General features: G+C 71.9%; 103 protein-coding genes and 1 riboswitch (1 of these 104 only partly in view). Of the genes, 39 read left to right on the top strand and 64 right to left on the bottom strand.

Annotated features, from left to right (window positions below):
• Positions 1–95: 95 nt before the first annotated feature.
• Positions 96–842 (bottom strand): SDR family oxidoreductase, encoded by a 747-nt coding sequence (locus tag ACFY2Z_RS01755; RefSeq protein ID WP_390742421.1) that lies wholly within the window; start codon positions 840–842, stop codon positions 96–98.
• Between the two features lie 158 nt (positions 843–1000).
• Here ACFY2Z_RS01755 and ACFY2Z_RS01750 point away from each other — a divergent pair, with 158 nt between their 5' ends.
• From ACFY2Z_RS01750 to ACFY2Z_RS01735, 4 genes are read left to right on the top strand one after another with little or no spacing between them, the layout of a single operon-like run.
• On the top strand, positions 1001–1744 hold the full coding sequence (locus tag ACFY2Z_RS01750; protein WP_390742183.1) for an enoyl-CoA hydratase family protein: 744 nt from the start codon (positions 1001–1003) through the stop codon (positions 1742–1744).
• Positions 1745–2704 (top strand): CoA transferase subunit A, encoded by a 960-nt coding sequence (locus ACFY2Z_RS01745; RefSeq protein ID WP_390742182.1) that lies wholly within the window; start codon positions 1745–1747, stop codon positions 2702–2704.
• Complete coding sequence (locus tag ACFY2Z_RS01740) at positions 2701–3456, top strand: CoA-transferase subunit beta (protein WP_390742181.1); 756 nt, start codon at positions 2701–2703, stop codon at positions 3454–3456. The genes ACFY2Z_RS01745 and ACFY2Z_RS01740 overlap by 4 nt, the downstream gene beginning before the upstream one ends.
• Complete coding sequence (locus tag ACFY2Z_RS01735; protein ID WP_390742180.1) at positions 3456–4517, top strand: NAD(P)H-dependent flavin oxidoreductase; 1062 nt, start codon at positions 3456–3458, stop codon at positions 4515–4517. The genes ACFY2Z_RS01740 and ACFY2Z_RS01735 overlap by 1 nt, the downstream gene beginning before the upstream one ends.
• Positions 4518–4668: 151 nt before the next feature.
• Here the strand turns inward: ACFY2Z_RS01735 and ACFY2Z_RS01730 are convergent, their stop codons facing one another.
• Genes ACFY2Z_RS01730 through ACFY2Z_RS01720 form a run of 3 tightly spaced genes read right to left on the bottom strand, consistent with a single transcriptional unit; the run spans position 4669 to position 7302 of the window.
• Positions 4669–5826 (bottom strand): acetyl-CoA C-acetyltransferase, encoded by a 1158-nt coding sequence (locus ACFY2Z_RS01730; protein WP_390742179.1) that lies wholly within the window; start codon positions 5824–5826, stop codon positions 4669–4671.
• A 37-nt stretch (positions 5827–5863) separates the two neighbouring features.
• Positions 5864–6475 (bottom strand): TetR/AcrR family transcriptional regulator, encoded by a 612-nt coding sequence (locus ACFY2Z_RS01725; RefSeq protein WP_390742178.1) that lies wholly within the window; start codon positions 6473–6475, stop codon positions 5864–5866.
• Positions 6476–6516: 41 nt separating this feature from the next.
• Complete coding sequence (locus tag ACFY2Z_RS01720) at positions 6517–7302, bottom strand: SDR family oxidoreductase (protein ID WP_390742177.1); 786 nt, start codon at positions 7300–7302, stop codon at positions 6517–6519.
• Positions 7303–7431: 129 nt separating this feature from the next.
• Between ACFY2Z_RS01720 and ACFY2Z_RS01715 the strand changes: the two genes are divergently transcribed.
• The 3 genes from ACFY2Z_RS01715 (at position 7432) to ACFY2Z_RS01705 (ending at position 10699) form a co-directional block, all read left to right on the top strand.
• The gene (locus ACFY2Z_RS01715; RefSeq protein ID WP_390742176.1) at positions 7432–8571 is read left to right on the top strand and encodes an acyl-CoA dehydrogenase family protein; all 1140 of its coding nucleotides are present in this window, start codon (positions 7432–7434) and stop codon (positions 8569–8571) included.
• An 82-nt stretch (positions 8572–8653) separates the two neighbouring features.
• Entirely contained in the window at positions 8654–9610 is a 957-nt protein-coding gene (locus ACFY2Z_RS01710) for an acyl-CoA dehydrogenase family protein (RefSeq protein WP_390742175.1), read from the top strand.
• A gap of 177 nt (positions 9611–9787) precedes the next feature.
• Positions 9788–10699 (top strand): rhomboid family intramembrane serine protease, encoded by a 912-nt coding sequence (locus tag ACFY2Z_RS01705; RefSeq protein WP_390742174.1) that lies wholly within the window; start codon positions 9788–9790, stop codon positions 10697–10699.
• A gap of 126 nt (positions 10700–10825) precedes the next feature.
• On the opposite strand, the gene ACFY2Z_RS01700 is transcribed toward ACFY2Z_RS01705, so the two are convergent.
• The 3 genes from ACFY2Z_RS01700 to ACFY2Z_RS01690 all read right to left on the bottom strand — a co-directional run bounded on the left by ACFY2Z_RS01700 (position 10826) and on the right by ACFY2Z_RS01690 (position 17993).
• The gene (locus ACFY2Z_RS01700) at positions 10826–12289 is read right to left on the bottom strand and encodes a glutamate synthase subunit beta (protein WP_390742173.1); all 1464 of its coding nucleotides are present in this window, start codon (positions 12287–12289) and stop codon (positions 10826–10828) included.
• Entirely contained in the window at positions 12282–16886 is a 4605-nt protein-coding gene (gene gltB / locus ACFY2Z_RS01695) for a glutamate synthase large subunit (protein ID WP_390742420.1), read from the bottom strand. The genes ACFY2Z_RS01700 and gltB overlap by 8 nt, the downstream gene beginning before the upstream one ends.
• A gap of 375 nt (positions 16887–17261) precedes the next feature.
• Positions 17262–17993 (bottom strand): VIT1/CCC1 transporter family protein, encoded by a 732-nt coding sequence (locus ACFY2Z_RS01690; protein ID WP_390742172.1) that lies wholly within the window; start codon positions 17991–17993, stop codon positions 17262–17264.
• Positions 17994–18263: 270 nt separating this feature from the next.
• On the opposite strand from ACFY2Z_RS01690, the gene ACFY2Z_RS01685 reads away from it, so the two are divergent.
• Genes ACFY2Z_RS01685 through ACFY2Z_RS01660 form a run of 6 tightly spaced genes read left to right on the top strand, consistent with a single transcriptional unit; the run spans position 18264 to position 25272 of the window.
• On the top strand, positions 18264–19592 hold the full coding sequence (locus ACFY2Z_RS01685) for an ADP-ribosylglycohydrolase family protein (protein WP_390742171.1): 1329 nt from the start codon (positions 18264–18266) through the stop codon (positions 19590–19592).
• Entirely contained in the window at positions 19589–20719 is a 1131-nt protein-coding gene (locus ACFY2Z_RS01680; RefSeq protein ID WP_390742170.1) for an ADP-ribosylglycohydrolase family protein, read from the top strand. Before ACFY2Z_RS01685 ends, ACFY2Z_RS01680 begins: the two co-directional genes overlap by 4 nt.
• 8 nt (positions 20720–20727) lie before the next feature.
• Positions 20728–21897, top strand: a complete 1170-nt coding sequence (locus ACFY2Z_RS01675; RefSeq protein WP_390742169.1) for an ADP-ribosylglycohydrolase family protein — start codon at positions 20728–20730, stop codon at positions 21895–21897.
• On the top strand, positions 21885–23246 hold the full coding sequence (locus ACFY2Z_RS01670; protein WP_390742168.1) for an ADP-ribosylglycohydrolase family protein: 1362 nt from the start codon (positions 21885–21887) through the stop codon (positions 23244–23246). Before ACFY2Z_RS01675 ends, ACFY2Z_RS01670 begins: the two co-directional genes overlap by 13 nt.
• A complete protein-coding gene (locus ACFY2Z_RS01665; RefSeq protein ID WP_390742167.1) occupies positions 23243–24430 on the top strand; it encodes a CaiB/BaiF CoA transferase family protein in 1188 nt (395 codons plus the stop codon). The genes ACFY2Z_RS01670 and ACFY2Z_RS01665 overlap by 4 nt, the downstream gene beginning before the upstream one ends.
• Positions 24427–25272 (top strand): HpcH/HpaI aldolase/citrate lyase family protein, encoded by an 846-nt coding sequence (locus ACFY2Z_RS01660; protein WP_390742166.1) that lies wholly within the window; start codon positions 24427–24429, stop codon positions 25270–25272. Before ACFY2Z_RS01665 ends, ACFY2Z_RS01660 begins: the two co-directional genes overlap by 4 nt.
• A gap of 78 nt (positions 25273–25350) precedes the next feature.
• On the opposite strand, the gene lgt is transcribed toward ACFY2Z_RS01660, so the two are convergent.
• The 11 genes from lgt to hisI form a co-directional block, all read right to left on the bottom strand.
• Positions 25351–26418: a prolipoprotein diacylglyceryl transferase gene (gene lgt / locus ACFY2Z_RS01655; protein WP_390742165.1), complete on the bottom strand. Its 1068-nt coding sequence runs from the start codon at positions 26416–26418 to the stop codon at positions 25351–25353.
• Between the two features lie 117 nt (positions 26419–26535).
• Positions 26536–27312, bottom strand: a complete 777-nt coding sequence (locus ACFY2Z_RS01650) for a DsbA family protein (protein WP_390742164.1) — start codon at positions 27310–27312, stop codon at positions 26536–26538.
• Between the two features lie 134 nt (positions 27313–27446).
• On the bottom strand, positions 27447–28262 hold the full coding sequence (trpA, locus tag ACFY2Z_RS01645) for a tryptophan synthase subunit alpha (protein WP_390742163.1): 816 nt from the start codon (positions 28260–28262) through the stop codon (positions 27447–27449).
• Positions 28259–29545, bottom strand: a complete 1287-nt coding sequence (gene trpB, locus ACFY2Z_RS01640; RefSeq protein WP_390742162.1) for a tryptophan synthase subunit beta — start codon at positions 29543–29545, stop codon at positions 28259–28261. The genes trpA and trpB overlap by 4 nt, the downstream gene beginning before the upstream one ends.
• Positions 29546–29703: 158 nt before the next feature.
• Positions 29704–29889 carry a tryptophan biosynthesis modulator TrpM gene (gene trpM, locus ACFY2Z_RS01635; RefSeq protein ID WP_390742419.1) on the bottom strand — a complete coding sequence of 62 codons (186 nt, stop codon included), beginning with the start codon at positions 29887–29889 and terminating at the stop codon, positions 29704–29706.
• A gap of 82 nt (positions 29890–29971) precedes the next feature.
• Positions 29972–30781: an indole-3-glycerol phosphate synthase TrpC gene (gene trpC, locus ACFY2Z_RS01630; protein WP_390742161.1), complete on the bottom strand. Its 810-nt coding sequence runs from the start codon at positions 30779–30781 to the stop codon at positions 29972–29974.
• 170 nt (positions 30782–30951) lie between these two features.
• Positions 30952–31410, bottom strand: coding sequence for a DUF2752 domain-containing protein (locus ACFY2Z_RS01625; RefSeq protein WP_390742160.1), 459 nt, complete (start codon positions 31408–31410; stop codon positions 30952–30954).
• 153 nt (positions 31411–31563) lie between these two features.
• Positions 31564–31806 carry an HGxxPAAW family protein gene (locus ACFY2Z_RS01620; RefSeq protein ID WP_390742159.1) on the bottom strand — a complete coding sequence of 81 codons (243 nt, stop codon included), beginning with the start codon at positions 31804–31806 and terminating at the stop codon, positions 31564–31566.
• A 164-nt stretch (positions 31807–31970) separates the two neighbouring features.
• Positions 31971–32609: a TIGR02234 family membrane protein gene (locus ACFY2Z_RS01615; protein WP_390742158.1), complete on the bottom strand. Its 639-nt coding sequence runs from the start codon at positions 32607–32609 to the stop codon at positions 31971–31973.
• Positions 32610–32730: 121 nt separating this feature from the next.
• Positions 32731–34218, bottom strand: a complete 1488-nt coding sequence (locus tag ACFY2Z_RS01610) for an anthranilate synthase component I (protein ID WP_390742157.1) — start codon at positions 34216–34218, stop codon at positions 32731–32733.
• Positions 34219–34229: 11 nt separating this feature from the next.
• Complete coding sequence (gene hisI, locus ACFY2Z_RS01605; RefSeq protein ID WP_390742156.1) at positions 34230–34634, bottom strand: phosphoribosyl-AMP cyclohydrolase; 405 nt, start codon at positions 34632–34634, stop codon at positions 34230–34232.
• Positions 34635–34716: 82 nt separating this feature from the next.
• On the opposite strand from hisI, the gene ACFY2Z_RS01600 reads away from it, so the two are divergent.
• The gene (locus tag ACFY2Z_RS01600) at positions 34717–35352 is read left to right on the top strand and encodes a TIGR03085 family metal-binding protein (RefSeq protein WP_390742155.1); all 636 of its coding nucleotides are present in this window, start codon (positions 34717–34719) and stop codon (positions 35350–35352) included.
• A gap of 9 nt (positions 35353–35361) precedes the next feature.
• Here the strand turns inward: ACFY2Z_RS01600 and ACFY2Z_RS01595 are convergent, their stop codons facing one another.
• The 10 genes from ACFY2Z_RS01595 to hisD all read right to left on the bottom strand — a co-directional run bounded on the left by ACFY2Z_RS01595 (position 35362) and on the right by hisD (position 43101).
• Positions 35362–36612 (bottom strand): MFS transporter, encoded by a 1251-nt coding sequence (locus ACFY2Z_RS01595; RefSeq protein ID WP_390742154.1) that lies wholly within the window; start codon positions 36610–36612, stop codon positions 35362–35364.
• 12 nt (positions 36613–36624) lie between these two features.
• On the bottom strand, positions 36625–37215 hold the full coding sequence (locus ACFY2Z_RS01590; RefSeq protein ID WP_390742153.1) for an ArsR/SmtB family transcription factor: 591 nt from the start codon (positions 37213–37215) through the stop codon (positions 36625–36627).
• Between the two features lie 122 nt (positions 37216–37337).
• Positions 37338–38093: an imidazole glycerol phosphate synthase subunit HisF gene (gene hisF, locus ACFY2Z_RS01585; RefSeq protein WP_390742152.1), complete on the bottom strand. Its 756-nt coding sequence runs from the start codon at positions 38091–38093 to the stop codon at positions 37338–37340.
• Between the two features lie 45 nt (positions 38094–38138).
• Entirely contained in the window at positions 38139–38531 is a 393-nt protein-coding gene (locus ACFY2Z_RS01580) for a RidA family protein (RefSeq protein WP_355903849.1), read from the bottom strand.
• A gap of 16 nt (positions 38532–38547) precedes the next feature.
• Complete coding sequence (gene priA / locus ACFY2Z_RS01575) at positions 38548–39270, bottom strand: bifunctional 1-(5-phosphoribosyl)-5-((5-phosphoribosylamino)methylideneamino)imidazole-4-carboxamide isomerase/phosphoribosylanthranilate isomerase PriA (protein ID WP_355903852.1); 723 nt, start codon at positions 39268–39270, stop codon at positions 38548–38550.
• Between the two features lie 3 nt (positions 39271–39273).
• A complete protein-coding gene (hisH, locus tag ACFY2Z_RS01570; RefSeq protein WP_390742151.1) occupies positions 39274–39921 on the bottom strand; it encodes an imidazole glycerol phosphate synthase subunit HisH in 648 nt (215 codons plus the stop codon).
• Positions 39912–40076 (bottom strand): hypothetical protein, encoded by a 165-nt coding sequence (locus tag ACFY2Z_RS01565; protein ID WP_365158893.1) that lies wholly within the window; start codon positions 40074–40076, stop codon positions 39912–39914. The genes hisH and ACFY2Z_RS01565 overlap by 10 nt, the downstream gene beginning before the upstream one ends.
• 3 nt (positions 40077–40079) lie before the next feature.
• Entirely contained in the window at positions 40080–40673 is a 594-nt protein-coding gene (gene hisB / locus ACFY2Z_RS01560) for an imidazoleglycerol-phosphate dehydratase HisB (RefSeq protein WP_355903856.1), read from the bottom strand.
• A complete protein-coding gene (locus ACFY2Z_RS01555; protein WP_390742150.1) occupies positions 40670–41779 on the bottom strand; it encodes a histidinol-phosphate transaminase in 1110 nt (369 codons plus the stop codon). Before ACFY2Z_RS01555 ends, hisB begins: the two co-directional genes overlap by 4 nt.
• A complete protein-coding gene (gene hisD / locus ACFY2Z_RS01550) occupies positions 41776–43101 on the bottom strand; it encodes a histidinol dehydrogenase (RefSeq protein ID WP_390742149.1) in 1326 nt (441 codons plus the stop codon). Before hisD ends, ACFY2Z_RS01555 begins: the two co-directional genes overlap by 4 nt.
• A 589-nt stretch (positions 43102–43690) precedes the next feature.
• Between hisD and ACFY2Z_RS01545 the strand changes: the two genes are divergently transcribed.
• From ACFY2Z_RS01545 to ybaK, 4 genes are all read left to right on the top strand, one after another.
• Complete coding sequence (locus tag ACFY2Z_RS01545) at positions 43691–45271, top strand: oxidoreductase (protein WP_390742148.1); 1581 nt, start codon at positions 43691–43693, stop codon at positions 45269–45271.
• A 183-nt stretch (positions 45272–45454) separates the two neighbouring features.
• Positions 45455–46492, top strand: a complete 1038-nt coding sequence (locus ACFY2Z_RS01540) for a hypothetical protein (RefSeq protein ID WP_390742147.1) — start codon at positions 45455–45457, stop codon at positions 46490–46492.
• A gap of 11 nt (positions 46493–46503) precedes the next feature.
• Complete coding sequence (locus tag ACFY2Z_RS01535; RefSeq protein ID WP_390742146.1) at positions 46504–47244, top strand: LON peptidase substrate-binding domain-containing protein; 741 nt, start codon at positions 46504–46506, stop codon at positions 47242–47244.
• A gap of 26 nt (positions 47245–47270) precedes the next feature.
• Positions 47271–47780, top strand: a complete 510-nt coding sequence (ybaK, locus tag ACFY2Z_RS01530; protein WP_390742145.1) for a Cys-tRNA(Pro) deacylase — start codon at positions 47271–47273, stop codon at positions 47778–47780.
• A gap of 188 nt (positions 47781–47968) precedes the next feature.
• Here ybaK and ACFY2Z_RS01525 read toward each other — a convergent pair whose 3' ends face one another.
• The 4 genes from ACFY2Z_RS01525 to ACFY2Z_RS01510 all read right to left on the bottom strand — a co-directional run bounded on the left by ACFY2Z_RS01525 (position 47969) and on the right by ACFY2Z_RS01510 (position 51891).
• The gene (locus tag ACFY2Z_RS01525) at positions 47969–48649 is read right to left on the bottom strand and encodes an AAA family ATPase (protein ID WP_390742144.1); all 681 of its coding nucleotides are present in this window, start codon (positions 48647–48649) and stop codon (positions 47969–47971) included.
• 34 nt (positions 48650–48683) lie between these two features.
• Complete coding sequence (locus ACFY2Z_RS01520; RefSeq protein WP_311690919.1) at positions 48684–49502, bottom strand: ABC transporter permease; 819 nt, start codon at positions 49500–49502, stop codon at positions 48684–48686.
• Between the two features lie 91 nt (positions 49503–49593).
• The gene (locus ACFY2Z_RS01515; RefSeq protein WP_390742418.1) at positions 49594–50565 is read right to left on the bottom strand and encodes an ABC transporter ATP-binding protein; all 972 of its coding nucleotides are present in this window, start codon (positions 50563–50565) and stop codon (positions 49594–49596) included.
• 111 nt (positions 50566–50676) lie between these two features.
• Positions 50677–51891 (bottom strand): NYN domain-containing protein, encoded by a 1215-nt coding sequence (locus ACFY2Z_RS01510; protein WP_390742143.1) that lies wholly within the window; start codon positions 51889–51891, stop codon positions 50677–50679.
• 225 nt (positions 51892–52116) lie between these two features.
• Between ACFY2Z_RS01510 and ACFY2Z_RS01505 the strand changes: the two genes are divergently transcribed.
• Complete coding sequence (locus ACFY2Z_RS01505; RefSeq protein ID WP_390742142.1) at positions 52117–52299, top strand: hypothetical protein; 183 nt, start codon at positions 52117–52119, stop codon at positions 52297–52299.
• A gap of 124 nt (positions 52300–52423) precedes the next feature.
• On the opposite strand, the gene dnaE is transcribed toward ACFY2Z_RS01505, so the two are convergent.
• On the bottom strand, positions 52424–55963 hold the full coding sequence (gene dnaE / locus ACFY2Z_RS01500; protein WP_390742141.1) for a DNA polymerase III subunit alpha: 3540 nt from the start codon (positions 55961–55963) through the stop codon (positions 52424–52426).
• Positions 55964–56363: 400 nt separating this feature from the next.
• Here dnaE and ACFY2Z_RS01495 point away from each other — a divergent pair, with 400 nt between their 5' ends.
• The 4 genes from ACFY2Z_RS01495 (at position 56364) to ACFY2Z_RS01480 (ending at position 61092) form a co-directional block, all read left to right on the top strand.
• Complete coding sequence (locus ACFY2Z_RS01495; protein ID WP_390742140.1) at positions 56364–57689, top strand: DUF2252 domain-containing protein; 1326 nt, start codon at positions 56364–56366, stop codon at positions 57687–57689.
• 68 nt (positions 57690–57757) lie between these two features.
• Complete coding sequence (locus tag ACFY2Z_RS01490; protein ID WP_390742139.1) at positions 57758–58450, top strand: hypothetical protein; 693 nt, start codon at positions 57758–57760, stop codon at positions 58448–58450.
• Positions 58451–58525: 75 nt separating this feature from the next.
• Positions 58526–59335, top strand: coding sequence for a thioredoxin domain-containing protein (locus ACFY2Z_RS01485; RefSeq protein ID WP_390742138.1), 810 nt, complete (start codon positions 58526–58528; stop codon positions 59333–59335).
• Positions 59336–59430: 95 nt separating this feature from the next.
• Entirely contained in the window at positions 59431–61092 is a 1662-nt protein-coding gene (locus ACFY2Z_RS01480) for an alkaline phosphatase D family protein (RefSeq protein ID WP_390742137.1), read from the top strand.
• An 18-nt stretch (positions 61093–61110) separates the two neighbouring features.
• On the opposite strand, the gene ACFY2Z_RS01475 is transcribed toward ACFY2Z_RS01480, so the two are convergent.
• Complete coding sequence (locus ACFY2Z_RS01475) at positions 61111–61680, bottom strand: dienelactone hydrolase family protein (protein ID WP_390742136.1); 570 nt, start codon at positions 61678–61680, stop codon at positions 61111–61113.
• 104 nt (positions 61681–61784) lie between these two features.
• Here ACFY2Z_RS01475 and ACFY2Z_RS01470 point away from each other — a divergent pair, with 104 nt between their 5' ends.
• Positions 61785–62927, top strand: coding sequence for a mechanosensitive ion channel family protein (locus ACFY2Z_RS01470; protein ID WP_390742135.1), 1143 nt, complete (start codon positions 61785–61787; stop codon positions 62925–62927).
• A gap of 12 nt (positions 62928–62939) precedes the next feature.
• Here the strand turns inward: ACFY2Z_RS01470 and ACFY2Z_RS01465 are convergent, their stop codons facing one another.
• From ACFY2Z_RS01465 to ACFY2Z_RS01440, 6 genes are all read right to left on the bottom strand, one after another.
• Positions 62940–63680 carry an SDR family NAD(P)-dependent oxidoreductase gene (locus ACFY2Z_RS01465; RefSeq protein WP_390742134.1) on the bottom strand — a complete coding sequence of 247 codons (741 nt, stop codon included), beginning with the start codon at positions 63678–63680 and terminating at the stop codon, positions 62940–62942.
• A 37-nt stretch (positions 63681–63717) separates the two neighbouring features.
• Positions 63718–65304, bottom strand: a complete 1587-nt coding sequence (locus ACFY2Z_RS01460; RefSeq protein ID WP_390742417.1) for a Na+/H+ antiporter — start codon at positions 65302–65304, stop codon at positions 63718–63720.
• A gap of 86 nt (positions 65305–65390) precedes the next feature.
• A complete protein-coding gene (locus ACFY2Z_RS01455) occupies positions 65391–65858 on the bottom strand; it encodes a GNAT family N-acetyltransferase (protein WP_390742133.1) in 468 nt (155 codons plus the stop codon).
• Positions 65855–66799 carry an RluA family pseudouridine synthase gene (locus ACFY2Z_RS01450; protein ID WP_390742132.1) on the bottom strand — a complete coding sequence of 315 codons (945 nt, stop codon included), beginning with the start codon at positions 66797–66799 and terminating at the stop codon, positions 65855–65857. Before ACFY2Z_RS01450 ends, ACFY2Z_RS01455 begins: the two co-directional genes overlap by 4 nt.
• Before the next feature lie 52 nt (positions 66800–66851).
• Positions 66852–67472, bottom strand: coding sequence for a signal peptidase II (gene lspA, locus ACFY2Z_RS01445; protein ID WP_390742131.1), 621 nt, complete (start codon positions 67470–67472; stop codon positions 66852–66854).
• A gap of 82 nt (positions 67473–67554) precedes the next feature.
• Positions 67555–68820: a TraR/DksA family transcriptional regulator gene (locus ACFY2Z_RS01440; protein ID WP_390742130.1), complete on the bottom strand. Its 1266-nt coding sequence runs from the start codon at positions 68818–68820 to the stop codon at positions 67555–67557.
• Between ACFY2Z_RS01440 and ACFY2Z_RS01435 the strand changes: the two genes are divergently transcribed.
• Together ACFY2Z_RS01435 and ileS are read left to right on the top strand one after the other, a co-directional pair.
• On the top strand, positions 68786–69325 hold the full coding sequence (locus ACFY2Z_RS01435; RefSeq protein WP_390742129.1) for a hypothetical protein: 540 nt from the start codon (positions 68786–68788) through the stop codon (positions 69323–69325). The two genes, ACFY2Z_RS01440 and ACFY2Z_RS01435, sit on opposite strands and share 35 nt — an antisense overlap.
• A gap of 524 nt (positions 69326–69849) precedes the next feature.
• Entirely contained in the window at positions 69850–72987 is a 3138-nt protein-coding gene (gene ileS, locus ACFY2Z_RS01430; RefSeq protein WP_390742128.1) for an isoleucine--tRNA ligase, read from the top strand.
• 203 nt (positions 72988–73190) lie between these two features.
• Here the strand turns inward: ileS and ACFY2Z_RS01425 are convergent, their stop codons facing one another.
• The 16 genes from ACFY2Z_RS01425 to rsmH form a co-directional block, all read right to left on the bottom strand.
• Entirely contained in the window at positions 73191–74399 is a 1209-nt protein-coding gene (locus tag ACFY2Z_RS01425) for a DivIVA domain-containing protein (RefSeq protein ID WP_390742127.1), read from the bottom strand.
• Positions 74400–74451: 52 nt separating this feature from the next.
• Positions 74452–74742, bottom strand: a complete 291-nt coding sequence (locus ACFY2Z_RS01420; RefSeq protein WP_234515022.1) for a YggT family protein — start codon at positions 74740–74742, stop codon at positions 74452–74454.
• Between the two features lie 49 nt (positions 74743–74791).
• Positions 74792–75433 carry a cell division protein SepF gene (locus tag ACFY2Z_RS01415; protein ID WP_390742126.1) on the bottom strand — a complete coding sequence of 214 codons (642 nt, stop codon included), beginning with the start codon at positions 75431–75433 and terminating at the stop codon, positions 74792–74794.
• A 129-nt stretch (positions 75434–75562) separates the two neighbouring features.
• Positions 75563–76282: a YggS family pyridoxal phosphate-dependent enzyme gene (locus ACFY2Z_RS01410; protein ID WP_390742125.1), complete on the bottom strand. Its 720-nt coding sequence runs from the start codon at positions 76280–76282 to the stop codon at positions 75563–75565.
• 6 nt (positions 76283–76288) lie between these two features.
• Positions 76289–77017 carry a peptidoglycan editing factor PgeF gene (gene pgeF / locus ACFY2Z_RS01405; RefSeq protein WP_355903932.1) on the bottom strand — a complete coding sequence of 243 codons (729 nt, stop codon included), beginning with the start codon at positions 77015–77017 and terminating at the stop codon, positions 76289–76291.
• Positions 77014–78207, bottom strand: coding sequence for a cell division protein FtsZ (gene ftsZ, locus ACFY2Z_RS01400; RefSeq protein ID WP_365158813.1), 1194 nt, complete (start codon positions 78205–78207; stop codon positions 77014–77016). Before ftsZ ends, pgeF begins: the two co-directional genes overlap by 4 nt.
• A 279-nt stretch (positions 78208–78486) precedes the next feature.
• Positions 78487–79272, bottom strand: coding sequence for a cell division protein FtsQ/DivIB (locus ACFY2Z_RS01395; RefSeq protein WP_390742124.1), 786 nt, complete (start codon positions 79270–79272; stop codon positions 78487–78489).
• 108 nt (positions 79273–79380) lie between these two features.
• On the bottom strand, positions 79381–80478 hold the full coding sequence (murG, locus tag ACFY2Z_RS01390) for an undecaprenyldiphospho-muramoylpentapeptide beta-N-acetylglucosaminyltransferase (RefSeq protein ID WP_365158807.1): 1098 nt from the start codon (positions 80476–80478) through the stop codon (positions 79381–79383).
• Positions 80479–80484: 6 nt separating this feature from the next.
• The gene (ftsW, locus tag ACFY2Z_RS01385) at positions 80485–81843 is read right to left on the bottom strand and encodes a putative lipid II flippase FtsW (protein ID WP_390742123.1); all 1359 of its coding nucleotides are present in this window, start codon (positions 81841–81843) and stop codon (positions 80485–80487) included.
• Between the two features lie 144 nt (positions 81844–81987).
• Complete coding sequence (gene murD, locus ACFY2Z_RS01380) at positions 81988–83415, bottom strand: UDP-N-acetylmuramoyl-L-alanine--D-glutamate ligase (protein ID WP_390742122.1); 1428 nt, start codon at positions 83413–83415, stop codon at positions 81988–81990.
• Positions 83397–84470, bottom strand: a complete 1074-nt coding sequence (mraY, locus tag ACFY2Z_RS01375; protein WP_311690864.1) for a phospho-N-acetylmuramoyl-pentapeptide-transferase — start codon at positions 84468–84470, stop codon at positions 83397–83399. The genes murD and mraY overlap by 19 nt, the downstream gene beginning before the upstream one ends.
• Positions 84467–85882 (bottom strand): UDP-N-acetylmuramoyl-tripeptide--D-alanyl-D-alanine ligase, encoded by a 1416-nt coding sequence (gene murF, locus ACFY2Z_RS01370; RefSeq protein ID WP_390742121.1) that lies wholly within the window; start codon positions 85880–85882, stop codon positions 84467–84469. Before murF ends, mraY begins: the two co-directional genes overlap by 4 nt.
• Before the next feature lie 4 nt (positions 85883–85886).
• Positions 85887–87416: a UDP-N-acetylmuramoyl-L-alanyl-D-glutamate--2,6-diaminopimelate ligase gene (locus ACFY2Z_RS01365; protein WP_390742120.1), complete on the bottom strand. Its 1530-nt coding sequence runs from the start codon at positions 87414–87416 to the stop codon at positions 85887–85889.
• 204 nt (positions 87417–87620) lie between these two features.
• Positions 87621–89591, bottom strand: coding sequence for a peptidoglycan D,D-transpeptidase FtsI family protein (locus ACFY2Z_RS01360; RefSeq protein WP_390742119.1), 1971 nt, complete (start codon positions 89589–89591; stop codon positions 87621–87623).
• A gap of 5 nt (positions 89592–89596) precedes the next feature.
• Positions 89597–90166, bottom strand: a complete 570-nt coding sequence (locus ACFY2Z_RS01355; RefSeq protein ID WP_390742118.1) for a hypothetical protein — start codon at positions 90164–90166, stop codon at positions 89597–89599.
• 212 nt (positions 90167–90378) lie between these two features.
• A complete protein-coding gene (gene rsmH / locus ACFY2Z_RS01350) occupies positions 90379–91335 on the bottom strand; it encodes a 16S rRNA (cytosine(1402)-N(4))-methyltransferase RsmH (RefSeq protein WP_311690856.1) in 957 nt (318 codons plus the stop codon).
• 444 nt (positions 91336–91779) lie between these two features.
• Here rsmH and ACFY2Z_RS01345 point away from each other — a divergent pair, with 444 nt between their 5' ends.
• The 4 genes from ACFY2Z_RS01345 to ACFY2Z_RS01330 all read left to right on the top strand — a co-directional run bounded on the left by ACFY2Z_RS01345 (position 91780) and on the right by ACFY2Z_RS01330 (position 97479).
• Positions 91780–92322 carry a beta-class carbonic anhydrase gene (locus ACFY2Z_RS01345; RefSeq protein WP_390742117.1) on the top strand — a complete coding sequence of 181 codons (543 nt, stop codon included), beginning with the start codon at positions 91780–91782 and terminating at the stop codon, positions 92320–92322.
• Between the two features lie 272 nt (positions 92323–92594).
• Positions 92595–93620 carry an AAA family ATPase gene (locus ACFY2Z_RS01340; RefSeq protein ID WP_390742116.1) on the top strand — a complete coding sequence of 342 codons (1026 nt, stop codon included), beginning with the start codon at positions 92595–92597 and terminating at the stop codon, positions 93618–93620.
• Positions 93620–94978 carry a DUF58 domain-containing protein gene (locus tag ACFY2Z_RS01335; RefSeq protein ID WP_390742115.1) on the top strand — a complete coding sequence of 453 codons (1359 nt, stop codon included), beginning with the start codon at positions 93620–93622 and terminating at the stop codon, positions 94976–94978. Before ACFY2Z_RS01340 ends, ACFY2Z_RS01335 begins: the two co-directional genes overlap by 1 nt.
• Entirely contained in the window at positions 94975–97479 is a 2505-nt protein-coding gene (locus ACFY2Z_RS01330; protein WP_390742114.1) for a DUF3488 and DUF4129 domain-containing transglutaminase family protein, read from the top strand. Before ACFY2Z_RS01335 ends, ACFY2Z_RS01330 begins: the two co-directional genes overlap by 4 nt.
• Positions 97480–97648: 169 nt before the next feature.
• Here ACFY2Z_RS01330 and ACFY2Z_RS01325 read toward each other — a convergent pair whose 3' ends face one another.
• From ACFY2Z_RS01325 to ACFY2Z_RS01315, 3 genes are all read right to left on the bottom strand, one after another.
• Positions 97649–98032: a DUF3040 domain-containing protein gene (locus ACFY2Z_RS01325; protein WP_311690846.1), complete on the bottom strand. Its 384-nt coding sequence runs from the start codon at positions 98030–98032 to the stop codon at positions 97649–97651.
• A 276-nt stretch (positions 98033–98308) separates the two neighbouring features.
• A complete protein-coding gene (locus ACFY2Z_RS01320) occupies positions 98309–99079 on the bottom strand; it encodes a class I SAM-dependent methyltransferase (RefSeq protein WP_390742113.1) in 771 nt (256 codons plus the stop codon).
• Positions 99080–99245: 166 nt separating this feature from the next.
• On the bottom strand, positions 99246–99869 hold the full coding sequence (locus ACFY2Z_RS01315) for an SAV_6107 family HEPN domain-containing protein (protein WP_390742112.1): 624 nt from the start codon (positions 99867–99869) through the stop codon (positions 99246–99248).
• 187 nt (positions 99870–100056) lie between these two features.
• Here ACFY2Z_RS01315 and ACFY2Z_RS01310 point away from each other — a divergent pair, with 187 nt between their 5' ends.
• From ACFY2Z_RS01310 to ACFY2Z_RS01295, 4 genes are all read left to right on the top strand, one after another.
• Positions 100057–100920, top strand: coding sequence for an ATP-binding cassette domain-containing protein (locus ACFY2Z_RS01310; RefSeq protein ID WP_390742111.1), 864 nt, complete (start codon positions 100057–100059; stop codon positions 100918–100920).
• On the top strand, positions 100892–102976 hold the full coding sequence (locus tag ACFY2Z_RS01305) for a YhgE/Pip family protein (RefSeq protein WP_390742110.1): 2085 nt from the start codon (positions 100892–100894) through the stop codon (positions 102974–102976). Before ACFY2Z_RS01310 ends, ACFY2Z_RS01305 begins: the two co-directional genes overlap by 29 nt.
• A gap of 56 nt (positions 102977–103032) precedes the next feature.
• Positions 103033–103665 carry a TetR/AcrR family transcriptional regulator gene (locus ACFY2Z_RS01300; protein ID WP_390742109.1) on the top strand — a complete coding sequence of 211 codons (633 nt, stop codon included), beginning with the start codon at positions 103033–103035 and terminating at the stop codon, positions 103663–103665.
• A 481-nt stretch (positions 103666–104146) separates the two neighbouring features.
• Positions 104147–105673: a phytoene desaturase family protein gene (locus ACFY2Z_RS01295; protein ID WP_390742108.1), complete on the top strand. Its 1527-nt coding sequence runs from the start codon at positions 104147–104149 to the stop codon at positions 105671–105673.
• 74 nt (positions 105674–105747) lie between these two features.
• On the opposite strand, the gene ACFY2Z_RS01290 is transcribed toward ACFY2Z_RS01295, so the two are convergent.
• From ACFY2Z_RS01290 to ACFY2Z_RS01270, 5 genes are all read right to left on the bottom strand, one after another.
• Positions 105748–106668 carry a hypothetical protein gene (locus ACFY2Z_RS01290; protein ID WP_390742107.1) on the bottom strand — a complete coding sequence of 307 codons (921 nt, stop codon included), beginning with the start codon at positions 106666–106668 and terminating at the stop codon, positions 105748–105750.
• Positions 106669–106724: 56 nt separating this feature from the next.
• Positions 106725–107648 (bottom strand): methylenetetrahydrofolate reductase [NAD(P)H], encoded by a 924-nt coding sequence (gene metF, locus ACFY2Z_RS01285; RefSeq protein WP_390742106.1) that lies wholly within the window; start codon positions 107646–107648, stop codon positions 106725–106727.
• A gap of 121 nt (positions 107649–107769) precedes the next feature.
• Positions 107770–108420: a thiamine phosphate synthase gene (gene thiE, locus ACFY2Z_RS01280; RefSeq protein ID WP_390742105.1), complete on the bottom strand. Its 651-nt coding sequence runs from the start codon at positions 108418–108420 to the stop codon at positions 107770–107772.
• 109 nt (positions 108421–108529) lie between these two features.
• Positions 108530–108895: an Rv2175c family DNA-binding protein gene (locus ACFY2Z_RS01275; protein WP_390742104.1), complete on the bottom strand. Its 366-nt coding sequence runs from the start codon at positions 108893–108895 to the stop codon at positions 108530–108532.
• Positions 108896–109045: 150 nt separating this feature from the next.
• Positions 109046–110272: an NAD(P)/FAD-dependent oxidoreductase gene (locus tag ACFY2Z_RS01270; RefSeq protein ID WP_390742103.1), complete on the bottom strand. Its 1227-nt coding sequence runs from the start codon at positions 110270–110272 to the stop codon at positions 109046–109048.
• Between the two features lie 218 nt (positions 110273–110490).
• A riboswitch (TPP riboswitch) is annotated at positions 110491–110603 on the top strand.
• Here ACFY2Z_RS01270 and thiO point away from each other — a divergent pair.
• The 5 genes from thiO to ACFY2Z_RS01245 form a co-directional block, all read left to right on the top strand.
• Entirely contained in the window at positions 110602–111768 is a 1167-nt protein-coding gene (gene thiO, locus ACFY2Z_RS01265) for a glycine oxidase ThiO (protein ID WP_390742102.1), read from the top strand. Its footprint overlaps the riboswitch before it by 2 nt.
• Positions 111765–111965 (top strand): sulfur carrier protein ThiS, encoded by a 201-nt coding sequence (gene thiS, locus ACFY2Z_RS01260; RefSeq protein WP_311690820.1) that lies wholly within the window; start codon positions 111765–111767, stop codon positions 111963–111965. Before thiO ends, thiS begins: the two co-directional genes overlap by 4 nt.
• A 4-nt stretch (positions 111966–111969) precedes the next feature.
• Positions 111970–112764 (top strand): thiazole synthase, encoded by a 795-nt coding sequence (locus ACFY2Z_RS01255; RefSeq protein ID WP_390742101.1) that lies wholly within the window; start codon positions 111970–111972, stop codon positions 112762–112764.
• A gap of 133 nt (positions 112765–112897) precedes the next feature.
• A complete protein-coding gene (gene pknB / locus ACFY2Z_RS01250; protein WP_390742100.1) occupies positions 112898–114820 on the top strand; it encodes a Stk1 family PASTA domain-containing Ser/Thr kinase in 1923 nt (640 codons plus the stop codon).
• A gap of 56 nt (positions 114821–114876) precedes the next feature.
• Positions 114877–115343 carry the 5' portion of a deoxyribonuclease IV gene (locus ACFY2Z_RS01245; protein WP_390742099.1) on the top strand. It continues 424 nt past the right edge of the window, so only the first 467 of its 891 coding nucleotides appear in the window; the start codon lies at positions 114877–114879; its stop codon lies beyond the right edge, outside the window.

Genomic DNA, 115343 nt, shown 5'->3' with positions numbered 1-115343 from the left:
CGTCCTGGTCAGCCGTCTCGATCCGCCGCCCCGATCCCCCGTCCTGGTCAGCCGTCCCGATCCGCCGCCCCGATCCCCCGTCCTGCTCCACCGTCTCAACCTGTCGGCTCAGATCCCTTGTTGACCGTCGCAGCGTCCAGGAACGCGGGCCGTTCCCCTCCCCCGTGCACGAGCAGGCTCGCGCCGGTGATGTACGCGGCGGCGTCCGAGGCGAGGAAGACGGCGGCCTCGCCGATGTCGGACGGCTCGGCGAGTCGTCCGAGCGGGACGGTCCGGGACACGGCCGCGACACCGTCCTCGTCGCCGTAGTGGAGATGGGACAGCTCGGTGTGGACCATGCCTACGACGAGGGTGTTCACCCGCACCTGCGGCGCCCACTCCACGGCCATGGAGCGGGCCAGGCTCTCCAGGCCCGCCTTTGCCGCGCCGTACGCGGCGGTGCCCGGCGACGGACGGCCCCCGCTCACGCTGCCGACCATGACGATCGATCCCCGCGCACGCTTCAGGTGGGGATATGCGGCGAGGGAGACGGTCAGCGGTGCGACGAGGTTGAGTTCGAGGACCCGGGCATGCCGTTCGGGTCCGGCCTCGGTGAGGAGCCGGTAGGGGGCGCCGCCCGCGTTGTTGACCAGCACGTCGAGGCGGGGCAGCGCGTCGAAGAAGTCCGGTACGGCGGCCGGGTCGCGAACGTCCAGCCGGGCGAACCGGGTTCCCGGCAGGGGGGTTTCGGGTGGCCGGCGGGCGCACACCAGCACATCGGCGCCGGCCGCGACGAACGACCGGGCGACCCCCACACCGACGCCACGCGTGCCGCCGGTGACGACGGCGACCCTGCCACGCAGGCTCGCGCCGACCGCACCGTTCGCACGAGCCGCACCGTCCGTGCCGTCCGTGCCGTCCGTGCCGTCCGAGTTGTCCACAGGGCCTCCCGGCGGGATCCGATGGCTGCTAGCTTCGAGGCACCTAACAAATGTTTGGTGGAAAGGTAGCTGATGCGCCCATGGGTGTCTCCACCTCGTGTCCTGAAAAAGGAGTCGCCGTCGTCACGGTCGACTTCCCACCGGTGAACGCGGTGCCGGTGACCGGCTGGTTCTCCCTGGCCGACGCGGTGCGGTCGGCGGGTCGCGACACGCAGGTCCGCTGTGTCGTGCTGGCCGCGGAGGGGCGCGGTTTCAATGCGGGTGTGGACATCAAGGAGATACGGGCGAAGGGCGGCCCCGCGCTGGTCGGGGCCAACCGCGGATGCTCCGCGGCGTTCGCGGCGGTGTACGAGTGCGAGGTACCGGTCGTGGCGGCCGTGCAGGGGTTCTGCCTGGGCGGCGGGATAGGGCTGGTGGGCAACGCGGACGCCATTGTGGCGAGTGAGGACGCTGTCTTCGGGCTGCCCGAACTGGAGCGCGGTGCGCTGGGGGCGGCCACGCATCTGGCCCGGCTGGTGCCCCCGCATCTGATGCGCACCCTGTACTACACCTCGCGCACGGCGACGGCGGCGGAGCTGCGGGCGCACGGTTCGGTGTGGCGGGTCGTGCCACGGGACGGCCTGCGCGGCGCCGCGCTGGAACTGGCCCGTGAGATCGCCGCCAAGGACGGAGAGCTGCTGCGGCTCGCCAAAGAGGCCATCAACGGCATCGACCCGGTGGACGTGCGCCGCAGCTACCGCTTCGAGCAGGGCTTCACCTTCGAGGCGCAGACCGGCGGCGTCGCCGACCGGATCCGGAACACCTTCGGGAAGGAGGGCACCTAGATGAGGGACAAGACGATGACCGCCGACGAGGTCGTCTCCCGGCTGGAGAGCGGCATGACCCTGGGCATCGGCGGCTGGGGCTCGCGCCGCAAGCCGATGGCCCTGGTGCGGGCGCTGCTGCGCTCCCGGATCACCGATCTCACGGTCGTCTCCTACGGCGGCCCGGACGTCGGCATGCTCGCCGCCGCGGGACGGATCCGCAGACTGGTCGCCGCGTTCGCGACCCTCGACTCGATCCCGCTCGAACCGCACTACCGCGCGGCGCGTGAGGGCGGCGCACTGGAGTTGGTGGAGGTCGACGAGGCGATGTTCATGTGGGGGCTGCGCGCGGCGGCGAACCGGCTGCCGTTCCTGCCGGTGCGGGCGGGCGTCGGCTCGGACGTGCTGCGGGTCAACCCCGGGCTGCGGACGGTCACTTCGCCGTACGGGGCCGGGTGGCCGTTCGGCGGGCAGTGGGGGCACGCCACCGGGGAAGCTGCTGGGCACGCCACCGGGGAGGACGCTGGGCACGCCACCGGCGCGGGGGAGCGGGAGCCGGGCGGCGGCGAGGAGTTCCTCGCCATGCCTGCGCTGCGACTGGATGCCGCCCTGGTCCATGTCAACCGCGCCGACCGGCTGGGCAACGGCCAGTATCTGGGCCCGGACCCGTACTTCGACGACCTGTTCTGCGAAGCGGCCGAGACGGCATATGTCTCGTGCGAGCGGATCGTGGACACGGCGGAGCTGACGAAGGAGGCCGCACCGCAGACCCTGCTGATCAAACGGCACACCGTGACCGGTGTGGTGGAGACCCCCCTCGGCGCACACTTCACGTCCTGCGCGCCCGACCACCAACGGGACGAGGCCTTCCAGCGTCACTACGCGACCACCGCATGGCCCGAGTTCGCGGACCGGTTCCTCACCGGCGACGAGCACGCCTACCAGTCGGCGGTACGGGCCTGGCACCGGGAGCGGTCATGAGCGCGGTCACCCGCGCCGAGTACTGCGTCATCGCCTGTGCCGAGGCCTGGCGCGGTGCGGGCGAGATCCTCGCGAGCCCCATGGGTGCCGTCCCCTCCGTCGGGGCGCGGCTCGCCCGGGGCACCTTCTCGCCGGAGCTGCTGCTCACCGACGGGGAGGCGATGCTCGTGGGTGCCGACGGGACGGTGGAGGGCTGGCTGCCCTACCGTCAGCATCTGGCGCTGGTCACCGGCGGCCGACGCCATGTGATGATGGGCGCCGCCCAGATCGACCGCTTCGGAAACCAGAACATCTCCTGCGTCGGGGACTGGGCGAGGCCTCGGCGACAGCTGCTGGGGATGCGCGGGGCACCGGTCAACACCCTCAACAACCCCACGAGTTACTGGATACCGAGGCATTCCCGCCGGGTGTTCGTGGAGCGGGTCGACCTGGTCTGCGGGGTGGGGTACGACCGCGCGGCCCGCCATCCCGCCACGGCCCGCTTCCATGACATCCGGCGTGTGGTCTCCGATCTCGGCGTCTTCGACTTCGCCACCCCGGACCGCTCGATGCGGCTGGCCTCGCTGCACCCGGGGGTGACGGTGCAGGACGTAAGGGCGGCGACGGAATTCGAGCTGACGGTGCCGGACGAGGTACCGCGCACGCGGGAACCGACGCCCGAGGAACTGCGGTTGATCCGTGAGGTGATCGATCCGGAGCGGATACGGGAGAGAGAGGTCCCGGATCGTGTCGCCGAGGGCGGGGGGCGCTGATGGACACGGCGCTCACCCGGCTGGTCGGGGTGCGGCATCCGGTGGTCCAGACGGGGATGGGCTGGGTGGCGGGGCCACGCCTGGTCTCCGCGACGGCGAACGCGGGGGCGCTGGGAATCCTCGCCTCCGCGACCATGACGGCCGGCCGGCTGCGGGAGGCGATACGGGAGGTGAGGGCGCGGACGGACGCGCCGTTCGGGGTGAATCTGCGCGCGGACGCCGGGGACGCGGGCGACCGGGTGCGGATCCTCATCGAGGAGGGGGTGCGGGTGGCGTCCTTCGCGCTGGCGCCGTCCCGTGAGCTGATCGCCGAGTTGAAGGCGGCGGGGGTGGTTGTGATCCCGTCGGTGGGCGCCCGGCGACATGCGGAGAAGGTGGCCGCCTGGGGTGCGGACGCGGTCGTCGTACAGGGGGGCGAGGGCGGCGGTCACACCGGCGAGGTGGCGACGAGCGTGCTGCTGCCGCAGGTGGTGGACGCCGTGGACATCCCGGTGGTGGCGGCGGGCGGCTTCCACGACGGGCGGGGCCTGGTCGCGGCGCTGGCGTACGGGGCGGCGGGGGTCGCGATGGGCACGCGGTTCCTGCTGACGTCGGACTCGACGGTCCCGGTCGCGGTTAAGGCTCGGTATCTGGCGGCGGCGGTGCAGGACGTCACGGTGACGAGGGCCGTGGACGGTCTGCCGCACCGGATGCTACGCACCCCGCTCGTCGAGTCGCTGGAGCGCGCGGGCCGGGCCCGGGCGCTGGCGCAGGCGGTGCGCCGGGCGGCGGGCTTCCGGAAGCTGTCGGGACTGACCTGGACGGACATGGTCCGCGACGGCCTCGCCCTGAGGCACGGCAGGCATCTGGCTTGGAGTCAGGTCCTGCTGGCCGCGAACGCGCCGATGCTGCTGAAAGCCGCGATGGTGGACGGGCGAACGGACCTGGGAGTGATGGCTTCGGGGCAGGTCGCCGGGGTGATCGACGATCTGCCGTCGTGCGCGGAACTGGTGGACCGGATCATGAGGGAGGCAGAGGCGGTGCTGAAGACCTTGGCACGGGGCGACGACCCCGGCCGCTGACGGCTCGTGCACCGGGGAGGGAGAGGGGATGGGGGTGGGGAAGGGGGCGGGGCGGGGGTTGCCGAGTCAGGCGGACGCGGTGCCTGACCCGCGGGCCCTCACCACCCACCACCCACGGCCCACCACCCACGGCCCACCACCCACCGCCCACTCAGAGGCGTTCGACGATCGTCACGTTGGCCTGGCCTCCGCCCTCGCACATCGTCTGGAGGCCGAAGCGGGCGCCGGTGCGCTCCAGTTCGTGGAGCAAGGTGGTCATCAGTTTGGCGCCGGTGGCGCCCAGGGGGTGGCCGAGGGCGATCGCGCCGCCGTTGACGTTGACCTTCTCCGGGTCGGCTCCGGTCTCCTTGAGCCAGGCCAGGACGACCGGGGCGAAGGCCTCGTTGATCTCGACGAGGTCGATGTCGTCGATCGTGAGTCCGGTCTTCTTCAGGGCGTGCGCGGTCGCCGGGATCGGCGCCGTCAGCATCCGGATCGGGTCCTCCCCGCGCACCGAGAGATGGTGGACCCGGGCGCGCGGGCTCAGTCGGTGTTCTCGTACCGCCCGTTCGGAGGCCAGCAGAAGGGCCGCTGCGCCGTCGGAGACCTGTGAGGAGCAGGCGGCGGTGACGGTACCGCCCTCCAGGACCGGCTTCAGCTCGGCCATCCTCTCCAGGGAGGTGTCCCGGCGGGGCCCCTCGTCGACCGTGACGTCCCCGTAGGCGACGGTCTCCCGGTCGAAGCGGCCCTCGTCGATCGCGCGGACCGCCCTGCGGTGTGAGCGCAGCGCGTACTCCTCCTGGTCACGGCGGCTGATGCCCCATTTCGCGGCGATCAGCTCGGCGCCGTGGAACTGGTTGACGGGCCGGTCGTCGTAGCGGGCCCGCCAGCCCTCGCTGCCCGCGAAGGGCCCCTCGGTGAGTCCCAGCGGTGCGGCCGCCTGGCGGGAGGCGAAGGCGATGGGGATCTGCGACATGTTCTGCACCCCGCCCGCGACGACGAGGTCCTGGGTGCCGGACAGCACCGCCTGCGCCGCGAAGTGCACGGCCTGCTGGGAGGACCCGCACTGCCGGTCGACCGTCACGCCCGGCACCTCCTCGGGCAGCCCGGCCGCGAGCCAGGAGGTCCGGGCGATGTCCCCGGCCTGCGGCCCTACCGTGTCCAGGCAGCCGAAGACGACGTCCTCCACGGCGGCCGGGTCCACGCCGGATCGCGCCATCAGGGCCTTGAGCACATGCGCGCCCAGATCGGCCGGATGGACCCCGCTGAGCCCGCCCCGGCGCCGTCCGACGGGCGTGCGGACCGCTTCGACGACATAGGCCTCGGCCATGGTCAACTCCCTCACAGTGGGCGGGTCTCACCTAGGGCTAGGTGCGTACGGCGATCCCGTCGAGCACCATCGACAGGTACTGCCGGGCGATCTCCTCCGGGCTGTGCTGTCCGCCGGGCCGGTACCAGGACGCGGCGACCCACACGGTGTCGCGCACGAACCGGTAGGTGAGCCGGACGTCGAGGTCGGACCGGAAGGCCCGGGCGGCGACCCCGCGCTCCAGCGTCGACAGCCACGCCTTCTCGAACTTGCGCTGTGACTCGGCGAGGAACGCGAACCGTTCCTGCGCGGCGAGTTGCCGGGACTCCTTCTGGTAGATCGCGACGGCGGCGCGGTGCCGGTCGATCTCCCTGAAGGACTCGGTGACCAGCGCCTCCAGGGTTTCGCGTGGAGCGAGTTCGGAGTCCAGGACGGTGTCGTAGCCGTTCCAGAGTTCGTCGAGGAACGTGCGCAGGATCTCCTCCAGCATCGATTCCTTGGAGTCGAAGTGGTAGTAGAGGCTGCCCGCGAGCATCCCGGCGTGGTCCGCGATCGTGCGAACGGTGGTGGCGTTGTAGCCCTGTTCGGCGAAGACCTCGGCGGCGGTGTCGAGGAGTTCACGGCGGCGCGCGGGCGCGGCGGTCACCTGAGGCTTCTTCTTGGTCGGCACGGGTCCATTGTGATCCCGGGGGTGCTGGTCCATCGCACGACTCAGGCGTGCTGGCTGCTGACGGCGACGACCTCGCCGGTCATGTAGGAGGAATAGCCGGAGGCCAGGAAGACGATCACGTTGGCCACCTCCCATGGCTCCGCATGCCGCCCGAAGGCCTCCCGGGCGGTCAGCTCCCGCAGCAGTCCGGGGGTCGTCACCTTCGTCAGGTGGGGGTGCAGGGCGAGGCTCGGTGAGACGGCGTTGACCCGTACCCCGTACTCGGCGGCCTCGATCGCCGCGCAGCGGGTCAGGGCCATCACCCCCGCCTTCGCGGCGGCGTAGTGCGCCTGTCCGGCCTGGGCGCGCCAGCCGAGCACGGAGGCGTTGTTGACGATCACGCCGCCGCCCGTCTCCCTCATCGATCTGAGGGCCGCCCGGGTGCACCGGAAGGTGCCGTTCAGCGTCACGTCGAGCACGCTCGACCACTGCTCGTCGGTCATGTCGGTGAGCGCGGCGGTGCCGCCGAGGCCGGCGTTGTTGACTACGATGTCGAGCCGGCCGTGCAGCCGGACCGCCGTGTCGAAGAGGGCGCCCACCTGGGTCTCGTCGGTGACGTCGCAGACGACGTGGGCCACCGCCCCGGCGAACTCGTGGCTGAGTGCGGCCGCGTACTCCTTCAGCCGGCGCGCGTGGGCGTCACTGATCAGCACGCGCGCGCCCTCCTCCAGGAACCGCCGCGCGGTCGCGCCTCCGATGCCCGCACCGGCCGCCGCCGTGACGACGGCGGTGCGGCCCTTCAGCAGCCCGTGGCCGGGCACGTACGCCGGACTCTCGACGCCTGTCATAGGCCCACGCTAACCTACCAAACACTTGTTAGGGAACCCGTCCGAGTCCGTCCGAGCACCGCATGAGCCACCCGAGCCGTCCCGAGTCCGCCCGCCCGAACGCGTCTCCGTCTTCGAAGGGTGCCGTCCGTGGATCTCGCCCACTCGCCCGCCGACGAGGCCTTCCGCGCCGAGGCCCGGTCCTGGCTGGCCGCGCATGTGCCGTCGGTGCCGCTGCCCTCCCTGGAGACCGCCGAGGGATTCGCGGCCCACCGTGCCTGGGAGGCCGAACTCGCCCAGGATCGCTGGTCGGTGGTGTCCTGGCCGGCCCGGTTCGGTGGACGGGACGCGGGGCTGGTGCGGTGGCTGATCTTCGAGGAGGAGTACTACGCGGCGGGCGCCCCGGGCCGAGTCGGCCAGAACGGCATCGGCCTGCTGGCGCCGACCCTGTTCGAGCACGGAACCGAGGAGCAGCGCGCCCGCGTGCTACCGCCGATGGCCGCCGGTGAGGTGGTCTGGGCGCAGGCGTGGTCGGAGCCCGACGCCGGCTCCGATCTGGCCGCGCTGCGGTCCCGGGCCGTGCGCACCCGAGGTGGCTGGCTGCTCAGAGGCCAGAAGACCTGGTCGTCGCGGGCGGCCTTCGCGGACCGCGCGTTCGGGCTGTTCCGCAGCGATCCGGACGCCCCGAAACCCCATCAGGGCCTGACGTACCTCATGTTCGACCTGCGTGCCCGCGGGGTGACGGTCCGTCCGATCGGCCGTCTCGACGGCAAGGCCGCCTTCGCCGAACTCTTCCTGGACGACGTGTTCGTGCCCGACGAGGACGTGATCGGTGAGCCGGGCCAGGGCTGGCGGATCGCCATGTCGACGGCGGCCGACGAGCGCGGGCTGACCCTCCGCTCCCCCGGCCGCTATCTGGCCGCCGCCGACCGGCTGTTCGGGCTCTGGCGGGCCCATGGCAGCCCGCCGTCGATGAGCGACCGGGTGGCCGACGCCCTGATCGGCGCCCGTGCCTACCAGTTGTTCGCCCATGCGGCGGCCACCCGCTTTCTGGAGGGCTCGCCGATCGGCCCGGAGGCCAGTCTGAACAAGGTGTTCTGGTCCGAGTACGACATCGCGCTGCACGAGACCGCGCTCGATCTCCTGGGCGAGGAGGGCGAGCCGGCGGACACGCACTGGTCGCAGGGGTACGTCTTCGCCCTGGCGGGCCCTCTCTACGCGGGCACGAACGAGATCCAGCGCGACATCATCGCCGAGCGGCTGCTCGGCCTGCCGAAGGGCCGACGCTGATGCGTTTCTACGCGGGCACGAACGAGATCCAGCGCGACGTCATCGCCGAGCGGCTGCTCGGCCTGCCGAAGGGCCGACGCTGATGCGTTTCCTGCTCACCGATGAACAGCGCGCGTTCGCGGGGTCGTTGGACGCCCTGCTGACCGCCGCCGGCACCCCGTCGGTCGCCCGGGCCTGGGGCGCGGGCGAGCACACGGCCGGGCGGGCGCTGTGGTCGCGGTTGGCCGAGGCCGGTGTGTTCGCACCGGCGGTCCCGGAGACGTACGAGGGATTGGGGCCGCTCCCGGTGGAACTGGCCGTGGCCTTCGTGGAACTGGGGCGCCACGCGGTGCCGGGCCCGGTGGTGGAGACGGTGCTCGCGGCGGCCCTGCTGGCCGGGGCGCCCGAGCATGCCGCGCGGCTGCTGCCGTCGCTGGTCTCCGGCGAGGTCATGGTCACGGTGGGCGGCGCGTATGCGCTGGACGGGGACGTGGCGGAGGTCGTCCTGGTCCTCGCGGACGGGCAGGTGCGGCTGGCGCCCGGCTGCCGTCCCGAGGTACGGCAGTCGCTGGATCCCGCCCGTCGGCTGGCCGTCCCGCTGCCCGGCGGGGAGCTGTTGTGCTCCGCCGTTCCCCCGAGTGCGCTCGACTGGGCGCGTCTGGCCACGGCGGCACAGGCCCTGGGGGTGGGTCTGGCCCTTCTCGACCGGACGGTCGGGTATGTGCGGCAGCGGGTCCAGTTCGGTGTGCCGGTCGGCTCGTTCCAGGCGGTCAAGCATCGGCTGGCCGACGCCGCGATCGCCCTGGAGTTCGCGCGGCCGCTGCTCTTCGGGGCCGCGCTGTCGATGGTTCCGGCGGACATAGCCGCCGCCAAGGTCGCGGCGTGCGAGGCGGCGTACGCGACCGCCCGGACGGCGCTCCAGTTGCACGGGGCGATCGGCTACACCGCCGAGTACGACCTGTCCTTGTGGCTGACGAAGGCCCGAGTGCTGCGGGGGGTGTGGGGGACGCCGGCGGAGTGCCGGGCCGCCGTCCTCAGCGGGCGGCGTCCCGGCCCGTGAGACGGCTTCCGTCGCACTGTCACGGCCCGGGTTCCCGCGTCTGAACTGCGGTGGCGGGAGTGCCTGCGTCATGCCATCCCTCCCCCTCGCCGATCACCGTTCCGATGAGTTCGCTATTTTGTTCGCCGCCGACCCCACCGGCTCATCTTCATCCATCCCCCGACCGAGGAGCCGGCCGTGGAGCCCGAGTCCACCGTCACCACCTGCTACCGCCATCCCAAGGTGGAGTCCCACGTCCGCTGCACCCGCTGCGACCGCTACATCTGCCCGGACTGCATGCGCGAGGCGGCCGTCGGCCACCAGTGCGTGGAGTGCGTCAAGGAGGGTGCGCGGTCGATCCGTCAGGCGCGCACGGCGTTCGGCGGCCGGATCACCACGGCGCCCGTGGTGACGTATGTGCTGATCGGCCTCAATGTGCTCGCCTACCTCGGCGAGTTGGTGCGCCCGGCGATCGTGGACCGGTTCGCGATGCTGGGCGCCGGTCTGCGGGGCCCGGACGGCGGCCACTACCTGTGGCAGTACCCGTACCCGTCGGAGCTGCATGCGGAGGGTGTGGTCGGCGGACAGTGGGAGCGACTGCTGACCGGTGCGTTTCTGCATCTGCCGCCCACCCAGGGCACGTTCGGCATTCTGCACATCGTGATGAACATGGTGTCGCTGTGGAACGTCGGCCGGGTGGTGGAGGCGCAGCTGGGCCGCGTCCGTTACATCACGCTCTATCTGCTGTCGGCTCTCGGCGGCTCGGTACTCGTCCTGCTGATCGCGCCCGGCGACCCCACGATCGGCGCGTCCGGCGCGATCTTCGGTCTGGGCGCCGCCTACTACGTGATGGCCCGCCGTCTCGGCGCCGACATGAGCACCGTCAACCGCTATATGACGGGTCTGCTGCTGTGGCTGCTGATCTCGGCGGGGCTGACCTCCTGGCAGGGGCACCTCGGCGGACTGCTGGCGGGCGGGGTGGTGACCCTCGTGTACGCGTACGTCCCGCGCGGCCCGCGTCGCGGCCTGATCCAGGCCGCTGCCTGTGCGGGACTGCTGGTGTTGCTGGTGCTGCTGACGGTCGGCAAGGTCACCGGACTGACGAGCTGAGCGGTTCGGCACGAGCGACGGCGCCTGTCCCATGGTCCGGTCGGGGACTGGGGCAGGCGCCGCCTGTGTTCCGTACGCCTTTGTACGGGACGTGTATGCGTGACCGTCAGGTCACGTCCGCGGGGCTCAGACCGTCAGGGAGCGGTCCGTCGGGCGGATGGGGGCCGGCAGGTCGCTGGCGCCGGTGAGGTAGCGGTCGACACCCCGGGCGGCCGAGCGGCCCTCGGCGATCGCCCACACGATCAGGGACTGGCCGCGGCCGGCGTCACCCGCCACGAACACACCCGGAACGTTGGTCTGGAAGTCGGCGTCACGGGCGATGTTACCGCGCTGGTCCAGCTCCAGGCCGAACTGCTCGACCAGCCCGTTCTGCTGGTCGGTGCCGGTGAAGCCCATGGCGAGGGTGACCAGCTGCGCGGGGATCTTCCGCTCGGTGCCCGGCTTCTGGGTCAGCTTGCCGTCCACGAACTCGACCTCGGCGAGGTGCAGCCACTGCACATTGCCGTCCTCGTCGCCCTCGAAGTGGGTCGTGGAGGCCGAGTAGATGCGCTCGCCGCCCTCCTCATGGGCCGAGGTGACCTTGTAGAGGATCGGGAAGGTGGGCCAGGGCTGGCTGACCGGGTGCCGCTCGTCGTTCGGGCGGGGCATGATCTCCAGCTGGGTGACGGAGGCCGCGCCCTGGCGGTGGGCCGTGCCCACACAGTCCGCGCCCGTGTCACCGCCGCCGATCACGACCACGTGCTTGCCCTCGGCCGAGATCGGCGAGGTGACGTAGTCGCCCTCCTGCACCTTGTTGGACAGGGGCAGGTACTCCATGGCCTGGTAGACGCCCTTGAGCTCACGGCCGGGGGCCGGGAGGTCGCGTGCGGTCGTCGCGCCCGCGGCGATCACCACGGCGTCGTACCGCTTGCGCAGGTCCGTCGCCGTGAGGTCGCGGCCGATCTCGACGCCGGTACGGAAGCGGGTGCCCTCCGCGCGCATCTGCTCGATACGGCGGTTGATGTGCCGCTTCTCCATCTTGAACTCGGGGATGCCGTAGCGCAGGAGGCCGCCGACGCGGTCCGCGCGCTCGTACACCGCGACCGTGTGACCGGCCCGCGTCAGCTGCTGGGCGGCGGCCAGACCCGCCGGGCCCGAGCCGACGACCGCGACCGTCTTGCCGGACAGGCGCTCGGGGGCCTGCGGCCTGACGCTGCCGCTGTCCCACGCCTTGTCGATGATCGAGACCTCGACGTTCTTGATGGTGACCGGCGACTGGTTGATGCCGAGCACACACGCCGACTCGCACGGGGCGGGGCACAGCCGCCCCGTGAACTCCGGGAAGTTGTTCGTGGCGTGCAGCCGTTCCGAGGCCTCGGTCCAGTCCTCGCGGTAGGCGTAGTCGTTCCACTCCGGGATCAGGTTCCCGAGCGGACAGCCGTTGTGGCAGAACGGGATGCCGCAGTCCATGCACCGGCTGGCCTGCTTGCTGATGATGGGCAGCAGCGAGCCGGGGACGTAGACCTCGTTCCAGTCCTTGACGCGCTCGCCCACCGGGCGGGACGTGGCGACCTCGCGGCCGTGCGTCAGGAAGCCCTTGGGATCAGCCATTGGTCGCCGCCTCCATCATCTTCTCGGTGATCTCGGTCTCGGTGAGACCGGCTCGCTCGGCGGCGTCCTTGGCGGCGAGCACTGCCTTGTAGGTGCTGGGGATGATCTTGCTGAAGCGGTTCGCGGCCGTCTCCCAGTCGGCGAGCAGCTTCTCGGCGACCGTGGAGCCGGTCTCCTCGGCGTGGCGGCGCACCACGTCGTGCAGCCACTGCCGGTCGGTGTCGTCCAGGGCCTCGACGGAGCCCTGGTTTCCGGCGTTGACGTTGTCCCGGTCCAGGTCGATGACGTAGGCGATGCCGCCCGACATGCCGGCCGCGAAGTTGCGGCCCGTCTCGCCGAGCACGACCGCGTGGCCACCGGTCATGTACTCGCAGCCGTGGTCGCCCACGCCCTCGGACACCACCAGCGCGCCGGAGTTGCGGACGCAGAACCGCTCGCCGGTACGGCCGCGCAGGAACATCTCGCCGCCGGTCGCGCCGTAGGCGAGGGTGTTGCCCGCGATGGTGGAGTACTCGGCGAGGTGCTCGGCCGCGCGGTCCGGGCGTACGACGACCCGGCCGCCGGACAGGCCCTTGCCGACGTAGTCGTTGGCGTCGCCCTCCAGACGCAGGGTGATGCCGCGCGGCAGGAAGGCGCCGAAGGACTGGCCCGCGGAACCCGTGAAGGTGATGTCGATCGTGTCGTCGGGCAGGCCCGCGCCGCCGAACTTCTTCGTCACCTCGTGGCCGAGCATGGTGCCGACCGTGCGGTTGATGTTGCGGATCGCGACCTGGGCGCGCACCGGCTGGGCCTCGGCCTGGGAGTTCGCGGCCAGGGCGTCGGCGGCGAGCTTGATCAGCTCGTTGTCGAGCGCCTTCTCCAGACCGTGGTCCTGGGCGACGACCTGGTGGCGCACCGCGCCCTCGGGCAGCTCGGGCACGTGGAACAGCGGCTCCAGCTCCAGGCCCTGCGCCTTCCAGTGGTCGACCGCCCGGGTCACGTCGAGGGCCTCGGCGTGGCCGACGGCCTCTTCGATGGAGCGGAAGCCCAGCTCGGCGAGCAGCTCGCGGACCTCCTCAGCGATGAACTGGAAGAAGTTCACGATGTACTCGGCCTTGCCCGCGAAGCGCTCGCGCAGCACCGGGTTCTGGGTGGCGATGCCGACCGGGCAGGTGTCCAGGTGGCAGACGCGCATCATGATGCAGCCGGAGACGACGAGCGGCGCGGTCGCGAAACCGAACTCCTCGGCGCCGAGCAGCGCGGCGATGACGACGTCGCGGCCGGTCTTGAGCTGGCCGTCGGTCTGCACCACGATGCGGTCGCGCAGGCCGTTGAGCAGCAGCGTCTGCTGGGTCTCGGCGAGGCCGAGCTCCCAGGGACCGCCGGCGTGCTTGAGGGAGGTGAGCGGGGAGGCACCCGTGCCGCCGTCGTGGCCGGAGATCAGGACGACGTCCGCGTGCGCCTTCGACACACCCGCCGCGACCGTGCCGACGCCGACCTCCGAGACCAGCTTCACGTGGATCCGCGCCTGCGGGTTCGCGTTCTTCAGGTCGTGGATCAGCTGGGCCAGATCCTCGATGGAGTAGATGTCGTGGTGCGGCGGCGGGGAGATCAGGCCGACGCCCGGGGTCGAGTGCCGGGTCTTGGCGACCCAGGGGTAGACCTTGTGGCCGGGCAGCTGGCCGCCCTCGCCGGGCTTGGCGCCCTGGGCCATCTTGATCTGGATGTCGTCCGCGTTGACCAGGTACTCGGAGGTCACGCCGAAGCGGCCGGAGGCCACCTGCTTGATCGCCGAGCGGCGGGCCGGGTCGTACAGGCGCTCGGGGTCCTCGCCGCCCTCACCGGTGTTGGACTTGGCGCCCAGCCGGTTCATGGCGATGGCGAGGGTCTCGTGCGCCTCCTGGGAGATGGAGCCGTACGACATGGCGCCCGTGGAGAAGCGCTTGACGATCTCGGAGACCGGCTCGACCTCGTCGACGGGGATCGGCTGCCGGCCGGACCGGAAGCCGAACAGGCCGCGCAGCGTCATCAGGCGCTCGGACTGCTCGTTCACCCGGTCCGTGTACTGCTTGAAGATGTCGTAGCGGCCGGTGCGCGTGGAGTGCTGGAGGCGGAAGACCGTCTCGGGGTCGAACAGGTGCGGCTCGCCCTCGCGGCGCCACTGGTACTCGCCACCGATCTCCAGCGCGCGGTGCGCGGGAGCGATGCCGGAGGCCGGGTAGGCCTTGGCGTGGCGGGCGGCGACCTCCTGGGCGATGACGTCGATGCCGACGCCGCCGATCTTGGTGGCCGTGCCGTTGAAGTACTCGTCGACGAAGGCCTCGTCCAGGCCGACGCCCTCGAAGACCTGCGCGCCCCGGTAGGAGGCGACGGTCGAGATGCCCATCTTGGACATGACCTTCAGGACGCCCTTGCCGAGGGCGTGGATCAGGTTGCGGATGGCCTTCTCGGGCTCGATGCCCGGCAGGAACGTCCCGGCCCGGACCAGGTCCTCGACGGACTCCATCGCCAGGTAGGGGTTGACCGCCGCGGCGCCGTAGCCGATGAGCAGGGCGACATGGTGGACCTCGCGGACGTCGCCGGCCTCGACCAGCAGGCCCACGTGGGTGCGCTGCTTGGTGCGAATGAGGTGGTGGTGGACGGCCGCGGTGAGCAGCAGCGAGGGGATCGGCGCGTGCTCGGCGTCCGAGTGCCGGTCGGAGAGCACGATCAGCCGGGCGCCGTTGTCGATGGCCGCGTCGGCCTCGGCGCAGATCTCCGCCAGGCGTGCGGCGAGCGCGTCACCGCCACCGGAGACCCGGAACAGGCCGGAGAGGGTCGCGGCCTTCATGCCGGGCATGTCGCCGTCGGCGTTGATGTGGATGAGCTTGGCCAGCTCGTCGTTGTCGATCACCGGGAAGGGCAGCACGACGCTGCGGCAGGAGGCCGCGGTCGGCTCCAGCAGATTGCCCTGCGGACCCAGCGACGAGCGCAGCGAGGTGACCAGCTCCTCGCGGATCGCGTCCAGCGGCGGGTTGGTGACCTGCGCGAACAGCTGGGTGAAGTAGTCGAAGAGCAGACGCGGACGCCCGGAGAGCGCGGCGATCGGCGAGTCGGTGCCCATGGAGCCGATCGGCTCGGCGCCGGTCCTGGCCATCGGCGCCAGGATGACGCGCAGCTCCTCCTCGGTGTAGCCGAAGGTCTGCTGGCGGCGGGTGACCGAGGCGTGGGTGTGCACGATGTGCTCGCGCTCGGGCAGGTCGCCCAGCTCGATCTCGCCGGCCTCCACCCATTCCTGGTAAGGCTGTGCGGCGGCGAGGGTCGCCTTGATCTCGTCGTCCTCGATGATGCGGCCCTCGGCGGTGTCGACGAGGAACATCCGGCCCGGCTGCAGCCGGCCCTTGCGGACCACCTTGGCGGGGTCGATGTCGAGAACGCCGACCTCGGAGCCGAGGACGACGAGGCCGTCGTCGGTGACCCAGTAGCGGCCGGGGCGCAGACCGTTGCGGTCGAGCACGGCGCCGACCTGGGTGCCGTCGGTGAAGGTGACGCAGGCGGGTCCGTCCCAGGGCTCCATCATCGTGGAGTGGTACTGGTAGAACGCGCGCCGGGCCGCGTCCTTGGAGTTCATGGATTCGTGGTTCTCCCACGCCTCCGGGATCATCATCAGCACGGAGTGCGGCAGGGAGCGGCCGCCGAGGTGCAGGAGTTCGAGCACCTCGTCGAAGGAGGCGGAGTCGGAAGCGTCCGGCGTGCAGATCGGGAAGATCCGCTCCAGGTTCTCCTGGGCGCCGAACAGGTCGGAGACGAGCTGCGACTCGCGGGCGCGCATCCAGTTGCGGTTGCCCTTGACCGTGTTGATCTCGCCGTTGTGGGCGACGAAGCGGTACGGGTGGGCGAGCGGCCAGCTCGGGAAGGTGTTGGTGGAGAAGCGCGAGTGGACCAGCGCGACGGCCGTGGCGAAGCGGCGGTCGGACAGGTCCGGGAAGAAGGGCTCCAGCTGGCCGGTGGTCAGCATGCCCTTGTAGACGATCGTGCGCGCGGACAGCGACGGGAAGTACACGCCGGCCTCACGCTCGGCGCGCTTGCGCACCACGAACGCCTTGCGGTCGAGGTCGATGCCCTGGCTCGTGCCGTCCGTGACGAACAGCTGACGGAAGACGGGCATGGTGGAGCGGGCCGTGGCGCCCAGCAGCTCGGGGGCGACCGGGACCTCACGCCAGCCGAGGACGGTGAGGTCCTCGTCCGCGGCGATCGTCTCGATCTGTGAGACGGCCTCGGCGGTCGTCGCCTCGGGCAGGAAGGCGATACCGACGGCGTAGCCGCCCGCCTCGGGCAGTTCGAAACCGGCCACCTCACGGAAGAAGGCGTCGGGCACCTGGGAGAGGATGCCGGCACCGTCACCGGAGTCGGGCTCGGAGCCGGTGGCGCCGCGGTGCTCCAGGTTGCGCAGAACCGTGAGCGCCTGTTCGACCAGCACATGGCTCGCCTCACCGGTGAGGGTCGCCACGAAGCCGACGCCACAGGCGTCGTGCTCATTGCGGGGGTCGTACATACCCTGCGCAGCAGGGCGAGCATCCATGAACGACCAGTTCTGGCCATTCGCGGAGTGCTGGGACGGCTGGCGCGGCGTACGCATCGGCTCTCCCGTCGTCGTCATGTGGCATGTGCAGTGCCGAGGGACGACGTTGGCCCTCTGCGTCAGGTGCAAAATTTCGTGCAGGTTACATGATGAGGTCGTTCTCGGGAAGCGGGATAGGCCGTTTCACCATGCGGACATCGGCGGGGCGCGGGGCGGGTTGGGTTTCCCACGCACGGCGATGGAGTCAGGGGGCGCAGGCGGACAGATCGATGTCCGTCGGGCCAGGGGGCGGGGCGGGTGTCGTCACCCGCCGCAAAGGTGCGGCGCAGGCGTCATTGCCCGCGGCGCTTACGGCTCATGCCCGGTGGTCAGGCGGTCGAAACCGTCGAGTAACAACTACTTGTACGGTCCCTCGCACAAGAGTTGTGCTCTCTATCCTACGGCGGTACCGAACAGGGTACCCAGGGCGTACGTCACACCGGCCGCCGCGCCGCCGAGGGCGAGCTGCCGCAGCCCGCTGTACCACCAGGACCTTGCCGTCACCTTGGCCACGACCGCACCGCAGCCGAAGAGCCCGAGCAGGGCGAGCAGCACCGCCGGCCACAGGGTGTGGGCGCCGAGCAGAAACGGCAGGACGGGCAGCAGGGCGCCGAGGGCGAAGGAGCCGAAGCTGGAGACGGCGGCCACCAGCGGGGAGGGGAGGTCGCCCGGGTCGACACCGAGTTCCTCGCGCGCGTGTATCTCCAGGGCCTGCTCCGGGTCGCGGGAGAGCTGACGGGCGACCTCGCGGGCGAGTTCGGGCTCGACCCCGCGGGCCTCGTACAGCGCCGCGAGCTCCTCTTCCTCGTCCTCCGGGTGCTTGCGCAGTTCGCGGCGCTCGACGTCCAGCTCGGCCTCGACCAGCTCGCGCTGCGAGGCGACGGAGGTGTACTCGCCCGCGGCCATGGAGAAGGCCCCGGCGGCCAGGCCCGCGAGACCTGTGATGATGATGGTCTGCTGGCCGACGGACCCGCCGGCGACACCGGTCATCAGGGCCAGGTTGGACACCAGTCCGTCCATCGCGCCGAAGACGGCGGGACGCAGCCAGCCGCCGTTCACATCGCGGTGGGTGTGGTTGTCCCGGTGCGCCTCGTGCAGGGTCGCCTCGGTCTCGATGATGGCCATGCCCGGTCCCCCAGGTGTGCTTGCTTGGACTGTTTCCACTTTTCGACAACACACAAAGTACGTCGTATATTGCCCGGCCGCCAGCAAGGAAAGGCTGGGCTAACCTGCACTTTTGGCGGCGAGCGCTCATCCGTGATTACCCCTGCACAGATGTCGGAAGGGTGATGCTGAGGCCCGCGAGGCTCGGCGGGACGGCTCCGGTGGCACAGATCCGCAAAGCGGTTCCGTGGCCGGGACCGGGGAGGGGCGCCCTGAGAGGAGAGGCTCCGTATGGCATCCACCGCCTGCACTCCCCCGGCCCCGGCCCCCGGGGACGCCTGCGGCCTGCGGGAACGGGCCCGCGGCGCGCTGCTCGGCCTCGCCGTCGGGGACGCGCTCGGCGCGCCCGCCGAGAACATGCGACCGTCCGAGATCCGTGCCCGCTGGGGCCGCATCACGGGGTACGTCGTCGAGCAGCCCTCCGGCACGGACGACACCGAGTACGCGATCTTCTCGGGGCTGCTGCTGGCCCGGTACGGCTCGGCGCTCACCGTGGCGCAGGTGGAGGCGGCCTGGCACCGGTGGATCGCGGACCGGGACGAGGGCCCGTTCCGCGGGGCGGGTTTCAGTGAGCGGGGCACGCTGGAGAACCTCCGCCGGGGCCTTGCGGCGCCCATCTCCGCGCAGCACCGGCACGCCTGGAGCGACGGCCTGGCCATGCGGGCGGCCCCCTTCGGCGTCTTCGCGGCGGGACGCCCCGTGGAGGCGGCCCGGCTGGTGGCCGTCGACGGCTCGGTGAGCCACGAGGGCGAGGGCATCTACGGCGGCCAGGCGGTCGCCGCCGGGGTGGCGGCGGCGATGGCGGGCGCGCCGACGACCGCCGTGGTGGCGGCTGCCCTCGCGGTCGTCCCCGACGACTCGTGGACCGCCCGCTCCCTGCGCCGCGCGGTGACGGCGGCGCGCCGGGGCGCCCGCGCGGTCCGCTCCGCGGTGGTGATCGGCGGCTATCCCTGGACGGACCTCGCGCCCGAGGCGGTGGCCCTCGCCTTCGGCGCGTACGCGGCGGCGGACGGCGACTTCGAGGAGTCGGTGCTCACCGCGGTGAACATGGGCCGCGACGCCGACACCACGGCCGCGGTCGCGGGCGCGCTGGCCGGTGCGGCCTGCGGAGTGTCGGCGATCCCGGCCGCCTGGGCGACGGCGATCGGGCCGGTCCGCGGGCGGTGCCTGCCGTCCGTGGCGGGTCACCATGTGCTCGATGTGGCGGACCTGCTGACGCCTCAGGACGGTGGGGCAGGGGTGACAGCGGCGACAGGGGCGACACCGGCGGCGCGGAGCGCCACCGCTCAGGAGCGACCGGGCCGGCCTGCGTACGGCGTCGACACGGTTGCGCTCGGAGACGGCAGGGAGCCGTCGCTCGCCATCGGCAGCGCGCCCAACGACAGCGAAGACGGCGAGGACCCCGTGCCGCTCGCCGCCCCCGGCGCACCCACGACCACCCGCGGCCCGGTGCCCCGCAACGGCCCCCCGATCCAGGACGCCCGGGCGCAGCCCGATCCCGCGGCCTGTGCGGAGGCGGCGTACGTGGGCGCGGCGGACGAGGACGAGGCGGAGTCATGAGCGCGGCCACCGGTCCCCGCCGGGTCGAGGGGCTGCTGCTCGGGCTCGCCGCGGGCGACGCCGCCGGATGGCCGGCCGCCCGGCACCGGGCCGCCCGGATGCCCGAGTGGACCCGTCGGCTCACCCGGGAGCTGGACACCTTCGCCGAGCAGAACGCGACCACCACCCTGCCCGTGCCGATCGCGCTCAACCAGCCCCCGGAGCCGCTGCGGCTGGGCCCGTCGGACGACGCCGAGTGGGCGGCGTTCGCGGCGGAGGCCGTGCTGCGGGCCGGGGACGGCAGCGCGCTCGGCGACGTCGGCCGGCAGCGCAGGATGCGCGCGGCCATCGATCTGTCCTGGAACGCGGTCGCCGCCGAGGTCGCCGCCGCGGCCGACCGCGCGCCCGAGGTCGAGTCGGCGGTTCCGCCGCTGCGCGCCCGGATCTCCGTGCGCGCGGGACTCGGCAATCTCGCCACCGGTCTGCGCCCGCCCGCCACCGGCCACGACAACCCGCACTACTTCGACGACGCGGCCTGTGTACGGGCCTGTGTGCTGGCCGTGGCGCACCCCGGGGATCCCCGACTCGCCGCGGAACTGGCCGAGTTCGACGCCCGCTACACCCAGGACGGCGACGGGGTGCACGGGGCGCGTGCCATGGCCGCGGCCCTCTCGCTCGCCCTGTGCGGGGAGGGGGTCGAGGCCTGCGTGGCGGCCGCCCTGGGCGAGCTTCCGGAGTCCACCGAGATCGGCCGCAACGCCCGGCACGCGCTGACGCTGGCCCGGGACGGCGACCCCGCCTTCTCCGTCGTACCGCTGCTGGAGCACCAGATCGTCGACCACGTCTACAGCTACGGCGTCGCGGCCGCGGAGACCGTCCCGGTCGCGCTCGCCCTGGCGACGGCGGCCCGCGGCCGGATCGTCGAGGCCGTACCCGCCGCCGCGTGTCTGTCGCGGGTCGCCGACTCCGCCCCGGCCCTGGCCGGCGCGCTGACCGGGGCGATCGGCGGCGGCGCGGCGATCCCGCCCGCCTGGCGGGACGCCTGCCGCATCCTGTCCGGCTGCGCGCTCCCCCGGCTGACCGGTACCGACCTCGTACACCTCGCCGAACTCCTGGAGGCGACGGAACTGATCGCTCCAGGTGGATGATTCGGGACATGACGCCCACTTCTGACGAGACGACCCCTCTCGACGAACGCATCACCGGCGCCCTGGTCGGCGCCGCCGTCGGCGACGCCCTCGGCGGCCCCGTCGAGGGCCACTCCCCCGCGCAGATCGTCGAACGGCACGGCGGCCGGGTGCACGGAATCGTCGGACCCTGGCACGGCGACGACTGGCGCACCGCCCGTCCCGTGGCGCCGTACCACAAGGGCGACGGACATGTCACCGACGACACCTTGATGACCCATGCGCTGGTACGGGTGTACGCGGCCGTCCGCGACCACCTCGACGCGTACGCGATCGCCGACCACCTGGTCCCGGACCTGATGACGAACCCGCGCTGGATCCCGGAGCTGGAGACGGAGACGATCCCCCTCCAGCGGATCTTCCTCGCGGAGAAGTGGCTGGTGACCAGGCTTCATTACGGCCATGTCGATCCGCGCGAGGCGGGCGCCGGCAACATCGTCAACTGCGGTGCGGCGATGTACATGGCGCCGGTCGGCCTGGTCAACGCGGCCCATCCGGCGGGCGCGTACGCCGAGGCGCTGGACGTGGCGGGGGCGCACCAGTCGTCGTACGGCAGGGAGGCGGCCGGGGTGTTCGCGGCGGCGGTGGCGGCCGCGTGCGCGCCGGGCGCGACCGCCGACTCGGTCGTGGGCGCGTGTCTGTCCTTGGCGAAGGACGGTACGCGGGCCGCCATCGAGACGGTCTGCGACACGGCGTCCCGCTACTCGGACTTCGAGTCCGCACTGCGTCCGCTGCGGGAGGCGGTGGCCCCTTACGACACGGTCGGCCCGGACTACCGCGCCCCGTCCCTGGGCGCCCGCCGGCCCTCCCGGCTGCACGCGATCGAGGAACTCCCGGTGGCGCTCGGCATGGTGGTGGTGGCGCGCGGCGACTTCCGGCACGCGGTGCTCGGCTCGGTCAACTACGGGCGGGACTGCGACTCCATCGCGACGATGGCGGGCGCGATCACGGGCGCGCTGGGGTCGGAGGTGCCGTCCTACTGGGCGAAGGAGGTCGCCGAGGCCAGCCGTCTGGATCTGCACGCCCCGGCACGGACGCTGACGGAGGTCACGCGGGAGATCTTCGCCCGGGACGTGTACCGCCGCCGGGCCCATGAGGCGGCGTTCGCCGGGATGGGAGGTCCGAGGTGCTCCGAGTGACCTGGGTCCAGCCGGAGGACCTCCTCGGCCACGAGCTGCGCCAGGCGGAGCTGGAGGGCCGCGAGACCTCGGCCGTCGCGGCGCGGTGGTACCGGGCGGGCGGTCCCGAGGCTCCGGCGCGGGCGGGCGCGTCCTCCGCGCCGGTGTCCCCGTATCTGCGGGTGCTGGCGAAGGATCTGCTGGACGAGCTGGCCGATCTGCCCCGCCGGTCGGCGGAGCGCGAACCGACCTGTCTGGAGCGCATCAAGGCGCTGTGTCCGGACTGGCCCGAGCGGACCGGGAGCGTGCGGGCCCCGGCGGTGGCGCGTCTGGAGTCCGCCTGGCTGGGCCGGGCCGTGGGCTGCCTGCTGGGCAAGCCCGTCGAGAAGCTCCCCCTGGACGGTATCCGCGCACTCGCTCGCGCCACCGGCAACTGGCCCCTGCGCACCTGGTTCACGGCCCGCGGAGTACCGGACGACCTCGCCGAGCGGTACCCCTGGAACCGCCGCTCCGCGGCGAACTCCCTCGCCGAGAACATCGACGGCATGCCCGAGGACGACGACCTCGACTACCCGATCCTCAACCTGCTGTTGCTCGGCCGCCACGGCAAGGCCTTCGGCACCGGGGAGGTGGCCCGGCTCTGGCTCGACGAACTGCCCGCCGGGCGCACCTTCACCGCCGAGCGCGTCGCCTACCGCAATCTGCTCTGCGGGATCGAACCCCCGCGCACCGCGCGGCACCGCAATCCCTTCCGCGAGTGGATCGGCGCCCTGATCCGCGCGGACGTCCACGGCTGGACCAACCCGGGCGACCCGGCCGCCGCGGCCGAACAGGCCCATCGCGACGCCACCCTCACGCACACCGCGAACGGCGTCTACGCGGCCATGTTCACGGCCGCCGCCCTCGCCGAGGCGGCCACCGGTGTCCACGACGTCCACCACTGCCTGCGCACCGGCCTCGCCGTGGTCCCACCCGGCTCCCGGCTGGCCCGCGCGGTCCGCCAAGCGATCCGACTCGCGCGTACGACATGGGACTTCGAGGCGGTCGTCGACGAACTCCACACCACCCACCGCAGCTGTCACTGGGTCCACGCCGTGCCCAACACCGCCCTGATCGCCGCCGCCCTCACCCACGCCGACGGCGACTTCACCGGCTCCGTCTGCCGTGCGGTGTCCGGGGGCTGGGACACCGACTCCAACGGTGCCGCGGCGGGCAGCATGGCGGGCCTGCTGGCCGGACACCCCGGCGCGCTGCCCGACCGCTGGACGGCCCCGCTCAAGAACCGGCTGACCACGTCCGTCGGCGACTTCAACGGCGTCGGCTTCGACGCCCTGGCCCGTCTCACCCACCGGGAAGCCCACCGCTCATGACCGCGCCCCTCACCGGCCTCCGTGTCCTCGATCTCGCGACCCTCTTCGCCGGCCCTCTCGCCGCCACCCTGCTCGGTGACTTCGGTGCCGAGGTCATCAAGGTCGAGCATCCGGTCCGGCCGGACCCCTCCCGCGGGCACGGCCCGGCGAAGGACGGGGTGGGCCTGTGGTGGAAGCTGCTGGGCCGCAACAAGCGCACCATGACCCTGGACCTGTCCCGGCCGGGCGGCCGGGCGACGCTGCTGCGTCTGGCCGCGACCGCCGACGTGGTGATCGAGAACTTCCGCCCGGGCACGCTGGAGAAGTGGGGCCTGGGCTGGGACGAGCTGTCGGCCGCGAACCCCCGGCTGGTCCTCGCCCGGGTCACCGCGTTCGGCCAGTTCGGGCCCTACGCGCACCGCCCCGGCTTCGGCACGCTCGCGGAGGCGATGAGCGGGTTCGCGGCGATCACCGGGGAGCCGGAGGCGCCCCCGACGCTGCCTCCGTTCGGGCTGGCCGACTCGATCGCGGCTCTGACCACGGCGTACGCGGTGCTGACCGCCCTCGCGGGCCGGGACCGCACCGGTGCGGGGCAGGTGGTGGATCTGGCGATCATCGAACCGATCCTCACGGTCCTCGGACCGCAGCCGATCTGGTACGACCAGCTGGGCCACGTCCAGGGGCGCACCGGAAACCGCTCCCAGAACAACGCGCCCCGCAACACCTATCGCACCGCGGACGGCGACTGGGTCGCCGTGTCCACCTCCGCGCAGTCCGTCGCCGAGCGGGTGATGCGGCTGGTGGGCCGTCCGGAGGTGATCGAGGAGCCGTGGTTCGCGAGCGGCGAGGAACGGGCCCGGCACGCCGATGTGCTCGACGAGGCGGTCGGCGGCTGGATCGCCCGCCACACCCGGGCGGAGGTGCTGAAGGAGTTCGAACAGGCGGAGGCGGCGGTGGCGCCGGTGCAGGACGTACGGGACGTGATGACCGACCCCCAGTACACGGCCCTGGACACGATCACCACCGTCCCCGACCCGGAGCTGGGCCGACTGCGGATGCAGAACGTGCTCTTCCGGCTGTCCGCCACGCCCGGCGCGATCCGCTGGGCGGGCCGGCCGCACGGCGCGGACACCCGGGTGATCCTCGGCGAGCTGGGCCTGACGGACGGGGACATCGCCGCGCTCGAGGCGGAGGGCGCCCTGTGAGCGCGGGCCCGGGCTTCCCCCCGCTCACCTTGCTGTACGCCCCCGGGGACCGCCCGGAGGTGGTCGGCAAGGCGCTGCGGTCGGGGGCCGATGTGGTGCTGGTCGACCTGGAGGACGCGGTCGCCCCGGACCGCAAGGACTACGCACGGGCCGCGACGGCGGAGCGGTTGTCCGAGCACCCTCCGGTGCCGGTCCATGTCCGGATGAACGCGCTGGACAGTCCGTGGGCCGACGCGGACCTCGCGGCGCTGTCGGCCCTGCCCGGTCTGTCGGGCCTCAGGCTGCCGAAGGTGACGTCGCCGTCGGACGTCGTGCAGGTGGCGCGGCGGGCCGCTCGCGCGGCGGGCGGGACGGTCCCCCTCTACGCCCTGCTGGAGACGGCCCTGGGTGTGGAGCGCGCCTACACCATCGCGTCGGCGCATCCGGCGCTGCGGGGCATCGCGCTGGGAGAGGCGGATCTGCGGGCGGATCTCGGCGTACGGGAGGACGCGGGTCTGGACTGGTCGCGGGCCCGGGTGGTGGTGGCCGCACGGGCCGCCGCACTGCCGCCGCCCGCCCAGTCGATCTACCCGGACACCAGGGATCTGGAGGGGCTGGCGGCCTCCTGTGCGCACGGCCGGACCCTGGGCTTTCTGGGGCGGGCGGCGATCCACCCCCGCCAGCTTCCGGTGATCGAGCGGGCCTACGCGCCCACGGCGGAGGAGATCTCGTGGGCGGAGGAGGTCCTGAAGGCGGCGGCCAGGGAGCCGGGCGCCCTGGCCCTCCCCGACGGGCGCTTCGTCGACACGGCGGTGGTCAGAGAGGCACACACCACGCTGTCCCTGGCCCGCCGCAGGCGCTGAGGACCGTGCCCCCGCCCCGCAACACGTCGGGGGCGCCGTATCCGGTGATACGGCGCCCCCGACGCGGGGAAGCGTCCCTCAGCTCTTCTTCGCCGACCGGGCCTCGTCCGCCGCCGGGGCCTTCGCGTCCTCGGGGGCGCCGGGGTCCTCGGTGGTCTCCTCCGCCCCGGACGTGTCCGAAGTCGGGGCCTCGGGCTCGCTCTCGGCCGGTTCCGGCTTCTCGCCGGACTGCCCGCGCCTCACGTCTGCGGACTCCGGCTTCTCCTCGGACTGCTCCGGCTTCTTCTCCAGGGCCACGGAACCGCCGTCCTGCCCGGTCTCGCCGTCGGAGTCGCCCCGCTCCACGATCTCCTCCCGGCCCGGCCGCAGCCGCGACGAGACCACGATGTACACGACCGCGCCCAGGAACACCAGCATGGCGGTCCAGTCGTTCAGCCGCAGGCCCAGGATGTGGTGCGCGTCGTCGACCCGCATGTACTCGATCCAGCCGCGGCCCACGCAGTACGCGGCCACGTACAGTGCGAAGGCCCGGCCGTGTCCCAGCCGGAAGCGGCGGTCCGCCCAGATGACCAGGAATCCGACCCCGACGCACCACAGCGACTCGTACAGGAACGTGGGGTGGTAGTAGCCGGGCACCCGGCCGCCAGCGGAGGACGTGATGTGCAGCGCCCACGGCAGGTCCGTCGGCCGGCCGTACAGCTCCTGGTTGAACCAGTTGCCCCAGCGGCCGATCGCCTGCGCGAAGGCGATGCCGGGGGCGACGGCGTCGGCGTACGAGGGCAGGGTGATGCCCCGGCGGCGGCAGCCGATCCAGGCGCCGATCGCCCCGAGCGCGATCGCGCCCCAGATGCCGAGTCCGCCCTCCCAGACCTTGAACGCGTTCACCCAGTCACGGCCGGGGCTGAAGTACAGCTCGTAGTCCGTGATCACGTGGTAGAGCCGTCCGCCGACGAGGCCGAAGGGCACCGCCCAGACCGCGATGTCGGCCACGGTGCCCGGGCGCCCGCCGCGGGCGACCCAGCGTTTGTTGCCGAGCCACACGGCTACGAAGACACCGATGATGATGCAGAACGCGTAGCCGCGCAGCGGAATGGGGCCGAGGTACAGCACTCCGCGCGAGGGGCTGGGGATGTAGGCAAGTTCCATGGCAGGAACGACGCTACCGTGCCGGACACGCAGGGCGGCAATTCACCCGGCTACGGGTCCATAACGTACGCCTCCCCCGGCGTGGCGGGCCGGGGGCGCGCCGGGCGGGGTCCGCCCTCAGGACTTGTTCGCCGATTCCACCATCTGCTTCAGCTTCGCCGGGGTCATCGTCCGGTCGGTGTAGATGTTCTTGCCGTCGAGGAGCACGGTCGGGGTCCCGCTGAAGCCGCCGCTCTGGAACGCGTCGTTCGACTTGGCCACCCAGCCGTCGTGTGTGCCGCCGTTCACACACGTCTGGAAGGCGGGCGTGTCGAGACCGGGGACCTTGCCCGCCAGCTCGATCAGTTTCGCCTTGTCGGAGAAGCCGTCCTCGGTCTCGCTCGGCTGGTTCTCGTACAGCACGTCGTGGAAGTCGCGGAACTTGCCGGCGTCCTGGGCGCACGCGGCGGCGTTGGCCGCGCGGTGGGAGCCGCTGCCGCCGGTGTTTCCGTCGATGAGCGTGGCCAGGTGGTACTCGACTCTGAGCTTGCCGGCGTCGGTCAGCTCGCGGATCGTCGGGCGGTAGGCGGTCTCGAAGGCCTGGCAGGCCGGGCAGCGGAAGTCCTCCCACACCGTGAGGGTGGACCTGGCGGAGTCCTGGCCCACCGGGATCGCGAGGCTGTCCTTGCCCGTCGCCCCCGAGGGCGCCACGGCGGGACCGGCGGCGCCGCTCTTGCCGCTCTTACCGGCGTTCGCCGCCAGGAGGCCCACCACCGTCGCCAGGCCCAGGACGCACACGATCGAGGCGCCCACGATCAGCGCCCGGCGGCGCCTGTCCGCGCTCCTCTGCCTCTGTCGCTCGACCGCCAGCCGCTCACGGGCGGTGCGCTTTCCGTCACGGTTCTTCTCGCTCACATCCGGCAGAACGAACCGGGGAGGCGCAGCGCGCCTCCCCGGTCCCAGGTCCACCCGTTCGAGCGAGAAATGATCAGGGACTCCCGGGACTCACCCTCCCAGGTGAATTCCCTCGGGTGTCCCGCGGTGCCGTGTCACCCGGTGCGGCGCACGCCCTCGGCCAGCTCGCCCGCCAGTGCCCGTACGGCCTCGAGGCCCGCCGCCTCGTCCTCCGCGTCCAGCATCCGCTTCACGAACGCGGAGCCGACGATCACCCCGTCGGCGAAACCGGCCACCTCGGCGGCCTGCGCGGCGTTGGACACGCCGAGGCCGACGCAGACGGGCAGGTCGGTGGTCGCCCGGGTGCGCCGGACCAAGTCCTGGGCCTGGGTGCCGACCGACTCACGGGTGCCGGTGACACCCATGAGGGAGGCCGCGTAGACGAATCCGGAGCCCGCCGCGGTGATCTCGGCGAGCCGACCGTCCCTGCTGCTCGGCGCCACCACGAAGACCGTGGCGAGCCCGTGCTTCTCGGCATGTTCCCGCCACAGCGCCGACTCCTGCACGGGCAGGTCCGGCAGGATGCAGCCGGCGCCGCCCGCCTCGGCCAGCTCGGTGGTGAAGCGCTCCACGCCGTAGCGGTCGATGGGGTTCCAGTACGTCATCACGAGCACCGGCTTCCCGGTCGCCTCGTGCGCCTCGCGGACCGTACGCAGCACGTCGGCGATCTTGACGCCCCCGCGCAGGGCGATGTCGTCGGCGGTCTGGATGACGGGCCCGTCGAGGACCGGGTCGCTGTGCGGCAGCCCCACCTCGACGATGTCGGCGCCGCCGGCCAGGACCGCCTTGATCGCGGCGATGCCGCCGTCGACGGTCGGGAAGCCGGCCGGCAGATAGGCGATGAGGGCGGACCGCCCCTCGGCCTTCGCTGCGGCGAGGGTGTCGGACAGCAGTCGGATGTTCCCGCTCACTTGACGTCCCCCTCGATCTCGGCGGTGTCGCTGTCGGCGTCCGCGGCGACGGACGCGTCGGTGTCGTACAGGCCGAAGTACCGGGCGGCCGTGTCCATGTCCTTGTCGCCGCGCCCGGACAGGTTGATGACGATCAGCCCGTCCTGGCCCAGCTCCCGGCCGATCTCCAGGGCGCCGGCGAGGGCGTGGGCGCTCTCGATGGCCGGGATGATGCCCTCGGTGCGGGACAGCAGGCGCAGGGCCTGCATCGCCGCGTCGTCGGTGACGGCCCGGTACTCGCCGCGGCCGCTGTCCTTGAGGTAGGCGTGCTCGGGGCCGATGCCGGGGTAGTCGAGGCCCGCGGAGATCGAGTACGGCTCGGTGATCTGGCCCTCGTCGTCCTGGAGGACGTAGGACCGGGAGCCGTGCAGGATGCCGGGTTCGCCCGCGGTGAGGGTGGCGGCGTGCTCGCCGGTCTCGACACCGTGGCCGGCGGGCTCGCAGCCGATGAGGCGCACGGAGGTGTCGGGGATGAAGGCGTGGAAGAGCCCGATGGCGTTGGAACCGCCGCCGACACAGGCGACGGCGGCGTCGGGCAGGCGCCCGGCGCGCTCCAGGATCTGCCGCCGTGCCTCGACGCCGATCACTCGGTGGAAGTCGCGCACCATGGCGGGGAAGGGGTGGGGGCCGGCCACGGTGCCGAACAGGTAGTGGGTGTGGTCGACGTTGGCGACCCAGTCCCGGAACGCCTCGTTGATGGCGTCCTTGAGGGTGCGGGAGCCGGACTGCACGGCGATGACCTCGGCGCCGAGCATCCGCATCCGGGCGACGTTGAGGGCCTGCCGCCGGGTGTCGATCTCGCCCATGTAGATGGTGCAGTCGAGCCCGAAGAGGGCGCAGGCCGTGGCGGTGGCGACGCCGTGCTGGCCGGCTCCGGTCTCCGCGATGACCCGCGTCTTGCCCATCCTCTTGGTCAGGAGGGCCTGCCCGAGGACGTTGTTGATCTTGTGCGATCCGGTGTGGTTGAGGTCCTCGCGCTTGAGGAACACCCGGGCGCCACCGGCGTGCCGGGCGAAGCGCGGCACCTCGGTGAGGGCGCTGGGCCGGCCGGTGTAGTTCACGAGCAGGTCGTCGAGCTCGCGGGCGAACTCGGGGTCGGCCTTGGCCTTGTCGTACTCGACGGCGACCTCGTCCACGGCGGCGACGAGGGCCTCCGGGATGAACTTGCCACCGAACGCGCCGAAGTACCCCTCGGCATTGGGAACCTGACCATGGGGGTCGGGAACGAAGAATTCGCTGGGCATACGGAATACCTCACAGGGGCGGAGAGCCCCGGGTAGGTCGGAACGGGAATCATCTGCGGTCGCGTGCGCGCGCCGTCCCGGCGGTGCCGTCCGACGGGAAACCCGCTCAGGGCCCGGTGGCCGTCAAGGCACCCGGCCGAGGAGCGACCCCCTTCAGCTCACCGCAGGTGGCGCGCACGCGGGCGACGCCATCGCATTCCGTTCACTTGCCCGGGCTCGTCACCGATGACATACCGCACCCGTCGCCCGTGCACCCGCCGCGCGGGCGCCCGGCAGCCACGCGGCCGGCACCCACGGGCGAGCCGGGCATACGGATCCCTGGTCGCCATGGTGATCGAAAGCATCATCGAGGCCAACCCTACCGGGCCGGGGCCGTCCGGATGACCCGCGCTGGGCGCGGGGCACGGGGTCGGTCCCGGCGTCATGTCAGTCCCGTCCGTGCCGCAGCGCCGGGTGGGCGCCCGCCGCGACCAGGTCGGCGACCGAGGTCTTCGGGTCGCGCCCGGTCACCAGGGACTCACCCACGAGCACCGCGTCGGCGCCCTCGTTGGCGTACGCGATCAGGTCGTGCGGTCCCCGGACGCCGGACTCGGCGACCTTCACGATCCCCTCGGGGATCTCCGGGGCGACCCGCTCGAACGTCGTGCGGTCGACCTTCAGGGTCTTCAGGTCGCGCGCGTTGATGCCGATCACCTTGGCGCCGGCGTCCACCGCCCGCTCGACCTCGTCCTCGTCGTGCACCTCCACGAGCGGGGTGAGCCCGATGGACTCGGCGCGCTCGATGAGGGACTCGAGGGCGGGCTGGTCAAGGGCGGCGACGATCAGCAGCGCGAGGTCGGCGCCGTAGGCCCTGGCCTCCCACAGCTGGTACGAGGTGACGATGAAGTCCTTGCGCAGCACCGGGATGTCGACCCGGGCGCGGACGGCCTCCAGGTCGGCCAGCGAGCCGCCGAAGCGCCGCTGTTCGGTGAGCACGGAGATGACGGCCGCGCCGCCCGCCTCGTAGTCCGCCGCAAGGGCGGCCGGGTCGGCGATCGCGGCGAGCGCGCCCTTGGACGGGCTGGACCGCTTCACCTCGCAGATCACCTTGACGCCGTCGCCCCGCAGAGCCGCGACGCCGTCCTTGGCGGGGCGTGCCTTCGCCGCGCGCTCCTTGAGCTCGTCGAGGCTGACGCGCGCCTGCCGCTCCGCGAGGTCGGCACGGACTCCGTCGATGATCTCGTCGAGCACACTCACGCGAGCGGCCCCCTTCCTGACGGTTGAAGAAGCTGGTAGCGCCTCGGGGCTCGGTCCACCGGGACCGCCCCGAAGGCGGAACCACTGGTCACTGCGATGGTATCCGGAGGACGGGGTAGATCTCGCATCCGGTTGACGGCCGTCCCACTACCTGGGCATTCACCCATCGGTCAAGGGTGCAGCCAGCCACCGAGGGGAAGATTGCGGACAACGGTGAAGACCAGCAGCAGGGCGCCCAGGCCCCACAGCGGTACCGGGCCGGGGTCGAGGCGCACACGCCGTCCCCGGGCGGCGTGAAGGGCCCACAGGATCCACACCACGGCGAACCCCAGATAGCCCGCGACGGCGAGCACGTTGTCGTGGAGCGCGGTCAGGAAGTCCCCGTGCACGAAGGCGTGCGCGCTGCGCAGTCCTCCGCAGCCGGGGCAGTACAGGCCCGTGTAGTGCAGCAGCGGGCAGACCGGGTAGTGGCCGGGCTCGTTGGGGTCCACGGCCCCGACGTACGCGAAGGCGGCGGCGACGCCCGCGAGCACTCCGGCCGGCGCGGCGATCCGCCGGAGCACGACGGCGGCTCCGGTTCGTGTGCGGGGCGGCACCACGCTGAGGTTGTCGGCGTTCACGGGAGGCATTCTGCCTGCCCCGCCGCCTTCGCGCGGCAGGAGACGCATGAGGCGGCCGCCGGACCGGCCGGGGCCGCCTCACACAGGAGAACGTACGAGAGCGTACGAGCCATGGCAGATGCGCGACCTGCCTGACCTACGACGTGCGAGGTCGTGGAGGGTTCAGCGGCTCGTGCTCGCGCTCGCGGGCTTGTGCGCCGAGTGCGCCGGGGTCTTCGGCTGACCGAGGCCCATCTGGCGCATGACGCCGCCCACGACGCCACCGAGGGCGACGATCACCAGGCCCGCCCAGAAGCCGGCCGGCTGGGCCATCACGGTGAAGGCGCCCGCTACCAGGAAACCGACGAAGGCGATGAGGACACCGGCCCAGGCGGCCGGGGTGTGACCGTGATTGTTGCCCGCCATGACATGCTCCTTGCTGGCTGTACGTGAGTTGTGTGAGCCGCACGCTCGGGCCTCATTGTCCCGCACGCGCGTGGATGAGGTGAGCTCGGGGGTCGCTCCCGGGGGTGCCGGGCTCGCCTGCGACACGCCCCTTCGGCAGGCGCGCCGCGGGGCGGTGGGGCGGGTCAGGCGCCCGTGGGGTCCTCACCCCGGTCGAGAGCCTTCCAGAGGTCCTCGGGACGGTCGGGGTCCAGGGGCTTGGCCTTGCGGGGCCGGGGCGTGCCGTCGCGCTCGTAGCGGCCGGACATCGCGGGCCACAGCCGGCCGTAGCGCAGGGCGAGCAGCCCGGCGAGGAGCAGCAGCGCGCCGCCGGCCGCGGCCACGTACGGCCATGCCGTGTGGGTGAGCGCGAAGGCGGTCGCGGAGGTGTCGCCGGCCGCCTGGGCCGCCTTCTCGTCCAGCGCGGAGCTGTCCGCGGCGCCGAGGAGCGCCGCCGCCACGACGCCGGCGCCGGAGAGCGCCAGCAGCCCGGCGACGAGGAAGCGCCCGGCCCTGCGGACGGCGAAGACGGCGACGAGCGCGGCGAGGCCCACTATGGCGAGCGCGGCGGGCACGCCCGTGACGTCGCTGCCCTTGGCGGTCAGCGGGAAGTCTCCGCCGGCCACCGTCACGGTCCCCGCCGACCAGCCCTGTCTGGAGGCGAGCAGCGCCACCGCCGCGCCGAGGGCCCCGCACAGCAGGGCGAGGGCGAGGCTGCGGCGGCCGGACCGGACGGGTGCGGCGGCCTCGGTACGGGGGTGAGGTACGGCAGTCACGTACTCCACTATCGCCTGAACCCCGGGTGAACCGTCACCCGGGCCCCTTTATCGGGTGATCGACATGTCCGGAACCGGTCCGCGGCCCCCCTCGGAGCCGGCTGACCGAGCGCGATCCGCCCGGCCCCGCTCACCGCCCCAGCCGGTTGGCCGTATGGACCGCCCGCAGTACCGCGGCCGCCTTGTTGCGGCACTCGTCGTCCTCGGCGACCGGGTCGGAGTCGGCCACGATGCCCGCGCCCGCCTGGACGTACGCCGTGCCGTCCCGCAGCAGCGCCGTACGGATGGCGATGGCCGTGTCGGAGTCGCCCGCGAAGTCCAGGTAGCCGACGCAGCCGCCGTACAACCCCCGCCGCGACGGTTCCAGTTCGTCGATGATCTGCATGGCGCGCGGCTTGGGCGCGCCGGACAGCGTGCCCGCCGGGAAGCAGGCGGTCAGGACGTCGAAGGCCGTGCGCCCCCGCGCGACCCGGCCCGTCACGGTCGAGACGATGTGCATCACGTGCGAGTACCGCTCGACGGACATGAAGTCGACGACCTCGACCGAGCCGGGCTCGCAGACCCGCCCCAGGTCGTTGCGGCCCAGGTCCACGAGCATCAGGTGCTCGGCCCGCTCCTTGGGGTCGGCCAGCAGTTCCTCGGCGAGCGCCTGGTCCTCCTGCGGGGTGGCGCCGCGGTGCCGGGTGCCCGCGATGGGGTGCACCATGGCCCGGCCGTCCTCCACCTTCACCAGCGCTTCCGGGCTGGACCCGACGACGTCGAAGCCGTCGAAGCGGAACAGGTACATGTACGGGGACGGGTTGGTGGCCCGCAGCACCCGGTAGACGTCCAACGCGCTGGCCGTGCACGCCGTTTCGAAGCGCTGCGAGGGGACAACCTGGAAGGCCTCGCCCGCCCGGATGCGCTCCTTGATGTCGTCGACGGCCGCCCGGAAGTCCGCGCCGCCCCATCGGGCGGTGAACTCGGGCAGCTCGGAGGGCGGGAGGGCGGCGGCCGGCTGCGGGACCGCGCGGGAGAGATCCGCCTCCATCGCGTCGAGGCGGGCCACGGCGTCCGCGTAGGCCTCGTCGACGCCGGTGTCGAGGTCGTTGTGGTTGATCGCGTTGGCGATCAGCAGAACGGAGCCCTCCCAGTGGTCCATCACCGCGAGGTCGCTGGTGAGGAGCATGGTCAGCTCGGGCAGCCGCAGCTCGTCCCGCTCGCCCGGGCCGATCTTCTCCAGCCGGCGGACGATGTCGTAGCCCAGATAGCCGACCATGCCGCCGGTGAACGGCGGCAGACCCTCCTGGTGGGGCGTGTGCAGGGCCTCGATGGTGGCCCGGAGGGCGGTCAGCGGGTCACCGTCGACCGGGACGCCGACCGGTGGGGTGCCGAGCCAGTGGACCTCGCCGTCCCGCTCGGTCAGGGTGGCGGCGCTGCGGACGCCGACGAAGGAGTAGCGGGACCACTTGTACGCGGCCCGGCCGTTCTCCGCCGACTCCAGCAGGAAGGTGCCGGGGCGCTCCCCGGCGAGTTTGCGGTACAGCGCGACGGGGGTGTCGCCGTCGGCGAGGAGCTTGCGGGTGACCGGGATGACGCGACGGTCGGTGGCCAGCTTGCGGAACGTCTCGAGGTCCATGGCGGCCGACCCTACTGATCCATGGCCGACGCGGCGCCGGTCACGGCGTCCCCGAGCAGCACATCGGCGTCGAAGCACGTACGGTCCCCGGTGTGGCAGGCGGCGCCCACCTGGTCGACCCTGACGAGCAGGGTGTCCGCGTCGCAGTCCAGCGCGACCGACTTGACGTGCTGGACATGGCCCGAGGTGTCGCCCTTGACCCAGTACTCCTGGCGGCTGCGGGACCAGTAGGTGCAGCGGCCGGTGGTCAGCGTGCGGTGCAGCGCCTCGTCGTCCATCCAGCCGAGCATCAGCACCTCGCCGGTGTCGTACTGTTGGGCGATCGCGGGGAGCAGCCCGTCGGCGCTGCGCTTGAGGCGCGCGGCGATCTCGGGGTCCAGGCCGCTGGGCCTGGCGGGGTCAGGCGTACTGGTCATGACGACCATTGTGCCGCGCCCCACCGTCATCACCGGTCACGGTCCGCTGGGCGGACGGTGCTCCCGGCCGTACGCTGACTGCATGTCGACCCATGCGAAGCGTGAACGCCTTCTTCTCGCCGATCTGTTGGAGGCCACGGGTCCGGACGCGCCCACGCTGTGCGAGGGCTGGAACGCCCGGGACCTGGCCGCGCACGTCGTGGTCCGCGAGCGCCGCCCCGACGCGGCCGGCGGCGTGCTGGTCAAGCAGCTCGCGCCGCGGCTGGAGAAGGTGATGGAGGAGTACGCCGCGAAGCCCTACGAGGAGCTGATCCAGCTGATCCGCACCGGGCCGCCGCGGTTCTCGCCCTTTCAGCTCAAGCAGCTGGACGAGGCGGCGAACACGGTCGAGTTCTACGTCCACACGGAGGACGTCCGCCGCGCCCAGCCCGACTGGACCCCGCGCGAGCTCGACCCGGTCTTCCAGGACGCCCTGTGGGCGCGTCTGGAGCGCACGGCGCGGCTGACCGGCCGCAAGGCGCCGACGGGGCTGGTGCTGCGCCGTCCGGACGGGCAGACGGCGGTCGCGCACCGGGGCACGCCGGTCGTGACGGTGACCGGCGAGCCCTCGGAACTGCTGATGTTCGCCTTCGGGCGGCAGCGGGTGGCGGACGTGGAGCTGACGGGCGACAAGGAGGCGGTCGCGAAGGTGCAGGACGCCAAGGAGCTCGGTATCTGAGAGGGGCGCTCAGCGGGGGAGCTCGGCGCGGCGCAGATCGCGCGCGCCGAGGGCGACGACCCCGCTGAGCCCGCAGACCGCCGCGCTCACGACGAACACCGGGCCGGTGCCCCAGAGGCCGATCGCGGCGGCGGACAGGGGCATGCTGAGGGGTGCGAAGCCGAGGCTGACCAGGCTGGAGACGGCGGTGACGCGCCCCAGGCAGGCGGGGTCGGACTGGGTCTGGAGCAGCGCGCCGCACATCACGCCGCTCAGGCCGGTGAGCAGGCCGATGAGGAGGGCCACACCGACGGCGGCGGCGACGCCGGGGACGTAGGCGAGGGCCCCGATCGCGACGGAGCCCGCGATGATCGCGTACGCGAGTACCCGCCCGGCGTGCGGCAGTCGTCCGCGCACCGTGAGCAGCAGCGAGACGGCCCCCGCTCCGGTCCCGAAGCCGGCCAGCACCCAGCCCATCCCCGCGGCACCCCAGCCGCGCTCGTCGGCCAGCAGGGTCAGGCCCAGGTTGAGCGGGCCGACGAAGCCGAGGTCGCCGAGGGCGATGGTGAGCACCAGCGGGGCGAGGACGCGGTGGCGGCGGATGTAGCGCAGGCCCGCCACCAGATCGCGCCAGGCGGTCGTGGGGGGCGTGCCGTGGGCGTCGTCCGGCGGCAGCTCCCGTATCCGTACGAGGACCAGCAACGGCACGGACACGGCGATCAGCAGCCCGGCGAGCCCGAACGCGGCCGCCGCGCCGCCGAGCGCCACCCCGAGGCCGCCGAGCGGCGCGCCCACGACGCTCGCGAACCGGATCGCGAGGGCCCGCATGCCCTGCACCCGTGCGAGCTGGTCCCGGCTCGTCACCCGGGCCGGCAGCGCCCCCACGGCGGGCATGAACAGGGCGTCCACGGTGCCGAAGACCAGGGACACCAGGAACAGCGGCCACAGCCCCGGCCGGGTCGCGGACAGCAGTCCCGCCACCCCCAGGACGGCGACGCAGCGCACGGCGTCGCTGCCGAGGACGACCTTCCGCGGCCCGAACCGGTCGGCCACCACTCCCCCGCCCAGCATCAGCAGGGCCCTGGGCAGGGCGCTCGCCGCCGTCACCATTCCGGCCTGCGCGGGCGACCCGGCCTGCACCGCCGCCCAGGAGAGCGCGAGGTAGTAGACGTTGTCGCCGACCATCGACGCGGTGTAGGCGGCGAGCCAGCGCAGGACGTTGCCGTCGCGGTGGGCGGGGCGTTCGGCGACGGGGGCCGGCCCCAGGGCGGTGGAGGTCACGTGGCGGTCCTCTCAGGCGCGGAAGGGGAAGGTGTACCAGTGCACGGCGACGTTCTCGCGGCCCTCGGTGCCGCCCGCCGCTTCGGCGGCCCGGCCGCGCTCCTCGTACCTGCGAACCAGGGCGAGCATGTCCTCTGCCAGCTCGGCCAGTTCGTCCGCGGTGAGCCGCAGGATCGACTCGGCGGACTCGGCGGCGGAGTTCCACTCGGGGCCCCAGTGCGCCCGCTCGTCCAGATAGCGCCGGTACATCTCGTTCCGCTGCTCCAGGAAGAGCCGGCTGGCCGCCGTGTGCGCGGCCGCCTTTTCCGGGGCGTCCCGGAAGTCCTCGTCGCGGATGCGCACGCCGTCGGACGCCGGCTGCCACCAGCGCTCCCGGCTGTCCGTGCTGCGGGGCTCGGCCTCTTCGATCAGCCCGTACTCGGCGAGTTTGCGCAGGTGGTAGCTGACCAGGGAGACGGCCTCGTCGACCTGCTCGGCCAGCTGTGAAGCGGTCGCGGCCCGCGCGACGGTCAGCCCCCGGTACACCTTGATCCGCAGCGGGTGGGCCAGCGCCTTGAGCGTGCCCAGATCACTGATGCGGCGGTCCCGCTCCTTGTCGGTCATGCCTTCACCGTAGATGCGAAGGAAAAATTGCACAATGGATTTTGCGCAACTTTCCTTTCGCATCTGCCCGGAAAGCAGCCCCGGCCACCGCGAGGCGACCGGGGCTCAGGCCGAGGACGGCGTCAGCGGACCGGGTGCCCCGCCTCCCGCAGCGTCGCCTTCACCTCTCCGATGCGCAGGTCCCCGAAGTGGAACACGGAGGCCGCGAGCACCGCGTCCGCGCCCGCCGCGACGGCCGGCGGGAAGTGCGCCGCCCGGCCGGCGCCACCCGACGCGATCAGGGGAACCGTCACATGCTTGCGCACGGCCGCGATCATCTCCAGGTCGTAGCCGTCCTTGGTGCCGTCCGCGTCCATCGAGTTGAGCAGGATCTCGCCCGCGCCCAGCTCGGCGGCCCGGTGCGCCCACTCGATCGCGTCGATGCCGGTGCCCCGGCGGCCGCCGTGGGTGGTCACCTCGAACGCGCCGGTCTCGGTGCGGCGCGCGTCGACCGACAGCACCAGCACCTGCCGTCCGAAACGCTCCGCGATCTCCCGGATCAGGTCCGGGCGGGCGATCGCTGCCGTGTTCACGCCCACCTTGTCGGCGCCCGCCCGCAGCAGCTTGTCCACATCCTCGGCCGTGCGGACCCCGCCGCCGACCGTCAGCGGGATGAAGACCTGCTCGGCGGTGCGGCGCACCACGTCGTACGTCGTCTCACGGTTGCCGGAGGACGCGGTGATGTCCAGGAACGTCAACTCGTCGGCGCCCTCGGCGTCGTACACCTTGGCCATCTCGACGGGGTCGCCCGCGTCGCGCAGGTTCTTGAAGTTGACACCCTTGACGACCCGGCCGTTGTCCACGTCCAGGCAGGGGATGACTCGGACCGCCAGGGTCATGAATCCACGGCTCCTCTTGCTGCTTCCAGCCTCGGAAGGCTGCCTCTAGCCCCGGAAGGCTTCCAGTTCCACTTCGACCAGGATGCGCGGGTCGACGAAGCCCTCCACGACCAGCAGGGTCGCGGCCGGGCGCACGGAGTCGAAGATCTCCTTGTGGGCCCGGCCCACCTCGTCGACGTCCCGCAGATGGGTCAGATACATCCGGGTCCGGAGCACCGACTCGGGACCGAGCCCGAACTCCGCGATCGCTTCCAGCGCGCTGGTGAACGCCACCTTCGCCTGCTCGTACGGGTCGCCCTCCCCGTACAGCACCGGCCCCCGGAAGGAGGTCGTGCCGGCCACCAGCACCCGGTCGCCCGCCGCGACGGCGCGTGCGAAACCGAAGGACTCCTCCCAGGGACTTCCGCTCTGCACCCGCCGCACGGCTTCCGACGTCATGACACCGCATCCTTTTTCAAGATGTAGCCTCCAGTGCTTCTTCCAGCGTGAACGCCTTCGCGTACAGGGCCTTCCCGACGATCGCCCCTTCGACACCGAGGGGGACGAGGTCGGCGATCGCCCGCAGGTCGTCCAGCGACGAGACACCGCCGGAGGCCACGACCGGGCGGTCGGTGGCGGCGCAGACGTTCTTCAGCAGCTGGAGGTTGGGGCCCTGAAGGGTGCCGTCCTTGGCGATGTCGGTGACGACGTACCGCGCGCAGCCCTCCTTGTTCAGCCGCTCCAGCGTCTCGTAGAGATCGCCGCCGTCGCGGGTCCAGCCGCGGCCGCGCAGGGTCGTGCCGCGGACGTCCAGACCTACCGCGATCTTGTCGCCGTGTTCCGCGATCACCCGGGCGACCCACTCCGGGGCCTCCAGGGCGGCCGTGCCGAGGTTCACCCGCGTGCAGCCGGTGGCCAGGGCGGCGGCCAGGGTGTCGTCGTCGCGGATACCGCCGGACAGCTCCACCTTGATGTCCATGGCCTGGGCGACCTCGGCGATCAGCGCGCGGTTGTCACCGGTGCCGAACGCGGCGTCCAGGTCGACCAGATGCAGCCACTCGGCACCCGCCCGCTGCCAGGCGAGGGCAGCCTCCAGCGGGGAGCCGTAGGAGGTCTCCGTGCCGGACTCGCCGTGGACGAGGCGCACGGCCTGGCCGTCGCGGACGTCGACGGCGGGGAGGAGTTCGAGCTTGGGCATGGTCTACAGGGTTCCGATCCAGTTGGTGAGCAGCTGCGCTCCGGCGTCGCCGGACTTCTCGGGGTGGAACTGGGTGGCCCACAGGGCCCCGTTCTCCACGGCCGCCACGAACGGCTTGCCGTGCGTCGACCAGCTCACCTTGGGGGCGAGCAGCGTCGGGTTGTGCGTCTCCAGCTGCCAGTCGTGGACGGCGTAGGAGTGCACGAAGTAGTACCGGGCGTCCGCGTCCAGCCCGGCGAACAGCTCGGAGTCGGCCGGCGCCTCGACCGTGTTCCAGCCCATGTGGGGCACGACGTCGGCCTGGAGCGGCCCGACCGTGCCGGACCACTCGTCGAGGCCCTCGGCCTCCACGCCGTGCTCGATGCCGCGGGTGAACAGGATCTGCATGCCGACGCAGATGCCCATCACCGGACGCCCACCGGCCAGCCGGCGGCCGACGATCCAGTCGCCGCGCGCCCCGCGCAGGCCCTGCATACAGGCGGCGAAGGCGCCGACGCCCGGCACCAGCAGGCCGTCGGCGTTCATGGCCCGGTCGTAGTCGTGGGTGATCTCGACGTCCGCGCCCACGCGTGCGAGGGCGCGTTCGGCGGAACGGACGTTGCCGAAGCCGTAGTCGAAGACCACGACCTTCTTCGGGTCGCTCAACTCCACACCCCCAGCCGCATGACGCCCGCCACCAGGCACATGCCGGCGCCGATCGAGAGCAGCACGATGAGGCTCCTCGGCATCTGCTGCTTGGCGAAGGAGATGATCCCGCCGACGAGGAAGAGGCCGACGACGATGAGGACGGTCGAAGTGCTGTTCATGGCTTACAGCGCACCCTTCGTGGACGGGAGGATGCCGGCCGCGCGCGGGTCGCGCTCGCTGGCGTAGCGCAGGGCCCGGGCCAGTGCCTTGAACTGGCACTCCACGATGTGGTGGGCGTTGCGCCCGTAGGGCACGTGCACGTGCAGCGCGATCTGGGCCTGGGCCACGAAGGACTCCAGGATGTGCCGGGTCATCGTGGTGTCGTACTCGCCGATCATGGGCGCCATGTTCTCGGGCTCGGTGTGCACGAGGTACGGGCGGCCGGACAGGTCGACGGTGACCTGGGCGAGGGACTCGTCCAGCGGGACCGTGCAGTTGCCGAAGCGGTAGATCCCGACCTTGTCGCCGAGCGCCTGCTTGAAGGCGGCGCCGAGGGCGAGGGCGGTGTCCTCGATGGTGTGGTGCGAGTCGATGTGCAGATCGCCCTCGGTCTTCACGGTGAGGTCGAACAGACCGTGCCGGCCGAGCTGGTCGAGCATGTGGTCGTAGAAGCCGACCCCGGTCGAGATGTCGGTCCGGCCCGTGCCGTCGAGATCGATCTCGACGACCACCGAGGTCTCCTTGGTGGTGCGCTCCACGCGCCCAACGCGGTTCATGCGCTCTGCTCCTTCTTCAGTTCACGTACCGCGTCGAGGAACGCGTCGTTCTCTTCGGGGGTTCCGGCGGTGACCCGCAGCCAACCCGGTACACCGTTGTCGCGGACCAGGACGCCCCGTTCGAGGATCTCCCGCCAGGCGGCGTGGGCGTCCTCGAACCGCCCGAACTGCACGAAGTTCGCGTCGGAGGCGGTGACCTCGAAGCCGATCGCCCGCAGCTCGGCAACCAGCCGGTCCCGCTCCGACTTCAGCTGCTCGACGTACTTCAGCAGTGTGTCCGTGTGCTCCAGGGCGGCCAGGGCGGTGGCCTGGGTGATCGCGGAGAGGTGGTAGGGCAGCCGGACGAGCTGGACGGCGTCCACGACCGCCGGGTGTGCGGCGAGATAGCCGAGGCGGAGGCCGGCGGCCCCGAACGCCTTCGACATCGTCCGTGAGACGACGAGATTCGGCCGACCTTCGAGGAGGGGCAGCAGCGAGTCGCCGTGGCTGAACTCGATGTACGCCTCGTCCACGACGACCATGGACGGCCGCGCGGCCTGCGCCGCCTCGTACAGGGCGAGGACCGTCCGCGTCGGGACCGCGTTGCCCGTGGGGTTGTTCGGGGTCGTGATGAAGACGACGTCGGGCCGGTGCTCGGCGATCGCCTTCTCGGCGGCGCCGACGTCGATCGTGAAGTCCTCGTCGCGCGGTCCCGAGATCCAGCCGGTGCCCGTGCCGCGCGAGATGAGGGCGTGCATCGAGTACGACGGCTCGAAGCCGATCGCCGTGCGGCCCGGCCCGCCGAAGGTCTGCAGCAGTTGCTGGATGACCTCGTTGGAGCCGTTGGCCGCCCACACGTTCTCGACGCCGACCCGGTGGCCGCCGGTCTTCGTCAGATACTCGGCGAGCCTGGTGCGCAGCTCGACCGCGTCACGGTCCGGGTAGCGGTTCAGGCCACGGGCGGCCTCGCGCACCCGCTCGGCGATCCGTTCGACCAGCGGCTCGGGCAGCGGGTAGGGGTTCTCGTTGGTGTTCAGCCGTACGGGCACGTCGAGTTGGGGCGCGCCGTAGGGGGACTTGCCGCGTAGCTCGTCCCGTACGGGAAGATCGTCGATTTCGAAGCTCACTTGCTCGCCGGTACCTTCCAGCCGAACCTGGCCTTGATCGCCGCGCCGTGCGCGGGCAGGTCCTCCGCCTCCGCCAGCGTCACCACATGGTGCGCGACCTCGGCCAGCGCGTCCTTGCTGTAGTCGACGACATGGATGCCGCGCAGGAAGGACTGGACGGACAGGCCCGAGGAGTGGCAGGCGCAGCCGCCGGTCGGGAGCACATGGTTGGAGCCGGCCGCGTAGTCGCCGAGGGACACCGGGGCCCAGGGGCCGACGAAGATCGCGCCCGCGTTGCGCACGCGGTCGGCGACCGCGGCGGCGTCCGCCGTCTGGATCTCCAGGTGCTCGGCGCCGTACGCGTCGACCACCCGCAGGCCCTCGTCGACGCCGTCGACCAGCACGATCGCGGACTGCTTGCCCGCGAGCGCAGGGCGGATCCGGTCCTCGACGTGCCGGGAGGCCTCCACCTGCGGCTTGAGTTCCTGCTCCACCGCGTCGGCCAGCTCCACCGAGTCGGTGACCAGTACGGCGGCGGCCAGCGGGTCGTGCTCGGCCTGGCTGATCAGGTCGGAGGCCACGTGTACCGGGTCGGCGGTGCCGTCCGCGAGGATCGCGATCTCGGTGGGACCGGCCTCGGTGTCGATGCCGATCCGGCCCGTGAAGTAGCGCTTGGCTGCGGCGACCCAGATGTTGCCGGGGCCGGTGACCATGGCCGCGGGCGGGCAGGACTCGGTGCCGTACGCGAACATCGCGACGGCGGTGGCGCCGCCGGCCGCGTACACCTCGTCGACGCCGAGCAGGGCGCACGCGGCGAGGATCGTCGGGTGCGGCAGCCCGTCGAACTCGGCCTGCGCGGGGGACGCGAGCGCGATCGACTCGACGCCGGCCTCCTGGGCGGGCACCACGTTCATGATCACGGACGAGGGGTAGACGGAGCGGCCGCCCGGCGCGTACAGCCCGACGCGCTCGACCGGCACCCACTTCTCGGTGACCGAGCCACCGGGCACCACCTGGGTGGTGTGCGTGGTGCGGCGCTGTGCGCGGTGGACGAGCCGGGCGCGGCGGACGGACTCCTCCAGGGCCGCGCGCACGGCCGGGTCGAGCTGCTCCAGCGCGTCCTTGAGGGCCTCGGCAGGTACCCGCACCGACTCCAGGCGCACCCCGTCGAACTTCTCGGCGAAGTCGATCAGCGCCGCGTCGCCACGATGATGCACGGCTTCGCAGATCGGACGCACCTTCTCCAGGGCGGCCTGAACGTCGAAGTCGGCTCGGGGCAGCAGGTCACGCAGGGCGGGACCCTCGGGGAGGGCATCGCCGCGCAGATCGATTCGGGAGATCACAGGGCCAATTCTCTCAGACGGCGCCGAGACGCCGGACGGCCGTATCAGTGGCTGATACGGAGCGTGGGCGGGCGGACGGGATCCGTGGTGAGGGGCGGGAAAGGGGCCGGTTCCGCACGGCGAGGGTGAGGCACCGTGGCCGGCCTGGGCCGGACGGCGGCGGGGGGACCGGGAACGTGGACCGGGCGCACCCCGGGGCCGGGCGGCGCGGGCCGCCGACGGGCCCGTGGGGCGGTCGGCGTGTCGGTGTCACGGCGGGGCGCGCGACGGCGTGTCGCGCGCCGTTGTGCGCCCCCGGATCACTCCGTCGCGCGCCCGTCCGGACCACGATTCCGGCTCGCGCCGTGCGCCCCTTCGTACGCCGTCCGTCCGCTCGGACCTCGCGGCTCGGCCCCGGGGCGGTGGTCACCGGACGGGTGATGGCCGGATCGAGTGGTTTGTGAGTCGCCGAGGCCCGCCAGGGGTGGCCGGATCCGGTGGCTGGGGCGGGATCCGGAAGATCGCCGTCACCGATGGCGTTCGGCCTGTCACACAACGGGCATGAACGGTCGTACGAAACTCACGAGTAACCGGGGAGGAAGGAAGAGCCGTGACCGAGGGTGCCGGCTTTCGCGCCGGGGACCTGCCGGACGACCTGACCGCCACGGAGGCGGGCATGTGGCAGGCCTTCCGCAACGGCAGCGCGTACGACCTGCGCAGCGGGGACGCCGACGTGGACGATCCGCACGGCGACCGTCCCTGGGGGCCCGAGCGCAGCGTCCGTGCGCGCATCGTGGCCTGGCTGCTGCTGGACGGACCGCCCGCGCTGGCGGGGCGCGTGTCCTCGCTCAAGCTGATCGGTGTGCGGATCACGGACACGCTGGATCTGGCGGGCGGCACGATCGTCCCCTTCGTGGAGCTGAAGGGCTGCCGGTTCGAGCACGAGGTCCTGCTGCCGGAGGCCCGCTTCACCACCCTGCGGCTGGTGAACTGCTCGGTGCCGCGTCTGGAGGCGGCACGGCTGCACACGGAGGGCGATCTGCATCTGCCGCGCTGCCGCTTCGAGGGCGGGGTACGGCTCACCGACGCGCACATCGGCACCGATCTGCTGCTCAACCAGGCCGTCGTCCAGCGCGACCGGCGGGGCCGTTCGATCACCGCGGACGGGCTGAGCGTCGGGCAGGACCTCCAGGCCGAGATGCTGGAGTCGTACGGCGAGCTGAGCCTGCGCAGCGCCTCCGTGGGCGTCTCGCTGAGCCTGCGCGGCGCCCGGCTGGCCAACCCGTACTCCCGGCTGGCGCTGAACGCTCCGCAGCTGACGGTGGAGCGGACGCTGTATCTGACCCCCGCGGGCGTCGGCAATCCGCTGGTGACCAGCGGCACCACACCCGCGCGCGGCACCCGGGTGCAGCCGTTCGAGTGCCGGGGCGGCATCCGGCTGGACGACGGGCGGTTCGGGGACGCGGTCGACCTGGACCGGGCCCGGTTCGTCCTGGACGAGGGCCAGGAGCTGTCCCTGCTCCGGGTCCAGACACCCGAGCTGCGCTTCCTGGGCGAGCGGCCCGGACGCGGCAAGGTGGTCCTGTCGGGCGCGCGGATCGTGAACCTGGTCGACCGGTGGGCCGGCTGGCCGGGCCCCGGCGATCTGCACATGGGCGGCTTCACCTACGAGAACCTCGTCCCGCAGGACGCCTTCCCGCTCGCCCGGCGCCTGGAGTGGGTGGCGGCGGCGACCGCCGAGTACAACCCCGAGCCCTACGAGCGGCTCGCGACGGTGCTGCGCAACTCCGGGGAGGACGAGGACGCCCGCGAGGTGCTGCTCGCGAAGCAGCGGCGGCGACGCGAGACACTGCCGCCCGCGGCGAAGCTGTGGGGGTACGTGCAGGACTGGACGGTCGCCTACGGCTACCGGCCCGGCCGTGCCGCGGTGTGGATGGCGGTGCTCTGGGCGGCGGCCTCGCTCGCCTTCTCGCACGCGAGCCATCCGCCGGTCAACAAGGACGGGCACCCGACATGGAACCCCTCCCTGTTCGCCCTGGACCTGCTGCTGCCGGTCATCGACCTCGGGCAGGCGGGCCAGTGGCAGCTGAGCGGGGCATGGCAGTGGGCGTCGGCGGTGGTCATCCTGCTCGGCTGGATCCTCGCGACGACGGTCGCGGCGGGCGCGACCCGGCTGCTGCGGCGCGGCTGAGGCGCGCACGCGACACCCCGGCGGACTCATGAAACCGCGAGACTTCGGCACAGCCGCCGCATAGCGGCCCAACAACAACGAACGCGACCTTTACCGACTCTTGACTGTTGAGCGTACAACTAAATGTCGGTTACGGAACCGTGCTGGCGCGCCCCGACCTGCGGCTTTTCAATGGTCGACACCATGGCACTGCTGCGCGCGCTCCTCCGTACGACAGGGACGGCACGTACCTCCTCCCACCCCGCCGACGGGCTGCCCGCGGACGACGACGTCCTGCTCGACGCGCCCGACCCGCGACTGGCCCCCGCGCTCGTGGCCGCGGGGCGCGGCGACCACGGCCCGGCGGCCGAACTGCTCGCGGCCACCCGGAAGGCCGGTGAGTGGGAGGACCGCGACCGGTATGTGACGCGGCTCGCCGCCTTCGCGCGCTCCCGGGACGAGTGGTTCACACGCTGGTGCGCGACCGCCCCGGACGATCCGGACGCGCTCCTGGTCAAGGCGGAGCTGGCGGTGGCCCGCGGCTGGGAGTCCCCGGCCCGTGTCGAACTCCTGCGCGCGGTCGGCCCGTTGGTCGCGGCGGCGGCCGAGGGCGATCCCCGGGACCCGGTGCCGTGCCGGGTGGCTCTCGACCACGCGCGCGGCGTCGGCGCGGACCACATCACGTTCGAGCGGCTGTGGGGGGAGGCGGTGCGCCGCTCCCGGCACCACTACGGCTGCCATGCCGCGGCCCTCGCGTATCTGGCGGCCGTCTGGCACGGCTCGCACGGCGAGTGCTTCGACTTCGCCGAGACCGCCGCGCACGACACGCCGCCCGGCTCGCTGATGCAGGCCCTGCCCCTGCGGGCCGCCTTCGCGTATCTGACGGACGGCGGCGGCGCGGCGGTGTCCCGCGCGCGGCTGGACGCGGCGGCGGACCGGTCGATCGCGCTGTCGTCGCGGCACGCGCCCGCCGATCCCCGGGTCGCGGAGGTCCGCAATCTCCTCGCGTACGTCCTGGTCGCACTGGAGCGCAGGCCGGACGCGCTGGCCCAACTGCACCTGATCGGCCCGTACGCCACGTCGTTCCCGTGGGACCGGTTCTCGGACGATCCGCTGGGCCGTTTCCTGGACCTGCGCAGGGGCGTGAGCCGGGAACCTGCGGCGCTGCGAGCCGTCCCGCCGGCGGCTCCGGTTCTCCCACGGAGTGAACGCGCCGGACACGCTCCCGTCCGCGACCATTAGGCTTTCCGGTCGTGACCACCGTCCGGCTCCCGCTCTTCCCGCTGAACTCGGTGCTGTTCCCGGGACTCGTGCTCCCGCTGAACGTCTTCGAGGAGCGCTATCGCGCCCTGATGCGCGATCTGCTGAAGACCCCCGAGGACGAACCGCGCCGCTTCGCCGTCGTCGCCATCCGCGACGGCCACGAGGTGGCGCCGAGCGCGTCGGGCATGCCCGATCCCACCGCCCTGCCCGAGCGCGGACCGGGTGCGGGCTTCGGCTCCGACCCGGCCAAGGCGTTCCACGGGGTGGGCTGCATCGCGGACGCGGCGACGATCCGGGAGCGGGCAGACGGCACGTTCGAGGTGCTCGCGACGGGCACGACACGGGTCCGGCTGCTCTCGGTGGACACGTCGGGCCCCTATCTGACGGCCGAGCTGGAGGAGCTGGCGGAGGAGCCCGGCGACGAGGCCGGTGCCCTCGCCGAGGGCGTGCTGCGGGCGTTCCGCCAGTACCAGAAGCGGCTCGCGGGCGCGCGGGAGAGATCGCTGTCCACGGGCGCGGAGCTGCCCGACGAACCGGCGGTGGTGTCCTACCTGGTGGCGGCCGCGGTCATGCTGGACACGCCGACGAAGCAGCGGCTGCTGCAGGCCCCGGACACCGCCTCGCGGCTGCGGGACGAGCTGAAACTCCTTCGCGCGGAGACCGCGATCATCCGTAACCTGCCGTCCTTGCCGGCGTCGGACCTGACGCAGGCTCCGACGAGTCTGAACTGACCTACGACTTTCGAGGAACAGGCCGGATGGCGAAGAAGGCGAAGAAGCAAGGACCTCAGCAGTCGGGCGGAACTCCGGCGACGGTGGCGCTGACGGCCGCCGGCGTGGAGTTCACGGTCCACTCCTACGACCATGACCCGTCCCACCCCTCCTACGGCGAGGAGGCCGCCGAGGCGATGGGTGTCTCCCCCGACCGGGTCTTCAAGACGCTGGTGGCCGACGTGGACGGCGCACTGGTGGTCGGGGTGGTCCCGGTGGCGGGCTCACTGGACCTGAAGGCGCTGGCGGCGGCCGTGGGCGGCAAGCGGGCGGCCATGGCGGACCCGGCACTGGCGGAGCGCACCACGGGATATGTGCGCGGCGGCATCTCCCCGCTGGGCCAGCGCAAGAGGCTGCGCACGGTCCTGGACGCCTCGGCGTCGTCGCACGCCACGATCTGCGTGTCGGCGGGCCGCCGGGGACTGGAGGTCGAGGTGTCCCCCGAGGACCTGGCGGGCCTCACGGACGCGACCCTGGCCCCCATCGGCCGCGCCTGACGACTCGACGAACGGCCCGTCTTCGACTAGTACGGAAATATGTCGAAGAGGACACGCAAGCGCAAATGGCGCACGAAGAAGGGCCACTCGAATCACGGCCACCGTCCGGCGTGACCACGCCACCGATCCCGCGCCGGGCGGCCTCACGGGGCTGACCCGGCGCCTCACCAGGGGGTATGCGCCCCGGACTACGCCACCGGCGGGGCGGCCGGTCCGTACGGCGCCGCGTAGGGGTCCGGGTCCCGGGGGCCGAACAGCGCTGTCAGACCGAGGTGCACCACCAGCGCCGCCACCGACCAGGCCAGCAACGCCCCCTTCGCGCCGAGCTTGAGCGGCGCGGAGAACGTCACGCCCTTGCCCACGTCCTTGGCGTGCGCGAGCACGTTCTGCGGGGGCCCCAGCCAGATACCCACCCGCCAGGCGAGCAGGGAGCCGAGCAGCCCGCCGACGGCGAGCGCCACGACCAGCGGCACCCCGCCCCGCTTGCGCAGCAGGAAGACGACGAGCGCGCTGACCGCCCCGAACGCGAGCGCGAGCAGCGTGAACGTCCCGTCCACCCCGATGGCCTGCTCCCCCTCGGTGTCCTTCAGATAGACGACCCAGGTGTTGTCGACGACGTCCCCCACCAGCGGCACATGCGGCGAGAGCCAGGACCACAGCACGCCGAGCAGCGCCCCGGCGATCGCGACGACCACCGTGATCGCGACGGCGTCCCGGAGTTCGATCTTCATACCGGGCCCGTCCGCGCCGTACGCGGCCGTGGCACCGTGCGGAGCGGGGCCGACCCCGGGTGGGGTGGACACGGCTTGCCACCCGTCGTGCGGGGGCTGTTCATGCGGCGGCGGAGGCGGAGTCAACGGAGCGGTCACCTTCACATCCTGCCAGTCGTGTCTGTCAGCCGCGTCACCGGACGGCCGCCCGACGGTACGCCCAGGTCGCCAGGGCCAGCGAGGCCGCTCCGACAGCGGCGCACACGGCCAGGTCACCGAGGACCAACGGCCAGTCCGGGTGCCCCCCGAAGGTCCGCGCAAACGCCTCGACCCCATAGGTGGACGGCAGCAGATCCCGCAGGACCTGGATGGCCTCCGGCATCCGATGGGCCGGCAGCACCCCCAGCAGCAGCGCCGCCGACATGCCCAACTGCCCCAGCAGGGTCGCCAGTTCGGGACGCGGCGCGAGCAGTCCGAGCGCGGCGCCGAGTCCGGACAGCGCCGCCCCGGACAGCGGGATCACCGCGGCCAGCACCCACAGATGGGCGAGCGGCAGCCCGAACAGCACACATCCGGAGACGGCGGTCACCACGGTTCCGGGCACGGTGAAGGACGCATAGGCGCCCGCCGCCCCCAGAACCACCGCGGCGGCCGGCACCGGCAGCGTCGCGTAGTGGTCGAGCCCGCCGCTGCCGCGCAGCTGCCCGAAGTACTGCGCCAGCAGATTGAGACCGACGTACGCGACCACCAGCACCGACGACCCGGCGACCACGGAGCGGGCGTCGCCCCCGCCGTCCACGACCCCACGCATCATGATCATGATGCCGATCGACTGGAAGGTCGCCACGAACAGCAGCGGGATCCGCGCGACCCGCGCCCGGGACAGCTGCGCCCGGTACACGGCGGCCAGCGACGGCCACAACCGTGCCCGCGGCCCCAGGTCGGCCGCGCCCCGGCCGCCGTCCTCCGCCACCCGCGCGCCGGGCAGAACCTCGGCGGGTACGACACTCACGTCGCGCTGCTCCTCTTCGTTCCTGCCGCCGTCCCGTCCCCCGCGGACACGGCACCCCTTCCGGTGCATACGGCTTCGGCGCCCCGGACGCTCATGCCTTCACCAGACCCTGGGTGCTGCCGCCGAGCGCCAGATAGACGTCCTCCAGGCTGGGCGTGGCCAGGGTGAAGTCGTCCAGGGCGGCGAAGGCGGCACCGCCGGTGACCGTGGCGACGGCCGCGCGTGCCTCCTCCGGCCCCATGCGCAGCGACCAGCGGCGGCCGGACGCCACCGCGCGGGCCTGCAGCGCCGCGACCTCCGGGACCTCCAGCGGCGCCCGCTCGCGCCAGACGAGCTCGACGCGCACCTCGCCCGCGACCCGCTCCTTGAGCCCGGCCGGGGTGTCACAGGCGATGACCCGCCCCCGGTCGAGCACGGCGACCCGGTCGAGGACCGTCTCGGCCTCGATGACGTTGTGGGTGACCAGCAGCACGGTCGCGCCGTGCTCGGCCCGCCGCCGGTCCACGGCCGCCCACACCGCGCGCCGGGCGACGGGGTCCATCCCGGTCGTCGGCTCGTCGAGCACGAGCAGCGGGCGCTGTCCCATCAGGGCGGCGGCGAAACAGGCTAGGCGGCGCTGACCGCCGGAGAGCTTCTTCAGCGGGCGTCCGGCGATCGGGGTGAGCCCGAGTTCGTCGAGCACCGCGTCCCGCTCCGCGCGGGCCTCGCGCAGTTCGAGGCCGCGCAGCCGCCCGGTCGTCTCGGCGGCGAGGGAGACGGTCAGCTCGTCGAGGGCGCTGGACTCCTGCCCGAGGTAGGCGAGGATGCGTGCGGCCCGCTCGGGGTGGCGCACGATGTCATGGCCGAGGATCTCTACGGTGCCGCGGTCGGGCCGCAGCAGCCCGGTCAGCTGGCGTACGACGGTGGACTTGCCGGCCCCGTTCGGCCCGAGCAGCCCGAAGATCTCCCCGCGCCGGACGTCCAGCCGTACGCCGTCGGTGGCCCGCACCTCGGGCGTACCGGGCGCGCCGCGCCGGCCTCGTACCGCCGGATAGGTCTTGGTCAGCCCGCGCACGGCGCACACGACATCGTCATCCTGCCGTGGTGCCGGTGCGGTGCGCGTGTTCACAAAGGACGAGGGTAAGGGGTGACGGACGCCGGGCGGTCCCCGGGGCCCGTCCGAGGCGTCCGTGCGCTACTCGCCGCCGGAGGCGTGCTCCGTCGAGGTGCGCTGGCCGATCTCCCGCCAGAATCCCGCCCGGATCGCGTACCGGTCGTTCTCGTCGATCTGGTCGTCCTTGTGGGCGAGAAGGCCGAAGCGGGCCGCGTAACGCAGCAGCTCCCCGTCGATGCGGTGCGGCACCCGCGGATACATGCCCGAGAGCTTCTGCAGAGGGGCGGCGTCGGCGAGCCGTTCGATCCACCGCCGGGCGAACACCTGGCCCACCTCGTAGGGATCGCCACCGACCGTGGTGATGTCCTCCTCCCGGTCGGCCCACCGCTGCTCCGCGGTCGTCAGCTGCGCCAGGGTGGGCAGGGAGGTGGCCTCCGACGACTCCGCCGCGACCGGCCGGTCCACCCACCCCCTGTCGGAGGACCAGCGCAGCGTCGCCCCTGCGGGCTGCTGCACGGCCGGCGGGCCGGGCGCCCGCAGCGCGGCCAGGTCCTTCGGCGTCGGCACCCCCTTGGACGCCGGTACGCGCTCCTGGGTGCCGTTGCGCGACGCGGTCGCCGCGGCGTGCTCCGGCTCCGGGGCGGCCCGGTCCGGCGTGGCCGCGAGCGCCGGCTCGGGCAGGGGCGCGGACAGGATCGCGGCGATCTCCGGACGGGGGTCCGGCTGGGGCGCGCACACCCCGCCCGGCTCCCTGGCGCGTACGGCCTGGGTGATCCAGGCGCGGTCGAGCACCCGCCGCTCGTCGGCCTCGGCGACCAGGTCCTCGGACTGGTTGTAGTCGCCGTCCGCGGCCTGCACGGCCCACAGGTGTACGGCGACCCCGTGCTCCTTGGCGGCCATCATGCCCGGCAGCAGATCCCCGTCGCCGGTGACGAGCACGACGTCCGAGCAGGCGCGGTTGCGGGCCAGCTCGGTCAGCTCGGCGTGCATCGCGGCGTCGACGCCCTTCTGCGCCCAGCGCCCGTCGCTGCGGGTCAGTGCGCCCAGCCGCACGGTCACCCGGGGCATCACGCGCAGCCTGCGGTGTTCGGGCTGGGGAACCCGGTCGGGGGCGCCGTCGAACCAGTAGATGCGCAGCAGGGGCCGTTCGGTGTCGGACTCGGCGCGCTCGCGCAGCCCCTGGATGAGGGCGGCGTGGTCGACCGTGATCCGGGACCTCGAGGGCTCCCCGGCGAGCAGGCTCGCGGCAGCCCCGAGCAGATACCCGGCGTCCACCAGGACGATGCAGCGGTCCACGCGATCCACCCTCTTTCCGGGAGGTTTGCTTCGGGCTTGCTTCGAGTCTGCCCGACCACGGGGAGGTTAACGGCCCGAACTCGATCTTCGGCGTGGCGGATCGGGACGGCTGCGCACGAACAGGCGTTGTCACACACGGTAATTATCCGACATGCGACTGTTGTCAGGCTATGTGAATCTGGTCCCGGCTCTGGCCCTCAGATCCCCCACAGGAGGCAGATCACCATGGCCAAGAACAAGAACCGCAAGCAGGCGGGCCCGCAGAACCGCTCCTCCCAGGCCGAGCAGGCCCCGGAGAAGGGGCAGAGGTCCTCCACCGCGGAGGCCCACGAGTCCCCGATAGCGCAGGTCCAGGGCAGCCCTGCGGATGTTGCCCGTAAGAAGCAGAAGAGCTTCGGCCACAACTGAAGCCCGCGCCAGGGCACCTGAAGCCCCGCGTGGCCAGGGAGCCTGGATATGCACAGAGGGGCGCACCCTTTGATGGGTGCGCCCCTCGCGTACGCCGTCGTTGCGAACGGGCCGTCGGGAACGGTCAGCCCGCCAGGCAGGAGGGTCCGAGCAGGACCTTCAGATCGCCGTAGAGCGCGGGATCCGGCTTGACGCGGTGGCGGTCCAGTCTGAGGACGGTCGTCTTGCTCGGTCCCTGAAGCTTGATCCGCACCTCGCTGTCGCCCTTGTGCTGGCTGAGGATCTCACCGAGGCGGCTCACCATCGGCGGGGTGACCTTCATCGCGGGGATGGTGAGCACCACGGGCGCGTTGGTGCCCGCGTTCGACAGGTCCGGGACCATGAGTTCCATCGCGACCAGCCGCGGTACGTCCTCGCGCTTGTCGAGGCGGCCCTTGACGAACACCACGGCGTCCTCCACGAGTTGGGTCGACACCAGCTGGTAGGTCGCCGGGAAGAACATGCACTCGATGGAGCCGGCGAGGTCCTCGACCGTGGCGATCGCCCAGGCGTTGCCCTGCTTGGTCATCTTGCGCTGCAGGCCCGAGATGATGCCGCCGATGGTGACGACCGCGCCGTCCGCGTGCTCGCCTCCGGTGAGTTGCGCGATGCCCGCGTCGGCCTTGTCGGACAGCACGTGCTCCAGTCCGAAGAGCGGGTGGTCGGAGACGTAGAGACCGAGCATCTCCCGCTCCTGGGCGAGCAGATAGGTCTTGTCCCACTCGTCGTCGGTGAAGGTGACGTCCAGGCCGAAGCCGGGCTCTTCGCTCTGCTCCTCACCCATGCCGCCGAAGAGGTCGAACTGGCCCTCGGCCTCCTTGCGCTTGACCGCGACCACGTTGTCGATCATCGGCTCGTACTGCGCGGTGAGGCCCTTGCGGGTGTGGCCCATCGTGTCGAAGGCGCCCGCCTTGATCAGCGACTCCGTGGTGCGCTTGTTGCAGACCACCGCCTCGACCTTGTCGAGGTAGTCCGGGAAGGACGCGTACTTCCCCTTGGCCTTGCGGCACTTGATGATCGATTCCACGACGTTCGTACCGACGTTGCGCACGGCGGAGAGGCCGAAGAGGATCACGTCGTCACCCTGGGCGGCGAAGTTCGCCTCCGACTCGTTGACGTTCGGCGGGAGCACCTTGATGCCCATGCGGCGGCACTCGTTCAGATAGACGGCCGACTTGTCCTTGTCGTCCTTGACCGAGGTGAGGAGCGCGGCCATGTACTCGGCGGGGTGGTTCGCCTTCAGATAGGCGGTCCAGTAGGACACCAGGCCGTACGCCGCGGAGTGGGCCTTGTTGAACGCGTAGCCGGCGAACGGGACCAGCACGTCCCACAGGGCCTGGATGGCCTCGTCGCTGTAGCCGTTCTTGCGGGCGCCCGCCTGGAAGATGGTGAAGTTCTTCGCCAGCTCGTCGGGCTTCTTCTTGCCCATCACACGGCGGAGGATGTCGGCCTCGCCGAGCGAGTACCCGGCGATGATCTGGGCGGCCTTCTGCACCTGCTCCTGGTAGACGATCAGGCCGTAGGTGACCGCGAGGACCTCCTCGAGGGGCTCCTCAAGCTCCTTGTGGATCGGCGTGATCTCCTGCTGCTTGTTCTTGCGCAGCGCGTAGTTCGTGTGGGAGTTCATGCCCATCGGGCCCGGGCGGTACAGGGCCGAGACGGCGGAGATGTCTTCGAAGTTGTCCGGCTTCATCAGGCGCAGCAGGGAGCGCATGGGGCCGCCGTCGAACTGGAAGACACCGAGCGTGTCACCGCGCTGGAGCAGGTCGAAGGTCGTGGGGTCGTCCAGCGGGAGTCCCAGCAGGTCGATGTCGATGCCCTTGTTGGACTTCACCATCTTCACGGCGTCGTCCATGATCGTCAGGTTGCGCAGACCGAGGAAGTCCATCTTCAGCAGGCCGAGCGACTCACAGCTCGGGTAGTCCCACTGGGTGATGGTCACGCCGTCGGTGTGCCGCACCCAGACGGGCACGTGCTCGGTGATGGTCTCGCTCGACATGATCACGCCGGCCGCGTGCACACCCATCTGGCGCACCAGTCCCTCGACGCCCTTGGCGGTGTCGATGACCTTCTTCACGTCCGGCTCGTTCTCGTACATCCCGCGCACCTCGCCCGCCTCCGAGTAGCGGGGGTGGTTCGGGTCGGTGATGCCGGACAGCGGGATGCCCTTGCCGAGGACGTCGGCGGGCATGGCCTTGGTGATGCGGTCGCCCATCGCGTACGGGTAGCCCAGCACGCGCGCGGAGTCCTTGATCGCGTTCTTGGCCTTGATGGTGCCGTACGTGCCGATCATGGCGACCTTGTCGGCGCCGTACTTCTCCGTCACGTAACGGATCACCTCGACGCGCCGGCGCTCGTCGAAGTCGATGTCGACGTCGGGCATGGAGATGCGCTCGGGGTTGAGGAACCGCTCGAAGATCAGACCGTGCGGGATCGGGTCGAGGTCGGTGATGCCCATGGCGTAGGCGACGATCGAGCCGGCCGCGGAGCCTCGGCCGGGGCCGACCGCGATGCCGTTGTTCTTGGCCCACATGATGAAGTCGGCGACCACGAGGAAGTAGCCGGGGAAGCCCATCGAGATGATGACGTCCATCTCGTAGTCGGCCTGCTTCTGGCGGTCCTCGGGGATGCCGCCCGGGAAGCGGCGCTCCATGCCGCGGCGGACCTCCTCCTTGAACCAGGTGACCTCGGTGTAGCCCTCGGGGATGTCGAACTTGGGCATGAGGTCGCGCTTCTCGAACATGCCGGAGGTGTCCACCATCTCGGCGACGAGAAGCGTGTTGGCGCAGCCCTCCTGCCAGGCGTCCGAGGAGTCGATGGCGTACATCTCGTCCGTCGACTTCAGGTAGTAGCCGGTGCCGTCGAACTTGAAGCGGTCCGGGTCGGAGAGGTTCTTGCCGGTCTGGATGCACAGCAGGGCGTCGTGGGCGCCCGCCTCGTGCGCGTAGGTGTAGTGCGAGTCGTTGGTGACCAGCGGCGGGATGCCGAGTTTCTTGCCGATCTCCAGCAGGCCGTCGCGGACCCGGCGCTCGATCTCGATGCCGTGGTCCATCAGCTCCAGGAAGTACTTGTCCTTGCCGAAGATGTCCTGGTACTCGGCGGCGGCCTTCAGTGCCTCGTCGAAGTGGCCGAGGCGCAGCCGGGTCTGCACCTCGCCGGAGGGGCAGCCGGTGGAGGCCACGATCCCCTCGGACCACTGCGCGATGGTCTCCTTGTCCATCCGGGGCCACTTCTGCAGCCAGCCCTCGGCGTATGCGTCCGAGGAGAGCCGGAAGAGGTTGTGCAGGCCTGTCCTGTTCACCGCCCACATCGTCTTGTGGGTGTAACCACCGGAACCGGAGACGTCGTCCCGCTTCTGGTGCGGCTGGCCCCAGAGGATCTTGCGCTTGTTGCGCCGGGACTCGGGGGCGACATACGCCTCGATACCGATGATCGGGGTGATTCCGGCCTTCGTCGCGGTGTGGAAGAAGTCGTACGCCCCGTGGAGGTTGCCGTGGTCGGACATGGCGATGTGCGTCATGCCCATCTCGTTGCACGCGTTGAACATGTCCTTCAGCCGCGCGGCACCGTCCAGCAGCGAGTACTGGGTGTGGACGTGCAGGTGCGTGAACGGCGGCTTGGACACGGTTTCGGCCTCCAATTGAGGGCGGTGGTCGGGAGACGGGCGGACCCCCGGTGCCGGATGTCCGACCGGCTGTGGACAGTCTGGGGGGACAGCGTCGAAGTCTATGCCTCGGCACTGACACCCGGCGGGCTTCCCCACGTACCTTCATCCGGAAGAACCGGAGAACCCCACGAACCTCAGGTGCCGAGGTACCGAAGAACCTCAGGTACCGAGGAACCCCGGGGAACGCGGAACACGGCGGACCGTGCATCCGTACCTGCGTGCGATGGACACGGGCCCTGCCGTCCGCGCCCTCGTGCGGGGGACACGGGCACTTTCCGCGTACCGTCGTCCGTTGGAAGGGAACGGGCGATCCGGTCCCCACACGTCACGCACCACCTGCACCTGGAGGCATCCCGCGATGTCGGTCACGCAGCTCAGCGCTGAGCAACGCGGCGAGGAGATCCTCGCCGTCTTCGACACCGCCTTCGGCGAGCTGCTCGCCGCCGACCCGGCCGCGTTCCGCGTGAAGTTCCGCAAGATGGCGGCCTCCGCCTTCGCGTTCTACCGGGGCACGGCGTGCCTCTTCTACCACGACCTGGACTCCGAGAAGCGCGGCGGCCCGTACCTGGACGACCGCACCTCGCGCGTGTGGATCCACGGCGATCTGCACGCCGAGAACTTCGGCACCTACATGGACTCCACGGGCCGCCTGATCTTCAACGTGAACGACTTCGACGAGGCGTACGTCGGCCCCTTCACCTGGGACCTGAAGCGCTTCGCCGCCTCCGTGGCGCTGATCGGGTACGCGAAGGCGCTCGGCGACGAGCAGATCACCGAGCTGGTCCGGGTCTACGCGGCGGCCTATCGCGAGCGCGTCCACGCCCTGGCGACCGGTGCCAAGAGCGACGAGGTCCCGCCCTTCACCCTGGACACCGCCCAGGGCCCGCTGCTGGACGCGCTGCGTGACGCCCGCTCGCTGACCCGCTTCGGGCTGCTGGACTCGATGACCGAGATCCGCGACTTCGAGCGCCGCTTCGCGCCCGGCGGCGGCTCCATCGAGCTGGACGCGGCCACGCGCTACAAGGTGCTGGCGGCCTTCGACGGCTATCTGGAGACCCTCCCGGAGTCGTCCCTGGCCCGCCCGGACTCCTACCGCGTGAAGGACGTGGTGGGCCGCCGCGGCGTCGGCATCGGCTCCGCGGGCCTGCCGTCGTACAACATCCTTCTCGAGGGCAACAGCGACGCCCTGGAGAACGACGTGGTGATCTACATCAAGCAGGCCCAGACCCCGGCCGTCTCCCGTCACATCACCGACCCGGCGATCCGCGACTACTTCCAGCACGAGGGCCACCGCACGGTGATCTCGCAGCGTGCCCTGCAGGCGCACGCCGACCCCTGGCTGGGCTGGACGGAGCTGGACGCCGCGGGCCAGCTGGTCGCCGAGGTGTCGCCGTACGCCGTGGACCTGGACTGGGGCGACATCGACGACCAGGAGGAGATCGCGGCGGTCGTCGCCGACCTGGGCCGGGCCACGGCCGCGATGCACGCGGCGGCGGACGACCAGTCCGGCGAGTCCCTCGTGCCCTTCTCGACGGAGCGGGCCATCGACGCGGCGATCGCCGCCGACGAGGCCGGCTTCCCGGAGCTGCTGGTGGACTTCGCTCACACGTACGGCGCACGCGCGCGTGCCGACCACCAGATCTTCGTGGACCTGTTCCGCAACGGCCGGATTCCAGGTCTGTGACGGAAGGACCCGGCACAGCAAAACTTTAGTGCTCCCTTACCGGAGCACATGACACACTCTCCTCTGCGATGGACATATCCGGGACCCACCTCAGAGCCGTACGCGCGGCGCTGTTCACGGCACTCGTCGTGACGCTCAGCACCGCGTCGCACGTGCTGCTGTCCGAGGTTCCCCTGCCGACGGGGACGGTGGCCGCCATAGCCGCCGCCGTCTTCGTCGTCGCGTACGCCCTGGCCGGCCGTGAGCGCGGCTTCGGGAAGATCGCCGTCCTGCTGGTGCCGCTGGAGCTGACCGCCGACACGGTGTTCACCACCGGCCAGCACGCCTGCTACGGCAGGGCGGGCGGCCCGGTCACCGGCCCGCTGCGGTCGGTCGGCTGGGACGTGCTGTGCAGCGGCGGCAGTGTGGGCACCCCGCTCATGCGGGCCACGGGCAGCGGTACCGGTACCGACCGGATCGCCGCGCTGCTCGCGCACGCCGACCCCGCGACCGCCTGGCTGCTGCTCGCCGCCCACGTCAGCGTGGGGCTCCTCGCGGCCGCCTGGCTGCGCCGCGGCGAGCGGGCGCTGGTGCAGCTGCTCGGTGCGATCGCGGTGAGCACCTTCCGGCCACTGCTGATCGCGGCGGCCGCGGTGCGGGTGCGGCTCGCCCCGGCCCGCCCGGCGCCGCGCCCGGCGCCCCGGATCGCCGCCCTGCGTACCCGCCTCTTCGTGCACTCCCTGGGACGGCGTGGACCGCCGTGCTCGGTCGCCCTGATCTGAGCGACATCCCGAGCACGACCACTCCCCACCCGTATGTCCCGCGCACGAGTGTGCGCGTCCCACAGGAGATCACCCATGAGCAAGCGGAACAACCAGGCGGCGAAGACGGCGGCCCGTGAGCGGCTGCGTATCGAGCGCGAGCGGCAGGCCAAGCGTGACAAGGCGAAGCGGCAGATCATCGTGGCCGCCTCGGTCGTGGCCGTGCTGGCCGCGGCGGGCGGCATAGGCTACGCCGTCGTACAGGGGAACAAGCCCTCCCACTGGGAGGCCGCGAAGAGCGCCAAGGTCGTCGCCCCGGCCAACACCACGGGCACGAACGGCACCACGGTCGTCATCGGCAAGGACACCGCCCCGAAGACCCTCAAGGTCTACGAGGACCCGCGCTGCCCCGTGTGCGCCCAGTTCGAGCAGACGGTCGGCACGACCGTGAAGCAGGACATCGACAGCGGCAAGTTCAAGTTCCAGTACGTGGGCGCCACGTTCATCGACGGCCACGACAACGGCCAGGGCTCGAAGAACGCGCTGAGCGCCCTGGGCGCCGCGCTGAACGTCAGCCCCGAGGCGTTCCTCGAGTACAAGACCGCGCTGTACTCGACGAAGTGGCACCCGGACGAGACGGCCGACAAGTTCAAGGACGACAGCTACCTCATCAAGGTCGCCGACACCGTCCCCGCGCTGAAGAGCAACACGAAGTTCCAGGACGCGGTCAAGAAGGGCACCTACGACGCCTGGGCGATGGCCATGTCGAAGACCTTCGACGACAACAAGGACGGCGTGACCGGCACCCCGGGCTTCGTCATGGACGGCAAGCAGCTCAACGGCGGCACCCCGCTCCTGACGGTCGCCGACTTCAACAGGGTGGTGGACGCGGCCCTCAAGGCCTGACGTCGACCGGGGAATCCGGCGTCCACGTGAAGAGCGGGCGAACTTTCAGCGTTCGCCCGCTCTTTTGTTCGTACTGGTCAGTAATCTGAGCGCCCGTGACCAGTCGATACAGAGCATCCGAGAGCTCCGGCTCCTTCTCCCCGCGCCGCCGTACGGTCGTCAAGGCCGCCGCCGCGACGGCCGTGATCGGCGTCCCGCTCGCCGCCGCCCTCCCGGCCCGGGCCGCCTCCGACGCCCCCGCCTTCCTGCACGGCGTGGCCTCCGGGGACCCGCTGCCCGACGGCGTTCTGCTGTGGACCCGCGTGACCCCCACCCCCCAGGCGATACCCGGCTCCGGGGTGGGCCCGGACACCCGGGTGGAGTGGGTCGTCGCCAAGGACAAGGCGCTCACGAACATCGTCGCCAAGGGGGCCGTCACCGCGACCGCCGCCTCCGACCACACCGTCAAGGCGGACGTGCGGGGGCTCCAGCCCGCCACCGACTACTGGTTCCGTTTCTCGGCCGGCGGCACCGACTCCCCCGTCGCCCGCACCCGCACCGCGCCGGCGGCGGACGCGGATGTGTCCGGTCTGCGCTTCGGCGTCGTCACCTGCGCCAACTGGGAGGCCGGCTACTTCGCCGCCTACCGCCATCTCGCGGCCCGCAACGACCTGGACGCCTGGCTGCACCTCGGCGACTACATCTATGAGTACAAGTCCGGCGAGTACGCGGCCCGGGGCACGGTCGTCCGCCCGCACGCCCCGGCGAACGAGATCATCACGCTCGCCGACTACCGGATCCGGCACGCCAAGTACAAGACCGACCCCGACCTTCAGGCCCTGCATCTGAAGGCGCCGGTCGTCGCGATCTGGGACGACCACGAGTTCGCCGACAACGCCTGGTCGGGTGGCGCGGTCAACCACACCGAGGGCGCCGAGGGCACCTGGACCGCCCGCAAGGCGGCCGCCCGGCAGGCGTACTTCGAGTGGATGCCGGTGCGCCCGGCGATCGAGGGCACCACCTACCGGCGGCTGCGCTTCGGCAAGCTCGCCGATCTGTCCCTGCTGGACCTGCGCTCCTTCCGCTCCCAGCAGGCGTCCACGGGCAGCGGCTCGGTGGACGACCCGAACCGCACGATCACCGGCCGCGCCCAGCTCGACTGGCTGAAGGCGGGACTGAAGGCCTCCGACACCAAGTGGCGGCTGGTCGGCAACTCGGTGATGATCGCGCCGTTCGTCATCGGCTCCCTCACCGCCGACCTGCTCAAGCCGCTCGCCAAGCTGCTCGACCTGCCGCAGGACGGGATCGGCGTCAACACCGACCAGTGGGACGGCTACACCCACGACCGCCGGGAGCTCCTCGACCACCTGCGCTCGAACGCCATCGGCAACACCGTCTTCCTGACCGGCGACATCCACATGTCGTGGGCCAACGACGTGCCCGTGGACGCGGGCACCTACCCGCTGTCGCCGTCGGCCGCCACCGAGTTCGTCATCACCTCGGTGACCTCCGACAACCTCGACGACATCGTGAAGGTCCCCGAGGGACTGGTCTCCGTGGTCGCCGCGCCGCTCATCGAGGCCGCCAACCGGCATGTCCACTGGGTGGACACCGACCGCCACGGCTTCGGCGTGCTGGACGTCACCGCCGCCCGCGCCCAGATGGACTACTACGTCCTGTCCGACCGCACCGACGCGAACGCCACCGCCAAGTGGGAACGCTCGTACCGCACCCTCAGCGGCACGCAGAAGGTCGAGCGGACCTACGACCCGGTCTGATCCCAGGAGGCCGGACGCCTACAGGCTGTCGAGGAAGCCGAGCGCCACCCGCCAGGTGGCCTCGGCGGCCTCCTCGTCGTAGTCCGGCAGCTCGGGGTCGGTGTAGAGGTGGCCGGCGCCCGTGTAGCGGTAGATCTCGACGTCCGCGCCCGCTCTGCCCATCTGCAGATACCAGGCACTGAGCCAGTCGTCCGTCTCGAACGGGTCCGGCTCGGCGACATGCAGCTGGACCGGCAGCTCGTCCACCGACGCGCCCGGCGCGATGTCCGACGTGCCGTGCAGCAGCAGAAGGCCACGCGCGTCGTGGTCGCCGAGCGCCAGGGTCTGCGCGATGGACGCGCCGAGCGAGAAGCCCGCGTACACCACGCCCCGCTCCGAGTACGGCGCCGCGGCCAGCACGGCCCGCTTCAGCAGCTCTTCCTTGCCGATCTCGTCCTTGAAGGCCATGCCCTCCTCGACCGTCTCGAAGGTGCGGCCCCCGAACAGATCGGGGGTCCACACCTCGTGCCCGGCGGCCCGGAGCCGGTCGGCGGCGGCCCTGACCGCGGGCCGCGGTCCGTACGTCGAGTGGAAGAGGATGATGTTCATGAGCCCATGGTGCCAGCAGGGACAGACAACGCTGTGAACAGCGGGTTCGCAGGGAGATCCGGGACACAGGTTCACGATGCCGTCAGCCGGTTACGTTCGAAGGCATGGAGAACGTACTGCGCCCGGTGATCGTCGTCGGTGGCTCGGTCGTGCTCACGGTGCTTGTCGGGTGGGCCACGGACCTTCTGCTGCGCAAGGCGAACGCCGGGCATCCCGAGACGCCCCTGTGGGGCCTGCTCCGTCGCGCCCGCATCCCGTACCAGCTCGTCCTGTGCGCGGCCCTGCTGAGAGGCTCCTACGACCAGGCGAAGCTGCTGGAGGCCCACCGGGTCGCCGTCGGACGGACGCTGACGCTCATCCTCATCGGTTCCGCCGCCTGGCTGGTCATCCGTATCGCGGGCGCGGTCGTCGAGACCTCGTACTCCCGCTACGCCCGCGCCCACCGCGACGCGGCCCGGGTCCGGCGTGTGCGCACCCAGGTGTCGCTGATCATGCGGGTGGTGGCGGCGGTCGTCGGGGTGGTGGCGGCCGGCGCGATGCTGCTGACGTTCCCGGCGATGCGGACGGCCGGCACCTCACTGCTGGCCTCGGCCGGCATCCTCGGCATCGTCGCCGGTGTCGCCGCGCAGTCCACGCTCGCCAACCTCTTCGCGGGACTGCAGATAGCGTTCGGCGACATGGTCCGGATCGGCGACACGGTCGTGGTCAGCGGCGAGTGGGGCACCGTCGAGGACATCACCCTGACGTTTCTGACGGTACGGACCTGGGACGAGCGCCGGATCACCATGCCGGTGTCGTACTTCACCTCGCAGCCGTTCGAGAACTGGTCCCGCGGCGGCGCCCAGATGACCGGGATCGTCTACTTCCATGTCGACCACTCCGCGCCCGTGGAGGCCATGCGCGACAAGCTCCGCGACCTCCTGCGCGAGTGCCCCGCCTGGGACGGGCGTGCCTTCGGCCTCCAGGTCACCGACAGCACGCCCAACACCATGCAGGTGCGGGCGCTGATGACCGCGAAGGACTCCGACGACATCTGGACGGTGCGGGTCGCCGTGCGCGAGCGGATGATCCGCTGGCTGAACGAGGAGCATCCCTACGCGCTGCCCCGGGTCAACACGGCGAGCGCGGTCCCGCCGCCGAGCCGGAACGGCCACGCGGGGACCGGGGACGTGGCCACGGGGGCGCAGGGGTCGCCCGACGGACGGTTCCACAAGGCCTACGAGTCCTCGCGGACCGGCCGACGCTGAGTGCCGGGCCGCTCAGTGGCCCCGCTCGGCGCCGCCGTTGACCTGGATCACCTGTGCGGTGATGTGCCGGGCGCCGGGGGACGCCAGCCAGTGCAGGGTCTGGGCGATGTCCCCCGGCGTCCCGGCGCGGCCGGTCGACGTCTCGGCCACGAGCCGGTCGCGGCGCTCCGGGTCCATCGTTTCGCCGAAGAACCCGGTGTCCTCGACGTAGCCGGGCGCGACCACGTTCACCGTGATGCCGCGCGGCCCCAGCTGCCGGGCCAGATCGAAGGCGTACGGGTGCAGCGCGGCCTTGGACGCGGCGTACGCCCCGCTGCCGGAGCCCCGGTAGGCGGCGATGGAGCTGAGGAACAGCACACGCCCGCCGGGCGAGGCGAGCCGGTCCCGTAGCGCCTCCGTGAGCAGCGCCGCGGTCAGCACGTTCAGCCGGAAGTTGACGGTCCAGGTGTGCGCGACCGCGCCGAGCGGGTCGTGGACCTCCGCCTCGGGCTCCAGATGCCCGGCGCCGCCCGCGCTGTTGACCAGGACGTCCACGGTGCCGAACTCGTCCGCCACGTATCGGGCGACCCCGCGCACGGCGTGCGGATCGCTCAGATCGGCCGCATAGGTGAGCGCCCCGGGCACGTCCGCCCTGTGAAGCATCTCCGCGCGCCGGCCGACGAGCAGCACCCGGTCACCGTCCGCGGCGAAGGCCCGCGCCGCGGCGAGTCCGATTCCCGTGCCACCGCCGCTGATCACCACATTGCGTGCCATGATCCGATCGTACAAAGCCGGGGCGCGGACGGGCGGTTCAGCGCAGGCTGCGCACGTCCAGGTGGCGCAGCACCCGGTCGACGATCTCGGGGTCCGCCCCCGGTTCACTGCGGGCGGCGAGCACCTCGTGGCGTGCGGCGCTCAGCATCTCTCCCTGGATCCTGCGGAGCCTCCGCAGCCGCTCAGCACGCTGCACATGCGCCTCGCGCCGCTCCTCGTCGCCCAGGTCGGGGCTGATGCGGGCGCCGATGTCGAAGGCCCGCCGCAGCAGCTGTTCGGACAGCTCCTCCGGCAGTTCCTCCACGTCCTCGATCTCCTTGAGCCGTCGCTTCGCCGCCTTGGCCGCGCGGATCGCCAGCGCCCGCTCGAACTCCTTCTCGCCGACCGTGTCGGCGCGTACCCCCAGCCTCTTCACCAGCAGCGGCAGTGTCAGCCCCTGGAGCACCAGGGTCGCCATGATCACCCCGAAGGCGATGAAGACGATCTCGCTCCGGTCCGGGAAGGGCGCACCGTTGTCCATGGTCAGCGGGATGGCCAGGGCCAGCGCCACCGAGGCCACGCCGCGCATCCCGGACCACCACATCACCACGGTCTCCCGCCATGACGTGGGGATCTCCTCGTCGTAGTCCCGCCGGGCGTGCAGCCGCTTGGTGAGCCAGGTCGCGGGCAGCAGCCACAGCAGCCGTACGAGCACAACGACGGCCGCGATCGCGGCGGCCCAGCCGAGCATCTCGCCCCACCGCCCGGCCGCGGTCCGGATCGCATGATGCAGTTCGAGCCCGATGAGCCCGAAGGCGACCCCGGTGACCAGGGTGTCCACCACGTCCCAGAACGTGTGTCCGGCCAGGCGCATCAGCACGTCGTCCGGGTCGCTGGCGTACTCCGCCAGGAACAGCGCGGTGACGAGCACGGCCAGCACCCCGGAACCGTGCAGTTCCTCGGCCAGCACATAGGACGCGTACGGCACCAGCAGCGTCAGGCCCACCTGCAGGGTGGCGTCCTCCAGCAGGCCGATCAGCTTGTTGGCGACCCAGCCGAGGGCCAGCCCGACGAGCAGCGCGACGACCGCGGAGAGCGCCAGCTCCAGCAGGGCGCGCGGCAGCGAGAAGGTTCCGGTGACGGCGGCGGCGATCGCCACGTGGTACAGCACGATCGCCGTGACGTCGTTGAACAGGCCCTCGCCCTCCAGGATGGACACCAGCCGGCGAGGCAGTCCGAGCTGTCCCGCGACGGCGGTCGCCGCGACCGGGTCGGGCGGCGCGACCACCGCGCCGAGTGCGACCGCGGCCGCGACCGGCAGGCCCGGCACGACGCTGTGCGCGACGGCCGCCACAGACACGGTGGTGACGAACACCAGCGCCACGGCCAGCAGGAAGATCGGCCGTTTGTTGGCCGTGAACTGCCGCCATGAGGTCCGGCGCACCGCCGCGTACAGCAGCGGCGGCAGCAGGGCGGGCAGGATCAGCTGCGGCGGGATGTTCACATTGGGCACGAAGTCGGGCAGCGCGAGCGCGATCCCGAGCAGGGTCATCAGCACCGGCGCGGGCAGCCCCAGCCGGTCGCCGACCGGGACGCTCACCACGGCCCCGAGCAGCAGCAGGAGCAACAGGGCCAACTGATCCACGGTCAGCGCTCCGGGAGGTTCGACGTTCACACGGCGGGGGTCCAGCCTGCCATCTCACCCCGGTCGGCTGCCCCAGGCGCCCCAGGTCACACCGGGCGTCGCATCGCCCGGTGGGGTATCCCGGCGTCGGGGAACTCCGGGCCGTACGCCGTGTAGCCGAGCCGTTCGTAGAAGCCCAGGGCGTGGGTCTGCGCGTGCAGGTCCACCGCGGTCAGGCCCCGCTCGCGTGCCGCGCCCTCGATCGCCCGCACCAGCGCGGCGCCGACGCCGAGACCCCGGGCCTCCCGGGTGACCGCGAGCCGCCCCAGGGAGCCCACGGAGGGATCGCCGCCGTTCTTCGCCGCGGCCGCCTCCCCGTACAGCAGCCGGCCCGTGCCGAGCGGCACCCCGTCCTGCCGTATCGCCAGCACATGGACGGCGTCGGCGTCGTAGGCGTCGTACTCGATGTCCTCGGGGACGCCCTGCTCACGGACGAAGACCTCCTTGCGGACCGCGAAGCACGCCTCGCGGTCGGCGGGGTCCTCGGCGAGGCGCACCTCGAACGCTGCGGTCATGACCAGCTCTCCTCACGCACCTTGTCCAGCGCCTTCTGCAGGTCGGCGGGGTAGGCGCTCTCGAACTCCACCCACTGTCCGTCCGCCGGGTGCTCGAAGCCGAGGCGCACCGCGTGCAGCCACTGCCGGGTGAGTCCCAGCCGCTTGGCGATCGTGGGGTCCGCGCCGTACGTCAGGTCGCCGACGCACGGGTGGCGGTGGGCGGCCATGTGGACGCGGATCTGGTGGGTGCGCCCGGTCTCCAGCTTGACGTCGAGCAAGGAGGCCGAGCGGAACGCCTCGATGAGGTCGTAGTGCGTGACGGAGGGCTTGCCCTCGGCCGTGACCGCCCACTTGTAGTCGTGGTTCGGATGGCGGCCGATGGGCGCGTCGATGGTGCCGCTGGTCGGGTCGGGGTGGCCCTGGACGAGCGTGTGGTAGCGCTTGTCCACCGTGCGCTCCTTGAACTGGCGCTTGAGCGAGGTGTACGCGCGCTCCGACTTGGCCACGACCATCAGGCCGGACGTGCCCACGTCGAGACGGTGCACGATGCCCTGGCGCTCGGAGGCGCCGGAGGTCGAGATGCGATAGCCGGCGGCGGCGAGACCGCCGATCACGGTGGGCCCCGACCAGCCGGGCGAGGGGTGCGCGGCCACGCCGATCGGCTTGACGATCACGACCACGTCCTCGTCGTCGTGCACGATCTCCATGCCCTCGACCGGCTCGGCGACCACCTGCACCGGTGCGGGCGCCTGTGGCATCTCCACCTCGAGCCAGGCACCGCCGTGCACCCGCTCCGACTTGCCGACGACGGTGCCGTCGACCTGCACCTTGCCCGCCGCGGCCAGCTCCGCGGCCTTGGTACGGGAAAAGCCGAACATGCGGGAGATGGCGGCGTCGACGCGCTCGCCCTCCAGGCCGTCGGGCACGGGCAGGGTACGGAACTCGGGAAGGGTGCTCACCTCGTCGAGTATGCCGGACGGGTCCGACAACGCCGTACGAGAGTCCTGGTGGTCAGTCCTTGTGGACCGTTCCGTCCGGGTCCAGGCCCCGGAAGGACAGCAGCACGATCAGGATGCCGCCGCAGACGATCGCCGAGTCGGCCAGGTTGAAGACCGCGAAGCCCCTGGGCGCGATGAAGTCGACCACCGCGCCCTTGAAGACGCCCGGCGAGCGGAAGATCCGGTCGGTGAGGTTGCCGAGGGCACCGCCGAGCAGCAGGCCGAGCGCGATCGCCCAGGGCAGGCTGTAGAGCCTGCGGGCGAGACGGGCGATCACCACGATGACGGCGGCGGCGATCACTGTGAAGATCACGGTGAAGGCCTGGCCGAAGCCGAAGGCGGCGCCCGCGTTGCGGATCGCCTCCAGGCGCAGCCAGTCTCCGACGATCTGGATCGGCGCGTGGTGCTCCAGCTTCGCGACCACGAGCAGCTTGCTCGCCAGGTCGAGGGCGTAGGCGATGGCGGCGACCGCGATCAGGGCCCCCATCCGGCGGCTGCCCCTCGGAGCCTCGGTGGCGTCGGCGCCCGGCGTCCGTGCCCCGGCGTCCTGCGCCGGGACGCCGGACTTCTCGGGCCCGGCCCCCGCCGCGTCTGGGATATCCGGCGTACCGATGATGCGCTCCGCCTCTGCCACGTGAGTCCCTCAACCTAGGTGCCTGACTGAGGACGAGAGTACGGCACGACCTCGCCGGACCCGTCGTTCAGGAGGGGCACCGTTACCGGCGTTCCTGTTTCTGCTTGCACTCCACGCACAGTGTGGCCCGTGGAAATGCCTGCATACGTGCCTTGCCGATGGGATTGCCGCAGTTCTCGCACAGACCGTAGGTTCCGGAGTCGAGACGATCCAGGGCGCGCTCGGTCTGTTCCAGCATCTCGCGCGCGTTGGCGGCGAGCGCCATCTCGTGCTCGCGCGTGATGTTCTTGGTGCCGGTGTCGGCCTGGTCGTCGCCCGCGCCGTCCCCGGAGTCGCGCATCAGGCCGACCAGCGCCTGCTCGGACGCGTCGATCTCGCCGCTCAGGCGCGCCGCGTCGCTCTCCAGCTCGGCGCGTGCCTCGGCGACCTCCTCGGGGGTCCACGGGGCCTCGCCGGGGCGCACCGCCAGTTCGCCGGGCTCCACTGCGGCGATCCGCGCCTTGGGGACCGCCGTGGGGGTCGTCGCCGTCGTGGCCGTGCCAGGGGTCTTCTTCGCAACCACCGTCGTGGCTCCCGTCTGCTCCGCGGCCTTGCCAGCGCCCGCCTTCTTGGCCGTGCTCTTTCTGGCCGCACTCTGTGTGGGGGTGCTCTTCCCGACCACCGCCCTCTTGGTGGCGGCGCCGGTCGCCGCCCTGTCGGCGACGTTCTTCCCCGCCGCCTTCTCGGTGACCGTGCCGGTCCCCGCCGCCTTCTCGGTGACCGTGCCGGTCCCCGCCGCCTTCTTGCGGGCCGCGGCCTTCCGCGCCACCGGTCGCTCGGGACCGCCTTTCTCCTTGGCCGCCCGGGTTTCGGCGACGGCCTTCCCGGGCGAGGCCTTCGACGAAGACGCTTTCCCGGATCCGGTCTTCTTGGTCTTGGCCGCCGCCTTCCCGGCCCGCGCCTCCGGGGTGCCGGTCTCCTTGACGGCCGCCTTCCCGACCGCCTTCCCGGCAGTCGTCCTCGTGGCGGCGGACCCGGGGACAGCCGCCTTGCCGGCCGGGGCCCTCCCCGCCGCCTTGCGAGGCGTCGCCTTCCCGGCAGCCGCCTTCTTGCCGGCCTTTTTCCCGGCAGCCTTCTTCCCAGACGCTGTCTTCTTCCCCGCCGCCCTCGTGACCACCGCTTTCCCGGTGGCCGACTTCCGTCCGGCCGCCTCCCGGACCGCCGCCTCCCTGACGGCCGTCTTCTCGGGCGCACCCTCGAAGGCCTCCTCGGAGGCGCCCTCGGCGGCCTTCCTCCTGGAGGCGGTCCCGCGCGTGGCCTCCCGGGTGCCCGCCTTGGTGGCCCCCGCCTTCGTCGTGCCCGTCCTCATGGCTGCGGTCTTCCCGGCGGCAGCCCCGTGGACCGGGGCCTCCGCCGTGGCCGGCGTCCCGGCGGTCCCCGCCGCCGAAGCCCTCTCCGCGTGGCCCGCCGCCTCTGTACGAGCCGTTGTCCCGGCGGCCGTCCTGCCGGTCACCGGCCTTCCCTCGGCCGTCGCGCTCCCGGCGCTCCCCGGGGTCGCGGCCGCCCTTGTGCGCCCGGTCCCGGCGGCGGGCGCAGGCGGCGCCTTCACCGGTCTGGCCGTACGCCTCGCCGATGCGCTGTGGGCGTTCTTCGTGCCGTTCACATCCCTGGCAGCCGCCACCCCGCCGGAGGCAGCCGCAGCCGTGGTTCTGCCGAACGACGGCTGCTGTACGGCGGTCTTTTTCGCCACCATGGCCGCGGCCCCTTCACATATTGTGATCTCGCGCGCAAATCGTGCTGGGACGATAAATCGACTTCTGGCCCGCGGCAACGGGGCACGCCAGCGTTTCGCCCGCCCCGCGTGTGCCGCGTGACGAGCCTGCATCCGTTGTGCCCAGCTCTACGCCCGGTAATCCGCCGGGACCACCGCCCCCGGGATCCGGATTCCCGCGCCTCGCCATTCGGGTCACCCGGCGGCTCCGGGCTTCCCGGCCGGTCAAGCCCCGGAAAGCCCGGGAAGAAGGAAAACCGGTCGGCCGCCGTAGGCGCGGCGCCGTACACTGGGCGGAGCGAAAAGCGTGGATGGGGACGAGTAGCGGCGTACGCAGCCCAGAGCGACCCGGGGACGGTGGGAGCCCGGGGGCGAGCGCGACGTGAAGATCACCCCGGAGCCGCCGGAAGAAAGCCTTGGACAGCGGGCCCCGCCCAGGGACCGCACAGGGCCGGTAGACCCGGCATCGCGACCCCAATGAGGGGGCTCACCGGAGCGTAGGGCGCACCGGAGGGCCAAGGAGGGTGGTACCGCGGGAGCGCGCCGCACACGGCGTACGGAGAATTCACCGAATTCCCGGCTCTCGTCCCTCCGACGGAAGGCAGCACGTCCGCCGGAGGAAGATCCATGACGCAGTACCGCCAGGTGCCCGCCCAGGTCGACCTGCCCGCACTCGAGCACGCCGTGCTCGACTTCTGGCGCGAGCAGAAGATCTTTGCCAAGAGCCTGGAGCAGTCCGAGGGCCGCCCCGAATGGGTGTTCTACGAGGGCCCGCCCACGGCGAACGGCATGCCGGGTGCCCACCACATCGAGGCCCGTGTCTTCAAGGACGTCTTCCCGCGCTTCCGCACCATGCGCGGGTACCACGTGGGCCGCAAGGCCGGCTGGGACTGCCACGGCCTCCCGGTGGAGCTGGCGGTCGAGAAGGAACTCGGCTTCAACGGCAAGCAGGACATCGAGGCGTACGGCATCGCCGCGTTCAACGAGAAGTGCCGCGCGTCGGTGACCCGCCACACCGACGCCTTCGCCGAGCTGACGACCCGCATGGGCTACTGGGTCGACCTGGACGACGCCTACCGGACGATGGACCCCGAGTACGTGGAGTCGGTCTGGTGGTCCCTGAAGGAGATCTTCAACAAGGGGCTGCTGGTCCAGGACCACCGCGTCGCCCCCTGGTGCCCCCGCTGCGGCACCGGTCTGTCGGACCATGAGCTGGCACAGGGCTACGAGACGGTCGTCGACCCGTCGGTCTATGTCCGTTTCCCGCTCACCTCCGGTCCGCTGGCCGGGCAGGCCGCGCTCCTGGTGTGGACGACGACCCCGTGGACGCTGGTCTCCAACACCGCGGTCGCCGCACACCCCGAGGTCACCTATGCGGTCGTGACGAACGGCGAGGAGAAGCTCGTCGTCGCCGAGCCGCTCGTCGGCAAGGCGCTCGGCGAGGGCTGGGAGACCACCGGGCAGAGCTTCACCGGCGCCGAGATGGAGCGCTGGACGTACCAACGCCCGTTCGAGCTCGTGGAGTTCCCCGAGCCCGCCCACTACGTGGTCAACGCCGAGTACGTGACCACCGAGGACGGCACGGGTCTGGTCCACCAGTCCCCCGCGTTCGGTGAGGACGACCTCAAGGTCTGCCGCGCGTACGGCCTGCCGGTGGTCAACCCCGTCCGCCCCGACGGCACCTTCGAGGAGGACGTCCCGCTGGTCGGCGGCGTCTTCTTCAAGAAGGCGGACGAAAAGCTCACCGAGGACCTCCAGCAGCGCGGTCTGCTCTTCAAGCACATCCCGTACGAGCACAGCTACCCGCACTGCTGGCGCTGCCACACCGCGCTGCTCTACTACGCGCAGCCGTCCTGGTACATCCGCACCACGGCCGTCAAGGACCGCCTGCTCGCGGAGAACGAGAAGACCAACTGGTACCCGGAGACGGTCAAGCACGGCCGCTTCGGCGACTGGCTGAACAACAACATCGACTGGGCTCTGTCCCGCAGCCGCTACTGGGGCACCCCGCTGCCGATCTGGCGCTGCGAGGACGACCACCTCACCGTCGTGGGCTCCCGCGCGGAGCTGACCGAGCTGACCGGCACGGACCAGTCGGGCCTGGACCCGCACCGTCCGTTCATCGACGAGGTCACCTTCGCCTGCCGCCACGACGGCTGCGGCAAGACGGCCACGCGCGTGTCGGAGGTCATCGACGCCTGGTACGACTCGGGTTCGATGCCGTTCGCGCAGTGGGGCTACCCGTACAAGAACAAGGAGCTGTTCGAGAGCCGCTACCCGGCGCAGTTCATCTCCGAGGCGATCGACCAGACCCGCGGCTGGTTCTACACGCTGATGGCGGTCGGCACCCTGGTCTTCGACCAGTCCTCGTACGAGAACGTGGTGTGCCTCGGCCACATCCTCGCCGAGGACGGCCGCAAGATGTCCAAGCATCTGGGCAACATCCTGCAGCCGATCCCGCTCATGGACCAGCACGGCGCGGACGCGGTCCGCTGGTTCATGGCCGCCGGCGGCTCCCCCTGGGCGGCCCGCCGCGTGGGCCACGGCACGATCCAGGAGGTCGTCCGCAAGACGCTGCTGACGTACTGGAACACGGTCGCCTTCCAGGCGCTGTACGCCCGTACGTCGGGCTGGGCGCCCAGTGCGGCGGACCCGGCCCCGGCCGACCGCCCGGTGCTGGACCGCTGGCTGCTGTCCGAGCTGCACGCGCTCACCGACCAGGTGACCGAGGCCCTGGAGGGCTACGACACCCAGCGCGCCGGCAAGCTGCTTTCGGCGTTCGTCGACGACCTGTCGAACTGGTACGTCCGCCGCTCCCGCCGCCGCTTCTGGCAGGGCGACAAGGCCGCGCTGCGCACCCTGCACGAGGTCCTCGAGACGGTCACGAAACTGATGGCCCCGATCACCCCGTTCATCACCGAGCGGGTCTGGCAGGACCTGATCGTGCCGGTGACCCCGGGCGCCCCGGAGTCGGTGCATCTGGCCGCCTGGCCCGAGGCGGACCTCTCCGCGATCGACCCGGAGCTGTCGAGGCAGCTCGTGCTGGTGCGCCGACTCGTCGAGCTGGGCCGGGCCACGCGCGCGGAGTCGGGCGTCAAGACGCGTCAGCCGCTGTCCCGCGCGCTGATCGCGGCGGCCGGCTTCGAGACGCTGAACCCGGAGCTGCACACGCAGATCACCGAGGAGCTCAACGTCGAGGACCTCGCCTCGCTGAGCGAGGTCGGCGGCAGCCTGGTCGACACGACGGCGAAGGCGAACTTCCGCGCACTCGGCAAGCGGTTCGGCAAGCGCGTCCAGGATGTGGCCAAGGCGATCGCCGGCGCCGACGCGGCGGCTCTGTCCCTGGCGCTGCGCGAGGGCACGGCCGCGGTGGAGGTCGACGGTGAGACGATCGCCCTCGCACCCGACGAGGTGATCATCACGGAGACCCCGCGCGAGGGCTGGTCGGTGGCGTCCGACTCGGGTGCGACGGTCGCGCTCGACCTGGAGATCACCGAGAAGCTGCGCCAGGCCGGCCTCGCCCGGGACGCGATCCGGCTGATCCAGGAGGCCCGCAAGAACAGCGGCCTGGATGTCGCCGACCGCATCGCGCTCCGCTGGACCTCGACGGACCCGGCGGTGATCGCGGCACTGGCCGAGCACGCGGAACTGATCGCGGACGAGGTCCTCGCCCCCCAGTTCGCTCAGGGTGAGGCGGACGAGACCTACGGCGAGCCGTTCACCGACGACTCCCTGAGCCTCACCTTCCGCCTGCGCAAGGCCTGATGCCCGCACGAAGGCCCGGGCCCGCCGGAGAAATCCGGCGGGCCCGGGCCTTCGGCGTTGCGTACCCACGCACAGCCGCTCCCCCGACCGAACAGACGGGGCAAAAACCCCGAACGCGCGTAGCACAAGGGCGGGGCCCCGGATCACTCGATCCGGGGCCCCGCCCTGAAATGCTGCCGACTCCTATGGCTGACGCAAAGACGTCAGTTGTCGTCCTCGTCGATGAGGAAACCGCGCATCGGCGAGGGCGCCTGGCCCATCGAGGGGCCCTGCGGACGCACCGGCGCCATCGGCTGAGTCATCGCCGGGGACATCTGCTGCTGACCGCCGTAGGACGGAGCGGAGGGAGCCGGGCCCCCACCCATCGTCTGGTTGCCGCCGTACGACGGGGCGCTCGCGCCCGCCGGAGCCATCGACGGAGCCGAGGGCGACGGCAGGGACGGCGCGGCCGGGCTGCGCGGCGGGGCCAGCGAGTCGTCGGCCTGGGTCTCCAGCTGGCGCAGCTGCGACTCCAGGTAGGACTTCAGACGGGTGCGGTACTCGCGCTCGAAGCCGCGCAGGTCCTCGACCTTGCGCTCCAGCGTGGCGCGGGCGGACTCCAGGGAGCCCATCGCGACACGGTGCTTCTCCTGCGCGTCCCGCTCCAGGGCGTCGGCCTTGGCACGGGCGTCGCGCTCCAGACCCTCGGCACGGCTGCGGGCCTCACCGACGATCTTGTTGGCCTCGGAGCGGGCCTCGGCGATCGCCTGGTCGGCGGTCTGCTGGGCCAGCGAGAGGACACGCGCGGCGCTGTCGCCGCCGGGACCCTGACCGGGCATGCCCGGACCGCCCATGGGGCCGCCCATCGGACCGCCCATGGGGCCACCCATCTGCTGCTGCATCGGGGGCTGGCCCCCCATCGGCCCCTGGCCCATCGGACCTTGTCCCATCGGACCCTGACCCATCGGGCCCTGGCCCATCGGACCCTGACCCATCGGGCCGGGCCCCTGGGGACCACCCTGACCGCCGCCGGGGCCGGCAGGCAGCTGCGGGGCACCGCTCGGCAGCTGGGGCGGGCCACCCATGGGGCCACCCATCTGCTGCTGCGGCGGGCCCGATATGCCGGCGGGTACGGGACCACCGGGACCGCGCATGCCCTGCGGGGGCATCCCCTGCTGGGGCATGCCCTGCTGAGGCATCCCCTGCGGCTGGTCCTGCGGCTCCGGAGGCTTCCGCATGTTCTGCTGGTTCTGCGCGGCGGCACGGGTCGCCGCGGCCAGCTTGGCGCGCAGGTCCTCGTTCTCCCGGAGCAGACGGGTCAGTTCGGCTTCGACCTCATCGAGGAAGGCATCGACCTCGTCCTCGTCATAGCCTTCTCGGAGGCGGACGGTCGTGAACTGCTTGTTCCGCACGTCCTCGGGGGTCAACGGCATCTCTTCACCTCAACGTAGTCATCGGCAGTCGGCAAGACCGTATCGTCCACATTCACCTCGCGAGATTCCCCACGATGGAGATCAGGATGTAGACGATGATCATCAGTACGAAGAAGGACAGGTCGAGCGCCACGCCCCCGAGACGCAGCGGCGGGATGAACCGCCGCAGAAGCTTCAACGGTGGATCAGTGACAGTGTAGGTGGCCTCAAGAACGACCACCATCGCCTTGCCGGGTTGCCATGAGCGGGCGAACTGGAACACATAGTCCATGACCAACCGGAAAATCAGCACGACGAGGAAGCACATCAGCGCGATGTAGACAACCTCCAGGAACACGCCCATGATCCGTGCTGCCCTCTCCCCTGTTCCTTGCTCTATCCGGTCGTGCGTCTCAGCTCTGGTTGAAGAACCCGCCCTCTGCGATGCGGGCCTTGTCCTCCGCCGTGACATCGACGTTAGCAGGAGACAACAGGAACACCTTCTGCGTCACCCGCTCGATACTGCCGTGAAGACCAAACACCAAACCGGCCGCAAAGTCGACAAGTCGCTTCGCATCTGTGTCATCCATCTCAGTCAGATTCATGATCACCGGCGTGCCCTCACGGAAGTGTTCCCCGATGGTACGGGCCTCGTTGTAGGTCCGGGGGTGGAGCGTGGTGATCCGATACGGCTCTCGTTCGGACACGACCTTGGGCATGATCACCGGTGCGCTCTTCTCCAGGCTCTGGCGTTCTTGTGTGATGGATGCCACGGGAGCGATCCGGGCAGGACGCCCGGATTCCGCGGGCAGCGAAGGGGAATGGGACACCGGATCGCGCTGCGCCGGCGGCTGGACCACTCGCACCGACTCGTCCCGTTGGGGCTGAAGTGTCTGGTGTGACTGGTGGGACGGCTCGTGCCGCCTGTGGTCCCGCTCCGGTTCCGGGTCCAGCTCGGGCTCGAAGTCATCGTCGGGATCGAATCCCCGGCCGTCGTACCCATCGTCCTCCACGAGGCCGAGGTAGACCGCCATCTTGCGCATCGCGCCGGCCATGCTCTGAGTCCTCCGCTCTGTGGTGGATCCGCTGACGACCGCCAAGTGCCCGCGATCCACGAGGTCGTTTCGCCCGCCTATCAGCGGTAATGACCATATTTTCTGCTGTGGTCCGACTTCTTGGCGACGTTACCCGAGCCCGGGGCGGACTCCGAGTACCGCAGTGCCGACGCGCACATGTGTCGCCCCGGCAGCCACGGCCTGTTCGAGGTCCGCACTCATTCCTGCCGAGACCATGGTTGCAGCCGGATGGGCCCGGCGCAGGTCGGTCGACAAAACCATCAGCCGCTCGAACGCCGCCTGTTGACGCCCCGCGTACTCCCCGCTGAGCGGCGCGACGGTCATCAGCCCGTCCAGCCTCAGCCCGGGGGCCTCGGCGACGAGATCGCCCAACTCTTCGATTCCTTGGGGCGCCACGCCTCCCCGCTCCCCCCGGCCGCCCTCGTCCGCGTCCAGCGCGACCTGGAGGAGACAGCCGATCTCACGCCCGACGCGCACGGCCTCCTTCGACAGCGCCGTGACGAGCCGCGAACGGTCGACGGACTGCACAAGATCTGCGTAACCGACCACAGATCGCACCTTATTGGTCTGCAACTGGCCCACAAAATGCCATGTAAGCGGCAGATCCGAGCATGCGGCCGCCTTCGGTGCCGCGTCCTGGTCCCGGTTCTCGGCGACGTCACGCACACCGAGTTCCGACAGAATTCGCACGTCGTCGGCCGGATAGGTCTTGGTGACCACGATCAGGGTCACCTCCTCGCGCTTGCGCCCGGCGGCCCGGCAGGCGGCCGCGATGCGCTCCTCGACCTTCGCGAGGTTTGCGGAGATTTGTTGCTTACGGTCCGTCATGCCCCATCAGTCCAGCCAGACATATCCCGCGAGCCGACCCGTGGTCCGGTCGCGGCGGTACGAGAAGTGGTCACCCGACTCGCGCGTGCACACCGGCGACTGCGCCCGGTCGCACACCCCGAGCCTTTCGAGCTGCGCGTGCACGCCGGCGGCCACGTCGACCGCGGGAGTGCCCCAGCTCGTCTCGGCGTGCGCCGCCGGCTCGACGGCGGCCACCTCGGCGCGCATCTGCTCCGGCACCTCGTAGCACCGGCCGCAGACCGTGGGCCCCGTGCGGGCGACGATCCGGGACGGCTCGGCGCCCAGTTCCATCATCGCGCGGACGGCGGCGGGGACCACCCCCGCCACCATGCCGGGCCGGCCCGCGTGGGCGGCGGCCACGACCCCGGCCACGGGGTCGGCCAGCAGAACGGGGGTGCAGTCGGCGACGAGCACGGCGAGCGCGAGGTCGCGCCGGGTGGTGACGATCGCGTCGACCTCGGGCACCGGCCGCGCGCCCCACGGCTCGTCGACCACGGCCACGTCCCGGCCGTGCACCTGGTTCATCCAGACCACCCGGCCGGGGTCCAGGCCCAGCGACTTCGCGGCCAGTTCCCGGTTGGTGCGCACGGCCTCGGCGTCGTCGCCGACCGCGCCGCCGAGATTGAGCTCCTCGTACGGAGCGGCGCTCACCCCACCCCACCGGTCGGTGAAGGCGAAGTGCGCGCCGCTCGCGGTGTCGCGCTGTCCTATCACTTGAGGAAGTCCGGCACGTCCAGCTCCTCGGCCGCGCTGTCCGAGTAGGTCCGGGACGGCGGGATCGGAGGCGGGGTGACCGGCAGCTCGCTCACCGGCTCCGGGGCGGGCTCCGGCGCCTCCTTCGGCGTGACGCTGCCCAGCGAGCCGAAGGACGGGCGGCTCTCGGCGGGACGCGACGGGGCGGGCTCCTCGCGCCGCGCCGAGGACGAGCCGAGGACGTTCTCCCGCTTGGCGGGCGGCTGGCCGCCGTCGAAGCCGGCGGCGATCACGGTGACCCGCACCTCGTCGCCGAGGGCGTCGTCGATCACGGCGCCGAAGATGATGTTGGCCTCGGGGTGCGCGGCCTCGCTCACCAGCTGGGCGGCCTCGTTGATCTCGAAGAGGCCGAGGTCGGAGCCGCCGGAGATGGACAGGAGTACGCCGCGGGCGCCGTCGATGGACGCCTCCAGCAGCGGCGAGGAGATCGCCATCTCGGCCGCGGCCACCGCGCGGTCGTCGCCGCGGGCCGAGCCGATGCCCATGAGGGCGGAACCGGCCTCCGACATGACCGACTTGACGTCGGCGAAGTCCAGGTTGATCAGGCCGGGGGTGGTGATCAGGTCGGTGATGCCCTGGACACCGGAGAGCAGCACCTGGTCCGCCGACTTGAAGGCGTCGAGCACGGAGACCTGGCGGTCCGAGATGGACAGCAGCCGGTCGTTGGGGATGACGATGAGGGTGTCGACCTCTTCGCGCAGCTCGGCGATGCCGTCCTCGGCCTGGTTGGCGCGGCGGCGTCCCTCGAAGGTGAACGGGCGCGTGACCACACCGATGGTGAGGGCGCCGAGGGAGCGCGCGATGTTGGCCACGACGGGCGCGCCGCCGGTGCCGGTGCCGCCACCCTCACCGGCCGTCACGAAGACCATGTCGGCCCCCTTGAGGACCTCCTCGATCTCCTCGCGGTGGTCCTCGGCGGCCTTGCGGCCGACGGCCGGGTTGGCGCCGGCGCCGAGTCCGCGGGTGAGTTCACGGCCGACGTCGAGCTTGACGTCGGCGTCGCTCATCAACAGAGCTTGCGCGTCGGTGTTGATGGCGATGAACTCGACGCCCTTGAGACCGACCTCGATCATCCGGTTGATGGCATTGACACCACCGCCGCCGACACCGATGACCTTGATGACTGCGAGGTAGTTCTGCGGTGCTGCCACGTCGAAGGCCTCTCGCCTCGAATTACGTTGCCGGCGCCCCGCGGGTGCCCCGCGGTCCGACGGCAGATGCCGAATGGGACGGTCCGAACGCCGACCCGAACCCTCACCCTGAAGTTTAGGGTTACCAGTGTGTCTGTTCCTTGGACTCTTCCGAACAGGACACTAAGTCGACAAGTGGCGCGCGTACAACGAACACGCCGAACCTCCCGTTTTTCTTTTCACCCTATGTGATCAGCCGTAGCGGTGCCCAACCAGGGTGCTGGCCTGCGCGGATGTGCGTCAACTTCCCGATGACGCGGGAGCGGTGGGGACACTGACGTCGAAGTGCCGTGCGTGGGGCGCGGCTTTCATCAGTGCGGTCAGCGTGACCGCCTTCGCGCGGCCCTTGTCCCCGCTGCCCCACAGCACGGTCCGGCCGTCGCCCAACTCCAGTGAGATGGAGTCGTAGGTACGGACCTTGACGGCACGGGTGCCACGGGCCACGGCGGCCGGGACGGCCTGGGCCACCCGGACCGCCTCACGCACCAGCCGGTCGGTGCCGAAGCGCTGGGGGCCGGACGACGGGGGCGGCGCGAGTTCCAGCGCGGGGACCCCCTTCGGGGCCTGCGCGACCGTCGCGAACCGCACGCCCTCCCGGTCCACTTCGACATACTTCGCACCGTCCCGGACGAGCAGGACCGGGCTGCGCTCGGTCACGTTCAGTGCGATTCCGTGGGGCCAGGAACGGACGGCGTCCACGGTGTCGATCCGGGGCAGTCTCCGGCGCAGCCGCGCCTCGATCGCGCCGGTGTCGAGGGAGACCAGCGGCGTGCCGAGCCGTACGCCGGCCGCGTCGCGCACCTGCGCCGGGGTCAGCTCACGGGTGCCGGAGACGGAGACCCGCTGCACGCGCAGCCACGAGGAGCCGTACAGCAGCCAGATGGAACCGCCGCTCACCAACACCAGCAGAATCAAAAGGATGACGAGCATACGAAGGCGACGAAGCCGCCCAAGACGGGGCGGCAAGGGCGGGCCGGACTCCCGTTGCTGCCGCCCGTCACGCTCGGCGGTCGTCGGTCCGGCCACGCGCCCTCCGTTTCCTGGCCCGGTTCTGCCCCGGCCGTCGGCCGGGGAGACCCCCCACCGGGGCGCTCAGGCGCCCCTTCGGCTCGCTCGCCCCACCCGTGCTCCGGGTCAGCCGGCGGCCCGTGCCGAGGCGATCGCCTCGTACACCATGCCGACCAGCAGCTCGTCGGCGTCCCGGCGGCCGAACTCGCTGGCGGCGCGGGACATCTGGTACAGCCGGTGCGGGTCGGCGAGCACGGGCAGTACGTTCTGCTGGACCCAGTCGGGCGTCAGCTCCGCGTCGTCGACCAGCAGTCCGCCACCGGCCTTGACCACCGGCTGGGCGTTCAGCCGCTGTTCGCCGTTGCCGATCGGCAGCGGGACGTAGGCGGCCGGGAGCCCGACGGCGGACAACTCGGCGACGGTCATCGCGCCCGCGCGGCAGAGCATCATGTCGGCCGCGGCGTATGCGAGGTCCATCCGGTCCACATACGGTACCGGGATGTAGGGGGGCATCCCCGGCATCTGGTGCACCTGCGGCAGTTCGTTCTTCGGGCCGACCGCGTGCAGGATCTGGATTCCGGACTGCTGAAGGTACGGGGCGACCTGCTGGACCACCTCGTTGAGCCGGCGGGCGCCCTGCGACCCGCCGGAGACCAGCAGGGTCGGCAGGTTCGGGTCGAGCCCGAAGGCGGCGCGGGCCTCCGGACGCACGGCGGCGCGGTCCAGGGTGGCGATGGAGCGGCGCAGCGGGATGCCGATGTAGCGGGCGCCGCGCAGCTTGCTGTCCGGCGAGGAGACGGCGACCCGGGCCGCGTAGCGCGAGCCGATCTTGTTGGCCAGGCCGGGCCGCGCGTTGGCCTCGTGGATCACGATCGGCACGCCGAGGCGCTTGGCGGCCAGGTAGCCGGGCAGCGCCACATAGCCGCCGAAGCCGACGACGACGTCCGCCTTGGTGCGCTCCAGGATCTGCTCGGCCGCCTTGATCGTGCCGCGCAGCCGTCCGGGGACGGTGATCAGCTCGGGGGTCGGCTTGCGCGGCAGGGGGACCGCGGGGATCAACGCGAGTTCATAGCCCCGCTCGGGAACGAGCCGGGTCTCCAGGCCGCGCTCCGTGCCCAGGGCCGTGACCCCCACCGTCGGGTCCTGCCTGCGCAGGGCGTCCGCGAGGGCGAGCGCCGGCTCGATGTGGCCGGCGGTCCCCCCACCGGCGAGTACGACATGCACCGAAATTCACCGCTCTCCGGACGAGCGCGCCGCCGAGGCACGCCGTCGCATCGTGTTCCATCTTCGAGGCCCCCGGTCAGACCCGGAGCCTCCCGCCCGCTTTCTACCAAAGCGAGGTTGCCGCAGCGCAAGCGCCGCCCGTGCACCGGGTTCGTCGCGCGCGAAGGCGATCAGCAGCCCGATGGCGAACATGGTCGGCAGCAGGGCGGATCCCCCGTAGGAGAACAGCGGGAGCGGGACGCCGGCGATCGGCAGCAGACCGAGCACCGCACCGATGTTGATCACCGCCTGCGCGGTGATCCAGGTCGTCACGCCTCCCGCGGCATACCTCACGAAGGGGTCCTCCGTGCGTCCGGCCACGCGGATACCCGCATAGCCTAGAGCCGCGAAGAGGGCGACCACCGACAGTGTGCCCGCGAGACCCAGTTCCTCACCGGTGACGGCGAAGATGAAGTCGGTGTGCGCTTCGGGTAGTTGGCCCCATTTTTCCACGCTGGCACCCAGGCCGGAGCCAAAGATTCCGCCGGACGCGAGCGCATAGATGCCGTGCACGCCCTGCCAGCAGATGTCGTTCGGACCGGGGTCGGTGGCGCCGATGCAGGCGAGCCGGTTCAGGCGGTGCGGGCTGGTCTCGATGGCGATGGCGGCGAGCACCACGGCGATGCCCAGCACCCCGGCGAACAGCCGGGTGGGCGCTCCGGCCAGCCAGAGCAGCCCGAACAGGATCGCGGTCAGGATGATCGTCGTACCCATGTCCCCGCCCAGCATGATCAGCCCGAGCAGCATGAAGGTCACGGGGACCAGCGGCACCAGCATGTGCTTCCACTGGGTGAGCAGCCGTTTGTCCTGTTTCCTGGCGATCAGATCAGCTCCCCACAGCACCAGCGCGAGCTTGCCGAACTCACTGGGCTGAATCTGGAAGGAGCCGCCGAGCGAGATCCAGTTCTGGTTGCCGTTGACCGCCACTCCTATCCCCGGCACCTGCACCAGGACCAGCAGGAAGACGGCTCCCGCGAGGATCGGATAGGCCAGCGCGCGGTGCAGCTTCACCGGCATCCGCGACGCGAGGAGCAGCAGCAGGGCGCCGAGGGAGGCCGCGAGGAACTGCTTGCGGAAGAAGTACGACCCGGGCAGCGACATCTGCAACGCGGTGATCTGCGAGGCCGAGTAGACCATCACCAGACCCAGCACGGTGATCAGCAGGCTGCCGCCGAGGATCAGGTAGTAGGCGGTGAGCGGCCGGTCCCAGGCGCGCCGCGCCCGCGTGACGAACCGGGTGAGCGGGTTCTCGCGCGGGGCGCGGGCGGCCGAGGGCCGCCCGGGGGCGCGCTGGGCGGGCGGACGGCTGGTACGGCTGCTTGGCATCGATGCTCACTTCCCTGCCGTGGAAGCGCGTTCCGCACACGGTCCCGGGCCACCGGCGGAAAGCCGCGGGCGACGCCCCGGCCGCATCCGAGTCACGCGTCCCTCCAAGGGTCCCGAAGCACCCGCCGTGGCCGAACCCCGCCGTCAGGCGCCGGTGGCGCCGAGTTCGCGAACCGCCTCCGCGAAGGCGTCGCCGCGCTTGTTGTAGTTGGCGAACATGTCCATGGAGGCACAGGCCGGTGCCAGCAGCACCGTGTCGCCGGGGCCGGCCAGCCGCCGCGCCTCCCGGACAGCCGCACGCATCGCCCCAGTGTCGGTCTGTTCGAGGTCGACGACGGGTACTTCCGGCGCGTGTCGCGCGAGGGCTTCACGGATCAGCGCGCGGTCCGCGCCGATGAGCACGACACCCCTGAGCCGCTTCGCCGCACCCGCGACCAGTTCGTCGAAGGTGGCGCCCTTGGCGAGGCCGCCCGCGATCCACACGATCGACTCGTAGGCGGCCAACGAGGCTTCCGCGGCATGCGTGTTGGTGGCCTTGGAGTCGTCGATGTACGCGACCCCGTCCACGTCGGCCACATGCGCGATGCGGTGCGCGTCCGGGGTGAAGGACCGCAGCCCGTCCCGTACGGCGTGGGCCGGCACCCCGAAGGCGCGCGCGAGGGCCGCCGCGGCAAGGGCGTTGGCGATGTTGTGCGGGGCCGCCGGGTTCACGTCGGAGACCTCGGCGAGCTCCTGGGCGTTCTTGTGCCGGTCCTCGACGAAGGCGCGGTCGACCAGGATGCCGTCCACGACGCCGAGTTGGGACGGACCGGGCGTGCCCAGCGTGAAGCCGATGGCCCGGCAGCCCTCCTCGACGTCCGCCTCGCGCACCAGGTCCTCGGTCGCCTTGTCGGCGACGTTGTAGACACAGGCGACCCGATTGCCCTCGTAGATACGGCCCTTGTCGGCGGCGTACGCCTCCATGGAGCCGTGCCAGTCGAGGTGGTCGGGCGCCAGGTTGAGCACCACGGCGGAGTGGGCGCGCAGCGAGGGCGCCCAGTGGAGCTGGTAGCTCGACAACTCCACGGCCAGGACGTCGTACTGCTCCTCGCCGAGGACGGCGTCCAGCAGCGAGACCCCGATGTTGCCGACGGCGGCCGTGCGCAGGCCCGCGGCCTTCAGGATCGAGGCGAGCATCTGCACGGTCGTGGTCTTGCCGTTGGTGCCCGTGACCGCGAGCCAGGGAGCGGCGTCCGGGCCGCGCAGCTGCCAGGCCAGCTCGACGTCGCCCCAGACCGGGACGCCCGCCTCGGCCGCCGCGACGAACAGCGGCTTGTCGGGCTTCCAGCCCGGCGCGGTGACGATCAGCTCGGTGCCTTCCGGCAGGGTCGCTCCGTCGCCCAGGCGCACGGTGACGCCGAGCGCCTGCAGCTCCGCGGCCTGCGTCCGGGCCCGCTCGTCGTCGCCGTCGTTGACGACGGTCACGAGAGCGCCGAGCCCGTGCAGCACCTTGGCCGCCGGGACGCCGGAGACGCCGAGCCCGGCGACGGTGACGTGCTTACCCTGCCAGTCGGTCACTTTTCCGCTGCCCATCCCGCGTAGAAGATGCCGAGTCCCACGATGACGCAGATGCCCTGAATGATCCAGAAACGCACCACGACGAGGACCTCGGACCAGCCCTTGAGTTCGAAGTGGTGCTGGAGCGGCGCCATCCGGAAGACCCGCTTACCGGTCAGCCGGAACGAGCCGACCTGGATGACCACCGACATGGTGATCAGGACGAACAGACCGCCGAGCAGTGCGAGCAGCAGCTCGGTGCGGGAGCAGATCGCGAGACCGGCGAGCGCGCCGCCCAGGGCCAGCGATCCGGTGTCGCCCATGAAGATCTTGGCGGGCGAGGTGTTCCACCACAGGAAGCCGAGGCAGGCGCCCATCAGCGCGGAGGAGACCACCGCCAGGTCGAGCGGATCTCGTACCTCGTAGCAGGCGGCCGGGTTGGTCAGGGTCTGCGCGTTGGCGCAGGACTCCTGGAACTGCCAGACGCCGATGAACGTGTAGGCGCCGAAGACGAGCACGGAGGCGCCGGTGGCCAGGCCGTCGAGACCGTCGGTGAGGTTCACGCCGTTCGACATGGCGAGGATCATGAAGATCGCCCAGACCACGAAGAGCACCGGGCCGATGGTCCAGCCGAAGTCCTGCACGAAGGACAGCTTGGTGGAGGCCGGGGTGTTGCCGCGGGCGTCGGCGAACTGCAGGGCCAGCACCGCGAAGGCGATACCGACGATCAGCTGGCCGGCCATCTTCGCCTTGGCCCGCAGACCCAGCGAGCGCCGCTTGACGATCTTGATGTAGTCGTCGAGGAAGCCGACGAGGCCCATGCCGCCCATCAGGCCGAGCACCAGCAGACCGGAGAAGGTCGGCGGCTTGCCCGTGATCACCTTGGACAGGAAGTACGCGGCGATCGTGGCCAGGATGAACGCGATGCCACCCATGGTCGGCGTACCGCGCTTGCTGGCGTGCTCGCGCGGTCCGTCGTCACGGATGTACTGACCGTAGCCCTTGCGGGCGAGCAGCTTGATCAGCAGCGGGGTGCCGATCAGGGTGAGGAACAGACCAATGACTCCTGCGAACAGGATCTGCTTCATCATCGGGCGGCAACCTCACCCTCGGCACCGGTCTCGAGCAGCGCCTGCGCCACGCTCTCGAGCCCGACCGACCGGGACGCCTTCACGAGTACGACGTCTCCCGGGCGCAACTCGCTGCGCAACAGGTCGACCGCCGCCTGTGCGTCGGACACGTGCACCGACTCCTCACCCCACGAACCCTCGTTGTATGCGCCCAGTTGCAGCCAGGACGCTTCCCTGCCCCCGACCGCGACGAGCTTGCTGACGTTGAGCCGGACGGCGAGCCGTCCGACCGCGTCGTGCTCGGCGAGCGCCTCGTCCCCGAGCTCGGCCATCTTGCCGAGCACCGCCCAGGTCCGCCGTCCCTTGCCCATGGCTGCCAGGGCGCGCAGGGCGGCCCGCATGGACTCAGGATTCGCGTTGTAGGCGTCGTTGACGATCGTCACGCCGTCCGGGCGCTCGGTGACCTCCATACGCCAGCGGGAGAGGGAGCCCGCCTCGGAGAGCGCGGTGGCGATCTCTTGCGCAGACATGCCCAGCTCATGGGCGACGGCGGCCGCGGCGAGCGCGTTCGACACGTGGTGCTCACCGTACAGGCGCATGGTCACATCGCTGCACCCGGAGGGTGTGTGAAGGCTGAAGGCCGGCTGTCCACTGTCCGTGAGTCGCACATTCTCGGCGCGTACGTCCGCTTCGCCGGACTCTCCGAAAAGCGTCACCTTCGCCTTCGTACGGGACGCCATGGCGCGTACGAGCGGATCGTCGGCGTTGAGGACGGCGATGCCGCCCTCGTCCTCGGAGGGCAGGCTCTCGACCAGTTCGCCCTTGGCCTGGGCGATCTGCTCCCGGCCGCCGAACTCGCCGATGTGGGCCGTGCCCACGTTGAGCACCAGGCCGATCCTCGGCGGGGTCAGGTCGGTGAGGTAGCGGATGTGGCCGATTCCGCGGGCGCCCATCTCCAGGACGAGGAACCGGGTCTCCTCGGTGGCGCTGAGCGCGGTCAGCGGCAGCCCGATCTCGTTGTTGAGCGAGCCCGGCGTCCACACGGTCGGCGCCTTGTGCTGGAGCACCTGGGCGATGAGGTCCTTGGTGCTGGTCTTGCCCGCGGAGCCGGTCAGCGCCACGAGGGTCGCCCCGAGCCGCTGGACGACATGGCGGGCGAGGGCACCGAGGGCGGCCTGGACGTCGTCCACGACGATCGCGGGCACGCCGACCGGGCGGGACGCCAGCACGGCGACGGCTCCCGCCCGGACGACCGCGTCCGCGAAGTCGTGCCCGTCCACGCGTTCGCCGACGAAGGCGACGAAGAGGGCGCCGGGCTCCGCCTCGCGGGAGTCCCGGACGACGGGTCCGGTGACCTGGACGGACGGATCCGGTATGTCATGCGTCTGCCCGCCGACGACTTCTGCGATCTCGGCGAGGGAGAGGGCGATCACAAGTTCATCCCTGGGTCTTCTGGATAGCTTCGCGAAGCACCTGGCGGTCGTCGAACGGACGGACCACCCCGGCGATGTCCTGGCCCTGCTCATGGCCCTTGCCCGCGACCAGCACGGTGTCCCCGGGCCGCGCGCGGGCCACGGCGGCGGCGATGGCGGCGGCCCGGTCCTCGAAGACCTGCACCTCACCGCGTTCGTGTGCGGGTACGGACGCCGCTCCCTGGAGCATGGTGGCGAGGATCGCCAGGGGATCCTCGGAGCGGGGGTTGTCGGAGGTCAGCACCGCCGTGTCCGCGAGCCGGGCGGCTGCGGCCCCCATCGGGGCGCGCTTGGTGGTGTCCCGGTCGCCGCCGCAGCCGAGCACCACGTGCAGCCTGCCCTCGGTGACCTTGCGCAGGGCGCGCAGCACGGACTCGACGGCGTCGGTCTTGTGGGCGTAGTCCACGACCGCGAGATAGGGCTGCCCGGCGTCCACGCGCTCCAGGCGCCCCGGGACGCCCGGTACGGCGGCGACGCCGTCGGCGGCGGTCTGCGGGTCCAGACCGGCCGCGGCGAGGGCGACGATCGCGGCGAGGGTGTTCGCCACGTTGAAGGGACCGGCCAGCGGCGACCGCGCCGCGATCCGCTGCCCCTCGGGGCCGACCGCGGTGAACAGGGCGTCCATCGGGCCGATCCGCACGTCCTCGGCGCGCCAGTCGGCGTCCGGGTGGCCCTCGGCCGAGAAGGTGACGACCGGGACGCCGGCCTCCTTCACCAGCCGGCGGCCGTACTCGTCGTCGAGGTTCACCACACCGCGCCGGCTGCGCCGCTCGGTGAACAACTGCGCCTTGGCCCGGTAGTAGTCCTCCATGTCGGAGTGGAACTCCATGTGTTCCGGGCTGAGGTTGGTGAAGACGGCGATGTCGAAGACACAGCCGTCGACGCGGCCGAGGACCAGCGCGTGGCTGGAGACCTCCATGGCGACCGCCTCGACCCCGCGCTCGCGCATGACCGCGAACAGGGCCTGCAGATCGGTGGCCTCGGGCGTGGTGCGCTCGGACTTGATGCGCTCGTCGCCGATGCGCATCTCGACGGTGCCGATCAGTCCGGTGGAGCGGGCCGTTCGCAGACCACCCTCGACGAGGTACGCGGTCGTGGTCTTGCCGGAGGTGCCGGTGATGCCGATCTGGAGCAGATCGCGGCCCGGGTGGCCGTAGATCGTGGCCGCCAGCTCGCCCATCCGGGCGCGCGGATCGTCGGCCACCAGGACCGGCAGCCCGGTGGCGGCGGCACGCTCGGCGCCCGTCGGGTCCGTCAGCACGGCCACCGCGCCGAGGCTCGCGGCCTGGGTGACGAAGTCGGCGCCGTGCAGACGTGCCCCGGGCAGGGCGGCGTACACGTCACCGGGGCGGACGGCACGTGAGTCATGGGTGATCCCCGTGACCTCGACGGCGCCGGCCGGGGGCTCCGGGGCGGTGGCACCCAGCTGATCGGCCAGTTCCGCGAGGGGTACGGCGGAGACGTGAACCGGTCGCGGCGGTCCCGGGTATGTCACGGTAACGACCTTCTGGGTGGTTTGGGACTGATCAGCGTGTGGCACGGCGGTGAGCGTACCGGGCGTACCCCCGCCGGGGCTAAAAAGGAGCCCGCGCTCAGCGCGGTCCGGCGAGGACGGGGGCGACTGCGGGGTGTGGTTCCCGGGGTCGGGAGTGATCGTTGTCACGAGCTGGTTCCTGGTCGGTCTCTTCCGTGGAGCTGATCACGGGGTGAACGTGACGGGGAGGTTCGCGGCCTCGGCCCCGGTGGGCGGGACCTGGAGGGTCTTCAGGGAGAACTCCATGACCTGCTTGAAGATGGGGCCGCAGATCTGGCCGCCGAAGTAGCTGCCCTTGGTGGCGTTCTGGATGGCGCAGTAGACGGTGACGCGGGGGTTGTCGGCGGGCGCGAACCCGGCGAAGGAAGACGTGTATCCGCGGTATTTGCCGGTGGCCGGATCCACGCGGTTGGCCGTACCCGTCTTGCCCGCGACCCGGTACCCGGGGATGCGCGCCTTGATGCCCGTGCCCTGCTCGTCGTCCACGACGGACTCCAGCATCTGGGCGAGGGTCTTCGCCGTCTTCGCGCTGACGACCCTGTTCTCCTCGGGTTTCGGGGCCGGTGTGAAGCGGCCGTCCGCACCCTTGGTGCCGCGCACCAGGGTGGGTTCGACGCGGACGCCGCCGTTGGCGATGGTCGAGTAGACCGACGCGGCCTGCACCGCGTTGATCGACACGCCCTGGCCGAAAGGAATCGTGTACTGCTGGGACGTCGACCACTTGTCGGGCGGCGCCAGGATGCCGTTGGTCTCGCCCGGGAATCCGAGTCCGGTGGGCTCCCCGATGCCGAACTTGCGCAGATACGAGTAGAGGACCCGGTTGGCCGCCTCCTGGGTCTTACCGAGCTGGCCGGCCGCCAGGATGGTGCCGATGTTGCTGGACTTGGCCAGCACGCCGTTGAGCGTGAGGTACCAGGTCGCGTGGTCGACGTCGTCCGCGAACAGCCGGTCGCCGCGGTGCAGCCGGTTGGGCACCGTGACATGGGTCATGGGCGTGGCGGCGTTCTCCTGGAGCACGGCGGCCATCGTCATGACCTTGGCGGTGGAGCCGGGTTCGTAGGCGTCCTGGAGGGCCGCGTTGCCGAGCGCCGCCGGACTGGCCTTGGAGAGGTCGTTGGGGTCGAAGCCGGGCGAGTTCGCCATGGCCAGGATCTGGCCGGTGCGGGTGTCCTGCACCACCACATAGCCGCGGTCCGCCTTGGACTTCCGCACCTGTTCGGTGATGGCGTTCTGGGCGGCCCACTGGATGTCGCGGTCGATGGTGAGTTCCACGTCGGTGCCGGCCACGGCGGGCGTCTCGGCCGAGCCCGCGGTCGGCACCAGCCGGCCGCCGGACTGGGCGTAGCGGATCTTGCCGTCCTTGCCGGCCAGTTCCTTGTTCAGCTGCTGTTCGACGCCGCCCCCGCCCTTGCCCTCGGCGTTGACCCAGCCCAGTATCCCGGCGGCGAGGTCGCCGTTGGGATAGACGCGCTTGCTGGTGGGGGTGGCGAGGACGCCGGCGAGCACGTTGACCGTGTCGCGGTCGGTCCCGGCCTTGACCGCGAGCGTGTTCTTCAGGTCCTTGATCTGGTTCCACACCTGGGGGGTCTGGCGGCGGGCCAGCAGGACATAGCGGGTGTGGGGGGTCTTCAGCCTCGCGGTGACCTCGGCGGTGTCCTGGCCGATGATCGGGGCGAGGAGCGCGGCGGCCTGCTCGGGGGCGTCCCGCGTCTTGGTGGCGTCAGGCGTGAACAGCGTGGGGTCGGCGATGATGTCGTAAGCGTCCACGCTGGTCGCCAGTTCGACCCCGCCGCGGTCGGTGATCTCGCCGCGTACGGCGGCCAGGGTGCGCCCCACATAACGGTTCTGGTCGGCCTTGGCGGCGTACGCGCTCGCGTCCACGGCCTGCACCTGGAGCAGTCGTACGACGAAGGCGAGCATCACCAGGGTCAGGGCGAGCCCGACCAGGCGCAGCCGGGGGCGGGGGCTGCCGAGCCGGATGCCGCGGGAGGCGGGGCGACGGGCCGGGGCCGGGCGGCGCGCGGGGCGGGCTCCGGGGCCGGAGCGGGCGCCGGCGGCGGGGCGGCGCCGGGCGTCGGGGCGCACGGGCCGGGCGGGGCCGGGTACGCGGCGGCGCGGCGGTTCCCTGTCGGACACTTCCGTCACCTGCCGGGGGTCGGGGAGGGGTGTGCGGGCGGGGTGGAGGGCGCGGTCGCGGAGCCGGCCGGGGACGGGGAGGCCGGGGACGGCTGCGCCGGGAGGCTCGGTGAGAGTGGGGCCGGGGTGCCCGGGGACGACGCGGGGTCCGGATAGGGGCTGAGCACCTCGGGCGGGCGGGGCGCGGCGGTGTTCACCGCGGGCCGCCCCGCGGCGGCCGAGGGAACACCCTTGACGGTGCCGTCGGGGTTGAGGAACGCGGGGTCGCCGCCGGGGACCATGCCGAGTTCCCGGGCGCGGCGCTGAAGGGCGTCCGGGGCCGCGTAGGCGTCCACGTCCCGCTGGAGGGCCTGCTCCTCATCGGTGAGGTTCTTGGTCTGCCGTTGCAGGTCGTCGAGCTTGAACGCGCCCTCGCTGAGCGCGGAGTTCAGCACGAGGAGCCCGATGAGCCCGCCGCCGAGCAACAGGACGACCAGCAGCACGAAGGGGGTGCGGGCGGCGGACCCACCACCGCCGGTGGGGATGAGACGGGCGAGCCGGGCGGCCCGCCCCCTGAGTTCGGGTTTCCCGCTCACACGGCCTCCCGCCGTGCGGTGGCGGCCGAATGCCTGCGGGTGCGGTGCCGACAGGCGCGGGGCGGCCGGGCCGGGGCCGGGGACCGCCGGGACCGGCGCGGGGCGGGGCACCGGGGCGGGCGCTTCTCGCCCGTCGGCGCACCCGGGCGTCCTGCGGCTGCTCTGTTCACTCGCCCACCCCTTTCGTCAGGCCCGCTCGGCTTCCGTCAGGCTCACTCGGCGTCCTCACGGATGCGTTCGGCACCCCGCAGACGCGCCGGGGCCGCGCGGCGGTTCTCCGCGACCTCCTCCTCGCTGGGAAGTTCGGCACCGCGCGTGAGGAGCTTGAGCCGGGGCTGGTGGTGCTCGGGGACGACCGGGAGCCCGGGGGGCGCGGTGGTCGCGGCGCCTGCCGCGAACACCTGCTTGACGAGGCGGTCTTCGAGCGAGTGGTAGGACAGCACGGCGATCCGGCCGCCGACGGCGAGGGCCTTCACGGCCGCGGGGATCGCCCTCTCCAGGACCGCGAGTTCGCCGTTGACCTCGATGCGCAGCGCCTGGAAGGTGCGCTTGGCCGGGTTGCCCCCGGTCCGCTTGGCGGCCTGCGGCAGCGCGTCCCGGATCAGCTCCACGAGCCGTGCGCTGGTGGAGAACGGCTCCTTCTCGCGCTCGCGCACGATCGCGGACACGATCCGCTTGGCCTGCTTCTCCTCGCCGTACGCCCGCAGGATCCGGACGAGTTCGCCGGCCGGGTAGGTGTTGAGGACCTCGGCGGCGCTGACTCCCGTCGTCTGGTCCATGCGCATGTCGAGGGGCGCGTCCTGCGCGTACGCGAATCCGCGCTCCGCCTCGTCGAGTTGCATGGAGGAGACACCGAGGTCGAAGAGCACGCCCTGGACGCGGGGGAGGCCCAGCCGGCCGAGCACCGCGGGGAGTTCGTCGTAGACGGCGTGCACCAGCGTGGCGCGTTCCCCGAAGGGGGCGAGCCGTTCGCCGGAGAGGCGCAGCGCCTCCTTGTCGCGGTCGAGTGCCACGAGCCGTGCCTCGGGGAAGCGCGTCAGCAGCGCCTCGCTGTGCCCCCCGAGCCCGAGGGTGCAGTCGACGACGACGGCCCCCGGCTCGGCGAGGGCCGGGGCCAGCATGTCCAGACACTGCCGGAGCATGACGGGCACGTGTCGACTCTTGCTCAAGGGGGCCTCTCAGATCCGGCGCGCCGGTCCGCACGGAAGGCCGGCCGCCCTCCTCCAGACGGTGCTGGGGACGCCCCCCGTCGAGAAGTGGCCTGCCGGCGCCGGAAGCGTCAGCCGACCGGGAGCGGGAGGAGGCCGAGCCATACGTACGCGCCGCGCACGCGGGGAGAAACCGGCGCGCGGCCGGCGTCTCCTGGGTGAACAGTCCGTGGGGAGAGCGTCTCGCCTCCCACTTCGCGTCACTTTAGTCCACCGTGTCTTGCGGTCAATCAACCGGCCTGCGCGTCGCCCGTCCGGCCCGCCACGGCGGGCGAGGCGCCGGTGTTCACCCGTACGGCAGCGGCGTCACCTTCCGTGTGGAATAGGTCACAACAAGCTGCGCTGTCATTCTTTGTCCACTCTCACAGCAGGCCTGGATCGGCCATGACCAGTAACGTCATGGGTATGACGACTTCCGCATCCGTACCCACCGGTCCCGAAGGCGCCATAGTCGGCACCGTCACCGATCGCCTCGTCCAGGCCAACCAGCGCTATGCCGCCGCGTTCACGGACCCCGGGATGGACGCCCGTCCCGTGCTCCAGGTCGCGGTCGTGGCCTGCATGGACGCGCGTCTCGACCTGCACGCCGCGCTGGGCCTCGAGCTGGGCGACTGTCACACCATCCGCAACGCGGGCGGCGTCGTCACCGACGACGTGATCCGCTCCCTCACCATCAGCCAGCGGGCGCTCGGCACGCGCAGCATAGTGCTGATCCACCACACCGGCTGCGGTCTCGAGTCCCTGACCGAGGAGTTCCGGCACGACCTGGAGATGGAGGTCGGCCAGCGGCCCGCCTGGGCGGTGGAGGCCTTCCGCGACGTCGACCAGGACGTCCGTCAGTCGATGCAGCGGGTGCGCACCTCGCCGTTCCTGCTCCACACCGACGACGTACGGGGCTTCGTCTTCGACGTCAAAACGGGTCTGCTGCGGGAGGTGGACCCGGCGTAGCGCCGCGTTCCGGCTGCCTCCTTCGCCCCGTCACCACGTCGGCGCAAACATCCATTCGAGCAAAATCCCCGGCTCCGGTGGGCCGAAAAGGCCGTAAGGCCGACATATCGCGGCCACTTGTCCACAGCCGAGTGACACGAACCGGTAACGGCAACAAGAATGCGGGATGAGGCATCGCGCGGAACTTTTCCCGCGCGGTGTCCGTGTTCGGGGTGGGCCGGTCCGCATCGCAGAGCGTCGGCCCGGAGAAAGTACGGGCCGAGGAGGGCCGGGTGACGACCTATGACGATCGAGCGAGCCTTACTGATCTGACCGCCACTGTGGAGCGCGTCCGCAGTTCGGTGGAAGGAGTGATCGAGGGCAAGCCCGAGGTCGTACGGCTTTCACTGACCGTGCTGCTCGCCGAGGGGCATCTTCTGATCGAGGATGTCCCCGGCGTCGGCAAGACGATGCTCGCGAAGGCACTGGCACGCTCCATCGACTGTTCGGTGCGGCGCATCCAGTTCACCCCCGACCTGCTGCCCTCGGACATCACGGGCGTGTCCATCTGGGACCAGCAGCGTCGGGACTTCGAGTTCAAGCCGGGCGCGATCTTCGCCCAGATCGTGATCGGCGACGAGATCAACCGCGCCTCCCCCAAGACCCAGTCCGCGCTGCTGGAGTCGCTGGAGGAGCGTCAGGTCACCATCGACGGCCAGACCTACGAGCTGCCCAGCCCGTTCATGGTGGTCGCCACCCAGAACCCGGTGGAGATGGAGGGCACCTATCCGCTGCCCGAGGCCCAGCGGGACCGCTTCATGGCACGTGTCTCCATCGGCTACCCGAGCGCGGAGGCCGAGCTGCAGATGCTCGACATCCACGGCGGCGTCAATCCGCTGGACGACCTCCAGCCGGTGGCGCACGCGCACGAGATCGTGAAGCTGATCGAGGCCGTCCGGGGCGTCCATGTGGCGGAGTCCGTCCGGCGCTACGCGGTGGACCTGGTCTCCGCCACGCGCACCCATCCGGACCTCAGACTCGGCGCCTCGCCGCGCGCCACCCTGCATCTGCTGCGCGCGGCGAAGGCGTCCGCCGCCCTGTCCGGCCGGGAGTACGCCCTGCCGGACGACGTACAGGCCCTCGCCGTGGCGGTCCTGGCCCACCGTCTGCTGCCCACCGCGCAGGCCCAGCTGAACCGCCGTACGGCGGAGCAGGTCGTCCAGGAGATCCTGCAGAACACCCCGGTGCCCGCGGCACCGCAGCAGTCCGGTCTCTCCCTGGGGCGGGGCTACGGCCAGCAGCCGCCCCGGAGGCTGTGATGACCCAAGGGGGGACGGCACCCGGCGGCCGGCCCGAACCGGGAGGACCGCTCACCGCGCTCGCCGGGCTGACCACGCGCGGGCGCTCCTTCCTCGCCGCCGGGATCGCGGCCGCGATCTGCGCCTACGTCCTCGGACAGGGCGCTCTGCTCCGGGTCGGACTGCTGCTGGCGGCGCTGCCCCTGGTCTGCGCGGCGGTGCTCTACCGCACGCGCTACCGGGTCGCGGGCAGCCGCCGTCTGTCTCCCGGGCGCGTTCCGGCCGGCTCGGAGGCCCGCGTCCATCTGCGGATGGACAACGTCTCCCGGCTGCCCACCGGGCTGCTGATGCTCCAGGACCGGGTGCCCTACGTCCTCGGGCCGCGCCCCCGCTTCGTCCTGGACCGGGTGGAGCCGGGCGGCCGGCGCGAGGTGTCCTACCGCGTCCGCTCGGATCTGCGCGGACGCTATCCGCTGGGCCCCCTCCAGCTGCGCCTGACCGACCCCTTCGGCCTGTGCGAGCTGACCCGTTCCTTCTCGACCTACGACACCCTGACGGTCATCCCGCGAGTGGAGCCGCTGCCGCCCGTACGGCTGACCGGCGAGGCGATGGGCTACGGCGACGGACGGCAGCGTTCGCTGGCGCTGGCCGGCGAGGACGACGTGATCCCGCGCGGCTACCGCCACGGCGACGACCTGCGCCGGGTGCACTGGCGCTCCACCGCGCGCTACGGCGAGCTGATGGTGCGCCGGGAGGAACAGCCGCAGCGGGCCAGATGCACGGTGCTGCTCGACACCCGGGGCATCGCCTTCCAGGGCGCCGGACCGGACTCGGCCTTCGAGTGGGCGGTCTCGGGCGCCGCGTCCGCGCTGGCCCACCTGCTCGAACGAGGCTTCTCCGTCAGGCTGTTGACGGACACGGGTGACTCGGTGCCCGGCGAGGGAGCGGGCGGGTTCGCGGGCGCGAGCCAGGAGTCCGCCGACGCGGCCGGGCTGATGATGGACACGCTCGCCGTGATCGACCATTCGGACGGCACCGGCCTGTCCCCCGCGTACGACCTGCTGCGCGGCGGGAACGAGGGACTGCTGATCGCCTTCCTCGGCGACCTGGACGAGGAGCAGGCCACGGTGGCCGCCAAGATGAGCAGACGCAGCAACGGCGCGCTCGCCTTTCTGCTGGACAGCGACACCTGGGGACGCGAACAGACCGATGTGCCGGGCCCCCTGGACCGCACCGGGGAACGGCTGCGGATGCTGCGCGAGGCGGGCTGGACGGCGCTGGCGGTGCCCCGCGGCGCGTCGATCGCGGAGCTGTGGCGCGAGGCGGACCGGCAGCGCACGCGCGTGGGCGTCGTGAGCGGTGTGGAGGGACGGTCATGAGTGGGCGGGCCCGGCTGGCGCTGTGTGCAGCGGCGGCGACGCTGGCGGCGTCGTCCGCGCTGCTGCCCCTGGTGTCCCCGATGACCTGGATCTTCCAGGCGGCCTCGCTGGTGGCGGTGCAGACCGGGGTGGGGGCGCTGGCCCGGCGGGTGCCGCTGGCGCGTTCGCTGACCATCGCCTGTCAGGTGGTCGTCGACCTGCTGCTGCTCACCCTGGTGTTCGCGCACCGTCAGTCCCTCGCCGGGTTCCTGCCCGGCCCCGAGGCCGTCCGCCACTTCTCGGAGCTGCTGCGGTCGGGCGCGCAGGACGTGGGGCAGTATGCGATCCCCGCCCCGCTGACCCCCGGTATCCGGCTGATGGTCGTCGGCGGGGTGCTGATCATCGGGCTCCTGGTGGACGCGCTCGCGGTGACGTTCCGCGCGGCGGCCCCGGCCGGGCTGCCGCTGCTCGCGCTGTACTCGGTGGCCGCCGGGCTCTCCGACGGCGCCACCGACTGGCTGTGGTTCCTCGTCGCCGCGAGCGGCTATCTGGTGCTGCTGCTGGCCGAGGGCCGTGACCGGCTCTCCCAGTGGGGGCGGGTGTTCGCCGGCGCCGCGCGCGGCCGGGACCGGGACTCCGGGGGCGCGGTCGCCCCGGTCCGCACCGGACGGCGCATCGGCGCGGTGGCGCTGGGGGTCGCCCTGGTGGTGCCGCTGGCACTGCCCTCGCTCAAGGGCGGTCTGCTGGACAGCACCGGCACCGGCGTCGGCGCGGGCTTCGGCAACGGCGACACCATCTCCGCGGTCAACCCCCTGGTCTCGCTGCGCGACAGCCTGAACGTGGACGAGGACCGCCAGGTCATCGCCTACCGCACCAACACGGACGACACCCAGGACATGTATCTGCGGATCGTCGCCCTGGACGACTTCGACGGCACGACCTGGCGGCCGGCCCAGCGGCGCATCACCGCCGTGCCGGACTCGCTCCCCACACCGGCCGGCCTCTCGGGCAGTGTGCGGCGGACCGAGATCGAGACACGGATCTCGGCGGCGGACTGGTACGCGCAGAACTGGCTGCCGATGCCGTATCCCGCGACCAGCGTGAAGATCAGGGGCAACTGGCGCTACGAGCCGGTGGGCCGCACACTCGTCGGCGACCACGGACAGAACACCCGCGGCATCCAGTACGACGTCAAGAGTCTGATCGTGCAGCCGACCGCGGAGCAGCTGGCCACCGCGCCGGAGCCGTCGGAGCCGCTGAAGCGCGAGTTCACGAAGGTGCCGGCGTCACTGCCGGCGGTCGTCGCGCAGACGGCCCGCAAGGTGACCGCGGGGTCGTCCAACCACTACGAGCAGGCGGTCAAGCTCCAGGACTACTTCGCGGTCAGCGGCGGGTTCACCTACAGCACCGCGGTGCAGGTCGGCACCGGGCCGAAGGCCATCGCGCGGTTCCTGAGGGACAAACAGGGCTTCTGCGTGCACTTCTCGTTCGCGATGGCGGCGATGGCGCGGACCCTGGGGATTCCGGCCCGGGTCGCGGTGGGTTTCACCCCGGGCTCGCCGCTGGCGGACGGCTCCATGTCGGTGGGGCTGCGGGACGCGCACGCATGGCCCGAGCTGTACTTCGAGGGCGTCGGCTGGACTCGTTTCGAGCCGACCCCCAGCCGGGGGACGACCCCCTCGTACACCCAGTCGGACGCGCCCAGCGGGCAGAACCCGCTCCCGCCGCAGGCGTCGCTGTCGTCGACGGCGGCGGCGTCCACCGGTCCGACGGCGAGCGAGAGCTGCTCGGCGACCATGCGCAAGCTGGAGGCGTGCCCGGCCCAGTCCTCGGGCGCCCTCGCGGTCACCGGCGACAGCGGGCCGCCGTGGTACCAGGTCGTGGCGTGGACGCTGCTGGGGCTGGCCCTCGTCGCGGTGCCGCTGACGCCGATGCTGTGGCGGCTGCGGAGCCGCTCGGTCCGGCTGGCCTCCGCCCGGCACGCTTCGACGGCCCTGCGGGCGGCCCGGGACCGGGACCGCGGCCCCGGGACGCGTGAGGAGTACGCCGGGGACATCGAGGTGACCGTGGTGCCGGGCGAGGCACCACCGGGCCGGGCGGCCGAAGCGGCGGTGGGGCACACCCTGGCCGTGTGGCGCGAGCTCACGGACACGGCGTGGGACTACGGCATCGTGCCGGACGACGCCCTGACCCCGCGCGGGGCCGCCGAGCGGATCGTGGGGCTCGGCGGCCTGGACGGGCCCGCCGCCGCTGCCGTGCACCGCGTGGCCGGTGCCGTGGAGCAGGTGCTCTTCGCTCCGCAGCCGCGCCCCGAGGCCGGGCTCGTCGACGATGTGCGCAAGGTGCGGACGGCACTGCGGTCCCGGGTGAGCCTGCGGATCCGGGTACGTGCGGTCGTGGCACCGCGCTCCTCCCTGCGTGTCGTCTGGGCCATGGGCGAGCGCTGGGCGGACCTCAAGGCCCGGTGGGCCAGCGAGTGGCCCACCCTGCTCCGCCGCCCGTCCGGCCGGCAGAGCGGCTGAGGCGGGGGCGGGGGCGGCAGGCCGGGGTATCCCGGGCGGGACGTCCCGCTCCGGGGTACCAACCCCGGGGAACCCTGCGGCGATGACAGACCTGTTCCGGCATGCGGAAGGGGGCGGCCACCTCGTCGGTGGTCGCCCCCTTCCGGAAGTCCTCAGCCTGCCCGGAGGGCTAGTGACCCTGTTCGTCCCGGCGACGCTGCCAGCGCTGTTCGATCCGGTCCATCATGGAACGCCGCTGCCTGACCTGCCTGCGGGCGCCCGGCGCCCCCTGCTCGCCCGGCTTCGGAACCTTGCGCCAGCCGGTCACGACGAGCACCGCACAGCCCAGCATGACGAGGAAACCCACCACGCTGATCCAGATCTGCTTCGCGACCATTCCGGCCATGAGGAGCGCGATACCCACCAGGAAGCCCGCTGCGGCCTGGTAGACCCGTCGCCGGGTGTATGTACGCAGCCCGCTTCCCTCAAGCGCTGTCGCGAACTTGGGATCTTCGGCGTACAGCGCTCGCTCCATCTGCTCGAGCATTCGCTGCTCGTGCTCCGAGAGCGGCACGGAGTCCTCCTCATCGTGCAGTCGCCGGGGCGACCGGGGGTCCCCTTCAGGATAGGCAGGGAATCGCCCCCTTGAAACCCGCCCCTCTACGCCAATCGGCCAACCGGAATCCGCCATGGCCGTCCTGGCTCACTGAGGCTTCCATTCCCCAGTGGCCGACCCGTCATGCCGGGCGGTCTCCCTCGATCATACGGCGCGCACCGCCCGATCGGAGGTCCTGTGGCGTACTCCATCCGCCGTCTCGCCGCTGATCAACGGCGCGTCCCGGCAGCGGACTCAGTCCCCGGCCGTGCCCCGGGTCTCGCCGAGGACATGGAGCTGGGTGGCGACGGAGTGGAAGGCGGGTTCCTCGGCCGCCGCGGCCTCCAGCTTGAGCAGTGCGTCGAGGGCTCCCGGCTCGGTGTCCACGAGCACTCCGGGCACCAGGTCCGCGAAGACCCGGACGCCGTGCACGGCGGCCACGCCGAGGCCCGCGTCCTGGACGAGCGCGGTGAGCTGGTCCGCGGTGAAGCGGTGGGGCACGGGGTCGCCCTCGCCCCAGCGGCCGTCCGGGTCCTGGAGCGCCTGCCTGGCCTCCTTGAAGTGACCGGCGAGAGCCCGGGCCAGGACGGCGCCGCCGAGCCCGGCGGCGAGCAGGCTGAGGACGCCCTCGGGGCGTAGCGCGGCGACCACGTTGCGCACACCCTCGGCGGGGTCGTCCACGTACTCCAGGACGCCGTGGCACAGCACCGCGTCGTAGCCCCCCGGCTCCACCACGTCGAAGAGGCCGTGGGCGTCGCCCTGGACGCCCCGCACCCGGTCGGCGACCCCGGCCTCGGCGGCCCGCCGCTCCAGCGCGAACAGCGCGTTCGGGCTGGGGTCGACGACGGTGACCCGGTGGCCCAGGCGGGCGACGGGCACCGCGAAGTTGCCGCTGCCGCCACCGGTGTCGAGGACGTCCAGCACGTCCCGCCCCGTGGCCTTGACGCGGCGGTCGAGGGCGTCCTTGAGGACCTCCCAGACCACGGCGGTACGGAGAGAAGCGCGGGGGCGCATCGGGTCCGACACGGCAGTTGACTCCTCGGCGCGGCACCGCCTGCTTGTGCGGCGGAGCGATCGGACGGCCCTTTGGCCCCGGCACCAGGGCGAAAGGCTTCAGCGCCTCCACCCTATTGCCTCCGGCGCCATGCCCGGAGCCCCGACCCACACCACCGCACACCGGCCCCCCGGGGGGTCAGCCCGCGTCCGGCATCTCCCTGTCCTCCGTCCCCCGCTCCCCCCAGCCCCCGGTCCCCCGCTCGCCGGGGCCCCGCGCCCCGCCGCCCCGTTCGGCCGCCTCCCGCTCGCCGATCTGCCGTGGCTGCGGCAGGACCGGCTGGAGCACCAGCATCCGCTCGACCAGGCGCAGGAACATCGCCACGTCCCGTATCAGATCGTCGGCGTCGCGGGGCCGGGCCGCACCCGGGATGCCGGCCTCGGCGCGGGCACGGCGGGCGGCGCCCGAGGCGAACAGTGCGCTCCACTCGGTCAGTTCGGGCGCGATCTCGGGAAGCACTTCCCAGGCGCTCCTGATCCTGGCGCGGCGCCGGGCGGTGGGCTCCGGCCGGCCGCGCGCTGCGAGCACGGCGGCCGCCGTGCGCAGGGCCGCCAGATGGGCTGTCGCATAGCGCTCGTTGGGGGTTTCCAGTCGGGCCGCCTCGTCGAGTCCCGCGCGGGCCTGCGCGAGCAGGTCCAGTGCGGCGGGCGGGGCGGTGGCCCGGCGCAGTACGGGGTGCACGTCGCTCGCCGGGCCGGTCAGTGAGGGGGCAGGGCCGGTGGCGCGGCGCCGGGGTGCGGCACCTGCGGGATAGCTGGCCATGACGAACCTCCTGTCGTCTGCGTGACGGCACTGTGGCCGTATGTGCCCATCGTGGGGTACGGCACTGACACTGCGGCCTGACCTGCGGTTTTGCTTCGTTCGTAGGTTCGGGGTAGTTTTGAACTGACCAGTCAGTTCAAAAATGGGTCCCGCGACTGGGCGACTCGCCCAGGGGAACGAGGGGGGCATGGACATGCAGGAGGAAGCGGCCGGTGCCGGCGTGGAGGCCACGGGCCTCGGTATGAAAGGCCCGCGCGGGCCCGTGTTCCGGGGCGTCCATGTGACGGCCCGGCCCGGCGCGCTCATCGCCGTCGAAGGGCCGTCGGGCTCGGGCCGGACCTGTCTGCTGCTGACGCTCACCGGGCGGATGAGGCCCAGCGAGGGGCATGCCACGGTCGGTGGGCACCGGCTGCCCAAGGAGATGTCCGCGGTGCGCCGGATGAGCGCGGTCGCGAACGTGTCCGGGGTCACCGACCTGGAGCCCGCGCTGACCGTGGGCGAGCATCTGCGCGAACGAGCCCTGCTGGAGAGCCGGTTCGGGGACTCCCTGCGCGCGCTGCTGCGGCCGCGCGACGAGCGCACCGCGTCGGGGAGGCGACGTATCGACATCGCTCTCGCTGCGGCCGGGCTCGACCAGGGCACGCTGCCCAAGGGGCCCCGCACGGCCGTACGCGATCTGGAGCGCCTGGAGGCCCTGCGGCTGTCCGTGGCCCTGGCCCTGATGGGCCGGCCGCGTCTGCTCGCCGTGGACGACACCGACCACAAGCTCTCCGCCGCCGAACGGGCCGAGGCATGGGACCTCTTGAGGTCCGTCGCGCAGGCCGGGACCACGGTTCTGGCGGTGTGCACCGAGGCCCCCCGGGACGCACTGGTGGTGTCCACGGCCCCGGGTGACCGCGCGGCACAAGGAGGGGACGTGAACCCGTCGGCCGCCGAGGGCGGCGCGCCGGACGCACCCCAGGAGGCCACCACCCCCGACGAGCCGTCCGAGGACGGCGCAGAAGACGACAAGGAGACGGCGGATGCGCTCGCCGAAACTGGCCGCGCTTGAGCTGAGGCGGTTCGGCAGGGGAAGGCTGCCGCGCGCGGCACTGGTCGCGCTCCTGCTGCTGCCGCTGCTGTACGGCGCCCTGTATCTGTGGTCGTTCTGGGACCCGTACGGGCGCCTGGACCGCATCCCGGTGGCGCTCGTCGACGACGACAAGGGGGCGACGGCGGACGGTCGGAGGATCACCGCGGGCGACGACCTCGTCAAGGGACTGCGCAAGAGCGAGACCTTCGAGTGGCACGAGGTGAGCGCGGCCGAGGCCAGGAGGGGCGTCGAGAACGGCACCTACTACCTGTCGCTGACGATGCCGTCCGACTTCAGTGCGCGGATCGCCTCCAGCTCCGGGAAGTCCCCCGAGACCGGCGCCCTCCAGGTGCACACCAACGACGCCAACAACTACATCGTCGGGCAGATCTCCAAGACGGTGTTCAACGAGGTGCGCGCGGCGGCCTCCACGAAGACGTCGCGGTCGTTCCTGGACCGGATCTTCATCTCCTTCTCCGACATCCACGGCAAGACCGTGCAGGCCGCCGAGGGGGCCGACCGGCTCACGGGCGGGATCGGCAGGGCGAAGCAGGGTTCCAAGGACCTCGCCGACGGTCTCCAGGAGGCCGAGAACGGCAGCGGGAAGCTGTCGGGCGGTCTGACGAAGCTCACCCGGGGCGCGGGCGATCTGCACAACGGGGCGCAGCAGGTCGCCGACGGCACCCAGGCGCTGGCCGACCGGGTGGACGGCACGGCCGACCAGGTGCGGCCCTTCCTGAAGAAGAACGGCCGGCAGATCGCCGACACCGCGACCCTGGTGGCCGACTCGGCGGGCGTGATCAGCGACCACCTCGACACCTTCGTCACCACGGCCCCCATCGCGGAGAGCGGCACCCGCAAGGCGTCCGACGCGCTGAACGACGTCTACGACCGGCGCTGTGTCAGCCCGCTGCTGTCCGACCCCGCGTGCGACGACCTCAAGAAGGCGAAGGACGCGGCGGCGCAGGCGGCGAAGCTCGCCCACGACGTCAACTCCGTGGTGCAGGACTACCACGGGGACATGACCGCCATGCAGTCGGACCTGAAGACGCTCCAGCAGCAGGCGCGGGCCCTCGCCAAGGCGGCACCGCACCTCTCCGACGACCTCGACGACGCGGTCGCCAAGGTGGACGCGCTCAACAAGGGCGCCGCCCGGGTCGCCCAGGGGGCCGGGACCCTGCAGGCCGGACTCGGCACCGCACAGACGGGCGCCGCCGACCTGAACGAGGGCATCGGCAGGCTGGAGGCAGGCGCGGTCGACCTCAACGGAGGCATGTACAAGCTCGCCGACGGCTCCGGGAAGCTCGCGGGCGGGCTGCACGACGGGGCGTCCAGGATCCCCGCCTACGACAAGCAGGACCGCGACCGGCGCACCGAGGTGATGGCCGACCCGGTGCAGCTCGCCTCCCGGGACCTGCACCACGCGCCGAACTACGGCACCGGTTTCGCCCCCTACTTCATTCCGCTCTCCCTCTGGGTGGGCGCCATGGTGGCGTACATGCTGATCCCGCCGCTGAACCGGCGCGCGCTCGCGGCGGGCGCCTCGGCCTGGCGGATCGCGCTGGCGGGCTGGCTGCCCGCGGCCGCCGTGGGTGTGTTGCAGACGACCGCCCTCATGGCCGTGCTGCACTGGGCGATCGGCCTGGAGATGGCGCGGGCGGTCGGCACGATCGGGTTCCTGTTCCTGGTGGCGGTGTGTTTCGCGGCGATCGTGCAATGGCTGAACGCACAGTTCGGGGCGGCGGGCCGGATCCTCGTCCTCGCGTTGCTGATGCTCCAGCTGACGTCCGCGGGCGGCACCTACCCCGTGGAGACCAGTCCGGGCTTCTTCAACGCGATCCACCCCTTCCTGCCGATGAGTTACATCATCGAGGCCCTGCGCAGGCTCATCACCGGCGGCGGTCTCGGGCCCGTGTGGCAGGCGTGCGCCGTGCTGGCGGCGTTCACCGCGGGCGCCCTCGCGCTCACCGCCCTGTCCGCCCGCCGCAAGCAGGTGTGGACCCTCGACCGGCTGCATCCGGAGCTGAGCCTGTGACGGCCACAGCCGGACCTGCGCCCTCCGAGGGAGCCTTTCCTGTGAGAATCATGGCCATGGAACGCAGCAGTGCCGCCACACCGGGCGGCTCGGGCCGACGCGCGGCAACCCGGCAGAAGCTCTACGAGGCGGCGGTCACCCTCATCGCGGAACAGGGTTTCTCCGCGACGACCGTCGACGAGATCGCCGAACGGGCGGGGGTCGCGAAGGGCACGGTCTACTACAACTTCGCCAGCAAGTCCGTCCTCTTCGAGGAGCTGCTGCGACACGGCGTGGGGCTGCTCACCGCCTCCCTGAGGGAGGCGGCCGAGCAGACCGCCCTGGCCGGCGGCACCAAGGTCGACGCCCTGGACGCCATGATCCGCGCCGGACTCGGCTTCATCGCCCGCTACCCGGCCTTCACCCAGCTGTACGTGGCCGAGCTGTGGCGCACCAACCGGGCCTGGCAGTCCACGCTCATGGTGGTGCGCCAGCAGGTCGTCGCGGCCATCGAGGACGTGCTGCGCGAGGGGGTGGCGAACGGCGAGTTCAGCGACGAGATCGATGTCCCGCTGACGGCGGCCGCGCTGGTCGGCATGGTCCTGGTGGCGGCTCTCGACTGGCAGTCGTTCCAGCCGGAGCGCTCCCTGGACGACGTCCACGCGGCGCTGTCCAGACTGATCCAGGGACGCGTGAGCGGGAACCGATAGCGCGCCCGGGCACACAAAATCCCGGAACCCCGGAAACCGGAAACCGGAAACCCCGGGAACCCACAAGCGCGAAAGCGCCGGTCCGAGATGGCCGCGTCCCTGTCGGGCCGCCTCGGACCGGCGCTTCGTCGTTCCCCCGTGCTCCCCCGTCGGACCCCGTTCGGTCGTTCCCCCGGGTCCCCCCGTCCTCGCTTCCGCCGAGCGGGGTCGGCGGAAGGAGCGGGCAAGGGCGCGGGAGCCGTTCCGCCGCCCCGTGTCGGCGGTCCCGGACCGCACCGCTTTCCCGTGTCCCCACTGTCTCGTTCGCGCACGTGGGGCCCCATCCGTGCGCGTACTCATCTCACCGAATGAGTACGGATACTCAGGCCTGAGCGCTCATCCCCATGTCCTGGAGGCCGCGAGGGGGCCGGTCGCGCACGCCGAGGGCGCTGATCACCGGCCCGTGGCCGGGCTGTCGGCGGTGGCGGATAAAGTCACCGGCATGGCACGGATTGCGGTGATCGGCGCCGGGATGGGCGCGATGGCGGCTGCCGCCCGGCTGGCCGTCGCGGGCCACCGGGTGGTGGTGTACGAGCGTACGGAGACGTACGGCGGTGCGGTGCGCCGTCTCACACGTGAGGGTTTCTCCTTCGACACCGGCCCGGGCCTGCTGCCGCTCCCGGCGGTCTACCGTGACCTGTTCGTCAAGACCGGCAAGGAGCCGCTGGAGAGCCTGGTCGAGCTGGTTCAGGTGGACCCGTCCGCGCGGCACGTCTTCGCGGACGGCACGGAGGTCGCGCTGCCGAACGCGTCACGCGCGGGTGCCGTGTCGGCGCTGGACGCGGCGCTCGGCGGCGGGGCGGGCGAGCGCTGGGGCGACTTCCTGGTGCGGGCCCGCGAGGCCTGGGACCGCACCCGCAGGCCGCTCCTGGAGGAGCCGCTGTGGCCCAACTGGACGGATCTTGCCGAGCGCGAGCCGTACCCGTCGGTGCCGCACCGCAGACTGCTGCGCACCCGGCAGGCCGGCACGCTCGCCGAGGTCGGCGCCTTCGAGTTGCGCGACGAGCGGCTGAGGGCCCTGCTGGAGAGCCACGCCCTGGCGTACGGCCTGGACCCCCGGACGGCACCGGCGAGCGCGGCGGTGCTGCCGTACATGGAGCATGCCTTCGGCACCTGGTACGTGCGCGGCGGGATGCGGGAGCTGGCGCGTGCCGTGTACGAGCGGTGCGTGGCGCGGAGGGTGGAGTTCGTCTTCGGCGCCGAGGTCACCGGGATCGTCGAGAAGGACGGCCGGGCGGCGGGCGTGGAGCTGGCCGGGGACACCTCCCGGGCGGCCGGCTCCGGGGGCGGCTCGGTGGTGGAGGCGGACCATGTGGTCGCCGGGGTCGCGCCCGCCGTGCTGGACCGCCTGGTGCCGGGGACGGTGCCGGTGCGGGGGGCCGGTGAGGTCGCGGCACAGTGCGGCATGCCCGCCCGGCTGACGGTGCTGCTGGCGCTGCGGGGCGGACGGCCGGAGGGCTCGGCGCACCGGACAGTGGTCCACCCGGCCGACCGCGAGGGCGAGTTGGACCGCCTGTTCGGGGCGGAGGCCGGGCTGCCGGCCGCCCTGACGGTGACCGTGCTGCGCCCGGACGACCCCGCGCTGGTGCCCGACACGGAGCACGAGGCGGTCACCCTGTCGGTCACGGTGCCGGCGGGCCTGAGCCCGTCCGCGTCCGATGTGGACCGGATCGTGGAGACCGCCGAGCGCGCGATACCCGGTCTGCGCGACCGGGTGCTGTGGCGGGAGGTGCGCGCCCCGGGCGACATCACCGAGGAGACCGGTGTGCCCGGCGGTGCGGTCCCGGCACCGGCCCTCGCGGCGGCCGGCGGACGGCTGCTGCAGCCGTCCAACAACACGCGTCTGCCCGGCCTGTTCACGGTCGGCGGCTGGTCCCACCCCGGGGGTGGGCTTCCTCACGCCGGGATGTCGGGGGCCCTGGTCGCCGGACTGATCGTGGAGGGGCCGGACTTCCGGGGCTCGCAGTGAGGCACCGGGGGCAGGCCGTACGCGAGGGCCCGGTGCTTCTGCACCGGGCCCTCGGACGGATGTGAGGCGTTCGTTCAGAAACGGTACTGCTCGTCGTAGCCGTGGCCCGGCGCGGTGCCGTTCGGCACGGTGCCGTTCCCCTGGTAGGGGTACGGCTGCTCCTGCGGCAGCTCACCGCCGAACGCGTCCTCGTTGCTGCGCTGCTGGGGGACCCAGACACCGCCGGCCGGGGTCTCGCCGTACGTACCGCCCGGGTACTGCTCCTGGCCGTACGCCTGCTGTCCGTACTGCTCCTGGCCGCCGTACGCGGGGTCGTAGCCGCCGTAGGTCTGGGTGCCGGCGTAGGGGTCGGAGTAGCCGCCGTACTGCTGCTGGGCGCCCTCGTAACCGTACCCCTGCTGGTCGTAGCCGGAGTAGCCGTCGTAGGCGTAGGCCTGCTGGTCCTGGGTCTGGCCCGCGTTCGCGTAGGACGGGTCCGTGGCGGCCGCGTACGCCGCGCCCGTGTAGACGCCGTACGAGCCGGTCTCCTCGGGCAGCGGCTGCGGCTCGTACACGGCGGTCGCCTCGGCGGCGCTCGCCGCGGGCTGGGCACGGTTGAAGACGTTGTCGTCGTCGTAGGCGTCGTCCTGCGGGGGCGTCGCCGCGGTCGGCTGCTCGTCGTCGGGGCCGTCGTCCTCCGGCACCTGCTCCTGCCGGGCCGACTCGCCCCGGCGGCGCTTGCTGCCACCGCCCTCACGCGGACGGTTGCCGACCGCCCAGCCGGCCGCGAAGCCTCGGCGGAACGACAGCGTGACATAGGTCTGTCCGACCGCGAACGCCGCGGCGCCCACGGCGATGACCAGCACCGAGGCGGTCAGCACGCCGAGCACGACCCCGAGGAAGCCGACGAACGCCAGCAGCCGCCAGCGCAGTCGAGCCTTGTACTGCAGCAGCACCTCGCCCAGAAGCCACAGCGCGACGATGCCGAACGCGATGTAGAGGACCGCCCAGCCCATGTACGCCCCTCTCCCAGTGGCCGCTACGCAGTGTGTCGTAGTTGGGTGCGACCGGTCTAGGCCCGCTGCGGGTGGTGCAGGCCCAGATTTTCGTAGATTTCCAGCGTCGCCGTGGAGTTGTTGAGTGTAATGAAGTGCAGTCCGGGGACTCCCTCGGCCAGCAGCCTCGCGCAGAACTCCGTGGCGAACTCGATGCCAATCGAGCGTACAGCCGCCGGATCGTCTTTGGCTGCGAGGATCCGCTCTTTCAGGGCGGCGGGGAGGGCGGCGTTGCTGAGCTGTGGCAGCCGCTCCAGCATCCGCACGCTGGTGACCGGCATGACCTCGGGGATGACCGGGGTCGCACAGCCCGCCGCGGCGACCCGGTCGCGCAGCCGCAGATAGGACTCCGGCTGGAAGAACATCTGGGTGATCGCGTAGTCGGCGCCGGCCCGGCACTTGTCGACGAAGTGCGAGACGTCCGTGTCCCAGTCGCTGGAGCGCGGGTGCATCTCGGGGAAGGCGGCGACCCCCACACAGAAGTCGCCCGCCTCCTTGATGAGCCGGACCAGGTCGGCCGCGTAGGTCAGGCCCTTGGGGTGCGGGACCCAGTCGCCCATCGGGTCGCCGGGCGGATCGCCGCGCACGGCGAGCATGTTGCGGATCCCGGCGTCCGCGTACTGGCCGACGATGTTGCGCAGCTCCGCGACGGAGTGGTTGACCGCGGTGAGGTGGGCGACCGGGGTCAGCGTCGTGTCCGCGACGATCTGCTCGGTCTCCTTCACCGTGCCCGCGCGGGTGGAACCGCCCGCGCCGTAGGTCACGGAGACGAAGTCCGGGGCCACCGCCTCGACCCTGCGCAGCGCGCTCCACAGGTTCCGCTCGCCCTTGGGGGTCTTCGGCGCCGAGAACTCGAACGAGTACGTCGTCTTACCGGTGGCGAGGATGTCACGCACTGTTCGCGCGCGATCAGACCTCGTGGATGCGGTTCCGAGGGCCATAGTCGCAGGTTAGCCAGGGGGAGGCGGTCCCCCAACAGGACGCCGGAGATTTGCCGGAATTGTCGCACTGTTGTCCACCAGTCGGACATCCTCGCATGATCGGGCCGTCGAACCGGCCGCCCTACGCCGTCCGCAGCCGCTTCGCGAACTCCGCCGCCGCGGCGCCGGGGTCGTCCGCCTCCGTGATCGCGCGGACGACGACCACCCGGCGGGCGCCGGCCTCCAGCACCTGGTCCAGATTGCCGAGGTCGATGCCTCCGATGGCGAACCAGGGCCGGTCGGTGCCCAGCGCGGCGGTGTGCCGGACCAGGTCGAGGCCGGGGGCGGGGCGGCCGGGCTTGGTGGGGGTGGGCCAGCAGGGCCCGGTGCAGAAGTAGTCCACGCCGTCCTGGACGGCGGCGGACTCGGCCTCCGCCACGGAGTGCGTCGAGCGGCCTATGAGGACGTCGTCGCCGAGGACGGCGCGGGCCGCGGGGACGGGCAGGTCGCCCTGGCCGAGGTGCAGGACGTCCGAGGCGGCGGCATGGGCGACGTCCGCGCGGTCGTTCACCGCGAGCAGCTTGCCGTGGCGGGCGCAGACGTCGGCGAAGACCGCCAGGTGCTCCAGTTCCTCGGCCGCCTCCATGCCCTTGTCGCGCAGCTGCACGATGTCGACGCCGCCGGCCAGGACCGCGTCGAGGAACTCGGCGACGTCGCCCTGGCGGGTGCGGGCGTCCGTGCACAGATAGACGCGGGCGTCGGCGAGCCGGGCGGTGCGGGCGGTGTCGGGCACGATGGGTCCCCCGGGGTCGGTGGCGTACGGGCCGCGGCGGGCGCGGTCGGCCGGAGGCCGGGGCCCGTGGACCCGCGGCCCGTACGCCGGACGGTTGTTCTCGATCGGATCAGACAGCGAGCGCCTGAGCGCGGCGCTTCACCTCCGTGCCGCGATTCTCCCTGAGGGCCTGCGCGGGGGTGCCGGGGAGGGTCGGGTCGGAGGTGAACAGCCACTCGATCATCTCTTCGACCGTGAAGCCGTCGTCCCGCAGGAGGGTCAGGGTGCCGGACAGGCCCTTGACCACCTTGTCCCCGTCGATGAAGGCGTCGGGAACGTGCAGTGCGCGGTTCTCGCCACGGCGTACGGCGATGAGCTGGCCCTCCTTGACCAGCTGCCGCACGCGGGTCACCTCCACGTCGAGTGCCTCGGCGATGTCGGGGAGGGTGAGCCAGCCGGGGACGAGAGCATCAATCTTTGCGTCAATCTCGGTCACGGGATCAAGCGTGCCATCCCGGACTGACAGTCGGAAGCGGGGCACCTCCGGCAGAGTGCCGGTTGCCTCCGGCGGTGGACACGGAGGGCCCCGGCCGTCCCGCGAACGGGGGGACGGGCCAGGCCCGGTCGCGGCGCCCGGGACCCGCCCCTACGCCGTCGCCTCCTTCAGCGGGCGCGACGCGTCCGCCAGCAGCTCCGGGTCCATCGGGGTGCCCGACTCGATCAGACGGCGGCCCTGCGCCAGGTCCCGGGGGCGGCCCACCGCCAGCAGGCCCACCAGGCTGCCCGAGCGCAGCCAGCACACGGCCCAGGCGGCGCCCTGCGGGTTCCCGCGCCAGACGGTCGTGTCGGCCGCGGCGTGGTGGCCCACGTACTGGACGAAGCGGCCGAACTGCTCCGACCAGAAGTACGGCACGGGGTCGTACGCCATCGGGGTCTCCCCGATGATGTTCGCGGCCACCGTGCGCGGGCCCTGGAGGGCGTTGTCCCAGTGGTGGACCAGCAGGCGCTGCTCGTACCGCCCCGACGGGAAGGACGCGCAGTCCCCGACCGCGTACACGTCCGGCACCGAGGTGCGCAGGTGCTCGTCGGCCGGCACCTCCCCGTGCGCGCCCAGCTCGATGCCCGAGCCGGCGAGCCACGCCGTGGCCGGACGCGCGCCGATGCCCACGACCACCGCGTCCGCGGGCACCCGGGACCCGTCGTCGAGCACCACGGCCCCGGGCTCGATGCGGTCCACGCGCGCGTGGGTGCGCAAATCCGCCCCGCTGTCCGCGTACCAGACCGCCATCGGGGCGGCCACCTCCGCGGGCAGCGCTCCCGCGAGCGGCCGGTCCGCGGCCTCCACCACGGTCACGGCGCAGCCCGCCTCGCGCGCGGCGGTGGCGAACTCGGCACCGATCCAGCCCGCGCCCACGACCACGATGTCGTGCTGCTCGGCGAGGACCGGCCGCAGCCGCTCGGCGTCGTCCAGCGTGCGCAGCAGATGCACCCCGGGGACGCCTTCGGCGCCCGGCAGCTGGATCGGTTCCGCTCCGGTGGCGAGGACGAGCACGTCGTAGGGGACGGGTCCCTCCACGGTGTCCAGTTCGTGGTCGCGGGTGCGCAGGCCGACCACCTCGCAGCCCAGCCGCAGCTCGATGCCGAGGGCCTCGAAGTCGACGTCGAAGGCTGAGCCCTCGGCCTTGCCGAGCAGCACGGCCTTGGACAGCGGCGGCCTGTCGTACGGCTGGTGCGGCTCCGCACCGATCAGCGTCACCCGGCCGGTGAACCCCTGCTCGCGCAGCGCGACCGCGGTCTGCACCCCGGCCATGCCCGCACCCACGACGACGACGCGCCGTGCCGAATCGCCCCGCTCCTGCGTCTGCTCGCTCACCTGATCACCCTAGCCAACTGACAATGTGTCAGTCAGCGGGCATGCTGAGTGACCTGCTGCACAGCACTCGTCCCGCTGCCTGCCGCGACCCCGCCCGAGCAGTGCCTGCCGGAGACCGGGGGTCCCCTTGCGCCTACCCGCCGCGGCTCCGCACAACCTCGGCCCCCCGGGAGGCTCCCTTACCGGCGCGGACGGCCACGGATTAGGGTGGCCCCCGTACAAGCACTCGCGGGAGCCCGGACGCACCGGGCTGAGAGGGAGGCTGGCCGGCCTCCGACCGTACGAACCTGATCCGGATCATGCCGGCGAAGGGAGGGGGCTGAACGCCCATGTCACCCACACGTACCTCGGACGTCCTCGTCGTCGGGGGCGGGGTCATCGGACTCGTCACGGCCTGGCGCGCCGCGCAGCGCGGGCTCGCCACGACCGTGGTCGATCCCGCTCCGGGTGGCGGCGCCGCCCAGGTGGCCGCGGGGATGCTGGCCGCCGTCACCGAACTGCACTACGGCGAGCAGACGCTGCTCGCGCTCAATCTGGAGTCCGCGCGGCGCTACCCGGACTTCGCCGCCGAGCTGACCGAGGCCACCGGGCAGGACCTCGGATACCGGCGGTGCGGCACGCTCGCCGTCGCGCTCGACGCCGACGACCGAGCTCATATGCGGGACCTGCATGCCCTCCAGCAGCGCTCCGGCCTCGCGTCGGAATGGCTGAGCGGCCGTGACTGCCGACGCCTGGAGCCGATGCTCGCCCCCGGGGTGCGCGGCGGGCTCAAGGTCGACGGCGACCACCAGATCGACCCGCGGCGGCTGGTCGCGGCGCTGGTCACGGCCTGTGAACGGGCCGGGGTGGGCTTCCACCGGGGCTGGGCCGAGCGGCTGACGGTGCTGCGGGGGCGGGCCGCCGGCATCCGGACCGCCGACGGCACCGACCTGGCCGCGGAGCAGGTCGTGCTGGCCGCGGGCAGTCTCAGCGGGCAGCTCGCGGGGGTGCCCGACGAGGTGCTGCCGCCCGTACGCCCCGTGAAGGGGCAGGTGCTGCGGCTGACCGTGCCGAAGCGGTACGCCCCGTTCCTGAGCCGTACCGTGCGCGCCGTCGTGCGCGGCGGCCACCTCTACCTGGTGCCGCGCGAGAACGGCGAGCTGGTGGTCGGCGCGACCAGCGAGGAACTGGGCTGGGACACGACGGTCACCGCGGGCGGGGTCTACGAGCTGCTGCGCGACGCGCACGAGCTGGTCCCGGGGATCACCGAGCTGGCGCTCACCGAGACCCGGGCCGGACTGCGCCCGGGCTCCCCGGACAACGCGCCGCTGCTCGGCCCGACCGAGCTGGACGGCCTGCTGCTGGCCACGGGCCACTACCGCAACGGCGTCCTGCTCACCCCGGTGACCGGCGATGTCATGGCCCACGTTCTGACCACGGGCGGCCTCCCGGACGAGGCGCGCCCCTTCACCCCTCGGCGGTTCGCCGCCACCGCGCTCACGGAGCAGCCCGCATGAACATCTCGGTCAACGGAGAGTCCCGCCAGTTCGCTCCCGGCACGGCGCTCGACGCCGTCGTACAGGCCCTCACCGGTGCCCGTTCGGGAGTGGCCGCCGCCCTCAACGAAACCGTCGTCCCGCGCACGCAGTGGCCGTCGACCGCCCTCCATGAAGGTGATCGCGTCGAGGTCCTCACCGCCGTTCAGGGAGGCTGATCCCATGGCCGACGATCCCTTCGTCCTCGGTGGCACGACGTTCTCGTCCCGGCTGATCATGGGGACCGGCGGCGCGCCGAGCCTCGATGTCATGGAACGGGCGCTGGTGGCCTCCGGCACGGAGCTGACGACGGTCGCGATGCGCCGCGTCGACGCCTCGGTGCACGGCTCGGTGCTGTCCGTGCTCGACCGCCTCGGGATCCGGGTGCTGCCCAACACCGCCGGCTGCTTCACCGCGGGCGAGGCGGTGCTCACCGCCCGTCTCGCGCGCGAGGCGCTCGGCACGGATCTGGTGAAGCTGGAGGTCATCGCCGACGAGCGGACCCTGCTGCCCGACCCGATCGAGCTGCTGGACGCGGCCGAGACCCTGGTCGACGACGGTTTCACCGTGCTGCCGTACACGAACGACGATCCGGTCCTCGCCCGGAAGCTGGAGGACGTCGGCTGCGCGGCGATCATGCCGCTCGGCTCGCCGATCGGCTCCGGGCTCGGCATCCGCAATCCGCACAACTTCCAGCTGATCGTCGAGCACGCCCGCGTGCCGGTGATCCTGGACGCGGGCGCGGGCACTGCCTCGGACGTGGCCCTGGCCATGGAGCTGGGGTGCGCGGGGGTGATGCTCGCCTCGGCCGTCACCCGGGCGCAGGAACCGGTCCTGATGGCGGAGGCCATGCGGCACGCCGTGGAGGCGGGCCGCATGGCCCGGCGGGCGGGGCGCATCCCGCGTCGGCACTTCGCGGAGGCGTCGTCCCCGACGGAGGGCTTGGCGCGCCTGGATCCTGAGCGGCCCGCCTTCTGAGACCCCGGCCCGGCCGTCCCTCGCGCGGGGACGGCCGGGCCGCGTGCGGTCCGCGTCACAGCTCGGCTGCAGTCATGCCCCGGGCAAGCCGGAGCGGAGGGGACCGACAGTGGTCCCTCGTAGACTCACCAGCGTGGATACGACCCTTCAGGACCCTCTCGTCGGGCAGGTGCTCGACGGCCGCTATCGCGTCGACGCGCGGATCGCGATCGGCGGGATGGCCACGGTCTACCGGGCCCTGGACACCCGCCTCGACCGTGTCCTCGCGCTCAAGGTGATGCACCCGGCGCTGGCGGCCGACGCGACGTTCGTGGAGCGCTTCATCCGCGAGGCCAAGTCGGTCGCGCGCCTGGCCCACCCCAATGTGGTGCAGGTCTTCGACCAGGGCGCCGACGGGTCCTACGTGTATCTCGCCATGGAGTACATCGCGGGCTGCACCCTGCGGGACGTGTTGCGCGAGCGGGGGGCGCTGCAGCCGCGTGCCGCCCTGGACATCATGGAGCCGGTGCTCGCCGCGCTCGGCGCCGCGCACCGCGCCGGTTTCGTGCACCGGGACATGAAGCCGGAGAACGTCCTGATAGGCGACGACGGCCGGGTCAAGGTGGCCGACTTCGGTCTCGTCCGAGCCGTCGACACCGTCACGAACACCACGGGCGCCGTCCTCGGCACCGTCTCCTATCTCGCCCCGGAGCAGATGGAACACGGCACGGCCGACCCCCGGGTCGATGTGTACGCGTGCGGGGTGGTGCTGTACGAGATGCTGACCGGCGCCAAGCCGCACGGCGGCGACTCCCCCGCCCAGGTGCTCTACCAGCATCTGAACGAGGACGTGCCGCCGCCGTCGGCCGCCGTGCCGGGGCTGGCGATCGAGCTCGACGAACTGGTCACGGCGGCGACCGCCCGCAACCCCGAGCTGCGTCCGGGCGATGCGGTGGCGCTGCTCGGACAGGTGCTCGACGCCCGCAGCGAGCTCACCGCGGAGCAGCTGGACGCCGTACCGCCGGGCGCCCTCGCCGCGGAGCACGACAACGCCGGGGACCGTACGAGCGTGATCCCGCGTCTGCTGCCGGTCCGCCCCGTGGACGGCGAGGACTCCACCCACCACACGGCCGTGCTCAACCGGACGAGCGTGCTGCGGACCCCGCCGCCCGAGCCCGCCACGCGCCCCGCGCGCCCCCGCCGGCTGCTCGCGCTCGTCCTCGCCGCGCTGGTGGTGTTCGGCGTCGGTGCGGGCGTCTGGTACATCAACTCCGGCCAGTTCACCAAGGTGCCGCCGCTGCTGGCGAAGACCGAGGCGGAGGCGCGGACCCGGCTGAAGCGGGCCGACCTGGAGGTCGGTCAGGTCCGGCACGCCTACAGCGACACGGTGCGGCAGGGCACCGTGATCAGCACCGATCCGTCGGCGGGTGAGCGGATACGCTCCCATGACTCGGTGACGCTGACCGTCTCGGACGGCCCCGAGACGGTGCAGGTGCCCGATGTGAAGGGTGACCCTCTGGCCAGGGCGCAGGAGCGGCTGAAGCAGGCCGGCCTGGTCCCGGGCATGGTCACGCAGGCGTTCAGCGACGACGTGTCCAAGGGCTCGGTGATCGGCACGGACCCGGGGGCGGGCACCAAGCGCCACGGCGGTTCGGCGATCGCGCTCACCGTCAGCGAGGGCAGACCGGTGGAGGTTCCCCAGGTCGCCGGCTCCGACCTCGACGAGGCCACGGCTCAGCTGCAGGACGAGGGCCTGAAGGTGAAGATCGCGGACACGCAGGTCACCTCGGAGTTCGACGCCGGAAAGGTCGCCCGGCAGTCCCCGGACCCGGGCAAGCAGGTCGCCGAGGGCGACACGGTCACGCTGACGATCTCCAAGGGCCGCGAGCAGGTCGAGGTGCCGGACGTGGTCGGCGACAACGTCGACGACGCGCGCAAGACCCTGGAGGCGGCGGGCTTCCAGGTCGAGGAGGACCGCGGTCTGCTGGGCCTGTTCGGCGACACGGTCAAGCACCAGTCGGTGAAGGGCGGGCAGAAGGCGCCCAAGGGGTCCACGATCACCCTGAAGATCCGCTGAGGCCCGGGGGACGCCCGGCCGCCCGGGCGTCCGGGCCCGCGTGACACCCTGGGAGCGTGAGCACCTCCCAGTCCCCCGGCGCGTCCGCCGCCGTCCGCAATCCCGTCGGCAGTCATGTCCCCGTGGCGGGAGGTCTGCACTCCGTCGGGCTGGCCTATGCACGGGACATCGGGGCCGAGACCGTGCAGGTCTTCGTCGCCAATCCCCGGGGCTGGGCGACCCCGCCCGGCAATCCGCGCCAGGACGAGGCCTTCCGGGGCGCGTGTGCCGCCGGGTCGACACCGGTGTACGTACACGCTCCGTATCTGATCAACTTCGGCTCGCACACCGAGGCGACCGTCGAGATGTCGGTGGAATCCCTGCGGCACTCGCTGCGCCGGGGCCGTGAGATCGGGGCGCTGGGCGTCGTCGTGCACACCGGGAGCGCCACCGGCGGGCGGGAGCGGGCGGTCGCCCTGAGACAGGTGCGTGAGCGGATGCTGCCCCTGCTGGACGAGCTGACACACGACGACGACCCGTACCT

Origin of the sequence: Streptomyces sp. NPDC001222 (assembly GCF_042896945.1) — a bacterium.
In the GTDB taxonomy this organism is placed as follows: Bacteria; Actinomycetota; Actinomycetes; order Streptomycetales; family Streptomycetaceae; genus Streptomyces; species Streptomyces gibsoniae.
Note: the sequence above shows the minus strand (reverse complement) of the source record. Positions and strands in the feature narration are given on the sequence as shown.

Coding starts and splice junctions, on each gene's coding strand:
- ACFY2Z_RS01750 (WP_390742183.1), top strand. CDS start 1,001: ATGGGTGTCTCCACCTCGTGTCCTGAAAAAGGAGTCGCCGTCGTCACG.
- ACFY2Z_RS01745 (WP_390742182.1), top strand. CDS start 1,745: ATGAGGGACAAGACGATGACCGCCGACGAGGTCGTCTCCCGGCTGGAG.
- ACFY2Z_RS01740 (WP_390742181.1), top strand. CDS start 2,701: ATGAGCGCGGTCACCCGCGCCGAGTACTGCGTCATCGCCTGTGCCGAG.
- ACFY2Z_RS01735 (WP_390742180.1), top strand. CDS start 3,456: ATGGACACGGCGCTCACCCGGCTGGTCGGGGTGCGGCATCCGGTGGTC.
- ACFY2Z_RS01730 (WP_390742179.1), bottom strand. CDS start 5,826: ATGGCCGAGGCCTATGTCGTCGAAGCGGTCCGCACGCCCGTCGGACGG.
- ACFY2Z_RS01720 (WP_390742177.1), bottom strand. CDS start 7,302: ATGACAGGCGTCGAGAGTCCGGCGTACGTGCCCGGCCACGGGCTGCTG.
- ACFY2Z_RS01710 (WP_390742175.1), top strand. CDS start 8,654: ATGCGTTTCCTGCTCACCGATGAACAGCGCGCGTTCGCGGGGTCGTTG.
- ACFY2Z_RS01700 (WP_390742173.1), bottom strand. CDS start 12,289: ATGGCTGATCCCAAGGGCTTCCTGACGCACGGCCGCGAGGTCGCCACG.
- gltB (WP_390742420.1), bottom strand. CDS start 16,886: ATGCGTACGCCGCGCCAGCCGTCCCAGCACTCCGCGAATGGCCAGAAC.
- ACFY2Z_RS01690 (WP_390742172.1), bottom strand. CDS start 17,993: ATGGCCATCATCGAGACCGAGGCGACCCTGCACGAGGCGCACCGGGAC.
- ACFY2Z_RS01685 (WP_390742171.1), top strand. CDS start 18,264: ATGGCATCCACCGCCTGCACTCCCCCGGCCCCGGCCCCCGGGGACGCC.
- ACFY2Z_RS01680 (WP_390742170.1), top strand. CDS start 19,589: ATGAGCGCGGCCACCGGTCCCCGCCGGGTCGAGGGGCTGCTGCTCGGG.
- ACFY2Z_RS01675 (WP_390742169.1), top strand. CDS start 20,728: ATGACGCCCACTTCTGACGAGACGACCCCTCTCGACGAACGCATCACC.
- ACFY2Z_RS01665 (WP_390742167.1), top strand. CDS start 23,243: ATGACCGCGCCCCTCACCGGCCTCCGTGTCCTCGATCTCGCGACCCTC.
- lgt (WP_390742165.1), bottom strand. CDS start 26,418: ATGGAACTTGCCTACATCCCCAGCCCCTCGCGCGGAGTGCTGTACCTC.
- trpB (WP_390742162.1), bottom strand. CDS start 29,545: ATGCCCAGCGAATTCTTCGTTCCCGACCCCCATGGTCAGGTTCCCAAT.
- trpM (WP_390742419.1), bottom strand. CDS start 29,889: ATGCTTTCGATCACCATGGCGACCAGGGATCCGTATGCCCGGCTCGCC.
- ACFY2Z_RS01625 (WP_390742160.1), bottom strand. CDS start 31,410: ATGCCTCCCGTGAACGCCGACAACCTCAGCGTGGTGCCGCCCCGCACA.
- ACFY2Z_RS01620 (WP_390742159.1), bottom strand. CDS start 31,806: ATGGCGGGCAACAATCACGGTCACACCCCGGCCGCCTGGGCCGGTGTC.
- ACFY2Z_RS01610 (WP_390742157.1), bottom strand. CDS start 34,218: ATGGACCTCGAGACGTTCCGCAAGCTGGCCACCGACCGTCGCGTCATC.
- hisI (WP_390742156.1), bottom strand. CDS start 34,634: ATGACCAGTACGCCTGACCCCGCCAGGCCCAGCGGCCTGGACCCCGAG.
- ACFY2Z_RS01600 (WP_390742155.1), top strand. CDS start 34,717: ATGTCGACCCATGCGAAGCGTGAACGCCTTCTTCTCGCCGATCTGTTG.
- ACFY2Z_RS01590 (WP_390742153.1), bottom strand. CDS start 37,215: ATGACCGACAAGGAGCGGGACCGCCGCATCAGTGATCTGGGCACGCTC.
- hisF (WP_390742152.1), bottom strand. CDS start 38,093: ATGACCCTGGCGGTCCGAGTCATCCCCTGCCTGGACGTGGACAACGGC.
- ACFY2Z_RS01580 (WP_355903849.1), bottom strand. CDS start 38,531: ATGACGTCGGAAGCCGTGCGGCGGGTGCAGAGCGGAAGTCCCTGGGAG.
- priA (WP_355903852.1), bottom strand. CDS start 39,270: ATGCCCAAGCTCGAACTCCTCCCCGCCGTCGACGTCCGCGACGGCCAG.
- ACFY2Z_RS01565 (WP_365158893.1), bottom strand. CDS start 40,076: ATGAACAGCACTTCGACCGTCCTCATCGTCGTCGGCCTCTTCCTCGTC.
- hisB (WP_355903856.1), bottom strand. CDS start 40,673: ATGAACCGCGTTGGGCGCGTGGAGCGCACCACCAAGGAGACCTCGGTG.
- ACFY2Z_RS01540 (WP_390742147.1), top strand. CDS start 45,455: ATGGCACTGCTGCGCGCGCTCCTCCGTACGACAGGGACGGCACGTACC.
- ybaK (WP_390742145.1), top strand. CDS start 47,271: ATGGCGAAGAAGGCGAAGAAGCAAGGACCTCAGCAGTCGGGCGGAACT.
- ACFY2Z_RS01505 (WP_390742142.1), top strand. CDS start 52,117: ATGGCCAAGAACAAGAACCGCAAGCAGGCGGGCCCGCAGAACCGCTCC.
- ACFY2Z_RS01495 (WP_390742140.1), top strand. CDS start 56,364: ATGTCGGTCACGCAGCTCAGCGCTGAGCAACGCGGCGAGGAGATCCTC.
- ACFY2Z_RS01490 (WP_390742139.1), top strand. CDS start 57,758: ATGGACATATCCGGGACCCACCTCAGAGCCGTACGCGCGGCGCTGTTC.
- ACFY2Z_RS01485 (WP_390742138.1), top strand. CDS start 58,526: ATGAGCAAGCGGAACAACCAGGCGGCGAAGACGGCGGCCCGTGAGCGG.
- ACFY2Z_RS01475 (WP_390742136.1), bottom strand. CDS start 61,680: ATGAACATCATCCTCTTCCACTCGACGTACGGACCGCGGCCCGCGGTC.
- ACFY2Z_RS01470 (WP_390742135.1), top strand. CDS start 61,785: ATGGAGAACGTACTGCGCCCGGTGATCGTCGTCGGTGGCTCGGTCGTG.
- ACFY2Z_RS01465 (WP_390742134.1), bottom strand. CDS start 63,680: ATGGCACGCAATGTGGTGATCAGCGGCGGTGGCACGGGAATCGGACTC.
- ACFY2Z_RS01455 (WP_390742133.1), bottom strand. CDS start 65,858: ATGACCGCAGCGTTCGAGGTGCGCCTCGCCGAGGACCCCGCCGACCGC.
- ACFY2Z_RS01440 (WP_390742130.1), bottom strand. CDS start 68,820: ATGAGGACGGGCACGACGAAGGCGGGGGCCACCAAGGCGGGCACCCGG.
- ileS (WP_390742128.1), top strand. CDS start 69,850: ATGACGCAGTACCGCCAGGTGCCCGCCCAGGTCGACCTGCCCGCACTC.
- ACFY2Z_RS01425 (WP_390742127.1), bottom strand. CDS start 74,399: ATGCCGTTGACCCCCGAGGACGTGCGGAACAAGCAGTTCACGACCGTC.
- ACFY2Z_RS01420 (WP_234515022.1), bottom strand. CDS start 74,742: ATGGGCGTGTTCCTGGAGGTTGTCTACATCGCGCTGATGTGCTTCCTC.
- ACFY2Z_RS01415 (WP_390742126.1), bottom strand. CDS start 75,433: ATGGCCGGCGCGATGCGCAAGATGGCGGTCTACCTCGGCCTCGTGGAG.
- ACFY2Z_RS01410 (WP_390742125.1), bottom strand. CDS start 76,282: ATGACGGACCGTAAGCAACAAATCTCCGCAAACCTCGCGAAGGTCGAG.
- ftsW (WP_390742123.1), bottom strand. CDS start 81,843: ATGCCAAGCAGCCGTACCAGCCGTCCGCCCGCCCAGCGCGCCCCCGGG.
- murD (WP_390742122.1), bottom strand. CDS start 83,415: ATGGGCAGCGGAAAAGTGACCGACTGGCAGGGTAAGCACGTCACCGTC.
- mraY (WP_311690864.1), bottom strand. CDS start 84,470: ATGATGAAGCAGATCCTGTTCGCAGGAGTCATTGGTCTGTTCCTCACC.
- ACFY2Z_RS01345 (WP_390742117.1), top strand. CDS start 91,780: ATGACGACTTCCGCATCCGTACCCACCGGTCCCGAAGGCGCCATAGTC.
- ACFY2Z_RS01335 (WP_390742115.1), top strand. CDS start 93,620: ATGACCCAAGGGGGGACGGCACCCGGCGGCCGGCCCGAACCGGGAGGA.
- ACFY2Z_RS01330 (WP_390742114.1), top strand. CDS start 94,975: ATGAGTGGGCGGGCCCGGCTGGCGCTGTGTGCAGCGGCGGCGACGCTG.
- ACFY2Z_RS01315 (WP_390742112.1), bottom strand. CDS start 99,869: ATGGCCAGCTATCCCGCAGGTGCCGCACCCCGGCGCCGCGCCACCGGC.
- ACFY2Z_RS01310 (WP_390742111.1), top strand. CDS start 100,057: ATGGACATGCAGGAGGAAGCGGCCGGTGCCGGCGTGGAGGCCACGGGC.
- ACFY2Z_RS01305 (WP_390742110.1), top strand. CDS start 100,892: ATGCGCTCGCCGAAACTGGCCGCGCTTGAGCTGAGGCGGTTCGGCAGG.
- ACFY2Z_RS01300 (WP_390742109.1), top strand. CDS start 103,033: ATGGAACGCAGCAGTGCCGCCACACCGGGCGGCTCGGGCCGACGCGCG.
- ACFY2Z_RS01295 (WP_390742108.1), top strand. CDS start 104,147: ATGGCACGGATTGCGGTGATCGGCGCCGGGATGGGCGCGATGGCGGCT.
- ACFY2Z_RS01290 (WP_390742107.1), bottom strand. CDS start 106,668: ATGGGCTGGGCGGTCCTCTACATCGCGTTCGGCATCGTCGCGCTGTGG.
- metF (WP_390742106.1), bottom strand. CDS start 107,648: ATGGCCCTCGGAACCGCATCCACGAGGTCTGATCGCGCGCGAACAGTG.
- thiO (WP_390742102.1), top strand. CDS start 110,602: ATGTCACCCACACGTACCTCGGACGTCCTCGTCGTCGGGGGCGGGGTC.
- thiS (WP_311690820.1), top strand. CDS start 111,765: ATGAACATCTCGGTCAACGGAGAGTCCCGCCAGTTCGCTCCCGGCACG.
- ACFY2Z_RS01255 (WP_390742101.1), top strand. CDS start 111,970: ATGGCCGACGATCCCTTCGTCCTCGGTGGCACGACGTTCTCGTCCCGG.